This is a genomic window from Cyclobacteriaceae bacterium (assembly GCA_030584025.1).
GTDB lineage: Bacteria > Bacteroidota > Bacteroidia > Cytophagales > Cyclobacteriaceae > UBA2336.
The window spans coordinates 3,661,028-3,776,370 of record CP129487.1 but is presented as its reverse complement, the minus strand read 5'-3'; the positions used below and the strand labels follow the sequence as shown (position 1 = coordinate 3,776,370).

Here is a 115,343-nt window from a genome sequence, read left to right as displayed (position 1 = left end):
GGTTTTTTCTTGAAACCACGTTATGCTTAATGGCGTTTTCAATCAACATTTGCAGCACGGCCGGAGCCACATAAAAATGTTCACCGTTTCTGGTGATCTCGTTTTTAACAGAAAGATTTTCACCAAAACGAATTTTCAACAAGTAGATATAGGATTCAATAAAGGCAAGCTCATCTTTTAAGGGCACTACTTTTCGTTCCTGGTTATATAGTAAATACCGGTAAACGTTAGAAAGTTGCTCAATGAATCTTGCAGCCGTATCCTGATCTTTATAAACCAGCGTTGAAAGCACATTGAAACTGTTGAAAAGAAAGTGTGGATTGATTTGATTTCGTAACGCCTCAAACCTGGCTTCAATAGAAATTTTCTTTAGTTGCTCCGCCTCAAGTTGTGTTCGCTTCAACTTAGTCATGTAAAACACAATAGCATTGATGCAGTTTAAGAACAGGTTTACACGGAAACCAAATGCCATCAGCAACGTGAGGTGAGCGGTATTTACCTGAACCGGCATGTTAAGAACGGCATACAGCCCTTCCATAACCACAAAACAAACAGCCCCAACATTTAAAAGACTAATACCAAACAGTAAGATTAGCGGGTGTACCCGCTTATGAAAAAAAGCAGAAATTTTATCGAGGCGGGATTCGGCAAAGCGATTCAGTTCCCAGACTCCAAGCACAACCAAGGCAAGCGCCAGAAAAAGATAAAGTTGAGAGATGGGGAAATCGAAGAGCTTATCGCCTACCGTATACCGAATGTTGATATACGAGTAGATAGCAAGCGCCAGTATAAAAATGTATCGATAGCGTACCCCAAACACGACTTTCGATTTTTAATGATTTACAAAATTAAACTTTCGGTAGAATAGAAGAAGTCCCGCTTGCGCGGGACTCTTCACTCCTAAACCAACCCCCCTTCCTACAAGATTCCGTCTGGGATCAGTACTTTATCAATTACATGGATCACACCATTGGTTGCGTGTACGTCCAGCAATGAAGGCACAAGACCTGTTGCAGGTGTACTACCATTTCCATCTGTGATGGTTAGGTTTGATAAGTTAATGGTGATGTCCTGATTTAACGTAGTTACTGCACCTGATGATAAGTCGGTAGAGAATACGCGGGCAGCTACAATGTGGTGCTGTAATACTTCTGCCAGTTTTTCATTTCCGATAGCTGCTTCAAGCTCATCTATGTCAGCTACGTCCAAGGCTTCGTAAAGTGCTTCAAAGGCCGCATCTGTTGGAGCAAACACGGTAAGGTTACCATCAGCGTCAGCCGCTTCAAGCAAAGCTGGCACCTTTAAAAGCGCAGCAACTAACTGCGTAAATTCTGGTTCAGCGTTATCGGAGAAATCAATAGCGATGTCTGCGATGGTCTGTGATGGAGGTAATAACGTCCTATCAATCACATGCACTACACCATTAGATGCGGTAATGTCTGTCGCAATTACCTGTGTGGTCCCATTGATGAACACACCTGCTTCTCCCTTGCTTAAATAAATGTTACCATTCAATGTTTCAGCAGAAGAACTTCCGTTTTCGATATCAGCTGCAAATACTTCTGTACCGGCAATAACGTGGTACTGTAGTACAGCATTTAAGGTTGCCTGATCAGGTAAAGTTGTTATACCTGCTTCTTCGAAAGCTTCATTTGTCGGTGCAAACAAGGTTTTATCACCAGCCGCCAGCAATGCCTGAAGGATTGAAGGAGATGCTGCATTTACAGCCGCAATTAGCGTGGTGAAATTCTTATTAAAATAAGCTGGTGCTACGATGGTTCCAACGATCGGAACGATTGTGGGTGGCACAAGCACAGCATCAATTACGTGCACGATTCCATTAGTAGCTTCAACATCAGCTGTTAACACACTAACACTGCCATTCAAACGAATTCCACCGGCAGTAGTTACCACAATGTCTTCACCCCCAACTGTCTCAACGGGACCGGCTGTGAGTTGAGTTGATCTTACTGCAGCGCCTGCAATTACGTGGTACTGCAATACATCGCGCAATACGCTTTCAGGAATATCATCTAAACTTTCCTGACCGATCGCATCCAACAGGGATTCAAATGCAGCGTTGGTTGGCGCAAATACGGTGAAGCTTGTACCTGTTCCGCTAAGTGTGGTTACCAGATCAGGGAATTTGGTGAGTGCTGCAACCAGGCTTGTCAGGTTGCTGTTACCTTGCGCCAACGCAACAATGTTTTGTGTTGGTCGCATAGTTCCGTTGTCATCATCATCATCGCAGGCTGTAATCGTAAGCGTAACAATTGCTAACGAGAGCAGGGCGATTCTGGCTTTTGAAAACCAGTTTGTTCTAAATTTTTGCTCTGATTTCATACGAGGTTTGTTTATGGTTATTGATTAAACTTTCAACAAACCTTAAACCCTGAAGTCGATTAAATTGATATGCAAATGACCCTGAATGGAGTATTATCCGGATTGAGTCGTTTTACTTTTGGTGTGAGTGGGGTATTTCGGTGACGTCTGCAAAACCGACTTTGTATAAGCGCTGAACTTAAGTGTTAAACCAAGTTCTATAATTCGGGCTGTTCCGCATCCGAAAAGTCACCTCGTAGTACGCGAAAACGTTTTCTCGCTTCGGCTGTATACACACTGCCTGGAAACTTGTTTAGAAACTCCCGATAGATTTCCATGGCTTTGTCCTTATTAGCCAATTGGCGTTCATAAATTTCTCCCTGCAGAAAAAATGCATCGTCCGCCAGAATGTCTTCCGGGTAATCGGTAAGGATTTTTTGAAGCAAGCCGAGGGAGGTTTCAAACTCGCCCTTCTTCATGCGGATATTCGCCTCTAACCAATAGACGTCATCAAGAATGGTATGATTGGAGAATGATACCCAGGCCGAATCACTGCCGGGAGTCAGGCTGATATTTAGCAGAAATGCCTCTTCTTTTGACATCCCTTTTGTTGAAACCTTTATCCGGCCCTCTTTTAAATATGAGATTTCTTTCAAAGCATCAGCCGTCTTGTTCTGATAAAGTAACAACTCAATTGAAGCAAACGCTTTTAAGGCTGAGCCTACAGAATCGAATGCAATATTTTCTTTGATGCGCATACTCAACTCCATCGCATCGTTGGCAATTTCGCGGGTAGTGGCTTCTTTCAAAATATCGAGGTGCTCCTGTGCAAGCCGGAAGTTGCCGCGGTAATAAAACAGCTTTGCATTTTTTAATTTCGCCTCATAGCCAAGCGGACTTTCTTTCAGCGCCTTTTCAACCTGTGAGTAAAGTAAGGAAGACTCCCAGGTTTCTCCCTTCAGTAAATAAATATCACCAAGATCCAACTTCGTTTTTGATTTTATCTGCAGTGATGCTCGCGGGTTTTCGATCAGGTTATTCAATAATTCAACGGCCTTATCTTTCTCATCAAGGTAGTTGGCATACAACAATGCCTCACTTCGTTGAGCTTCATGCGCATTGGGGTTATCACGATATGAATCAATAAATTCGGTATAGGCCGCAATTAAGTTTCGTACGGAATCTGCATTAACCGGGAATGTGTTTTTAATCCGCGCTTCACGGGTTTTAACCAATCCTAATCGTGCCTGTAGATAATACGGTCCTGTAGGATATTCTTTTACCACATAGCTGTAACTGCGAAAGGCGTTGTCATAATCTTCATTGTCCAATGCTACCCGCGCCACCTCCATGCATCGTTCGCCAAATTTTTTATACCGCTTATCGTAAGCCCGCGCCTGAATAAAGGACGCATAAAAATTCTTTTGTTGCATGGTCACCCAGATCAACAAATCGGAGTACACATCAACATCCGGATACTTTTGAATGCGGTCGTATAGAATTTTCTCCAGGCTCTCCAACTCATCAGGTTTAGTGAGCAAGGCCTGCATCACATTTTTCACGTACTGAATATTACCGGAGTTTTGGGTAACATAATTCAGGTACTCTTGAACCATCTTGTCCTTTTCTCCCTTCACCCGGTAAAGCATGGCCAGCTCCAGGCAAAACAAATAGGGGTTTCCAACCGTTTGCCTGCTTTCGGTTAATGCAATTATGGAATATTCCGCTAGTGATTTACCCGACAAATAATCCGCAATCATCTTAATGCGGGTTATGTTGCCCTTGTAGGTTTGTATTAAGTCTTTAAAATATTTATCTGCTTTGGCGAGCTCACCTGTTCGGGCATAAACAATTCCTACGTCTGTTCGGTATTGAATATTTTCAGGATCCCTACGCAATACCCGTTTCAAATAAGCATGCGCCTCTTCACTATCTCCGGCATCAAGTAAAACGCTTAAATAATTATTGTGGATGTACGGAATATTAACATCGCTTTTGGCCAGGTCGCGATATAACTCAATTGCTTTTAGCTTATCACCTTTTAATAAATATTCATTAGCCAGTTGAATGTCTTGTTGATTTTGAGCATTCAACGAAAGACTACACAATACCGAGGGTATTATTATTAATAATATATATATGTATTTTTTATAATAGTTATTAGTCATGTTGAAATGTGGACAATTTTTCGCTGGTCTTGTGGTGTTTAATTTACGTTAATTTTTTATGGAAAATATTCGTTTCGTTATCAGTGGGTTATCTGGGTTATCAACATGGTGTGGATGCTTGTAAAATCTGCTTTGTTAATTAAACGAGGTGTTGAAAGCTTTTGTTAGAGACGGTTTTTTACACAATTGATACAGTGGTTTTGACTTTTTAGAGATATTCAGGGTTTTGGTGTATTATTTTCCCTGTTATCCACATTGTTTTCAATGTTTATCAACAAGGGACCCACTTCCCAATTTGCCTTTAAATTTGTTGTTGGAAGGCCTTTTTCCGATTTCCAAAAGATTACTGGCTCAGGTTCCGCCTTGTTGAAGAAATTACCGGGGTCCCATTTTCCGTTTTTGTTCCTGTCTATGATAACCCGAACATAATAATCGGCTGGTGCCAGGTTTTCGAATCTTGCAGTTTTTGAATCGGACTGCTGAATAACTTGAAAGCTTTTGTTAAGTACATGAACCAGAATATTCGCTTCAGAATTTACTTCTATAAAAATTATTCCTGAGTTATCTGGGGTAATGGTTTTAATTGGTGACTGTAATGCTGTTGAGGAATCAGACTCTATTGAAAGTATGGTGTTGGCAGGAAGTATTAAATTGTTGAGAGGTATAGTCGGCTTTTCTTCTTTTGCGATCTCCTCTTTTGCTACTTCACCTCTTTCCCTTGTTATTCTTCCAGAGGCGGGTGGTTTTGTTGTAAAGTCTGTTTCTTTGGGAAGGGTCTTATTAATGTAGATTTTCCTTCTATCCTCGCTGTAAGTGATGTCTTCTGCTGAGAAGAGAATTTTATTTACGGAATCTGTTTGAATGAATATGCTGTCAGTTACAATACTTAGAATTGGTTTGTTTGCTGTAATTTCTGCATTCAGTACTGATTTATTTTGAAGGAAGTCAGCATAAGTAATTTTGGTGGTAAAGTTTTCTTTGGTTGATGTCCGCGTATCAAATTTTACGTAGATCAATGTATCAATTGTGTTAGTTGCGCTATCAACGAAGTGAATATTAACAGGTAGACTGTCGAGTTGTGGGAAAGTATTGTAAATGCGAACAGTTGAAATGTCTTCTAGAAAAGAACTGATAGCGATCGAATCAACCTGAGAAGTAACTTTATAATCAGCGATACCTTTGGTTGTCCTTACGTTAAAGTATCGGGCAATGGGCCTGGCAGAAATTAGTTTAAATTCACGTTGATCCAACAGAACAGTTTTCAAGTTTTGTTGTGTTACGGACGAATCCAATTGTAAAGGTTTGGCCTTAAAAGCAAAGGCTTCATTTCGGCTATCGACTATCAGGTTTTTATTTTTATCATCGAACGCATAGAGCAGATAACTTCCCGCTTTCAGATTGTCGAGCTGGTACTCTCCTTTGTCGTTTGTGATAGTTATCCACTGGGCTTCGTGCTTGAAAATGTTTACCGTGTCGTGATAGGGTACCAGTCCTACTGTATAATTTTTCAACAGCTTATCCTCCAGAAGACTGGAGACCGATCCGGAAATGGACAAGGAATCAATAAGACTACCGGTACTGAATGCAAGCTTGAGATTCACAGCAGGATTTCGCTCGGTCAAATCCTGAACAGCATCGCGAAACATAATGGTATATGTGGTGCTGTCTTTTAGTTCGCTGTTGAGCTTTAGTATTACTGTTTTCTTTCTTGCCTCTGCCTCAAACTTTTTTCCAATGGATGGCGTGATAATAATTTGTTCGCGTGCCGCATTCACCTGTACCAGTTCATCAAACGTAAGTTCGATTTCGTTCCCTTTAAAATTTGTTTGGCGGTCAGGTGGATTCGACTTCAGCAGGGTTGGTGGTTGTTCGTCCTTTTCTCCTCCGGTAGGTGTTGTTTGCTTGGCGCATCCAAGTAGAATTATGGGTATGAGTGCTATGTATCTGATTAGTCTCATTTGGGCCGCGCAATATAGATTAGGCTTGAAAAGTTAGTTTTTTTTCTGGCTTCACTATTCGATTTTAATCCATTTAGAAATCCGTTAACGTATTGCCTATATCCTGGTTTACCTTTGTATTTTTCGCTTAGCAGACTGATATAAAATGAATCCAGAATCATGGGTTTTATAGCTACAAGTTCAAATCCATTTCTGTTCAGCAGTTGTGTCATACTTTCTTTTGAAAAGTGCCAAAGGTGTCGCGGCACATCAAACCCAGCCCAATATTGTTTGTAGTGCTGGGCATCGGGGGATTGATAGTTAGGTACTGCAACAAATAAAGCGCCACGTTTGTCGATTAGCTGAAGAAATGTGGCAAGTGTTTCGTTCAAGTGGGGTACGTGTTCCAGTACATGCCACAGGGTAATGGCAGAGAAATTATTTTTACCTAGATCTTTAAGCGATTGTAGTGTTGTAATGCCTAACAAGTTGTCCGCTTTTTCACGGGCAAGATTGGAAGGCTCTACTCCGGCTATGGTCCAACCTTTCTTCTTCATCGTTAAAAGAAATTCACCGGTCCCGCACCCAAAGTCTAGTACTGACTTATTCTTACTTGAGGTCTGCGATTCAACAAGTTTTTGCTTCCACCCAAGCGTTACTTTGCGGGCAGTTCGGTAGAGACTTCCAACGAAACCTGATGTGTTTCCGGAATGGGAGATGTATTCATCAGACAAATAATATTTATCAAGCTTCTCTGAATCGGGTCGTGGTGTTGTGATGCCTAAGGCACAGGAGCTGCAGATTTTTATCTGAAATGTTTCATGTGAAACCATGTAATCTTTACAACTGTACAGATCGGTTAATTGTGTACCGGAACAAACGGGGCAGCGATCAATGGTTGTCATTATTTGCCCATGTAAACAGTAAGAATAGAAATATCAGCGGGAGAAACACCACTGATTCGAGAGGCCTGACCGATCGTTTCGGGTTTTATTTTTTTGAGTTTTTCCCGTGCTTCTGCAGATAGTGCTTTCACCCGATCGTAATCAAAGTCAGCCTTTATTTTATAATTCTCCAGAGATCCTATTTTTTCAGCCAGTTTTCTTTCGCGCTCAATATAGGTTTGGTATTTGATTTCTATCTCGGCTTGTTGCTGAATTTCTTCTGAGAATTGATTTATCGTTTGAGCCAGGTCCCGGTTAAGCGACTTGATTTCCCGAATGCTGATCTCGGGCCGTTTCAATAGTGATGCAACCGCTATCTTCTCTCGGATGACAGCCGTGTTCATTTGCGTCAACTCATCGTTCACATGAATCGGATCAACTTTCACTTTTTCAAGGAAAGCGATCAGATGATTTACACCGTTCTTTTTGTCCAGTACACGGTCAAGTCTTTCGTCTGTAGCAAGCCCCAACTTGTGGCCTAATTCCGTTAAGCGAATATCGGCATTGTCCTGACGGAGCAGCACACGATACTCAGCCCTTGAAGTAAACATTCGATACGGTTCTTGCGTCCCTTTGTTCACCAGGTCATCAATGAGTACCCCGATATAAGCTTCGGAACGTTTCAGCACGAAAGGATCCTTGTTATTGATTTTGTTGTGGGCATTTATTCCCGCCATTAGGCCTTGACAAGCCGCTTCTTCATACCCCGTTGTACCGTTAATTTGACCAGCAAAATACAGATTATCAATGAGTTGCGTCTCTAATGTCAGTTTGAGCTGTGTTGGCGGAAAAAAGTCGTATTCAATGGCATAACCTGGCCGAAACATTTTAGCATTTTCGAAGCCCTTTATTTTTGTAAGCGCTTGATACTGAATGTCTTCTGGCAATGAGGTAGAGAACCCGTTAACGTAGATTTCAACGGTATTCCAGCCTTCGGGCTCTACAAATATTTGGTGTCGTTCGCGTTCCGCGAATCGGTTGATCTTGTCTTCTATCGAGGGGCAGTATCGTGGCCCAAGCCCTTTTATTCGACCACTAAACATGGGCGATCGTTCAAACCCTAACTTTAGCGTATCGTGCACAGATTCATTGGTGTATGTAATCCAACAGCTTAGTTGATTGGTTAATGGCTTTGTATCGGAGAAAGAAAACTTAGCGGGGTTTTCATCTCCTTTTTGCTCTTCCATTTTGGAGTAATCCAACGAGCGTCCATCAACCCGTGGAGGTGTCCCCGTCTTCATACGACCCGCCTCAAACCCCAGGGAAGTCAGTTGTTCGGTAAGGCCCGTGGCCGATTTCTCGCCAGTGCGTCCTCCACCAAAGTTTTTCTCTCCAATGTGAATTTTTCCGTTTAGGAATGTTCCATTTGTGAGTACAACCGCTTTGGCTTTTATCTCAATTCCCAAGGCCGTTTTAACACCCACAACCCGGCCCTCTTCAACTAGTATTGAACTAACCATTTCCTGCCAGAAGTCCAGGTTTTTGATGTTTTCCAAGGCTAGTCTCCATTCTTCTGCAAACTTCATCCGGTCATTTTGTGTGCGCGGACTCCACATTGCTGGCCCCTTCGAAAGATTGAGCATCCTGAATTGAATCATGGACTTATCGGAAACGATTCCCGACAAACCACCCAAGGCATCAATTTCCCGAACAATTTGCCCTTTGGCAACCCCACCCATAGCAGGGTTACACGACATTTGGGCTATCGTGCCCATGTTCATCGTAATTAGCAGAACACTTGACCCCATGTTCGCTGCGGCAGCAGCAGCCTCACAGCCCGCATGCCCCGCACCCACCACAATTACATCATACTCTTTAAACATAGTGTTGTTCCACGTGGAACGATTAAACCGGATTAATTAGCCTTTCTAAGGATGTCCACAATTCCACAAAACTTTCCACAAAGCGTTTCACGTGGAACAATCCTAACGCAAAGATAAGTAAGCGTCTTCTTTTCCTCGCATGGTTGATTTATGGCTTGTGGTTTTGTCTTTATAGCCAATCAGGTGCAGAATGCCATGAATGATTACGCGGTGCAGTTCGGAATCAAGGGGAACTTTAAATTTTACAGCATTCTCTTTAACGCGGTGAATACTGATAAAGATGTCACCAGAAAGAGCTGATTTTTGGCCTTCGGTGTAGTCGAAAGTAATGATATCCGTTAAGGTGTCGTGATTTAGGTGGGATTGGTTAAGCTGTAGCAGAAATGTGTCTGAGCAGAAGATTATATTGATTTCTCCCAATTCTTTTCCCTCTTGCTTCACCACTTGCCCTATCCAGGTACGGGTTTTTCGTGGATTAGCCAGTTTAAACTTAACTTTCTCGGAAAAGAAGTGGATGGTAGACATTGCCTACATATAGAAGCTCAGCTCAACAACCTTTCCCCCATCTTTGAATTCTACCTCATCAGAAAGATGTTTCATTAAGAAAATCCCCCTTCCTCCGGGTTTTTCAAGGTTTTCAGGTGATGTTGGGTCGGGCAGGTTATGGTAATCAAAACCGGGACCCTCATCTTTAATGGTAAATTTTAACAGGTTCTCGTTTAGAAAGAGGCTCAGGTATACATTTTTTGATGAGTTACCGGCATTGCCATGCTTGATTGCATTATTGACAGCCTCTGTTACCGCAATCATAATGTTGCCGTAAATATCTTCATCCAGGTGAAAACGCTCTTTGGCATTATCGATAAAGCTTTCAATCATGCGGATGTTATCAATAATCGAAGGAACCTGAATGCTGATGGTATTCATTTTCGCGTATAAAAATTAGTTTTCGCGCAAGCGCTTAAAATATTCGTTTACTTCTTTCTTATAAAATGGGTACAATTTAGGGGGCACAGTTTTCAACAATTCTACTTCTTTTTCCTTTAACCGTAAATACTCCTCAATGGCCTTGGGTATTTCTTTTTCATAATCCTTGGCCGATTCCCCCTTTCGCTCTTCATCCATATCCTGCTCGCGTAAAGATTGCTCTGCTTCGAGCAGCCGGGTTAGAATTTCGCGTTGCCGTTGAATTAACTGATCTGTAAGTCGTTTGTTCACCAGGTCGATCTCTGAGTCCTCCATCTTTTCTGAAATATCGTTGCCCGGCAACTTGCCGCCTTGCTCTTCAAGCTTTTGCTCCATTTCTTGTAAGGCACGCCTGATTCGCTCCTGCTCAGCGGCCATCTCAGCCAATTCTTCCGATAGTTCTCTTCCGCCCTTTCCACTATTTTTCAGCTGTTCAATTTTATTATTGAGCTGTTGCTGCATTTGGCTAAGATTGGGCTGGCTTCCTTTCTGCTTTCCTTTTTTACCTGAAGCCTGGGCATTGGCCATCATTTCCATCAGCATATCAAAATGGCTGTCAAGCATAAGTGCCAGGTTGTTGAGTGAAGTCATGCCGAATTGCATCTCCGTAGATATCTGCGGCCTTCTTCGTTCACGGTAAGCTTCAATGGCTTTGTCGAGCCTATCGTTTAGTTCCGTGACTTCCCGGGTTACAAACGATCCCATCATAGGATCTCGTTTACCAAGGGCTAACAGGCTGTCCTCCAACACTTTAACGTCATCCTTAATCTTCAACTGACGTTGAGCCAATTGATTGAAGCGAGGGTCACTCTGTTCCAGCTCCGAGAATTCTTTCATTATTCCTTCCTGGTCGTGCGATAATTTGATCAGCCCGTGGATGATTTGACGCAGCGTCTCCAGGTTCTGCATATCAATTTGCATGCTCATGGCATTTTGCATACTCTGCATCTGCTCCTGCATTTCCTGCATTTTTTGAATAGCCTTTTGCTGAGAGCTTTTTGATTCACCAGGTTTTTGGTTTTCAAGCTTCTGCTGGCTGTCTTGTTGCGAATCCTGCACTTCTTTGCTGTCTTCCTGGTCAGGGATACTCTCTTCCGAGTTTAATTCCTTTGACATGTCCCGCAGCTCTTCCAGCTTTTCTTCGGCCGACTTAAATTCTTCTTGTAATTTTTTCTGTTCCTCTGCAAGATCGCTGGCTTTCTCGGCTGCTTCACTTTTTGCTTTTTCGGCTTGCTCCTTATTTTTCTGAGCAGCACTTTCCTGCATCTCTTTTTCAAGAGCCTGTGTTTCTTGCAGCAGCTGCTCTTGACTTTCCTTTATCTGCTCAATGTCCTTGATGGCTTGATCAACCTGAAATTCAAACTTCAGTTGTTTGAAATTTTCCAGAATGCGTTCAAGCTCTTTCTCCAGATTTTTAGAGTTCTTGTTGAGCTTATCCAGTAAGCGCTGCATCTGGTTTGTATCGGTATTCTCTTTTAGGAGTTTTTCTAATTCCTCCAGAAGCTTTCGGGTTTCATCGTCCAGGAGTTCATCCATTAATTTTTGTATCTGCTCTGCCTTCTCCCGTATGCGCTCATCTTGTTCCGTAAAGGCATCCTTCTTGTCATCCAGCAACTTGTTTTGTTGCTTCAATTCGTTCAGCAGCTTCTCCAGGTTTTTCTTTTGTTCTACGATTTCTTCCAACTTCTTTTTGTCTTGCCAATCGAGCGATTGCTTTCCTTTTAGTTTTTGTTGTGCTTCGTTTATTTGTTGACTCAGTTCTTGTGCTTTTGCTGCACCCTCTTCAATTTTTTCTTCTGTCTGCGCTTGTGCTTTTGAGATGTCGGTTACTAGCTGATCTTTATCGGGAACAAAAAATGTATACACCGAAGATCGCGTAGACTTATGCCCGTTAACACCATCATTATCCCAAACCTGCAGGTAGTACTCTAAGTATTCACCCGGTTTAAGTGACAGGGAATCCAGCTGCCAGTTGTAAAAGAAACTTTGCTGCTGTTGGTTGACACCAATCGGTATGGCTACCGATCGCTCAATAATTTTTTTCTGATCAACATTTTTCACATGGAACACCAATTGAAGCCGGCTCAATCCATAATCATCGGAAACCACTCCACCCAGAACAATTTGTTTGTACAAAACAGAGTCACGAAAATTATTCACCAGCATTTGTGGATGCTGATCTTTTACCACATTAATGGAATAGCCAATTCGTTCTTTATTTCGGCTGTGTTCATTTTCTAAAATGATTTCATACTGATCCGGATTCTGAAATCCTTTTTTATAACTAAAAACCTGATCATCAGATAGTTGCATGTCTTCTACATCGCTATTCGAAAACCGGATTGCTGCCTGTACGGTGTGTGAAGTTTGTATTTTCCAATTCGCAACAGTGCCTTCCGGAATTTCTATACTGCCAGCATTGATGAGCTTTTCATTTGTGCGTTGCAGGTAACGCGGATATTCCAATTGCAGTTCAAGTTGTGTTAACTCAGGCCTGTTTGCCAACACAAGTTCAAATGCGGGTGATAAAAAACCTGCTGCCTCAAAACGAATTTGTTTGCCCTCCTGAAGTTTTTCAAACACATACTGAAAGTTGCCCGTACCAACGGCCTCCATTTTCAAACGTTGATCGTTTACATAAATGTAACAGGCATCGGGAATAGCATTTCCTTCCAGCGAAAGCGAAAGCAAAAAATCTTCATTGAAAAAACCGGTGAGTGATTCATTTTGAATGGTGAACGCAAAAGGTGCTTGAGGAGTAAATGCCTGGTTAAAGTTTACCAGTCGGTGCGTGCTTTGTGTGATAATGTTTTTGTTTACCAGCACCAATAAGAGAATGATGCCAACGGGGATCGCCAGAAACTTGAGGTATCGCGTATTCGATGAAAGGTCAATGGCTGAATCGAAACGAATGGGCTCAAAAGTTAACGACTTCTGCTCCACGCTTGCGGTTGCCAACGCAGAGTTTTGTTTCACCCGAATTAACTGAATGAGATTAACTAAGCGATCCTGAATTTGCGGAAAATAATTTCCGATCAGGCGTGCACTTTCTTCATCGCCAATTCCCTTATGTGCAATCCAATATTGAATAGGTTCTTTTAGAAAACGAAAAGCACAATACCCGACAGTAGCAATGAAAACAAGAACAATCAAAGACTTAATCCACGGATTAAGCCAAAAGGCATACTCAAACAATGCAGCCAAAACAAAATAGGCCAGTACAACACTCAGGGTTAGCAACACCCCTTTCAACAACAGGTTTGTATAATACCTTTTTCTGAAGGCGTTGATGTTTTCCCTAATCCGATCCGTTCCGCTTCCCATTTGCCTCGATTTATATTTTGAAAACGAGTTTACTGTAAACAAGGTTTGCAGCAGACTAAAGATAGGTGCTTAAGTGCACGCAAGCAATGCGTATTAATATGAAAGTTACTCTGGTGTGGAGGGGCGGATAATCCACTGGTGCTCTAATTCAAAATATTCAATTACAGCCATCTTCAATAGCTTTTCCTGCTCAAGCAGATCAAAGTGAGGAAGCTTTTTGATCATTTTCCAGTGAGGCCACCCCTCCTGATCAATGCCGTCAAGTTCGTAGTAGCCCGAAAGGCTCAATACTTTACAAATAGCAATGTGCATTAAGTCTTGTTTTTCCTCTTTCGAGAATAGACGGTATCCCTGGCCCAATTCCTGAACGCCAATCAGAAATAAAACACCGTTCAGGTCTTTTGGCTTTTTACCAAGAGACTGCTCAATAAAACCCAACAGCTGTTGCCAGCTTCGGTCCAACTCCAGATCGCGCTTAAACATGGTTAAGTTCTTCCCAATATTCAAAGGCCCTGCGAAGGTGTGGTATTACAATGGTCCCTCCCACTAATGTAGCGACTCCCATAGCTTCCTGAACCTGATTCGTATCCAAGCCAACCTCTTTGCATTTTCCCAGGTGATACTTCACACAATCATCGCAGCGTAGCACCAGTGAGCAGGTAAGACCGATCAGCTCTTTGGTTTTAACATCAAGGCTGCCCTCCGCGTAAGCGTTGGTGTCCAGGTTGAATATGCGTTTTATAATCAGGCTATCGGAAGCCATGATTTTCTCATTCATTTTACTTCGATATGCATTGAAATCTTGAACTAATCCCATGGTTGGTATATGGTTACGTGTTTTATCTTAATTTCAGATAACAAATGTAGCAACAGGAAGCTCTGAAAATGAATCTGCCGGAATTGTTTCACGACTTTATCACCCTGATCTATCCGCGGTATTGTCCTGCTTGTATGGATGGATTGGTAAAAGGCGAAGAAATTCTATGCAGCAGGTGTATACATGAGTTGCCCCGAACCAATTTCCACCTTTCCAGAGAAAATGCTGTCTTTAATCGCCTGTATGGTCGGTTGCCGATTCATTCTGGTGCGGCCTTTTTGCATTTTCATAAGCAGGGAACGGTTCAGAATCTACTGCATGAATTCAAATACAATAATCGCCCTGAAATTGGCCGGAAGCTTGGCAACGTATATGGTGAAGATTTGGACAAAAGTGGATTTTCCGGTCATTTTGACCATATTTTGCCTGTTCCGCTGCATCCATCAAAGCTGAAAAAGCGCGGGTACAATCAAAGTGAGGAGTTTGCAAAAGGCTTGAGTGAACGGTTACAAAAGCCAGTAGACGCCAGTGCCTTACAACGGGCAAGGCCTACCGAAACGCAAACACGAAAATCCAGATTAAAGCGCTGGCAAAATGTGGAAGACGTTTTTATAGTAAGTGAACCCGAGAAGGTGGCAGGTAAAAAATTGTTGTTGGTTGACGATGTGATTACCACGGGTGCAACCCTGGAAGCATGCGGTCAGGTATTGCTCGAAGCAGGATGTACACAACTTTGCGTTGCCGGCATTGCCTATGCAGCAGAATAAAAAAGCCTTCCGTTTTTCGGAAGGCTTTGCAAGTAGAGATTGAAAATTTATTTAATAGTTCGAACCAGCGCGGATCATGGCACAACGGAAACCAATCGTAGCCGTAGCGCTGTCCTGATCCAGGAACCTGCGCGTACCGGGCGACATCCAGTAAGCAACATCTTTCCAGCTTCCTCCTTTATATACACGAGCACGGTCAGTAACTAAAGAAGTAAAGCTTTCAGCATTGCGTGTAGTCCATTCACCTGTATCCGGATCTTTAATAACATTGTTATTGTAACCACGGGCATCATCCAGGAAACCATCTCTGCGTATCGGGTTCAAGTCATCAACATCCTGAAAAGAAAGCGGACGGTAAACATCCTGTACCCACTCGCTTACGTTACCGGCCATATTATACAAGCCGTAATCGTTCGGAGGGAATTCATAAATATAAGATGTGATAAGTGCGCCATCGTTCAGACGACCAGCAATACCGGCATAGTCACCACGACCACGCTTGAAGTTGGCCAGCATAAAGCCCATTTGTTTTCCGTAAGGGTTACGAACGGCATGACCATCCCAGGGGTATACGCGCTGGTGGGTTTGCATTTCTTCCAACCACTGCGTTCCGATCATTGCCTGCGCGGCATATTCCCACTCTGCTTCTGTTGGCAGGCGATAGGAAGGAATAACAATACCGGATTCCAACGGAATACGGCCATCGGTTTCTGCGTATTCAGTGCCGGCTTCTTCAGCCAGCTGAATGTTTACAGCACGTGTTCTCCAAACCGTATAATTAGAGGCCTGAGTCCAGCTAATACCCACAACCGGGAAGTAGCGGAAACCAGGATAACGGAGATAGTGATCAACATAGGGATCGTTAAAGGCCAATTTTCCAACCCAAACGGTAGTGTCCGGCAAGGCAGCCTGATAAACTTCTTGCGAAGAATCACGTGCCATGTAGTGCAGGTATTCTAACCAGTGGATATTGGCGATTTCTGTTTCATCCATGTAATAGGAAGCAACAGAAACGGTTCTCTCAATATTGTCGCGATAGGACATCACATCTTCTTCAAATGATCCCATCACGGTGCGCCCCCCCTCAATAAAAACCATGTTTGGGGCATCGGGTTGGCCCTGATAGGCATTAACCATAAAACCTCCAGCATCCTCATCATTAAAGGGAAGTCCGGTGGCCGTACTTACCTGGCCAGGGTTTGAGGCAGTAGGCCTGCCACCTCCGCCACCAAAAAGTGAACATGCTGATAGAACAACAGATCCGGCAGCTAATACCAAAAGAGCCTTAAGATAATTATTCATTGTAACGTTGATTTTAAAGCAACTGCTAATATAGATACATAAATACATGTTTTCCAAGCAGAAGCAATTTTATTCATAAATCATTAATCCAATACCAAAGGTCACGATAAAACGCCATTTGTTCACCCGTATTGTTTTGAGATAGGCCTATCCCAAAAGCGGAAAGAACCCGCCCGATAAAGCATCAAAAATCCCCGTTAAACGGTATTTAACCGGTGCCTATTTGCTGGCATGGAATTTTTAAAGGCATCTCCAAATAGCTTAAAGATGCTTTCGATTCAGGAATTCAGATTTTTACCGTTTGAGAAGAAGTGTGATCTGGTTACGTATAACGGCCACTACCTTACGTATAGGAAAATGGGCGATTGTAAGGTATTCCTATACCACTCTGATAACTTTTTCATTGAGGTCTATTATTCTACCAAATATCAGAAGGTGCTGATGATAAATGCGTTTGAAGAACAACGCGGGCTCGAACCTTACCTGGATAAAATTTCGTTGACCGATTTATACTCCAAGCCACTCATGTAGTGCAATAGTTCAATGGCCTGGTTAACGTGTTCAACCGGATCAACAATAAGTAAGGGTTTTCCCGTTTGCTCACGCAGTTTGCAATTTCGTGGATGCCCCTGAACATATTTTAACACATTACTGAACATGGGCGAGTTAAAATACTCGTCTTTGTTTGAAACAAAGTAACCGCGCATTTTTCCACCCTTCAACGAAAGCTTTTCAAAGCCAACCCGTTCACCCAGCCAGCGCAGGCGAACGGAGTTGATCAGCTCCTGAACAGATTCTGGAAACTCTCCGAACCGATCACGCAATTCGGCTATGAATTTTGCCAATTGATCTTCGTTTTTAATATTGTCCAACCGGGCGTAGAGTTGCAGACGTTCACTGGTATTGTTTACGTAGGTTTCCGGAATCAAAATCTCTAAATCAGTTTCGATAACACAATCCTGAACGATAAGCTTTGCTTTTTCAGCAAGCTCAACCGCAAACAGATCTTTGAAAACAGTTTCTTTCAATTCCTGGATGGCATCATCCAGAATTTTGTGGTACGCATCAAAACCAAGATCATTAATAAAACCACTTTGTTCTGCGCCAAGCAAATTTCCCGCTCCACGAATGTCGAGGTCGCGCATGGCTACTTTAAAGCCATCACCCAAATCAGAAAACTCTTCCAGCGAAGCTAATCGCTTTCGAGAATCGGAGGTTAACAACGATGCAGGTGGTGTAAGTAAATAACAGAAGGCTTTTTTGTTGGAACGACCAACGCGGCCACGCATCTGGTGCAGATCAGACAAACCAAACATGTGTGCCTGATTGATGATGATCGTGTTGGCGTTGGGAATATCCAACCCCGACTCAATGATGTTGGTGGAAACCAGCACATCATATTCGCCATCAATAAATTTCAGCATCACCTTCTCCAGCTTGTCACCATCCATTTGGCCGTGCGCAATGCCGATGCGCGCATCGGGAACAAGTTTGAAAATAATATTGGCAACTTCTTCAATGTCGCTAACGCGATTGTGCACAAAAAACACCTGGCCTCCCCTGCGCAACTCAAAACTCACCGCATCGCGAATGATGGTTTCGTTGAATGTGTGAAGTTCTGTTGTTACCGGTTGCCGGTTTGGTGGAGGCGTGGCGATGATACTTAGGTCACGTGCGCCCATTAATGAAAAGTGAAGTGTGCGCGGAATTGGTGTGGCCGTAAGTGTGAGCACATCAACGTTGTGCTTGAGTTCTTTGAGTCTGTCTTTAACCTTTACACCAAACTTTTGCTCTTCATCAACAATCAAAAGCCCAAGATCTTTGAACACCACATCTTTGCTCACAATCCGGTGTGTGCCAATCAAGATATCAACTTTTCCTTCACCAACTTTTTTAGCGATATCCTTGATTTCTTTTGTGGTGCGGAAGCGCGAAATGTATTCGATAGTGACCGGAAAATTGCTCAACCGATCTTTAAATGTTCGGAAGTGCTGCATGGCCAAAATGGTAGTGGGAACCAATACGGCAACCTGTTTTCCTTCGGTTGCGGCTTTAAAAGCAGCACGAATGGCCACTTCGGTTTTACCAAAGCCCACATCACCACATACTAGTCGATCCATGGGGTGCGGTTGCTGCATGTCGTGCTTTACATCTTCGGTGGCTCTTGCCTGATCGGGTGTGTCATCGTATAAAAAAGAGGACTCAAGCTCGGCCTGCAAATAACTATCGGCAGCAAAAGCGTAGCCAGGTGCGGTTTTGCGCTTGGCATAAAGCTCAATGAGTTCCTTCGCAATATCTTTTACGCGTTTCTTGGCTTTCGATTTTTTGGTTTCCCATTCCTGCGAGCCCAGTTTGCTGATGGCCGGAGGAGCCCCGTCTTTCCCTGAATATTTTGATATTTTATGTAAGGCGTGAATGCTCACGTATAAAATATCATCATCGCGATACACCAGGCGGATGGCTTCTTGCTCGTGTCCGTTTACTTCCTTCTTTTCAAGGCCGGCAAACTTTCCGATTCCGTAATCAATATGTGTTACAAAATCACCGGGCTGCAGGGCCTGCAATTCGCGCAACGTTAGTGCTTTTGATTTCGAAAATTTTTCACGCGCCCGATAGCGGTGAAAGCGTTCGAAGATCTGGTGATCGGTATAACAAAGAAATTTTAGAGACGAATCAACAAAACCTTGCCGAAGCGACAGTTCCAAACCCGTAAAATGAAGTTCGGGATGAATCTCTTCAAAAATTCCGCGAAGGCGGTCAAGCTGCCTGGGCACATCGGCAGCCATGAAATTTATATATCCTTGCGATTGGTGATCGACCAAATTATTCGCCAGCAACTCAAAATTCTTGTTGAAAGCCGGCTGTGCAGATGAAGTCCATTCGTATGTTACCGGGTTCTCCAACACAAAGCGATTTCCAAATTCAATTCGGGTAAATCCGCAAAGTAATTTTTCAAAGGAATCACCATCGTCAAAAAGTTTGTCCGGACTAAGAATCACTTGTGTATTGCTTACCCCAACAACTTTATGAAACGAGGCGGTAACTTTTTCAAAGGATTTTTGCACAACATCCACTGCGAGCTGAACATCTTTAAACCAGATGCGTGTTTCGCGCGAAATAAATTCAAGAAAGGATTGACGCTCCTCCTGCATCAAACGGGTTTGTACATCCGGAAGAATGTTGATGAAATCAACCGTTTCCACAGAAAGTTGTGAACCCGGATCAAACGAGCGGATGCTATCCACCTCATCCCCGAACAACTCAATTCTATATGGATATTCGTGCGCAAACGAAAACACATCAATAATTCCACCACGCACCGCGAACTGTCCCGCCTCATACACGAAATCAGTTTTTTCAAAATCATACCCATGAAGAAATTCCTCCAGAAAGGTAATATCCAGCTTTTCACCTTTTTTAACCGAAAACGTATTGGAAGAAAGGGATCGCTTGTTGATCACCTTTTCGGGCAACGCTTCCGGGTACGTAACAATCAGCAGCGGTTTGGTTTTAGCTGCAAGTGCGTTGAGCACTTCGGTGCGCATCAGAATGTTGGCGTTTTCGGTTTCGTCAAACTCGTACGGCCGCTTGTACGACATGGGGAACATAAGAATCTCCTGCCCCAACAAACTCTGAAGGTCATTTTGAAAGTATGCAGCCTCCTCCCTGTCCTGCAGCACGATCAGGTAATCCTGCGGATGCAACGTAAACGAGGCGGCCACCAGCACCGCATCCAGGCTGCCAGCCAATCCTTTAATCCGAATGTGTGGGTTTTGCGCAGCAACCCCTGCGGCTACGGTCTTTACCAGACCATCCGCGCAGTACAGCTTCAGAAACTCAGTCGCCTTCAAAATCAAAAACCGCGTAAGCGAGGCGCAAAGGTAAGGTGGCGTGCCCCCGCATCAAAAAGGCGTGCTGAAAAATTCTTACTTTTAATGCATGGACAATGTGCGCCTGTTCTTTTTGTTGATGAGCCTGGCCAGTTTGATGTTTATGGTGGCGGGTTTGTTTAAACCTTGGCTGCTGTTGTGGTGGGAAGATGTACAGAACAGGAGAAAAGTGATTAAGGTTTATGGTAGTGTTGCGTTAATCAGTTATGCGGTGCATTGGGTGATTTATTTTCTGGGATAGAACCCCCCATTTAATTGGTAATAATTTTCTAAGAGTAGAACACAGTGTCGATGAAAACAGTATTCGCATTTATGCTGCTCATCATGTCAACAGTTAGCGTTTTTGCACAGACTGGCGAGGAAATGTTACATACGATGTATGAAAAAATCAATCAATTGGAAAGCTTGAGCTATGAGATACATAAGGTTGATACTTTCGTAAGTGGTAGTGTACAGATTAAATCAGGGAAGGCTACACTGAAGAAAAATACGCAAAACCCCAAGTTCCCATTTTTATTTTACGGAGCAAATAATAGTATGTATGAGTTTCTATTCGATGGAGAGAAGGCGTTGGCGATTAACCATAAAGATAAGTCACTGGAATCTGTTCAATCGCTTCATTACAGAACCTTTCTTGGTTATCCAGGTGGGCAAATGATTTTAGAGGAATTACTTTTACCTGAAATTCCTTATGACAGTAAGTTGGGTTATGGATATACTGAGATTAGCTATGAAGAATTACCTGATTGTCATGTTCTGACGATCAGGTATGCCGATAGCCATGTTTATGACGTACGCAACAGATTCAAGAAAATTTATATCTCCAAAGAAAGCCATCTGCCATTTTACCGTTATCATTTTTTAGAAAACTCTTTTGGAGAACGGCAGGTAAATGAAGCAACATTGAGTAATATCAGGATTAATGATAAGAGCGTTTCTATGCCGGATATTGATTATGAAACGTTGGCTTCTTATAAAGAATTAAAACAGGGCAATCCTGTTAGCCGTCTGGCAGAACTTTACGGGACAAACGCTCCCAATCTTGAACTAGAGAATATCAATGGAGGTAAGGCCAGACTTTCAGATATGAAGGGGAAAGTTGTGCTACTCAATTTTTGGGAAATTTGGTGTGGACCATGCATAGAAAGTATTCCCAGGATAAAGGAGCTTGCTTTAAAGTATCCTGAAGAAGAGTTTGAAATATGGAGTATAGCCAGCGATGAGAAGACCTTTTCTAAACTAAAACTCTTTGCCGAACAAAGAAATTTGAATTACGCTGTTTTCTACGGCTCAAAAGAAGATGCAGAAAAATATTATGTGTATGGGGTGCCTGAATATGTTATCATAGATAAAAATGGCATTATTCAATTTGTAACAGCAGGATATTCAGAAAACATTGAAATAGAATTGAATAAACTTTTGCTGAAGTAACTACTACATCTGCGAAACAGCTTTTTGACATTCAGCCTAGTTTATTACAAAAATCAAGACAGCCTTTCGGCAACAATGACTAACGGCTTGTCTGCTGTCGTAAACCCAATAACATATTTCTCCCCCCCGTCTTTCAAGCCTATCCTTTTCCTAAGGGTATCCGGGATCAATGGATAATTCCGTGTAATCACATTTGCTCTTTCTTCTGGTAGGTAAGGTTTGATGGATTTAGCGTCTGGTTTTACAATAGCCTCTACTTTGAAGATCCTGCCTGGAAAATCGTGAACCAACTTATCACTTGTATACAAATGTGTGTTCACGTGCACTTTGTGTATGTTAAATCGGGTGGCGACCAACTTAAAAGCTCCCGCTTTAAGAATGGATGCATTTGGCTCGTAAAGGTAAGTTGATGGAACAGAAATGGAGGATGTTGATTTCTTTTCCTCTGTTTGGGAAAACGAAAATTCATGAACCACTTCGTGTACCAGATTCACTGCGTGAATAACCGGTTCCTGTTCTGGATTGGAGGTGCATAGAAAAAGCACCTCTTTACATTCATTGTTTACTGAAAGAACATAAACATGCTGCGTGTGCGGCAACTCCTGCAAACCCTGTGAGATATCAACAAGAGGAGAAGCTTTGACTAAAACGACATCGGATTTCTTCAGCAATGGGCTGAGCAAATCAACAACGTTCGGTTCGCATTCAGAAAATTTAAAAACACGTTGATTGGCGTTTCTCCTGCGCGAAGGATCAATGTAAATAAAATCAAATCTGTTCTCGTTTTGTAGTAAAAAATCTTCAGCTGTTTGGCTGTGATAGAAAATGTTTGTGGCCCCCAGAAGGGTATGATTATGCTTCGCGATTTCAAGCAGGCCTTCATTGGGATCAACGGTGTGCACCGTGTTGCAAATTTTGCTGAACGCGAATGAGTCAACTCCAAAGCCGCCCGTTAAATCGGCACACGAAGTAAGTTTGATGCCCAGGTGCTTTTGAATGATAGATGCTTTAAATGCTGCGGTTTGCTCGGAGGAGCATTGCTCAAGATTAATTCCTGGTGGATAGACAATTCCCCGGGTACGATAATGAGAAGGAAGTTTTTCTTTGGCTTTCTTTCTCCCACGAATTTGTTCAGCTAGTACGGCCGGTGGTACACCTAAGATTTCTTTTTTACTTAACGCAAGTTTTCGCTCATCTTCGTGTTCGTGATCGAAGATGTATTGCTGAACAACTTCGGAAGCAATACGCGAAATCACTTTGAAACAGAAAAAGACCGGGCAATCTGGCGAAACGTATCTTCAAACCGCGGGTACTCACTCTCTACGGCAATTCCATTTAAAAAGTACAGCACATCGTCTTTGAGAAACAGGTAGAAGAGGTTATAAATTACAGCCGACTTGCTTTCGTTGTTTGCGGCACCATCGGCACGGTATGAACAAAGCGCCCAGCGTACGGGCAACCCGCTAACGGTTTCCTTGCCTGAATTGATAACACTAAAATTCGGGTAGTACTCTGGAAAATCGGTTTTTATATAATAGTTGAAAGCTTCATCAAGCGTGAGGCCGTTGGCCGCACCGGTACTGATACCAAGGTATTCTTGCCACACGTCCTGGCCTCCTTCATCCGGAGAGTAGACATCCGTAACCGTTGCTTCTTTTTTCACGCCCCATGATTCGGGTATGGTTATGCGATAGCCCCCCTCTTCATTTGTTACTTGTTTTTGACCAAACGACAGAAAAGCGCTAAGTAGAAATAAGAAGAAGATGCTTGTTGTTTTCATAACTGATCTAAAAGTACGGTAATGGAATCAGGATCAAAAGTAAAAATGAGGTATACAAAGCGCATGTTTGCAATAAAAAGTAATTTGTCGGCATGTTTGAATTGATTGTTATCGGTGGAGGTGCAGCCGGTTTTTTCGGGGCGATTCAAGCCGCTTCAATTAAACCTGGTATGCGTGTGCTGATTCTGGAAAAATCATCCAAGCTGTTGGCGAAAGTAAAAGTCTCGGGTGGCGGAAGATGCAACGTGACGCACCATGAGTTTCAACCCAAGGCATTGGCGCATCACTATCCGCGAGGCGAAAAAATGCTTCGCTCACTGTTTCAAAAATTTCAGGCAAAGGATGTGGAAGACTGGTTTGCGAAAAAAGGTATAACGCTAAAAGTAGAGCCTGATGGAAGGATGTTTCCGGTTACGGACTCATCTCAAACCATTATCGATTGTTTTTTAGAGGAAGCATCTAAACTGAAAATTGAAATCAAGCAGCATGCAAATGTTGTCAAACTTGAGCAGCTTGAAGGCGGACTGTGTGTTTCAACACAATCAGGAGAAAAGTTTATAGGAAAAAGCATCTTGGTCGCAACCGGGGGTCATCCGCAGCGCGAATCCTACCAATGGTTGGAAGAAGCCGGCCACACCATTACACCACTCGTTCCTTCGCTGTTTACATTCAATGATTCATCAAAACGGTTTGTGCCGTTGATGGGCGTTTCTGTCGACCAGGCGTTGGTAAAAATTGCAGGCACAAAATTTTCACAACAAGGGCCGGTGCTGATTACACATTGGGGTTTAAGTGGCCCAGCAGTTATCAAACTTTCGGCCTGGGCGGCCGAGTGGCTTCATGAAAAGAAGTATACGTTTACGGTTTTGGTAAGTTGGATCGGAGAGGTGAAGGAAGAAGAAGTTCGTACGCTGCTATTATCCATAAAGCAAACACGACCGAAACTGAAAGTATACAATGAAGCTCAATTCAAATTACCCAATCGCTTGTGGATTAAGCTTTGTGAGGAGGCTGAAATTGAAGAAAGCAAGGTTTGGGGAGAGATGAGTAATCGCCACATGAATAAGTTAATCGAACAACTTATCCGATGCACATTTCTGATGAAAGGTAAAACCACGTATAAAGAAGAGTTTGTGACATGTGGAGGGGTTGATCTGAGCGAAGTGAACACCAAAACGATGGAAAGTAAAAAAATACCCGGTTTATTTTTTGCGGGCGAAGTGTTGAACCTGGATGGTGAAACCGGTGGGTTTAATTTTCAGGCAGCATGGACGACCGCCTGGGTGGCGGCACATCATATTGCTGGAAAATAAAAAAGCCGAATCACTTCGGCTTTTATGAATAGAATAGATTAGCAATCAATACACTAAACTCTTCTCCAACATAAACTCGGCAATCTGTACCGCATTGGTAGCGGCACCTTTGCGTAGGTTGTCGGCCACAATCCATAAGTTGAGCGTGTTGGGTTGCGATTCATCTTTGCGAATTCTTCCTACAAATACTTCATCGCGGCCGTGTGCATTCACCGGCATAGGATAAACGTTGTGCTTTGGATCATCCTGAACAATAATACCCGGAGTGTTGGCCAGAATAGAACGAGCCTCACTACACGTGAAATCGTGATAGAACTCGGCATTTACCGCTTCAGCATGACCACCAATGGTTGGTACACGTACCGTAGTTGAAGTAACACCAATGGTTTGGTCGCCCAGAATTTTACGGGTTTCGTTCACCATCTTCATTTCTTCTTTGGTGTATCCGTTATCCAAAAACACATCTATGTGTGGCAACGCATTCATGTCAATCTTGTGCGGATACACTTTATTGCCTTCAATGCCTGCACGCTCATCAGTCAGTTGCTGAACAGCATCCTTACCCGTACCGGTAACCGACTGGTAGGTAGAAACCACAATGCGCTTCAACTTATATTTAACGTGTAACGGGGCAAGGGCCATCACCATTTGAATGGTAGAGCAGTTCGGATTCGCAATGATGCGATCATCAATCATCAACTCATGCCCGTTTATTTCAGGAACGATGAGTTTTTTGGTAGGGTCCATGCGCCATGCGGAAGAATTGTCGATGACAATGCTGCCCATTTCTGCGAATCGGGGTGCCCATTCCAACGAAGTGCTACCGCCAGCCGAGAAAATGGCAATATCCGGGGCCAGTTTGCAAACCTCCTCAATGCTCTTGATTTCGTATTCTTTCCCCTTAAAGGAAAGTTTTTGCCCTACCGATTTGGCAGAGGCCACTAAGTACAATTCGTCAAACGGGAAGTTTCTTTCTTCGATAACTTTCAGGATCTCCTGGCCAACCAACCCGGTGGCCCCCACTACTGCTAGCTTCATTGCTTTAGGCATTTCTAATAAGGGTGCAAAAATAGTATTTTTGGTAATAGCCAAATGCCCCCGAACCAATTATTAACATCTATCGTGAGTCGCATACGATTGCTGCTCATCAAAACGCTGTTGTTGCAAGCATCGGTTGCACTTTACTATCCGGTGTACGCTCAGCTTTCTGATAACTTTTCCGATGGCGACTTTACCAATAACCCCGAATGGACCGGAACGGTTTCACAGTTTATTGTTAACACCAACGGCCAACTTCAGCTGAATAACCCCGGTCAGGCCACCACATCATTTTTATCTGCAGGCAGTCCATCACCTACATTAAACGGGTATGAATGGCAGTTTTTCATCCGACTGGCGTTTGCGCCATCAGGAAATAATTTTGCACGGGTGTACCTGGTAAGCGATCAATCGGATGTAGCGGGCTCATTGAACGGCTATTTCCTGCAGTTTGGTGAAGCAGGCTCTGCTGATGCCATTGAATTGTTCCGGCAAACGGGTGCGAATACTGTTTCCGTTTGCCGCGCCTCAACCTCTGGTGGAATAGCCTCGGCCTTTACTGTTCGTGTCAGGGTATTAAGAAGCGAAGCGGGGCACTGGCAATTATTCGTTGATTATGCTGGTGGAAGTGATTTTGTGTTGGAGGCATCCGGAACAGACAATACGTATTCAACATCGTCCTTTTTGGGATTACGGTGCACGTATACATCGGGCAACTCCACCAACTTTTACTTTGATGATTTTTATATGGGTCCGGAGATTATGGATGAGAACCCTCCGGAAATTCAATCCGTACAATCAATTTCCTCAACCGAATTAAATGTTTTCTTTAACGAGCGTCTTGAAAGCAACACCGCGCAAGATCCTTCAAATTATTTTGTGAACAATGATGTGGGACAAGCCACGAATGTGGTTTTACAAACCGATGAAAAAACAGTACACCTCTCCTTTGCTCAACCATTTCCGAATGCAATCACCAGTCAGTTAACGGTTACCAACGTTCAGGATCTTGCAGGCAATGCCATCGTATCTGCTCAAGCTAATTTCTTTTTCTTTCAGCAACCTCCCATTGAATACAAGGACATCATCTTCACTGAAATTTTTCCTGACCCAACTCCCCTAATTGGTTTACCCGAAGCCGAATTTGTTGAACTCTTCAACCGAAGTAATAAGCCCATCAGTTTGCAGGGATGGAAATTTTCGGATGCCTCCTCGACAGCAACGCTGCCTGCTCACATTCTTATGCCGGGTGATTATGTTATCGTTACACCAACTGCATCATCTCCGGCATTTGCTGCCTATGGAACTGTAATTGGTATATCGGGTTTTCCAACACTGAACAATAGTTCGGATAACCTGAAACTTCGTGATGCAACCGATATGCTTATAGACGAGGTGAACTACACGGATGCGTGGTACAAAGATGATGATAAACGACAAGGTGGCTGGACACTTGAACTCATTGATCCGGAAAACATTTGTGCAGAAGAAGAGAACTGGGTTGCCTCCGAGCATGCGAGCGGAGGCACACCGGGTACAGAAAATTCGGTGAAGGCATCAAAGCCTGATTTAACAGGACCACGCTTGTTATCGGCCATTCCGGTTTCGGCCACTCAACTAAAATTGCGTTTCGATGAAAAACTAAACGAAGTTCTTCCGCCCCCATCGGCATTTGTGATTTCACCAACACTGACTGTATCGCAGGTAAACTTTGCAAATTCATCATTGCGTGAGTTGTTGCTGGAGCTGGAATCTTCCATTCAGCTGCAGCAACGCTACGTTGTAACCATAACATCAATTTATGATTGCAGCGGAAACCATATTCAGGAAGATCATCGGGAGGTGTCATTTGGTTTTCCTGAACCGGCCGAAGCAGGAGATGTGGTGATCAATGAAGTACTTTTTAACCCACGGCCATTCGGTGTTGACTTTCTGGAGTTGTTCAATTATTCGGAGAAGTACATCAATTTAAAAAACTGGAGTGTTGGATATTTTGAAAGCGGAAACGCAGTAAACCTGAGAACAATTACGACAGCTGATTTTCTGCTTCCGCCAAAAGCATTCATAGCATTAACCGTTGATCCGTTTACTATTCAATCACACTACCCACATGCCGAAGAATTACTTAAAGTTGAAGCGCTTCCTTCCTTTCCGGATAATGAGGGAACGGTTTCATTGGTAAGTGAAGGAGCCGAACTCCTGGATTCTTTCTTCTACACTGATGATTACCACTCAACCCTACTTCGCGATAAAGAAGGAGTTTCGCTGGAGCGCATTCATGCCGACAGACTAACCAACGATCCAAACAATTGGAAATCGGCCGCATCGGTTGTGGGCTACGCCACACCCGGATACAGAAATTCGAATTCAATAGAAATCGTTACGACAACCGGGAAGGTTAATATTGAGCCTGAAATTTTTATTCCGGTATTCGGTCAGCCCGACTTTACCGAAATACGATACAGTTTCGAGCAGGGTGGAAAGGTGGCCAACCTTAAAATTCTGGACCACCAGGGACGCGAGGTGAAGCAACTTGCCAATAACGAAACATTGGCAACAGAAGGGTTTTTTCGCTGGGATGGTGAACGCGATGATGGTACCAGGGCACGGCCGGGTTATTATGTGGTGTGGCTTGAGGTGTTTGATGGTAATGGGAACGTTGATACCTACAGAAAACGTGTGGTGATAGCAGCGCGGTATTAGCGTTGCTCAGGACAATAAATCCCCTCATATTTTTTGTTTTACACCCCACCCCGTATTTTTGCGCAACTTTTTAAACAGGGAAATCATGGCAAAGACCAAGAAAACCGCCAAGGCAGCAAAGAAAACCGCTTCCAAGGCAAAAGCTAAGAAGGCAGCTCCTAAAGCTAAGAAGGTGGCTAAGAAGCCTGCTCCGAAAAAAGCAGCTAAGCCGGTTGCCAAAAAGGCGGTAAAAAAGGTAGCTAAAAAGGCAGCGCCAAAGCCTGTTGAAAAGAAGGTTGTGGCACCTAAAAAGTCGCCTTCGGTAAAAGTTGCTGAAAGACCGGCTGTTCCAAACCTGAATACATTTTTCCCTCCGATTACACAGCGCCCCATCGCGCATAAGCCAGCAAAGAAAATATCAGTTCCCGAAGACAAAACACGTTATTCGGATGAAGAACTTAAGGAATTTGAAACCCTGATCCTGGAAAAACTGGAGAAGGCCCGTGGTGAATACAAAATTTTGAAAGAGACCCTGAATCGCAATAATGATGAGGGCACGGATGCAACATCTGGTGGAAATACCAAAGTGTTGGAAGATGGAGCGGAAACGGCCGAAAAGGAAAACCTCAGTCAGCTGGCTGCACGTCAGCAGAAATATATCACGAATTTGGAGAACGCTTTGGTGCGTATTAAGAATGGAACCTATGGCATTTGCTCGGTTACCGGAAAGCTAATACCAAAGGAGCGCTTGATTGCCGTGCCGCACACTACGCAATCCATTGAGGCTAAAATGATGAAGAAAGACTAACGTGGATTTTCTTCAGAACCATATTGAAGCATTGATTTTCTGCTCGCCTACCCCGGTAAAGCTGGCCGATATAAAATCATGTCTTTCGGAAATGTTCAATGCGGATGTTCCCGAAGAGGATATTGTAAACGCCATCAAACGATTGGAAGACAAATTTCTTTCCGAAGAATTTTCATTTCAATTGAATAAAGCCGGTGGCGGTTATCAGTTTTTAACCAAGCCTGCTTATCAGAGCAGCATCGCCATCCTGTTGAAGCAGCAATCAAAAAAGAGATTGTCTACTTCAGCGATGGAAACGTTGGCCATCATCGCCTACAAGCAACCCATTTCAAAAACGGATATTGAAAACATTCGTGGTGTAAACTGCGATTATGCCGTTCAGAAATTACTGGACAAAGGATTGGTGGAGATTAAAGGCAAGGCCGAGACCATCGGAAGACCCATGTTGTATGGCACGTCACCGAAGTTCATGGAATATTTTGGCATCAACGATCTGGCAGACCTGCCGGTGCCAAAAGATTTTACCAGCGAGATAAACGTAATTGGCGAGAGCACAGATTTAAAAGAACCCGATGCGCAAGCGTAATACATCGGGCCCCGCGCGCGGCAAAAGTGACCGCTCCTTAGGCAAAAAATCATTTGATAAACCAACTGGTTCACGTTTTTCGAAAGGAAGCAAAAGAGATTCATCTGATGATGAGAAGCGTCCGTTTAGAAAGAAAGACAGCACCACCTCGTTTGGAAAAAGTGGAGAACGCAAAGGAAGGTCGTTCGATAAACCGAAAGGCTCAGGTTTTTCAAAGTCGGAACGAGGCTCTTCTTCTGACTCACGTTCTTTCAGAAAGAAAGACAGCACCACTTCTTTTGAAAAAGGAGGAGAGCGCAAAGAAAAATCTTTCGACAAACCAAAAAGCACAGGCTTTTCAAAATCAGTAAGAGGAAGTTCATCCTCCTTTGAAAGAGGAGATGATCGCAGAAAAAAATTCTCCAAGTCCGGATCATCTTCGTTTTCATCTCAGCCTGCAAAGCCTAGAAGAAAAGATGAAGCAGGCGAACAGCCGCGTGGCTTTTTCAACAAGCAGAAGTTTAATCGAAACAAGCCCGGAAAATATTCTTCAAAGAAAGAAGAAGCACCAACTATTGCGAACACAACGGGTAAAATCCGGCTTAACCGCTACATCGCCAACAGCGGCATTTGTTCCAGGCGCGAAGCAGATGAACGCATTAAGTTGGGACTGGTTTCAGTAAACGGAAAAGTGATTACTGAAATGGGCTTTCTGGTAAGCCCCGGTGATGATGTTCGCTATGAAAGCAAAAAGCTTCAGGCCGAAAAGCCGGTGTATATTTTAATGAATAAACCAAAAGGCTACCTCACCACCACCAGCGATCCGCAAGAGCGCAACACTGTAATGCACATCATTGGTAACGCAGTGAAGGAGCGCATTTATCCGGTTGGCCGCCTCGACCGAAATACAACAGGCTTGTTGCTGTTCACCAACGATGGTGATCTTGCCGATAAACTCTCGCATCCTTCATACAACGTGAAGAAGATTTACAAGGTGGAGTTGAGTCGTCCGCTTACGAAGAATGATTTTCAAAAAATACTGGACGGTGTTCAGTTGGAAGAAGGCCGTGCTATGGTTGATGACCTGGCCATTGTTTCGGATGATGGAAAGACGGTGGGCATTGAATTGCACATTGGCTGGAACCGTGTAGTACGTAGAATTTTTGAAAAACTGGAATACGAGGTGGTTAAGCTTGACCGCTCCGTGTACGCAGGACTTGATAAGAAGGATTTGCCGCGTGGCCATTTTCGCCACCTCACCAAAGAGGAAATTATTCGGCTAAAACATTTACAATAGACTCAGGCGTCCAGAAGGGTAATGGTAAAGGTACTGCCAGCACCATACTCCGATTTTACCTCAATTTTTCCGTTGATTTTTGCTAAGGCTTCTTTCACAATGTAAAGACCAAGGCCTGTACCCTCTACACCTGTTTCGGCACGGTAAAACATATCGAAAATTTTTGGAAGCGCTTCTTTTGGAATCCCCCTGCCGTTGTCCTCAACTTCAATGCGAACATTTTTTCCGGTGCGCTGAAAGGCAACATGAATAAATGGATTTTCCTGGTTGATGTTGTGATACTTCACTGAATTAGCAATGAGGTTACTCAAAACGATTTTCATCTGAATGTAATCAGAGACAAAGTGATCATCCGTTTTCTCCGTATAACGCAGTGAGATGTCTGGGGCATTGTGGTTGAACTTCACATCGGCTATTGTGTCCTTTAATAAATCATCAAAGCGAATGGATTCAATTTTAAGATCAAGCTTTTTACTTCGCGAAAGTTTGAGAATATCACTGATAACCAGGTCGAGCTTTTTAATGCGCTCTTCGATCATGGTCATGTATCGAAGTGCAGTTTCATCCGTGAGCTCAAGCTTTGCCACGTTGGTAATGCCAAGAATAGATGCAATGGGCGATCGCAAATCGTGCGAGGTGCTATACAGAAAGCTGTCCAATTCTGAATTGATTTTACTAAGCCGGTCGCGCTCATCTTCCAGCAACCAAAGCACCATGCCCAATCCTGACAGGGTAATGAGCAAAAGTTCAACCATGCCAAAGAAAAACGGAAAACTGAAAGTACCCCCAAAGTAGTTGAAGATCACAACGGTGAAATAATAACAATACGTAACTCCATAAAGCAGGAATGCCACAATCAGCAAGCGTTGACCAATCCCTTTTTTAAACAGCGGACTTCGCCACGCCAATATGCCCGCGCATAAAAAACTAAATGCTATAACGAGGTATCGCGTCCCAATACGTAACACATAACGATTCAACGAACCCTGAACACCATCAGCATCATGAAAAACCCAAATGGTTAAGAAACTTAGCCCCACAACGACAGCCGCCCAACCCATCAGAAATTTTAGCCGGAAGGCAGTGCCCCGAAAAAGCTCAAAAAGACCAATCAGTAGAAAAAAAGCGTGTAGGAAAATGCCTGCCTGGGCCACGAAAGAGGAAGCCAGTTTAAACCCCTCAGTTAGTTGAGCGTTGTACAGTGTCGTTAGCCCTACGGAAAAAACAGATACGGCAAAACTGCCAAAGCTTAATGCCCACGTTTTCAGGTAGAGCCTTTTATAAATGTGGGCAAAGTACAGGAAGGCAATTACAATAACGGCAGCAATCAGTCCCTCGGCCAGGTAGGTGGTCGCAATGCGTGCGGTAACTTCATTGACGGAGCGGTCAAGCATGGCTGGCCTTCAATTTGGGTATAAACAAAAAAACCCCAGCATGCTAACTGAGGTTTATTAAGTGGTGACGGAGGGAATTGAACCCCCGACACAAGGATTTTCAGTCCTTTGCTCTACCAACTGAGCTACGTCACCAGTAAAATGAACAATCCTGAGGGTAAATCAGGGGCACAAAAGTATGTAAATTTACATTCGGTGCAAAACCCCGGTGTATTTTTGGATTTGAGCATTTTCAGAATTAACTATCACGTATGATTCAACAGGTAGTATTTGCGATCGTTCTGCTGGGCTTCTCCTTCTTTATTGCAAGACGGATTGGCGGGATTAAAAGAGGTATCCAACTGGGCAAGCAAACCCCGTTAACAAGCGACTCTTCTGCACGGTGGAAAAATGTGTTGCTCATCGCTTTCGGACAGAAGAAGATGTTCAAGCGGTTTATTCCAGCAGTGCTGCATTTTTTCATTTATGCCGGGTTTTTAATCATCAACCTGGAGGTATTGGAATTTATAATTGATGGACTGGCCGGAACGCACCGATTTTTTGCGCCTTACCTGGGATCAATCTACCCGGTGTTGATGAATGTGTTTGAATTTTTGGCGGTGGCGGTTCTGCTGTCGTGTGTATTTTTCCTCATCCGAAGAAATGTGTTGAAAGTTCCACGGTTCTGGTCGGCTGAAATGACAAGCTGGCCAAGGCTGGATGCCAACACCATTCTTGTTGTAGAGATTGTGCTCATGTTTGCCATCTTAACCATGAACGCAACCGATCAATTGCTACAATCCCGTGATGCGCATTATACGGCAACGGGTTCACTATTCTTCAGCAGCTTTTTAATGCCGGTTTTTGAAAACCTCGAAACCGGTTCATTGATATTGGTGGAGCGTTTTGCGTGGTGGTTTCACATTGTAGGCATACTGGGGTTTGCATTGTATGTAACCTACTCCAAGCATCTCCATATTTTTATGGCGTTTCCAAACACCTATTATGCACGACTTGAGCCGAAAGGTCAGATTCACAACATGCCTGTGGTAACACAAGAAGTTAAGTCGATGTTGGGTTTGGCAGAAGCTTCGGCCACACCACCAACTGAACCGGGTCGGTTTGGAGCGAAAGATGTTAACGATTTATCGCGCGTAAATTTAATGGCTGCCTTTTCGTGTACCGAATGTGGAAGGTGTACATCAGAATGTCCGGCTAATCTTACCGGGAAGAAACTTTCACCGCGCAAGATCATGATGGACACACGCGATCGCGTGGAAGAAGTAATTAAAAATGGTGGCAAGTTGGATGATGGTAAATCGTTGCTGGGCGATTACATCACCAAAGAAGAAATTAATGCGTGCACCAGTTGCAACGCCTGTGTGGAAGCTTGCCCGGTTATGATTAATCCGTTGGATATCATTATTGAGTTGAGGCGCTATGTGGCTATGGAAGAATCCGGATCACCTGCATCCTGGAACTCCATGTTTCAAAACATTGAAACCAATTTTGCTCCGTGGAAATTTGCATCGAGCGATCGGTTTAACTGGGCAAAAGATCAGGCATGAAATCGCCATCAGCAAAACGGACCAATAGCGTGATAATTAGCATGGCGATTCCATGTGACTACTTTCAAACAATTATTAGCGCATGAAAAATTTGTTTAACCCAACCGATGCCCAGGAAATTCTAACGCGGATTGAAAAACTCACTCCGCAAACACAACGCCTGTGGGGAAAGATGGATGTGGCGCAAATGTTGGCGCATTGTTCCATTCTGTTGCGCATCGCACGCGGATTGGATAAACCCAAACGTAGTGTGTTGGGTATTTTGTTAGGCTGGGCGGTTAAGGATAAATTTTTTGGTGCAAAGCCTCATCCGAAGAACAGTCCGACAGGAAGAAATTTAATTGTTGCCGATCAAAAAAAGTTTGAAGAGGAAAAAGAGAAACTGATCAATCATATAAAAGCATTTGCAGCAGGTGGTCCTGAAGCATGCACAAAACATCCGAATCCTTTCTTTGGAAAATTAACTCCCGAGGAATGGGCACGCGGACAGTACAAACACCTCGATCATCACCTGCAACAATTTGGAGTTTAAAATTCTGACTACATGAATGTACCAACACTGGCTGAACTTACGGCAAAAGGCGAATCACCTGAAATTTTATTTTGGGTTGGTTGTGCCGGATCATTTGATGATCGCTACAAGCGTGTTACAAAAGCGTTTGTAAAAATTATGCAAGCACTGGAGATAAAATTTGGTGTGTTGGGTACAGAAGAATCCTGCACGGGTGATCCGGCCCGCAGGGCTGGCAATGAATTTCTGTTTCAAATGCAGGCCATGAGCAACATACAAGTGTTGAATGGATATGGCGTAAAAAAAATTGTTACGGCTTGTCCGCATTGCTTCAATACGCTTAAAAATGAATACCCAGAATTAGGCGGTAACTATGAGGTGATCCATCATTCCACCTTTCTGCAGCAATTAATCAATGAAGGAAAAATCAAATTGAAAGATGGTCACGCATTTAAAGGAAAGAAAATAACCTTTCACGATTCATGCTACCTTGGCCGCGCCAACAATATTTATGAAGCGCCCCGCGAAGTATTGGAAGCGCTGGATGCAGACCTGGTAGAGATGAAGCGTTGCCGAACCACCGGCTTGTGTTGTGGCGCAGGCGGTGCACAAATGTTTAAGGATGCCGAGAAAGGTAAAAAGGAAATTAATACAGAGCGTACCGAGGAAGCACTGGCAACCGGTGCCACCACCGTGGCCGTGGCTTGTCCGTTTTGCATGACCATGATGACCGATGGGGTGAAAAGCAAGGAAAAAGAAGCTGAGGTGAAGGTGAAAGACCTGGCCGAACTTATCGCAGAGGCCAACGGTTTATAAAATTAAGATCTAAAAAAATGTTTGTACCCTTTGAAACACTCCCCGATTCAGCACGCGTTTGGATTTATCAGTCCAATCGGGCTTTTAAACCGGAGGAGGTAAATACAATTTCAACTGCGCTCCAGGCGTTTACCACTAACTGGACTGCGCACAATCAACCGCTTAAAACATCGTTTCAGGTATTACACGATTATTTTATTGTGTTGGCTGTGGATGAAGCGCACCATGAGGCCAGTGGCTGTTCGATTGATTCATCGGTGCACGTGATCAGGCAATTGAGCCAGCAAACCGGAATTGATTTTTTTGAACGCACCAACGTGGCCTTGTTGCTGGATGAAAAGGTTTGTTTGATCAAGTTGCCGGAGTTGAAACAAGCGTACGAAAACGGAGTTTGGAATAGCCAGACAACCGTGTTCGACAATACCGTGTTGACCAAAGGTGATTTTGATAGGCGATGGAAGTCCCCTGCAGGCGAGACCTGGCTTAAACGCTACCTCAGTAAGGCCGCAGTTTAAACCGAAATGGGTTATTCTTTTTTTTGTAGCTTTAACGCTTAGTCGGATAGATTATGAGGTTTGTAGTATTTTTTGCAGCGGCCCTCCTGTTTGCAGGCTGTAGTGTGGAGAAAAAAGCCACGAAAGCTTTCGTGCGCGGAGAGTATCAAAACGCCATCGACTTGTTCAAAAAGAGCAAGCCCAAAGATCAGGCGAAAGCCAATTATTTTGTGGCGGAATCGTATCGGCTATCCAACCGCGCAAAAGAAGCGGAACAATATTATGCCAAAGCAGGTGGTGCGGGTGTTGACAAAGACTCAGTAAAGTTTTTCTACGCTCAATCGCTGAAGGCAAACGCCAAATACAGCGAAGCGCGCGCGCAGCTGGAAACGCTCATTCAACAAACTTCAAATGAAAAACTGAAAGATCGGGCTGAAGCAGAACTGAATGGACTGGAGTATCTGAATAACCTGCGTAACAAGCCAAGTTATTACCGTGTAAAAAATCTGGATTTGCTTAACACGCCAGCCAGTGAGTACGCACCCGTTTACCTGAATAACGAATTGTATTTTACCTCATCGCGTGGCGATGGAAAAATTTACGAAGCAGAAGGAAAGCCCTTCACTGCCATTTATAAAGTTACCACCCGCGGAGCCAACGTTGATGTAGCTACCATTCAACCCTTACCACAAGGCATCAATGATGATTTTAGAAACGTAGGTTGCCCCGCATTCACTCCCGATGGCCGCACGATGGTGTTTGCCATGGGCAACACCCGCAAGAAGAAGGGGGGCGCGGATGTGGATTTGTACATCTCGCGTTTCAGAAATGGGGTTTGGGGAGAGCCACAACGCTTGAATGTAAACACACAGTTTAAAGACGAGTTTGATCCCGTTGCCCGCAACAACAGTTGGGATTCATCTCCTGCTTTTTCGCAGGATGGCCGCACCATGTACTTTGCTTCCAACAGGCCTGGTGGCTATGGTGGCACCGATTTATACTCGGCACAGATGGATTCACGTGGAAGATTTTCACGCGTGCGCAATCTGGGACCGGAGATCAACACAGCCGGTAATGAATTGTTCCCTTATGTGGCTGAAGATGCCAAGCTTTACTTTGCTTCCGATGGACATCCTGGCTTTGGCGGTTTGGATCTTTTTGTGGTGAAACGTGCCAGTGGTAAAACGACCATTGAAAACCTGGGCGAACCCATGAACTCGCCTGCCGATGATTTTGGAATTTTTCTCTTCCGCCCGGATCGCGGGTTCTTTACCTCCAACCGTGAAGATGGAAAGGGCGATGACGACATCTATACCTTTGTTAATGAAGATCCAAACCTGAAGGTAGTGAACTACTACCTGGCCGGAGTTACCTACACACCTACCAGCGACAGCACACGCGCCATCTTGCCGAACGTAAGAGTCTCCATGTTGGATGGTGAGGGCAGCATCATGCAGGATTACGTAACCGGTGATGATGGGAAGTTTCTTTTCCGTGTGTATGAAAATGAAGATTATACTTTAGTTGGTGAAACTGATGGTTACCTGGTGAAACGACAAGACTACACCACGCGTGGCAAGTCTGTTGACCCAAGTACGTTGAAAGAAATGATCACCAACATCACGTTGGATACCATTCTGGTGCTGGATAAAATTGAGATCAATAAAATATTTGTACTTGAAAATATTTATTTCGATTTCGATAAGTATGACATTCGCCCAGACGCTGCACGGGAGTTAGATAAGCTTGTTCAATTGCTGATCGACAACCCGGAAATTAAAATTGAAATGGGGTCGCATACCGATAGTGTAGGTTCATTGGTATATAACTATGAACTGTCAAAGAACCGTGCAGAATCTACCGTGAAATACCTGATCTCAAAGGGCATTGCACCCGACCGGCTTACGGCAAAAGGCTACGGTGAAGAAGTACCCATTGCGCGCAACACCAATCCGGATGGAACGGATAATCCGGAAGGCCGCGCACGAAACCGTAGAACAGAATTTAAAATTCTGGAAGTGGGTGTTATGCCCAAGCCCCTCAGCGAAGATGAGTTTGACGAAGACAAGTATTTCCGAAAGGGAACGGAGTTGAAGAAGGGTGGGAATTGAGGACGAACAGCTATTAATTTAATTGAGGAATGCCGGTATTACAGCCGGCATTTTTTGTAGTATCTTTTCTAACTTTGGCCACCTTTAAATCATTTGTATTATGACCTATCGCATTGAGAAAGACACCATGGGCGAGGTACAGGTGCCCGCTGATAAATACTGGGGCGCGCAAACTGAGCGTTCACGCAACAATTTTAAAATCGGGCCCGAGGCCAGCATGCCAAAAGAAATCATTTATGCTTTTGGTTATTTGAAAAAAGCTGCGGCTATGGCCAATCATGAACTCGGTGCGCTTTCGGCCGATAAAAAGGATCTGATCGCCAAAGCGTGCGATGAAATTATTGCCGGCAAGCTCGATGATCAGTTCCCGCTAGTCATCTGGCAAACCGGTTCAGGTACACAAAGCAACATGAATGCGAATGAAGTGATTGCCTATCGTGCGCATGTGCTGAGTGGTGGGAAATTAACGGATGACAAAAAAGTGTTACATCCCAATGATGATGTAAACAAATCACAATCCTCAAACGATACCTTCCCTACCGCCATGCACATTGCAGCCTACAAGCAGGTGGTGGAGATCACCTTACCGGGCATGAAAAAACTTCGCGATACGCTTGCGAAAAAATCGGCAGCATATAAAAATATTGTGAAGACGGGCCGCACGCATTTTATGGATGCAACCCCGCTTACACTTGGTCAGGAGTTTTCGGGTTACGTGCAGCAGATCGACAACAGCATCCGCGCCATTAATAATGCGTTGGAGATGGTGCTTGAACTGGCGCTTGGCGGAACCGCGGTAGGTACTGGTCTCAATACACCTAAAGGTTACGATGTATTGGTCGCAAAGAAAATTGCTGAGTTAACCGGCTATCCGTTTGTTACCGCACCAAACAAGTTTGAGGCGTTGGCAGCGCACGATGCCATGGTTGAGTTATCGGGCGCGTTGAAGCGTGCAGCGGTGGCACTGATGAAAGTAGCTAATGACATCCGCATGTTAAGCTCTGGACCGCGTTGCGGCATCGGTGAAATCATCATTCCGGATAACGAACCGGGCTCATCCATTATGCCGGGTAAAGTAAATCCCACACAACCGGAAGCATTAACCATGGTATGTGCACAGGTTATCGGCAATGATGTGGCCGTTTCGATTGGCGGGGCAACCGGCCATTTTGAGTTGAACGTGTTCAAGCCGGTGATTGCCGCAAACGTACTGCAATCGGCTCGTCTGTTGGGTGATGCGTGTGTTTCATTCAATGATAAATGTGCAGAAGGCATTGAGCCAAATGAGGCGATTATTCGCCAACATTTGGAGAATTCATTGATGTTGGTAACAGCATTGAATACGCATATTGGCTATGAAAATGCCGCTAAAATTGCCAAGAAGGCACATAAGGAAAACAAGACCCTGCGTGAAGCTGCTGTTGAGTTGGGCTTGCTTACATCGGAGCAGTTTGATGAGTGGGTGCGGCCCGAGAAGATGGTGGGAAGCCTTTAAAGTAGGAATTTCAAAATAATTTGTACTTTTAATAAACTTTTTAAACTAGAACAATGAAAAAATTAGCACTACTCTTCTGTATGGCTTTACTTTTTGCGGGCACGCAATCTTTCGCCCAGCTTTCCAAGCAGGAAAAAAAGGAGTGGAAGAAAAAAGCCAAGGAATACGCCAAGAACCCTGCTAACCTGAAGCAGTTTGTAGAAGATAAGCAAACAGCCGACAACCAGGTAGCCACGCTGAACAAGCGCGTTACGGATCTTCAAAACACCATGAGCAACAAAGATGCGCGCATTGCTGAGTTGGAAGATGAGCTTTCACAAATGCGCGGGCAACTAACTGCCACCCGTGCAGAGTTGGCGCAACTCAAGGAAAACCCCGTGATAAACCCAATGGATTTTTCGCGCGGTGTAGTATTTAAGGTGCAGGTTGGTGCGTTTAAAAACAAAGACCTGTCGAAGTATTTTGACAACAACCCCAATTTTGGTGGCGAAGTAAAAGAGGGCGAACCTCAACGCATCACCATCGGTATTTTCCGCGATTATTGGGAGGCTGATCAGTTTAAAAAATATATGCGCGAAATGGGCGTGAAAGATGCCTGGATTGTGCCTTATAAAGATGGCCAGCGCACTGAAATTAAAGATGTATTGGAAGGCGTAACTGCAGAAAAGCCGAAAACAGAGGAATAAAACATATATTCGTTCGTTAGCAAAAAGCAGCATGATTAATGCTGCTTTTTGTTTTTTATGTTGATCAACTATATTGAGTTTTGTGCGATGAAGCGAATCGGATTCATAGGATTATTAGTGCTGATGACAAGTGCTGCATGGTCGCAGGTGCGGGTAGATAAGCTTGTGATCAAATCCGGAGAGTCATTCGAGTTTGACAATGAAACGGATATTCTGGTTGCCGATACCTTGGTGATGGAAGACTCATCGAAGTTGGTGTTGAACGAACTCAAGCGAGAAAATTTTATACGAGCGAAGGTCGCCATAATTGGAAATGACTGTTACATCCTTGGTGTTGGCATTCATGGTAAGGCAGGTCGTGATGGAAGATCCGGAGTAACACAAGTAGGACCATGTCGCGATGGATCGGATGGAAGCAATGGCGTATCCGGGTTGTCCGGTGGGCCCGGTGTTAACCTGTCGCTCTATGTCGAAAATCTAACCGTTAACGGAAGACTCATCATCGATCTCTCAGGAGGAAATGGTGGCGATGGTGGTGCCGGAGGAAAAGGTGGAGATGGGAGTCCGGGTACGGTTCACTGTAATGGCGGTGATGGTGCCAATGGTGGCAATGGAGGCCGCGGTGGTGATGGCGGACACGGAGGTAACCTGGTAATCAGCAGTGTAAACGCTGATATCATTCGAAACTGGATCGGCACAAAAGTATTGTTCAGAAATTATGGTGGTAAAGCCGGGCAAGGCGGACGAGGAGGATACATAGGCTCAGCCGGATTGGGTCCCAATCGCAGAAACGGTACTGATGGCAAACCCGGTGAGTATGGTGTTAACGGTGTTCGCGGAACCGAAGGAACACTTACATTTGAAATGAATCAGTAAACACATGGAGAAGAAGTGGATATACAAACCTCTTCCTTCAAAAGAGCAGATTGAAGCGCTCGGCAAAGAATTAAACCTTAATCCATACTTAACAACAGTCTTGATTCAGCGTGGCATCACCACACTGCAACAAGCAAAGGATTTTTTCAGGCCATCATTGGATCAGCTTCACGATCCTTTTTTGATGCGCGATATGGAGCAGGCCGTGCAGCGATTAAAGCAGGCACTGGATAATAACGAACAAATTTTAATCTACGGTGATTACGATGTGGACGGAACAACGGCTGTGTCATTGGTGTACAATTACCTACATCGGTTTTATCCGAATTGTTCCATTTACATTCCCGATCGGAACAAAGAAGGTTACGGCATTTCACGTGCAGGTGTAGAGTGGGCGGAAGAGAATAATTTTTCATTGATCATAGCACTTGATTGTGGTATCAAGGCATCGGATATGGTGTTGCTGGCCAATCACAAGGGCATCGATTTTATTATTTGCGATCATCACCTGCCGGATGAAAAAATTCCGAATGCGGTAGCGGTGCTTGATCCGAAACGAAAAGATTGCACGTATCCATACACTGAACTAAGCGGATGTGGGTTAGGGTTTAAGTTGATACAGGCTTACGCAAGGCAGTATCGGAAGGAAGAAGAAGTTTTTGAATACCTTGATCTGGTTGCGGTGAGCATTGCATCCGATATTGTTCCAATTACAGGAGAGAACAGAATACTTACCTATTTTGGATTGCAAAAGCTAAACGAGAATCCGGTACCCGGATTGAAAGCGTTGAAAGAAATTTCTCAACTGAAAAATGAGCTTGATGTTTCGGGTATTGTGTTCACACTCGGTCCACGCATCAATGCAGCCGGTCGTGTAGCGCATGGTAGCGCTGCCGTTGATTTGCTTACCGCCACTTCCGATGAAGAGGCGTTAGAGCTAGCCGAACAAGTTAACACCAAGAATGACCTGCGCAGGGAATTTGATAGCAGCATTACCGAAGAAGCGCTGGCCATGATTGAAGGTGACGAATCACTTCGGGCGGCAAAATCTACGGTACTGTTTAAAAACTCATGGCATAAGGGTGTAATTGGCATAGTTGCTGCTCGGTGTATCGAGAAATATTACCGCCCCACTGTGATCTTAACCGAATCAAACAATAAAATTACCGGATCGGCCCGAAGTGTAAATGGCTTTAACTTGTATGAAGCCATGTTGAGTTGCAGCGATTTGCTGGAGAAATTTGGAGGGCATAAATATGCTGCAGGACTTACCATGGATGCCGGCAACCTGAAAGCTTTTCAAGAGCGGTTTGAAGAAGTGGTGTCGAAATCGATAACCGAAGAAATGCTGACACCGGTTATTGAAATTGATGTACCGATTTTGTTTGACAAAATTACTCCTAAATTTTTAAGCGTGCTTAAACAAATGGCCCCCTTCGGACCGGAAAATCATAAGCCGGTTTTTGAAGCGAGCCGGGTGTACGTGGTGAACGCGCTGTCAAGTTTCAAGGAAAGACACGTTAGATTTTTGGCTGGTCAGGAAGGAAATGAAACCGTGTTTCAGGCAGTGGGTTTTGATCTGGCTGAGTACTACGATCAACTGGCCTCCGGTGATACGTTTAGCATGGTGTTCAACATTGAAGAAAACGTATTCAATGGGAACACCAGTATTCAATTACGCATTAAGGATATTAAATTTGACAACGCATGATTCTTCGGGCAGAAAATCTGGTAAAGAAATATAAGAGCCGTACTGTGGTGGATCATGTATCTGTACAGGTTGGTCAGGGCGAGATTGTAGGATTGCTTGGGCCTAACGGTGCCGGTAAAACCACATCATTCTACATGATTGTTGGTTTGATTAAACCCAACGAAGGCAAAATCTTTCTGGATAGTGAAGACATTACCGCGTTGCCGATGTATCAACGCGCACGAAAGGGTATCGGTTATCTTGCCCAGGAAGCATCGGTGTTCAGAAAGCTTACGGTTGAAGAAAATATTTTATCGGTTTTGGAAATGCGCGAGTTCACCCGACAACAACGGATGGAAAAAGTGGACGAGCTAATCAATGAATTCAGTCTGCATAAAGTGCGAAAAAACCTGGGCATGTCTTTATCCGGAGGTGAGCGCAGAAGGACGGAGATTGCGCGCGCATTGGCAGTAGATCCCAGCTTTGTTTTGTTGGATGAACCGTTTGCGGGGGTTGACCCGATTGCAGTGGAAGAAATTCAATCCATCGTAGCGAAACTGAAAAGTAAAAACATTGGCATTCTTATCACTGATCACAACGTTGATGAAACCCTTTCCATTACCGATCGCGCTTACCTGATGGTGGACGGAAAACTCTTTAAATCCGGAACAGCCGAAGACCTGGCCAGCGATCCGCAGGTACGCAAGGTTTACCTTGGCCAGAATTTTGAGTTGCGCAGGGCCAAAGTGGTGACCCAAAGCAACGATACCTGGACGGACGAATCCTTGTAATTTCAGCCATTTCAGATTCAGCAAAATGCCCTGGCTCTTAACCTGCGTAAGGCCTTTTAATTCATCCTATTATGTCTATTTTTGAGGTTACCGGATACCTATGGGACTGCTGAATTCGATACTGACGTGGGTGATGAAGAAGCGTATTCATCAGATAGAGCTTTTCATGAAGTATCCGCATGAAGTTCAGGATGAAATTTTCAGAAGACTGATTCAAACCGCAAAGGGAACCGAGTTCGGAAAGAAATATGACTTTGGTTCCATTGGTACATACGGCATGTTTCGTGAGCGTGTGCCCGTTCATACCTACGAAAATCTTTTTCCTTACATCGAACGGCAAATGCGGGGTGAGCAAAATGTGTTGTGGCCTTCTGAAATCAAGTGGTTTTCAAAATCATCAGGCACCACAAATGCCCGAAGCAAATTTATCCCTGTATCGCAAGAAGCGCTTGAAGATTGTCACTTCAAAGGAGGAAAAGACCTGATCTCCATTTTTGTAAACAACTATCCCAACACTAAAATTTTTGATGGTAAGGGATTGGCTGTTGGTGGAAGCCACCAGGTAAATGAATTTGATCCAACTGCATCATCATATTACGGAGATGTTTCTGCGGTGATTATGCAGAACCTTCCCATTTGGGCTGAGTTTATTCGCACACCAAAACTTCAAACCGCCCTCATGAGTAATTGGGAGGAGAAGATTGAAAAGCTGGCGCGGGAAACAGCTGAAGAAAACGTGACCAACATTGCTGGTGTGCCAACGTGGACGATTCTGCTCATTCAACGCGTGGTACAACTCACAGGCAAAAAACACATCAAAGAAGTTTGGCCTAACCTGGAAGTTTTTTTTCATGGTGCAGTTTCGTTTAAACCGTATCGTGCCCTGTTTCGGGAATTGATTCCTGATCCTTCGATGATTTACTGGGAGATTTACAATGCAAGTGAAGGTTTCTTTGGCATTCAGGATAAGCGTGATTCAGAAGAAATGTTGCTCATGCTCGACTATGGGATTTTTTACGAATTCATTCCGATGGATGAAATGGAAAAGGAAAATCCGAAGGCGTTACGGTTGAGTGAAGTAGAGTTGGGAAAAAACTACGCCATGGTGATCAGCACCAATGCGGGTTTATGGCGTTATAGCATTGGCGATACCATAAAATTCACTTCACTGTCTCCCTATCGGATAAAAATATCAGGGCGCACCAAGCACTTCATTAATGCGTTTGGCGAGGAGGTAATTGTTGAAAATGCGGAAGCGGCTATAACCAAAGCCTGTGATGCCACCGGTGCCATCATTGAAAATTTTACAGCAGCCCCGGTGTTTTTAGAAGCGAACAAAAAGGGTGGTCATGAGTGGATTATTGAATTCAAGAAACAACCGGGAGATTTAGGTGAGTTTATACACATATTGGATTCAGCTTTGCGCAAAATTAACAGCGACTACGATGCCAAGCGCGCACATGATCTGGCATTGGTGGCACCGAAAATTCACAGCGCAGAGCCCGGCACGTTTTACAACTGGATGAAGAGCCGTGGCAAATTAGGAGGGCAAAATAAAGTACCGCGCCTGGCCAACTCGCGCGAGTATGTAGATGATATTTTGAAGATGATGGCTTCTGTTTAGGCTATCGATTTCTGATTACTCTGGTTGTTCCTTTCTCTTTCGTATTCTTCTCGGATTATACCACAACCAAAATCCTGTAAAGGAAAGCAACGCCAGGCCGCCTCCGGTTAAGGTTGTGTACACAAGTTTGATCTGGCCATTAGAAGTATCAACCATAAAATCCAAAATGGAACCATCGTGTATTTGTTCAATGATATCGGAAGTACGTTGGTTTACGGCCAATACTTTTCCGCTTGTAGCGTCCAACTGAATTTCGGTGTAATGATCTTTAAATACGAACTTCACAATTCCTTTGTCCGGTCTTGCGTCAATGCGATCTAACCGTGGCGATTGACCGGGCAATGAATCGCGTAAAGCCTGAAGCGCAAGGGTATTCAGTGAATCGTAACTCAACCATCCTTTCAGGTCGGCAGAAATTCCTTTTTGTGTTTCGGGAAGAATTAATCCGCCCGAATGTTTTTTCCAGCCCAGCAACAACCCGGTGAGGGAAATGAGGAAAAAGAAAATCAGTAAAAATGAACCGACAATGCGATGAAGTTTTCGATGGGTTCGGGTTGATTTGGCTATTTCTTTTGTGTGTTTCATGTATAAGCTCGTGTGTAGTCGTTAGATTTTTCCCCGCAAAGAGATGATAACATTTCTTCCGGGTGCAGAGATGCCGGACGAATAGGGACGATAACGTTTGTCGAAAATATTTTCAACACCCGCATCAACTGTTAGGAATTTTGTGGCGTTCCAGGAAGTTTTCAGGTTCACGGTCCACCAGGCGGGCGCATACGGATTTCCATTTTCATCCTTTGCATATAAATGTGCATCTCCCTGTTCGGAAAAGGCAAGGTTTCGGAAAGGTATTTCTCCGTTGTAGACCGAGTAAAGATCAATCTTACATTTTGCTTTAGCGAAAATGATATGCGTAGCACCGAAGGTTGGAGCAATGTGCGTGGGCGGTGCATCTAACCCGGTTGATGGATCTTCTTCTTTTCCTTTTTGAAAGTTTATGGATGAAGTTAGTTGCAAGTGATCAGTCAATCGCCAATCAAGCCCAAGCTGAACACCATACACATAAAGTGAACTGATGTTTTGCAGGGCCAGCACACGGCTTAGTGTTCCGTCAAAATCAATACTGTCTTGTCCGTTAAATGTAAATGGAGCCCGGGCAATGGCATCTTTCATGATGGTGTAGTAAAAGCCACCATCAATTTTAACTTTCTTGTTGATGCTGGCAGCCGCTCCGATTTCAACATTGTAAGCCACTTCTGGTTTCAAGGTAGGATTGGGCACCACCACATTGCCAGGTTGTGAATCAAACACTTTTCCGATATCGTCAATATTGGGTGCACGAAAGCCGGTCGAAAAATTCAGAAATACTTTCCAGGTTTCAACGGGACTATACACGCTTCCGATGCTGTAGGTGAGTTGGTTGTTTTTCAGCTCCGCACGATCGAATGGAAAATCAAAGAAAGTTTTATCAAATGTGGCATCAGTAGATATATGCGTAAACCGGCTGCTCAGCGTGAAGAGCATTGCTTTGCTCAATTTGTATTTCATGCTCAGGTATGCGGCCATGGTTCGCCAATCGGAATCATCGGGGTAGCGCGTTGATAAAGGCGAAATGCTTTCTGTGTTTATATTTAGTCGATAGGCCGATGAGTTTACAGTATTGGTTATGAGCTCCGCACCATAAAACAATTGTATTTTATCAGAAAGCACTTTATCCAGATCAAGATTAGCCGACCAGGCGAGCACCTGTTCAAACCGATTGTTTCGGTTAGCACTTCCAAAATTTCGGTTGTGCCGGCTTTCCTCATAGTTCTGATAGCCGATTACCAGGCGCGCGGCATCAAACAATGATGTTGGTTTAACGTAATTCACGTGCAGGCTGTGCATTTGCCATTTCTGCGGACCGTAGTACCATTCTGCGCTGGTGAAATCACCATTCTCATTTTTTAGAATCAACCGGTCGTAACGATCATAACGCGATGTTTTGGAATAGTGAATGGCATAGTGAATATCCCAATTTGAATTGGGACGGAACCTCACCTTTTGCATGGTGTTGAGTTGGTTATAACCGGAAGTAAGCTGCAATGTTGGATCAGCGTTGAGCAGAACAACATCCGTATTATTAACACGCTCCACGTAATCGTTACGCAAATATTCATCCGGTCCGTTTTTACCTTGCTTCAGATCGCCAAAGTCAGCGTAGGTAATGCTCGAAACAAAGCCCCATTTTTTCGTTCCCATATTCACATCAACATGGGCGGTGTTTTCCTGATTGGCAGATGAGTAGCGCATCAGGGTGTTGGCAGCTACGGTAAAGGGTTTGTCAACCGCGAGTTTGGGTTGAAGCGTATGAAAATCCATAACCCCACCAATGGCATCGCTGCCATATACCACAGAGCCGGGACCAAAAATTACTTCTGAGTTTTCGATAACATTCGGATCAAGTGAAATAACATTCTGCACATTGCCGCTGCGGAAGATGGCGTTGTTGAAACGCACACCATCCACTACCAGCAACACACGGTTGGTGGCAAATCCCCGAATCATGGGGCTGCCTCCACCCAGCTGACTCTTTTGAACATACACCTGATTGGAGAGGCTCAGTAAATCAGCCGCTGTTTGTGGATTTTGAAATTGAATTAACGAGGCATCTATTTTCGTTACGCGGTTAGGAATTTCACGAAGATTTTCTTCCCACCGGTTTACGGAAATAACCACCTCTTCCAAAAGTTTGGTTGTGTCTGCCCGTTGCGCATGTGTATAGAAATGCAGCACAAACAGACATACCACAAGTATTATTCTCATGTTAGTATGAAAGCGTTTAAATCAAGTCACAGATCACACATAATTTGGGAGAAAAAACTATGTGCCCTATGTGACTATGTGGTTCAAAATGTTGGGAAAATTTTTTGAGATTCTCTTAGCTTATTTGGGAGGTGGAGAATCGATAGCTGAAATGAAATCGACAAAAGAGGTATTGTAAAAAGTCGGAGATACGGATTTTGTGGGTAGCGCGGTTAAGCTGTACTCAAACTGAACGGGCATGTAATGCAGCACGCTGAACAACGAAAAAGAAGGAGGAGTTTGTGAAGAGTCGTTTTGAAGATTATTAAGCACCGCATCCAAAAAGGAAAACAGGTTGTCTTCATCTTCATCATACACACCGTAAACAAAAAGTTTTGAATCTTTTTCAACAACACGTGCGATATCAAACATGTTGCCGTTAACTTTTATTTCGTGTTCTTCTACGCGGGCTTGTTTGAATTCTTCCGGTGTTAATATAATGAGTTCAAGTTCTTCTTCCGGCAATGTAGCCAGCAGGGCGCGCATCTCACGCTTGATTTGCAGCGCACGAAAAGCAAAATAAATATACGAGCCGGCAAAGTTTGCCAGCAATAGTGTAAGCAGCAATATGGAGATGAAGCGCCTCACAAGGCGAAGGTAGATAAAAGAAAGATGTCCCGCACTTGTTGATGCAGGACATCTTTAATGGATTATCGTATTCCGGGTAGTGATGGAGTTGGTTTACTTTGTTGCCAGTTGAAGTTTGCCTTTTTCGGGTTAGGGTAAACTTCGTCCAGCGTGTTACCGTCATACATTCTTCCGTTTTTAATCACCCTGTTCACCGTATTGGTGTTACGGATATTTTCTAGGGGATTTTTATTGAGGATGATCAGGTCGGCCAGTTTGCCCGCTTCAATGGAACCTAAATCACCATCCAAACCAAGCGCTTTGGCTCCATGAATGGTGGCTACTTTTAATGCATTGTGTTCGGATAATCCACCTGATTGCATCGACCACAATTCCCAATGATAACCCAAGCCTTGTAGCTGTCCGTGTGAACCCACACCGGCATTACCACCGGCCGCCACGTAGTTTTTCAAGAACGCAGCATGATCAGGGAACACGTGCTCTTCAAACATAAACCATCCTGGCCTTCTGCGCGATTTTGAATCCAGTTCTGATTTTGGTGTGAAGTAATTCAGCTTCGGATCGCCATTTACATTTTCCGTAGCGTAGAAAAAGTTCTCTGCCCACGGGCCGCCATACGAAACCAATAGTGTTGGTGTATACGTTGTTCCTGAGTTAGCGAGAAACGTATTGAAGTCGTTGTACAACGGATAAATCGGGAAGGAGTGCTCATGCCCCGGATAGCCATCCTGAATTTGTGTAAGGTTAAGTTTGAAATCCAAACCTCCTTCTGTGGTGGGCATCAGTTGTTGTTCCTTTGCCGCCATGATTATCCATTGCCTGTGCTGACGATTACCAGTCAGGTACATCTTGATGGTTTTGGTGTTGTAGTACTCTGAATATTGCTTCAACACATTTCTGGCATGATCCAAATCTTTGATGTTGTACATCCAAAAGCCAACACCGGGGCCGGTTGAATAAACTCTTGGCCCGGGAATCTGTCCTGCATCCACCATGTCGGCATACGTGAGCACATCGGTGGTTGCGGTTTGTGGGTCTCGCGTAGTGGTTACACCGTAGGCTAAGTTGGCTGCGTACATCCACACTTCATTTTTATGCAAGCCCCATTGTGGCCACATGTGTGCATGGGTGTCAACAAAACCGGGCACAATAGTTTTGCCGGTCATGTCCATTCTCTGAACGGAGCCATCCACCGTTATGCTGCCGGCTGCGCCTACTTGCTTGATGCGATTGTTTTCGATCAGGATGTCGCCACGCTCAATGATCTCATCACCTTTCATGGTAATGATGCGCGCATTGGTAAGTAAAACTTTACCGGAAGGAATATCGCGGGGAACCGTAACCTTTACCCGAATTTCTGCCGGCTTGTAGCCTTCATCTTTCTTGTCGTCACCATTCTTCTTCTCTTCTGTTTTTCCTTCCTCCTTGGCTTTTGCTTCCTCTGCTTTCTTTTTCTTCAGCTCTTCTTCTTTTGTCTTGGCTTCATCCAGATCGTACGTGAAGAAGGCATTACCAATAGACCAGTACACTTTCTTTCCGGTATTGCTCCAACTGGCGAACTGACCACCAATAGTGGTGAGTTTGCGTGCAGGAAACTGTGCATTTTCAGGATTGGAAACAGAAATTTTGGGCGTTTCACCACCGGTTTTCGGAACCGTAACTACATAAATGTCATTGTTAATCTGTGCCATGGCCTGATCGCCTTCGGGCGCCATCATCACTACGCTGGCATTGGAAGGTTGCTGCTGTGGCTCGCGTTCTGTTTCGGCCAGCATGCAGTGGTTTACATAATCGTCATGATCGTGATCGTGTGTAGTACCATAAACGGTTATACCGGTAACTTTTACATGCTCTTTCTCATCGGTTCCATCCCAGCGAATGGAAATCAATCCCTTTCCACCATGATATAGGTAAATTCGATCATCATTTTTTACAAAGTGCGGAACACCCCGGCCTTTGGATTTGTCGATGACCGTTACAGCACCACCTTCTGTTGAAATCCACGCCAGACTTTCTTTTGCTTTAAATGCAAACGGACCATCGGCATCTTTGAAAAGCTGAGCAGGTCCTTGCAAGAAAATAATTCGATTGCTTTTGTACGACAAGGCCGGATCTGAATACACACCGCTTGATGAAGTAAGTTTTACCGGCTTTGCTCCTTTCGCTTTGAAATTTATTTTATACAAACTACCACCCACATTTTCTTCCCAGCTTACCCACGCCAACTGACTTCCATCGGGACTCCAGGCTGGCATAGCTTCGGTGAAGTTAAAATTGGTAACACGCTTGGGTGTACCATTGGGCAAATCCATAAGATACAATCTGTTTAATGCAGTGAAGGCAAGTTGCTTGCCATCAGGTGATACTTTTCCATCACGGATTTGAGTGACGATCATTTCCTTCTCATCACTGATCGGGTATTTGAAATCGAGTTTTGGTCCGAGCTCTAACTGAACATCAACTTCAAACGGAATTTGAACAGCGTTTCCTCCGGCAACCGGAATGCGCCAGATTTTACCACCGTAAGAAGCAACCACTTCTTTGCTGTCGGGTGTGAATGACATGGCAGGAAGTACACCCATAGGTGCGATAGACTCTTGCTCATCACGCTGAACCGGATAAGCAAGCCAACGTTCTTCACCCGATTTTAAATCGCGAAGCAAGAGGCCGGTATGTTCATTGTGCCGCGAGCCATACACCAACCACTTTCCATCGGGTGATGGGGTTGGAGTAAAGGCCGAACCATAGCGATTCGTCTGCGTTTCCGTTTCTCCGGTTTCACGATCATAAGTGCCTAGCTGATATTGCGGTAACTGTGCATTGTAATTCCACGCACCGATTCGTTGTGCAAACCAGATGTAACGGCTATCCGGGCCAAAGGCCGGTTCAACAACTTTCAGGTTATCGGGCTTACTGATGAGTTGTGCGCCACCACCCCCATCCTTGTGATACAAAAACAGTTTCAGGTTTCTTCTGCCTTTGGAAACCACCACATAGTTTCCGTCTGGCGTCCACTCCGCTGATTGATAGGTGTCGGTGTTGCCTTTCGTGATCTGCAGGGAATCTTTTTTATCCAGCGAATAGCGCCACACATTTTCTCCCCCACTTCTATCGGAAATGAAGAGCAGGTGTTTTCCATCTGGGCTAAATTTCGGGTGCGAGTCGAACGCCAATCCGCTGGTGAAGCGTTCAGCTTTACCTCCGCCAAACGGCAGCAAGTAAATGTCTCCTAAAAAATCGAAGGCAATGGTTTTGCCATCCGGACTAACATCAAGCGACATCCAGGTTCCTTCCGTAGATTTAATGTGAACCGTACGGTCAGATTCCAACGGAAGATCTTTCTTCTTCTTCTTCGTTTCCTTTTTTGTGCTGTCGGCTTTGACTTCTTTTTTATCATCCTGTCCGCTAACGAGTAAGGCGAACAGCATGAATAATGTCATGTAGAATGATTTCATAAAATGAGCGTTAATGAATACAAAGAATACCGATAAATGTATTTAAAGTTATCGGAATTATACAGGAGGGTGTAATCGTACTTAAGAGAACAAATTGTTGATCTCCAGGTCGATGCGGTTCACGATAAAGGAAAAGTCCTCTATCCGTTCTACAAAGTCGAGGTCGTTTACATTTACAATTAACAGCCTGCCGTGCTTGTAATTGCTGATCCAGTTTTCATAGTGCTCGTTCAGGTTTTTCAGGTAGTCCAGCCGCATGGCGTATTCGTATTCACGCCCCCGTTTTTGAATTTGCCGAACCAGTTTCGGGATATCGGATCGGAGGTAAATCAGTAAATCGGGTGCCTGTACAAAGTCGATCATGGAGTTGAAAATGTCCAGGTAGCTTTGGTAATCGCGGTCGCTGATATGGCCGCTTTTATGCAGGTTGGCGGCAAAAATGTAGGCATCTTCGTAAATGGTGCGGTCCTGAACGGTAGTGTTTTCATTGGCCCGGATTTCATTAACCTGGCGGAACCGGCTGTTCAGGAAATAGATTTGCAGGTGGAAAGCCCAGCGGGTCATGTCGTTATAGAAATCCTTCAGGTAGGGGTTTTTATCCACAGATTCATAGAGAGGCGTCCAACCGTAATGCTTGGATAACTTTTCGGCCAGTGTGGTTTTACCGGAGCCAATGTTTCCGGATATGGCAATGTGCTTGAGCGTTTTCATGTAGGGGGGCAAATATAATTCAATGTTCGATTTGCCAGAATTTATTCTTCCACAACAATAGCAAGTTTGGTCATGCTGTTATTTGTCGCTAACCGCGTAATGCCTTTTAACATGAAATTGGAAGACGGTATAACAGGACTCCATTGTTTTTTCTTGGATACCCAATAGAAAAGTTTTTCACCATCACTCATCAAAATCTTACCATCCGCTGTCCATGCTATATCTTCACGATTCGGCAAGGTTGAAGTAATCGTTTCAATTGATCCGGTTTTATGGCTGTATTTTTTGATTAACCACGCTGCTCCTTGTTTATCGATAAAACTAATGTCATTTGTTCCCGGAATGCGGTGTAGTGATCTTCCAATGTTAGTAGCCAGTTCCTGATCTTTCTTTTCAGATATAGAATATAAGCGGAGTGTGTTGGGGCGACCCAATACAAAGAGCACAAGTGCATCATCATTAATCCATGCGTGATAACCCACAGTAAGGTTGTCCACAATAATAACAGGTTCTCCTCCCTCAATCGGGTACTTGCCCAAATCCTGCGCTCCATTGTCGCGTTGAATGATGCAGGAGATAAATTTTCCATCTGACGTTACCGTTGGCGAATATTCCCGTTCAGGTGTATTCGTAAACTTTTTGGTTTCACTGGTTTCATAGTTATAAACCATAATATCGGTTCGGCCTGTTTCATCAGCAGATGAAAAATAAACGAGCGGTTTTTCTGGATGAAAATGCGGCTGGTTATCATAACCGCTTCGGTTGGTGATATTTTTAGGATTTACCAGTTCAACGCTTTTCTTTTTAACGACTAAATCAAACAAATAGATTTCCGTACCAGGAGGTTGTTGAGCAACTGCGGTTACCGAAATTGCCAATGCGAGGAGGATAAAATTTTTTTTCATAAGAAATCGAATAATTAAAACTAACTTTTCTGAATGAAAGCCACAGTAACCTTAACTCTTTTTCTTTTTGCAATCAGTCTTTTTGCGCAAAGCAAATACTATCTGCAAGCCGATCGTGTATTTGACGGACAAGAAATGCGCGAAGGCTGGGCCGTTTTGATAGACGGAAATAAAATTGTTGCAGCCGGACCAACCACAGAACTAAAAGCACCAAAAGATGCCACCATTTTACGGTTTTCAAACAGCACCTTGCTGCCCGGCCTGATTGAAGGGCATTCACACCTGTTTCTTTATCCGTACAACATAACCGATTGGGATACACAGGTATTGAAAGAATCAGATAACTACCGCATGGCACGGGCAACAGTTCACGCCAAAAACACCTTGATGGCCGGCTTCACTACCGTTCGCGATTTGGGAACAGAAGGTGCGGGTTATGCAGATGTGGCCTTGAAGTGTGCGATCAATGAAGGCATTATTCCGGGGCCACGCATGATGGTGGCCGGTCGGGCAATTGTTTCAACAGGCTCCTATGGTCCGAAAGGCTATGATGAAGATTCAAAAATTATGCTGGGAGCCGAGCCGGCAGATGGCAATGAATTGATTCGCGTGGTTCGAGACCAGATTGGCAAGGGCGCTGATTTTATAAAGGTTTATGCCGATTACCGATGGGGAACGAAAGGAGAAGATCAGCCTTCGTTTACGTTGGATGAACTGAAGCTTGTGAATGAAGTAACCCGAAGCAGCGGTCGTTACCTGGTGTGCCATGCGAAGTCAAAAGAAGCCATGAAGCGCGCCATCCTTGCGGGAGCTGAAACCATTGAGCATGGCGATTACCTGGATGAGGAAATTGCCCAATTGATGAAGCAATACAACGTAACTTATTACGCCACGCTTGGTGCCGTAGATGCCATTCAGCAATACCGTGGATGGAAAAAGGGAAAAGACCCCGAGCCCGCTTTGGTACAACAGAAAAAGCGAAGTTTTAAGATTGCACTTGATCAAGGCGTAACCATTGGCATGGGTGGCGATGTGGGCGTATACCATCACGGGGAAAATGTGTATGAAATGGAGTTGATGATTGAGTACGGAATGAAGCCAATTGATGTGCTGAAAGCGGCCACTACGGTTAATGCTAAAGCACTTCACATGGAAAATGAAATCGGTGCAATTAAATCAGGACTGTTGGCCGATATCGTTATTATTCAGGGTGATCCTGCAAAATCCATTTCTGATTTGCGCAAAGTTGTCTTCGTGATGAAAGACGGAAAAGTTTATCGCCACGAGAAGTGAAAAAATTATTTCGCATACTGACCTTTACCTTTACACGAGAAGACTGCCTTACTTTTAGTCGTAAAGAATTTTTTTTAGGTCTGATTACAACGTGGCTCGTAGGCATCGGTCGTTATTGGGATCATCCGAATGCTGAATTAGGTCAATACCTTGGCCTTGGATCAGTGATTTACATTTTCTTGCTATCGTTTTTTATCTGGGTAATTGTTTACCCATTACGCAAACAACATTGGCACTACTTTCAGATCGTTACATTTGTTTCGCTCGTGTCCTTACCTGCAATTTTATATGCTATACCGGTAGAACGGTTTATGAGCCTGGAAGCGGCACGAAAAGCAAATGTGTGGTTTCTGCAAATCGTAGCGCTGTGGCGTGTTGCATTGTTGATCGTGTTTCTTAAGCGATACGCGCAACTAAGCATTGCTGAAACAATTGTTGCTACCCTGTTGCCATTAACCATAATTGTTGCTGGCCTTACCTTGTTAAACCTTGAGCATGCGGTGTTTGATATTATGGCAGGCATTCGGGAGAATAGCGGAACACCATATGATCGCGCTTACTTTTTTCTATTTGCATTAACAACGGCATCTATAAGCCTATTGCCGTTTCTGTTGGCAGCGTATAGTTTTTTGGTTTTCAGAGCCTACCGTATTCGTAGGCAAATAAAAAAGACCTGACGGTGAATCAGGTCTTTTAAAACTTGAGTGAATTATTTTAATTAGTTTTCTTCGCCCTCTTCCTTTTCCAGTCTGCTCAACTCTTCATCAATAATCTCTTCAATCACCGCACGCTGGCGTTCATCAATCGTCTGGTCTACCTTGGCTTGCTTTTTCATAAACCGAAGCATGGCATTTTTCTTGATTTCGTAAGCCATGAAAACCGTATACTCGTTTGTTTTCTCATTGTAAAATTTCTTTTCACCCATCTTACGCAAATCGGCAATGTTGGTGTTCATGATCTGGCGCACCAGACTTTGAAACTTATCCGCTACATCGGCTGCATTTGCATTTTCAGTTTGTCCAAGATATTGATCGGCCACTTGTTTCATGGTGGTGTTTACCTGTCCGGCTAACTGTGCCTTGGCGTCCAGGTCGGCTTTGCTGCGGGCAATGTTATCTTGTGAGCTGCTGCCTTTACCAGTGCCACGCCAAAAGCGATTATTGGATTCGTAGGCATTGCCCATAAAGGGCTCGTTTACTTTTTTTCCTAACACGCCTGATGAGCAGGCGCCCAATACGATCAAGAAGGCCAGTAAGGGTATTTTTCTAAGGTGTATCATATGCGTTTGTATTTACGACTACCGAAAGTACGAAAATTGTGCCAGATCAGGCTTTACGCATTGGTGGGCCATTTTCACCGGTATAGATGACCAATTGCCACCGGAAGGCCCATCGCCACGAAAGGGTATACCGGGTTATTCCGGCTTCCGCCAGAATTCCTTCAATTTCGGCCTTTTTGAAACCCCTTAATACAGATAGCGGGGCATCATACTTGACCATAGCCGATCGCGAAAATAGCCGGGTTAAAAGCTTAATGGAGTAATATGCTAAGGGATGCCTGTGCAGGTCGTTCACTACAATTCCAATCCGCGTTTGTGCTTGAAGTGTTTGAAAAATTTTAACGAGTTGTTCATGCGTAAAGTGATGCAGAAACAATGTTGCTATAACAATGTCGAATGAATGCCTTTGAAAATCCGGATCAAAAATATCTTCTGTTTTAAGTTGAAGGTTGGGTATACCCGCACAATGCTTTTCTGCAAAAGCAATGATGTTCGGATTGGCATCAATACCGGTGAGTTGAAGTATGGGATGCGTTTTTAGTTGTTGATAGATCAACTTCAGCATTTCGCCACTGCCACACCCAAGGTCAGCAAGGTGAAATGATTTAATGTTGTTTTGATTTTTAATCAGAGATTTCAACCCCTTCAGTGTTACCTGATTTCCGCCCAACCAATGGTTGATGAAGTCCAGTTCGCGCAAGGTTTGATGTACCACCTCGCCCGAACATTGCAGGTCATCCATAATTTCAGGTGCTTGCGATCGTTCAGCAAAGCGACTCATTGATAATGGGTTTTTAACAGCATGCTTTCGAGTGTAAGCCCGGGGCCAAAAGCAAAACTCAAAATCAATTTATCTTTATCCCTATGCTGAAATTGTTGCATGATGTGATGCAACACAAACAAGATGGTTGCCGATGACATGTTGCCATACTTTTTTAACACTGCGTAAGCGGGCTTATTCTGTTCCGGACTTATCCCTAACTCCTGTTCAATGGCTTCCAATATTTTTTTTCCACCCGGATGAATAGCGAAGAAAGAGATATCGTTAATATTTTTTTGAAATTGATTCAGTAATTCCGTAGTCAGTTTTTTTATACCCGTTCGAATGGTATCCGGAACGTAGGTGGAAAGCTTCATTTCAAAACCATGGTTGCCAATATCCCAGGCCATGTGTTCTTTTCCGTTAAAGGCAAGTCCGTTGTGAAAGTGCTCCGGCATAATATTCCATCCAGGCTGGGGTGATGAGGTTACCAGCATAGCACCAGCGCCATCCGCAAAAAGTGCGTTGGCCAACAGGTTGTCTTCGGTGGGCTCTTTTTGAAAGTGAAGGGTACACAACTCCGTGCACACAATTAGCACGGCTGCATGATTTTCGGCTTTGCAAATGGCATCTGCAAGTTTAAGGGCATTAAAGGCTGCATAACAACCCATAAAGTTTATGCACGTTCGCTGAACATGTTCATTCAGCTTTAGCTGTCGGATCAGATCAATATCCAGACCGGGCGCATACATGCCGGTGCAACTCACCTGGATAAGATGCGTAATGTCATTTCGATTTATTGCTGGCTGCTGACTGAAACAATTTTCGATAGCGCGAAGGCTTAGGGGCAGGGCATGTTTTCGATACGCTTCTAACCTTGCTTGTGTAGAAGGAAAGGGTTCAAAATTTTTTGTGTTTGGATAGAAACTATAGTCAGACTGTTTACCGTAATCATCTAAAACCGAATGTCTTGTTTCAATACCACTTGCACGAAAAATGGCATGGAGTTTCCGATTGGCCGTATAGTCGGGTTGCATGGTACGCTCCATGAATGAAGCAATAACAGGCTGACTAAAAACGTGTTCAGGTACAGCAACTCCGATGGCTGAAATAAAACTCATGATTTCAATAATAAGTCAAAAAGGGTAATTTTAGTTTATTGAGTTGTTCCTAAAACTTTATTCGTTTCAAAACATGTTCGCTTTGTCATCCTGGTTACACTTGCGTATTCCTTTCTCCTGGTTTTTGCTACCCGTTTTTCTGTTCAGCGTAGCCATTTCTCCTAACCTGAATCCCGACCGATTGTTATGGGTATTTATTATCATTCACTTTTTTTTGTACCCGGCCAGCAACGGATATAACAGTTACTTTGATAAAGATGAGAAAAGTATCGGTGGACTTAAGAATCCTCCCCCTGTTAAAAAGGGACTGTATTACCTGGCCCTTTTGTTTGATGCAATTGCCATTGTTTTGGGTTTCCTGAAGATAAGTGTATTGTTTGCCGCAATGCTTTTGATTTATGGATTGATCTCAAAAGCATATAGCCATCCCTCCATCCGGTTAAAGAAATATCCGATTGGGGGATGGCTGGTTACCGGTCTGTTTCAAGGATGCTTTACGTTTTTAATGTGCTATGCCGGACTAAATAATTTTGATCTGGAAACCATTGTTAAGCCACATGTAATTACTCCGGCCCTACTTACTACCATCATGTTGTTAGGCAATTACCCAATGACACAGGTTTACCAGCATGAAGAAGATGCCAGGCGGGGAGACAGAACCCTTAGTTTACGCCTGGGTATTCGTGGAACATTCTATTTTACTGCATTGGTGTTTGGACTTGCTGTGGCTGGGTTCTTCTTTTATTTCAATCACTACTATAAAATTAGTTATGCGTGGCAATTTCTAATGGCACTTTCACCCACGCTGTTATTCTTTTCGTATTGGTTTTTGCAAGTGAGAAGAAATGAAAGTGCCGCGAACTATAGTCATACCATGTGGCTGAACCTGATCTCTTCAACCAGCCTGAATATCTTTTTTGTATGGTTCTTTCTTGACAGCAGCAATATTTTAGCAGCGTTTCAATAGTGCAATTAGTGAATGATTTCTCCATGCGTTCTTCGGACAATAAAGTTCGCAATGGATTTGGAGTTGACCGCCAATGAAACCGCCAATCGGGATGACCACTCGCTTCCAAACAGGTAATGCTGAATCATCCTTCCCGTTCGAAGTCTTCCTGCAAAAAGATTCTTCCAATGTTGCGCATACATTTTTTCAAGCCATGAATGGGCATTTTGATTTTCTGCAGCTTCAATAATCAAATCGCTTACCAGCTTACCAGCATGAATGGCCATCGCCATGCCATTGCCGCATAGAGGCGCAATCATGCCGGCCGCATCACCGGCCATTAGTATATGCTTGTAAACAGGTTCCTTCGTTTCAAACGAGATCTCGTTGATGGTCTCGGGTTTTTCAAAGAGAAATTCAGCAGAAGAAAAGATGTTTCGCAAATGAGGGTTTTCAAACAACACCACTTTCTCCAGTTCATGGATTGATTTGTGCTTCTTCAACAAATCGCGATGAACGAGGTAACATAAAGTTGATTTACCTTCTTCAATGTTGCTTAACCCACAATATCCACCATTGAAATTATGCAACGCAATAATGTTGTCAGGGTGTTGTGTGCGAATATGATATTTTACACCCACATAAGGTGATCGCTTTTGCATAAAACTTCTGTGGAGGCCTGCATCCAGTTTCGACCGCTTACCAAATGATCCGATAACGAGATCGCTTTTATAGGATGTGTTGCCAACTTTAACAGAAAAATTTTTTTCCTGCTCGTTAAAAGTAACATCATCAACTTCTGCGTGAATAATTTCAACCCCGCATTTTTTCGCCTGCTGAGCCAGAAAGTGATCAAACGTAAAGCGACTGATTCCGAAGCCCCCAAGATCAAGCGAAAGTTCTGTCATTTTTCCGCTTACCGAGGAGAGCCGAAGTACATTAATGTTTGGGAGGTTAAAGGTTTGTGGAAATAGTTGTTCATTTTTGAGAAAGGGTAATACTTCATTGGAGATGTATTCACCACATACGCGATGAAACGGATAGACTTTCTTTTCAAACAGCTGGCAGGTGAATCCGGCCCTGCCAAGACGAATAGAAGCAATTAGTCCCGCTAACCCCCCCCCTACAATAATTACTTTTCTTTTCACACAATAAAATTTGCTACAGGTGGCCTCGTTTTTGAACTGGGTTCACAGCTAAAGAAAATAAACTTAAAACCTTGATCATCTAAAGTAACCTTTTGTCTGCATACTATGTTTAAATCTTCAGTTGGCTATGGTACAGGAAAAACAAAAAACACCCACGCGTCAGGATTCTGTCAGTATCCTTTTAGTAGGAAACAATCCTATTGAATTGAGCAGAATGCTGGAAACCATTAAAAAGTTGCCCAACCGGGTAACGGCTGAAATCGCTTTTGACCTGACGAGCATCTGGCAGCGTCTTGTAAAATTCAGACCAAATTTTATTCTGATCGATGACAATATTGGGTTGCTTGAACTTAGCCAAACGGTAAGCACGCTATCCGCCAATCCGAAAACGAAAAATGTTCCGATTACGGTGTTGAAAAATTCAAACTACACGGGATCAATTGTTTCATCCGACATTGCGGATTATATCCTTAAGCAACACCTCACTCCGGAGTCGTTGTACATTGCGTTGCGAAATTCCCTACGCTTTCAGCAAGCGCGGAAGTATCTTGCAAAGGCGTACGCTAAAAGAAAGCGTGAACTGTTGAAGTTGATACGCTAGATTTGATCTTCAAGCCGGAAGTCAAACGTTTTTAATTGCCCCCCCCTTCTTATCTCCAGCCTGATTTTTCTACCAGGTTTAGAATTGAGCAGTCCGTTGATTTGATTTAGGAAAAGATCTTTCACGGATATTGAATTCACAGATGCAATCAAATCGCCTTGTTGCAAACCCGCCTTGTGTGCTGCTGAATTGACTCGCACATCAGTGATTTCAAAAACATTTAGGGAGGAGCCTTTTGCGCGTACGGTTAGCCCACTAAGGTTAAAATAAAATGCTTTCTTGAAGTCACTGTTTTTTTTTAGATAGATCTTTTCCTGTGGGAAATTAAAAACAACGGTAAACCGACTTAAAATTTCACCACCCAACGTTCCGTTTCGGTCGATTGAAAGGTATTTTAAGGAATCTGAAAAGTATGCGTTTGAATCAGGGAAGTTTGCCAATGGTTTTTCGATGACATAACTGCCCAATTCCAACGACTCAATCCTACCAGTCTTCCCGGTAATTTCTCCACCAAGTCCACGGCCAATAATATTGGGCACAGATTTTTCTGGCAGATGAATGCGCGAATCACTTTCGGGCTCCAGCATCAAGCCATGACTGGCACCAGTATCCACAAGAAGTTTTGCATTCAGTGCATGATGTGAGTTGATGTTTACCGGAGCCAACAAATAGGGTTTAGTATCCTGAATGCGAATGGGTATTACTTCGTACTTCTTTCGCTGTTTGAATTTATCGGGAAGCATGACCGTCATAATTTTTTTCTGGTAGTCGATTTCGATGATGAACCGACTAAACAGTTCGTAACCAATAATGCCATGAACATCCGTACCGAGGTGATTGCGCAATTCGAGATAGTCTTCCTCCAATACCAGCAGGGCATGCCCGCGACCCACTACGCCAGGCAACGTAAGCGAAATGTTATTGGCCACATAGGCGTCAATTAACTTTTCACCTCCCGGCCCCGCGATGGTATATTTTCTGCTGTAGGGCAGTTGCAGAATATCAGAAAAAGATTTTTGGGTTAGGATGGCCGTGCGAACCCCGGTATCGATAATAAACTTAAGTGGTATGGCGTCATTCAGGATGACCCGCGCAACAACCAGGTTATTATGAATTTCAATGGGAATCTGAACCTTTCTTTTACCATCGGCAATGTGAAACCCAAGGTTTTGGTTTTGCGCGAAAAGAAAAACCGGAAAAATAAAAATCAGTATTCCAAATACACGAATCATAGCATGCCCCTCAGTTTGAAAGTTAGGAATAATTGCGAACTGCACCGTAACCCAATTTAGGGTATTAGCGCGAGCAGCATTTTTTCAGGGGTGTCAGCTAATTTAACGGAATCCAGGTTTTCTTGTTTGAGGAATCCTTCTTTTACCATGACGGCCATCTGCGCAAGCAGGGTGTCAAAAAAGCCATTGATGTTGAGAAGACCCAGTGGGTGATTGACCAGGCCCAATTGTTTCCAGGTGAGTATTTCAGCAGTTTCATCAAGGGTTCCCCATCCTCCCGGCAGCACGAGAAAGGCATCGGCCAAGTCGGCCATTCTCCGTTTTCGCTCATGCATGCTGGCAACAACCTCGAGTTTGGTGAGGCCGGTGTGGCCCACCTCTTTTTTCATCAGAAAATCAGGGATAACACCGATTACCTGGCCGTGATGCTCCAATACGCTATCGGCAAGTATGCCCATAAGGCCAATATTGCCGCCACCATAAACAAGGGTATACTTATTTTTTGCTAGCAATATGCCCAGGTTGCGGGCCGCTTCAGCGTATACAGGTTGGTTTCCTACGCCTGATCCGCAGAAAACACAAACCTTCATAACGGTTGGTGAGGGATTAGTATTTGTTATCGTGCTTATTGTTGCTCACCATTTTGTTGGGGAATATCCACGGGGAGACAATAGCCAAAACAAAAAGGGCGATAACTACGTAGAAAGGAGTCCAGGATGCATCCATGTGTCTGACAAGTTTGAGGAGGTAAAAATAAAGCCTATTCGTGTAATTTTTGTATAAAGAATTGAAAATTGTTTAACAGCTTTATCCCGTGTTTTGCCGCTTATTTTGAGTAACGCGTACGCACATGAAAAAATTTTTGATTCTTCTGGCCATTGGAATTGTACTGATTGGGGTATTGTGGATGGTGGTGAGCACCATTCGGCACAAACAAACAAAATCATTCAGCCCGGAAGATACTGCCTCCTTTACGGATGGCGAGTTGAACGTGTCGGTTTGGTATAACCGTCCATACAAGAAGGGGCGCGAAATTTTTGGCGCGCTTGTTCCTTACAAACAAGTGTGGAGAACAGGGGCCAATGAAGCAACGGTTTTTGAAACCAACCGCACACTTACGTTCCGAGATCAAAAATTAATGGCAGGAACATATTCCCTATGGACGATTCCGGATTCAACCAGTTGGCAGATTATTTTTAATGCCAAGCATGGTCAATGGGGTATTAACAGCAAGGGCGAGGCTAATCGTGATCCTTCTGAAGATGTGCTTACTGTTATTGTTCCGGCCATCGTACAGGATAGGGAGTTTGAACAGTTTACCATTCAATTTGATAAAACGGGCGAGGAGGCAGAAATGATTTTGCTTTGGGATAAAACTGTGGTGGCCGTTCCTTTCTCCTATTAGCATTTACTTAATCAGTAACCTTAATCGTGTTCTTCTTTTTTCAGGCAATACACCCGCTTGCAAGGAAACAGTATAGCTTAACCTCGCAGGTTCAATGCCCTGAGCTATTAAAGCCTGTAACACTGCCTGTGCCTGTTGATCGGTTCGGTTGTTGTGATAGGTAGTTTCTACAATCGTGCTGTCGCGTGAGTAGAGCTGACCGAGTGTATCAATATCCTGTATTTGGTAGATGATGGTATCGATACGAATTTCAGTTAAGTCTGGATCAGATTGAACGGAATCTTCCGTGTAACCTTCAAACTCAAGCTGAAGCTCAAACGATCTGTCAGGCACACTCTTCATGAGACGTACAAGCCTTCTGGTTTCATTTCCAACATCGTTGAGTACGGCCGAGTTCGGTTCAAACTCCAGACCTTCAAGCTCCACAACATCTCCGGCAGAAACCGGCTTTAGTGCAACGTCAACTTTTTGCACCAACGGGCTTTCTTCTTCTGTCATGTCAAATATCCGGGAGAAAAATGTGTAATGACCTTGCTCCGGATCAACAGAAAGTTCGTACCGGGTTCCTTCTGTCAGGTATAAAAAGTAATACCCGTTTTTATCGGGCCTTCCCGTAAAGAAGCGCGAGCGGGTATTCAAATCTTCTACCGAAATATAGGCCGATAGCGGTTTGCCATCTGCATCGGTAATCTGCCCTTCAAGTTTCATCACGGCTTTTGGGCGCCATTGTTCCGGAACAAGAAATTCAACCAACTCTGTTTTGAACCTGCCCGGAGCATCCTTTAGCAAGTAGCGACCATTTGAAATTGAGCTGACAAACTGATCGTTACCGGGAGTGTTTACAAAATCCAATGGTTGCGGATCCGTCCATCGATCATTGATTTTTTTACTTACATACAAGTCATAGCCTCCTTTACCTGGAGAAATCGCATTGGAAGCAAAGATTAAAACATTTCCATCAGCAGAAATGCGGGGCGTTTGTGAGTTGCCGGTATTGATGTTGGCGGGAAGTTCTTCAGGTTCTTGCCAAAGGCCATTGGCTCCTTTCTGGGCAACCATAATTTTGCATCCTTGTGCTCCCCGTAAATCCATTTTCTGACATCGCATAAAATACATGGTCATGCCATCGGGTGAGAATGTGGGCGTGCCCTCATGAAGTTTGGAGTTGATAGGGGCATACATGTTTTGAAAGTCGCTCCACGATGTACCCGTTACTTTACCTGCCCAAATATCATAACCGCCTACTCCCCCTGATTTTATGCTGGTGAGGTAAAGCGTTTCACCATCGGCACTGAGGGTATAGCTTTTTTGAAAATTTAGCTTTGCATTTATGTGCTTGGCAAGTTCTTTTGGCTCCGTCCAGTTGGCACCCTCTTTTTTGGCCAAAAAAACAGCGGGTTCATATTCTCCATTGTAATCCGATGTAAATAGCAGGGTGCTGCCGTCTAAACTTATAAAAGGGGCTGAAAGATTGATAGTTGGCCTGTTGATGTTTTGCGGAAGCCTGCGCACCGCGGCCTGGCCGAAACCATCCAATGTGGGAATAAAGGCAATAAGGAGAAGAATAATCCTGTTCATGAAGCTAAAGTTAATGCATTAGGTTGGCAAATAGGCTGCCAGACACCGCGTTCTTATTATTTTCAACCTGATGGAATTTTCACGGGTAAGTGATAATTTAGCCGCTCGGTTAATAAAGCAATGATCCAGGTAATTCCATCCATAGCCATACGAAAAGGACGTGTTGTAAGAATGCGGAAGGGAGATCCTTCCAGTGAAAAGGCGTATGATGAAAATCCACTCGACCTGGCCAAGCGTTTTGAAGACCACGGCATTGAAGTGGTTCACCTGGTTGATTTGGATGGCGCGGAACGAGGCTCTCCTGTAAACTATCACATCATTGAACAGGTATCGGCCTATACCGATCTTAAAATTGATTTCACTGGGGGCATTTCAACAGACGGAGACATCAGTAAAGCCTACGAGGCTGGTGCCGATTACATTACCGCTTCGAGTATTGCCGTAACCAATCAGGAGTTGTTTGCTTCGTGGATTGTATCCTTCGGTCGTGAAAAAATTACGCTTGGAGCAGATGTTACCGATGTGAAAAGCATGAACTTGTTGTTTCGTGGGTGGCAGCGCAAATCGGAGTTAACGTTATTTGAACACCTGGAGTATTTTCATGAACGCGGGTTGAAATATGTAAAATCAACCGATGTATCGCGCGATGGCGTATTGGAGGGCCCTAACTTTGAGTTTTATCAAAATATACGCGATCGTTTTCCTGAATTAAGTGTGTTGGCGAGTGGTGGTATTCGCGGGGTAGATGACATTAAGCGCCTGAATGAAATGGGTGTGTTCGGAGTAATTTTCGGAAAAGCTTATTACGAAGGTGTTTTGAAGCTGAAAGATTTGGAGCAGTTCTTTGTGAAGAAAGAATCTTAAAAATTAAGCCCCTCGAGTAATCGAGGGGCTTTTTATTTTTATTGGATAGCTACATTAAATGTAACTTCAATATCCGTTTCACCAGATCCTGGACAAGCTCCAGTCTTAGTACCCGGTTGGTGACGAAGCACAATGGTAATGGTTCCGGTGCTGGCGGCTCCAGTTTCCCAAATGGTAGTAAGTCCTACGTCTAAACCATTATCATCCTCATCAGCATATGAATAATCGATATTTGCACCACCGCCTACGGTAAAGCAGAAAAGATGCTCATCAGCCTCTTCTTCTATTTCTTCAGTAATATTTTCAGCGGGGTTTACAGATTCATTCAACAGCGTTATTTCAGCGGTGTATGTTGTTGATGCAGATAGCACAGCGGCATCACCTCCTGTAGAATAAATGTATTGCGGAACACCTGCACCATCACCATCCAGATCCTTAAAGGTCATAGTAATCGGATCTCCTCCGGTTGGCGTTAATGTTAGCGTTAATGTGGTAATCAACTCCTCTTCATTGGCAGGTTCCGGATCATCGCCACAGCTTACCAGCAACAATGTTGCAAGTAAAAACGAGCCAAGAAAAAACCTCGACAGCCAACGGGTAACTAAATGGTTTTGTGTGTTCATAAGTAATCTGGTTTTTAGTTATGTGAATGAAAATTATAATTCAAGCGGATAATAAAAGTTCGACCAACATCATCGGCAAAGTAACGCAGGCGGTTCATGTAGTTGCGGTAGCTGGCGTTCCCCAGGTTTTCACCAGCCATACTTATCGATAATGTATTTTCTTTAACAGGCACTTTAAATCCCATCTCCACATTTACCAGCGTGTAACCAGCTGGAGCAGGTGCAATATCATATACACGCTCACCCGTATAGTCAGGAATGTCCTCCGGATAAACTGTAATGGGCGCGCGGTTTTGTTTGAGTACAACGGGAATACTTGCTTGCACAAAAAAATCTTTCAGTTTACCTACATCGGTGGTGTAGGTCAAAGCATTCTCAATTGCAATTGGCGGAATAAATATTAACACATCATTGCGCGTGACATCCTCACCTCGAACGTAAGAGAATTTGCCTGTGTATTTAATTTTTTGAACGGGATGCCAATTTAGGGAGACATCAAGTCCCTTTAGCATGGCATCGGTTTGCTCATATTGCCATACCGAAAAATAGCCGCGGATGGTTAACCGCGAACCAACAGGCCGTAGAAAAACATAATTATCAATTGAATTTACATACACCGAAAAATCAGCCGACAAGCGTTCTCCACCTAGTTGTAAAGAAGTGATCCACTTGGTGCTCATTTCTTTTTTTATGAGTGTCTGATCAGTTAGCAACTCACCATTTGGGCGCATTAGACCCTCTTCAATAGCTGCGGTGCCGTGGTGAAGCCCCTCGCTGTATAATTCACTAACATGTGGTGGCCGTGATGAAACGCCAAGATGCGTGTTTAACCTTGCTTGCGGACTAATGTAATACGTGGCACCCAGCGACCCGGACAGGTAGTGAAAATTGAAAGATGGTTTCACTAAGTCGTTAGTGGTTGTGAAGGCAAGAACATTTAGGTGTTGGTAATCATACCGTGCCCCTGCTTCAAACAACCAGTTTCGCTTTCTTACTTTTTCAATAAGAAACAGTCCAGATGAAAAGAGCCGGTAATCCGGAATCATCGGACGTATACCCGTTTCTCCAGTTTCGTTAATGTTCTGTTTGTAGGTTGCATTTATACCAATGCTACCGGAGTGCCGCGGGTGATCGTGATCTAACGACACATCCAACACGTTGGTGAAGAGTTTCATAAACAACGCTGGTCGTTCGCTTCGCCCGCCTCTTCGAATATCAAATTCCCTGCGCTGATTGTATTGTCCCCCGTAGAGCACCTTAAGCTCTCCTACTCCTTTAATTTTTTGAGAAGCCTGAATTTTCAGCAACTGATGATTGATCTTTTGCTTTGGATTGTTGATGTCGTATGAGAACGGAGCAACATACCAGGGCTCTCCATTTTCAATGGACGATTGGAGATCGTTTTGGTTTCCGGTATGTGCAGCGCGCAATATGCCAATTGTTGAATTGAAACTGCTCATGAAGATTTCCAGGGAGCGGTTATCACCTTTGTATCCAAGACTTCCTGAAAAATCAAGTTCGCGCACACCCGTGTTTGAAAGCACATAATCCCGTGCCATGAAATCTCCGCCACGCTTGGCTGTTCCCTGTAATCGCCAACTCCACGGATTGGATTTGTTTAGTTCGCCTTCCACCATGCCCGACAAAAAAGTCATGCGGCTGTTACTCATAAATCCGGTGTTGATTTCACCCCCAAATGCGTGTGCCTTGTTATGAAGCGATGGAGGATTGATAATGATAGTGCCACCAATGGCATCAGCGCCATAGCGTACAGCCTCTGCGCCTTTCACCACTGTAATTTCAGATGCAATGAACGGATCAATTTCCGGTGCATGTTCAATACCCCACTGCTGTCCTTCCTGGCGGATTCCGTTGTTCAGAATGAGAATGCGCTGGCTGTGTAAACCATGAATAACGGGTTTGAAAATGGCTGGCCCAACCTGCAAGGCATTTACTCCGGCCACCGTTTTTAAACTTTCACCAAGCGATTTTCCATGCTGATGATCCAGGTCATGTTCAGTAAGGCTAACCGATGTATTGCTGATGGCCGAACGGGTTTGCTGACCAACAACTTCAATACTGCTGAGTTCTGTAACATCTTCGCGCAGTGTGATGGAAACCTGTTGGTTTTTGGTTAGCTCGATATGGGATTCATAAGGCAGGAACCCAACAAACTTTACAGAAAGGTTGTACGTGTTTGCGCACAGGTTTTTGAACACAAAAAATCCTTGCGCATCGGTTACAGTGCCGTCTCCATTTAGCATAACCGTTGCTCCAGGCATAGCTTGTCCATCACTATCGCGAACCATGCCGGAAAGTTTTAGCGTGCAGTTATCCTGACTTCTTGCGGGCTGCAAAAGCACGGTTATAAGTATGACGAGTATGATCCAGGAGCGTTTCAAACTATTTGCAACAAGGTTGCAAATATAATCATGGAAACGATAATAGAGTTTGACTAAATGGTTCTTTTTATTTTAAATCAGTCGACAATATCGGAGAGCTTGAAGCGCTCAATGAGATAATACAGGAAATTGAAATTAAGCACGGATTCGTCCTGATCAGTTTTTGGCTTGGATTCCGGTTTTTTTGAGGCTGGCTTTACTTCTTCTGTGGTATCGCGGGGAATAGCAGGGGAAGATGTACCTGAATTATTTGAAGGAGTTGTGGTATTCCTCTGATTTTTAACCTCAACATCGCTAAGACCATCCGGTGATGGCTCAACGCGATTCTCCCTGTTGTTTCCGGCACCATAATCCAGATCAGGCAAACGATCATCCTGCCCAAAGGCAAAACTGAAGCAAAAAATGCCCAGCACGGATAGGAAAGCGGTCAGGTTGGTGCGGATTTTCATACGCGTAATGTTGTACAAACGCAAAACAATTGCTTCTTGTTTCAGGAAAGGTAGAAATTTCGTTTGGTGAGAATTGCCTTTATTAGACAAATCTTGGGTTAAAATAGACAAACAGGCATTATTACCCATATTTTTAGGGCATTATGAGCATTTCCTGGCAGGATTTTGAAAAAGTAGACATTCGGGTGGGTACCGTGGTGCGGGCAGAAAATTTTGAGGGGGCCCGTAAACCAGCCATAAAAATCTGGGTTGATTTGGGAGATTTGGGTATCAAAAAATCAAGCGCCCAGATTACCGATTTATATACCCCCGAAACGTTGATTGGCAAGCGTGTTGTCTGTGTGGTGAACTTTCCGGAAAAGCAAATAGGAAATTTTATGTCGGAAGTTTTGGTTACGGGTTTTCCGGATTCCAACAACCGTATTGTTCTTTGTACTACAGATGGTGAGGTGCCCAACGGAGCCCGTCTTTTTTAATCATGAATTTTTCAGCATTACCCGAAATTACAGGCGGAAAACTTTTGCAGCTTTCAGCGGATCGGCCACTGGTGCATTTGCTTACCGACAGCCGGAAACCGGTGGTGCATGAAGGCGCTTGCTTTTTTGCTATTGCAGGCGACAGGCATGATGGACACGATTACATCCGCTCGCTCTACGAATCGGGCGTATATCAGTTTATTGTTGAACGAAACTATCCAACCCGGAATTTGCCTCAGGCCAACATCTTGCAGGTGGAATCAACGGTAGGTGCGTTGCAGAAAATTGTCGCACACCACCGCAAAAAATTTTCGATACCGGTTATTGGCATTACAGGAAGCAACGGCAAGACCATCGTTAAAGAATGGCTATATCAGTTGCTCGCTCACGAATACACCATTGTTAAAAACCCGGGAAGCTATAACTCACAAATCGGTGTGCCCCTTTCGGTGTGGCATATGCAGCCACATCATCAACTTGGAATTTTTGAAGCAGGCGTTTCCTTTCCGGGAGAGATGAATAACCTCCGTGAAATAATCAATCCATCGTTAGGCATATTCACCACGATCGGATCTGCACACGATGAAAATTTCGCAAATCGCACCGAGAAGATCAGAGAAAAACTCAACTTGTTTGCACGGGTGTCAACCCTGATTTATTGCTACGATCACCACGAAATTGGTGATGCGGTGAAACAAACCGAAATACCTGCATTGAACTGGGGAAGCTCGAAACATGCGGATGTTGAGGTTACGCGAAATGACGGAAGCCTCAATATAAACTGGAAGCAAAAACAACTGCAGTTTGATATTCAGTTTCCCTTTGTAGATGCGGCATCTGTTGAAAATGGCTTGCACTGCGTAGTGGCCATGTTAAAGTTGGGGTATGACCCAACCATTATTCAACAACGCGTAAAATTACTCCGCTCGGTGCCTATGCGGTTGGAGTTGAAAGAAGGCATCAACCAATGCCAACTTATTGACGACACGTACAACAATGATTTGGCGGGTCTTCAGATGAGCATTGATTTTTTACGCAACCAACATCAAAAGCAAGCCAAAACCATTATCCTTTCGGATATTCTTGAGTCTGGGTTGGCTGGTGAAGAACTGGTAAAGCGTATTGCAACTTCCATTAACGCCAGTGGAATATCAAAATTCATAGGCATTGGTAAACATCTTTCGCAACACGCAAATTTCTTTCAGGCAGATTCAAAATTCTTTGCAACTACTGACGCGTTTCTTGAATCCATGAAACCCGAGTGGTTTCAACACGAGATGATTCTGGTTAAAGGAGCCCGCGTGTTTCAGTTTGAGAAAATTGTTGCGGCTCTTCAAAAGAAGGTGCATGGTACTGTGATGGAGATCAACCTTGGAGCGCTCGTACATAACCTGAATGAATTTCGTGCAAGGCTAAAACCTGGTACAAAGTTAATGGTGATGGTAAAGGCTTTTGCCTACGGAAGTGGCAGCATTGACATCGCCAACGTCTTGCAGTTTCACAAAGTAAACTACCTGGGTGTTGCGTATGCGGATGAAGGTGTTGAGCTTCGCAGAAACAACATCACTATACCCATCATGGTGATGAATCCATCACCAGATGGTTTTCAGGCCATGATACAAAACAACCTGGAGCCTGAGGTATACAGTTTTAAAGTTCTGCATGAATTGATTGCGTTTTTGAATGGCCAGTCTATGAGCATTCACCTGAAGCTGGACACGGGTATGCATCGATTAGGATTTGAAGAGACAGAAATTGAGGGATTGATTGCCACCCTTTTGGAAAACCCGAATTTGAATATTGCCAGTATGTTCACCCATTTGGCAGGCGCTGATGAAAAGACGCATGATGAATTTTCAAGCCAACAGGTTGATCGGTTTACTCACATGGCCGAAAAAATTTCCACGGCATTAAACATTCAGCCCCTGTTGCATGTATTGAATACATCGGGCATTATGCGTTTTCCCGACTGGCAATTTGATATGGTACGCCTGGGTATAGGATTGTATGGAGCAAGCCCCGTATCCGGGCTAAGTAAACTCAGGCCTGTGGCAACACTTAAAACAGTCATATCCCAAATCAAGCACATCCCGAAAGGAGAGACCATTGGATATGGACGAAGGGGTGTCGCTGATTCAGATATTACGTTGGCCACTATTGCCATCGGTTATGCCGATGGATTTAACCGTGCGTTTAGTCGCGGGGTAGGGCAAGTGTTGATAAAAGGCAAACGCGCACCGGTTATTGGAAATGTATGCATGGACATGACCATGGTTGATGTTACCGGAATTGATGCCCATGAAGGTGATGAAGTGATTGTTTTTGGCGAGGGACTTCCTGTTGATGAGGTTGCTGCCTGGATTAATACCATTCCCTATGAAATTTTAACCAATACAAGTGAACGGGTGAAACGTGTGTTTGTGGCAGAGAGTATGTAGGTTACGTTTTTGAATGTTGACGATTAATGGAATATTAATGACTTTGATATGAGGGCAATTTGGAAGACAGCATTTTTGTTGGTAATTGTGATGATTTCGTTTTCATCGTGTAACGATGATGAAAACGGAGCCGTAAAATCGTATGTAAACAGTTGGATTTACGATAACATGGAATTCTGGTATTACTGGAATACCGAGTTGCCCACAAACCCCAATCGATCACTAGAACCGCCTGATTTTTTTGAATCGCTTCTTTCATCTCAAGATCGCTTTTCGTGGATACAGGATAACTTTGAGGAACTCTTGAATTCGCTTCAAGGCATTACAAAAGAAGCGGGTTATGAATTCAAACTTTATCAGGAACAAGGCACAACAAATGTTTTCATGCAAGTGATGTATATAAAACCAAGCTCACCGGCTGAGAATGCTGGCTTGTTGCGAGGAGACATTATTGAGCTTGTGAACGGTACACAGATGAATCTCGACAACTACCAGAGCTTGCTTAGCAGCCTAAGTGAGAATCATACCATTTCATACAAGCGACACAATGGAACAAACTTTGTTGACCTCGGAACACTCTCATTGACAACTGTTGAATATGCTGAAAACCCGAACTTTCTGCACGAAATCTATTTGATAGATGGAAAGAAAATCGGGTATTATGTGTATACGTTTTTTGCAAACGGGCCAACAGAAAACAGCAATCAGTATAATAGTGAAATGAACGAGGTGTTCTCTGATTTTCAAACCGCAGGTATTACTGAACTGATTATTGATTTACGTTTTAACAGAGGAGGATCAGAAACTGCAACGATTAATCTGGCCAGTCTGATTGCCAAAGACGTAACACCGTCAACTATCTTCGCCAAACGAGAATACAATGACCTGGTAGAAGACGCCATTCTAAATGAACCATCATTAGGCCCTGACTTCCTCACTTCAAAATTTATATCGCTATCACAAAATATCGGAGCACAAATTTCTAAAGTGTATATTCTCACCAGTTCAAATACTGCCTCGGCCAGTGAGCTATTGATTAACGGTTTGCGACCATTTATGGAAGTTAAGCTCATTGGCAACACAACATATGGAAAGAACTATGGATCGATAACTATAACGGATGAAGACAATCCTTCCAATAAGTGGGGCATGCAGCCCATTGTTGTAAAGTCGTATAACAGTTTGGATCAATCCGATTACGACAATGGCTTTACGCCCGACATTTTGGATGAAGACAATGATCTGGTTTTATATCCCCTTGGTGATGTTAATGAACGGCTACTTAATCTGGCCCTTGAAGATATTGTTGGAGGAACAGTTGGTGGTCGTAAAGCTACAGGTGATGTTGCCGGAAATTCAGTTGAATTCAAATCCCTTACTGGCAGAAGATCAAATTACCTGGAAGGCAATGACCAGCGTAAACGACTCAATCGGTTGATGGATACTTTCATGGTTAATCACTAGCCACAACCCAGATTTTTCTTGAGGTCGCGATTGGGCAACCCACCAAAGTCGAACGGGTTTTCGGTTGTTTCTTCTGCTGTTGCAGGAACAGCAGGCTTCTCTGGCTTTTTTTGGTCTTGTTTTGCGTCCTTCTTTTTGGTCTTTGATTTTTTCATACTTAAAGCTAACAACTGATAAGAATCATTGCACGGGCCTGATTTTGCCGTATCTTTGTTTAAAATTAATCTAAATAAGGATGGCAAACGGCAAAAGAAGTGTTGCCCAGATGCGACCGGGGGAAGTGGCGATTATTGCCAGCTTAGAAGATGATGACCTGTCGACCAAATTAATGGAAATGGGTTGCCTTCCCGGGGCAAGCATACGGTTTAACTTCAGGGCTCCGTTTGGCGATCCGGTTTGTATCAGTGTTTCAGGTTATGAACTTTCCCTCCGCGTAGCCGAAGCTTCAACGATTTCTATTCTTAACTAGGCGAATGCAAACTTCAGGCAAACATGTGAAGATTGCGTTGGTTGGTAATCCGAATTCAGGAAAATCATCGCTGTTCAATTACCTCACCGGGCTCAATCAAAAGACGGGAAACTTTCCTGGGGTTACGGTAGAGAAACGGGTTGGGTTTTCTAAAATGCCTGACGGGCACCAGGCACAGTTTATCGATTTGCCAGGCATTTACAGTTTGTATCCGCGCAGTCTGGATGAACAAATTGTTTCAGAGATTTTACTCAATCATAAATCACCTGAATGCCCGGATGCCATAGTGGTGATTGTTGATGCTACCAACCTGAAGCGAAGCCTGTTGTTGGTAACGCAAATCAGCGATTTGGGATTGCCCGTTGTGCTGGCCCTTAACATGATGGACCTGGTGGCGAAAAAGCAAATCAGCTACAACCTGGTTGAGATGTCGCAACAACTGGGTATTCCGGTTGTTCCGATCAATGCCCGCAACGGTATGGGAGTCGATCAATTGAAATCCATATTATGTAAACCCATAGCATTGCCGGGAAAAACAATCTTTCCGGTTTTTGATGAAGCGAAAGCGGGCGTGCAGGAATTGCGTACTGCACTGGAGCTGGATAATGATTACGAAGCTTATCAATTTTTGCAACAACCCAGTACACTTGGTTTTCTCAAGCCAGAAGACCGCGATCTGATTCATCAAGTAAAAGAAAAATATAAATTCTTCCCCGGTAAGTTTCACGGAGCTGAAACGGTGCAACGGTATAGTTTCATTCAGTCGTTGCTTGATAGCGTCACAATCAAACCGGCAATCGAAAGTAAAACCAGTCGCTCTACCGACTTCGATAAAATTCTTACGCATCGCGTATGGGGTTACGCGATATTTTTTGGAATTCTTTTCCTGATTTTTCAAGCCATTTTTGCATGGGCAACAGTACCCATGGATTTTATTGACGGTGTATTTGCTTCGTTCAGCAATTACCTAAGCGAAACATTACCCGATGGGCCATTGACCAGAATGCTGGCGCAAGGAGTTGTGCCAGGCATTGGAGGTATTGTAATCTTCATTCCGCAGATTGCCATTCTTTTTGCGTTCATTTCTGTTTTGGAAGAATCGGGCTATATGTCGCGCGTGGTTTTTTTGATGGATAAAATCATGCGCAAGTTTGGCTTGAATGGTAAAAGTGTTGTGCCGTTGATTTCCGGAGTGGCTTGTGCAATTCCCGCTATCATGGCTACGCGCACTATCGATAACTGGAAGGAGCGAACCATTACCATATTGGTAACACCCTTGATGAGTTGTTCGGCACGGCTACCGGTGTTCACCATTTTAATTGCCTTGATTGTGCCGGAAGATATGGTCTTCGGATTTTTTAACCTGCAAGGACTTGCACTAATGGGTTTGTACTTGCTCGGGTTCGCAGCAGCCATGCTCTCAGCCGTTGTCATTAAGATGCTGATCAACGTAAAAGAACGCAGTTACCTGATTATGGAAATGCCTACCTACCGTTGGCCCAAATGGTCGAACGTGGGGTACACCATCTATGATAAAACAAAATCATTTGTATTTGAAGCCGGTAAAGTAATTCTGGCGATAGCGGTTGTATTGTGGGTGCTAGCATCATATGGGCCGGGCGATCATCAGGAAAATGCCAGGGAATATGTGTTGAAAGAATCGGAGAACCTGCGCTTAACGGAACAGGGCCTTGAAGATCGCGTGGCTGCCTACAAGCTCGAGCACTCGTACGCAGGGATACTTGGAAAAAGTATTGAGCCGATTATACGCCCGCTGGGATATGATTGGAAAATTGGCATTGCGTTGGTGACTTCATTCGCAGCGCGCGAAGTTTTTGTGGGCACTATGGCCACTATCTATAGCATTGGAAGTGAGGAAGATCAAACCACTATAAAAAGTCGAATGAAAGCGGAGATCAATCCCGAAACAGGCGGTCCACGTTACACACCCGCAGTGGGTTTTTCGCTGCTTGTCTTTTACACATTTGCCATGCAATGCATGAGTACCATCGCAGTAGTTTATCGCGAAACGAAAGGATGGAAATGGCCCATGATTCAATTGGTTTACATGACCGTGTTGGCATACGTTTCGGCCTTCATTGTATTTCAATCGCTTAGCTGAAGCAGGTAAAAGGATTTTCTTTTATATTTAATGGCTAAACCGCTATTATGACTTCAAGCTATCATTTGGGTATATTAAATCTTACGCATCTGCTTATTAGCGCAGACGGCATTATTGATGATCAGGAAAAGCAAGCGCTTACCCGCCTCAGGAAGCTTGAGCAGATTGATGACGCTGTATTTGAAACATTCTCTCAGGCGGTCCAATCAAAAAAAGAACGCGACATTTATAAGGAGGGCATTGATAACATAAATGCCTGCACAGATGAAGAAAAATTACGAGCACTTGCATTACTTTATAAAATGTCGGAAGTAGATGGGCGGGTGCACGCCAAAGAAGTGCGGCTATTGTTGTATTCCATCAAGTTAACCGGTATCGAGTTTGATGATGTAGTAAAAAAGGCCGGTACGATTCAATCTTTATTCTGATAATCATGAGACATGTTACTGCATTTTTGTTGACTATATTTTTATGGTCATGCGGAAAACCCGTGCCCACACCTAATGTGTTTTCTGATCCGGTACGCGTTCAGATCGCTGAACTTCAGGATCGCAGGAATACGGACAGCCTGCTTATTTTTTTACAACATGAAAATTCGGAATACCGGAGCGCAGCAGCATTAGCATTTGCTTCCATTCAGGATACACTGGCAGTTGAAAAGCTAGCCATTCTGTTACAAGATGTTGACCAATCGGTTCAGGAGACAGCTGCGTTTGCACTTGGCCAAACGGGAGGGACCGCTGCATTTCAAGCGCTTTCTTCTGGCGCATTCAATTCACCGATTGTTAAAGAAGCATTAGGCAAGACAGCAGCGCAAATTGAATCTTCAAAACTTGACGCATGGGGCTTATATCGTCTTGCGTTAAGCGGTAAAGCAGACTCTACACACGTCAATCGTGCCACTCAACTTCTGGCTCCAACTAGTTCGGAGGAAGATCGCTTTGGGGCAGCACATTTTTTTAGTAGAACTACTTTGAAAATTGATTTGGCCAAGCAACAACTGCTGCAAGCTTTGCGATCGGATTCATCAGCCTATGTTCGTATGGCTGTTGCTTCAGCTTTGCGCAAGATTGTTTCTGCAGAGGTACAACAGGCGCTCAAAGAAGCTATTGCTCATGACCCCGATTATCGGGTGCGGGTGAATGCGGTTCGTGCGCTCGCCAATTTTCCAGTTGATGATTTTGCTCAAAATTTGATTGAGGCCCTGAAGGATGAAAGCGAACCGGTTGCCATTGCTGCTGCTGAAACCGTTGCATCATTGAATTTCGAAGGACAAACACAACTATTGTCGCAGCAAGTCCAAACCACAAATTCGTGGCGTGTAAAAGGAAATTTATACGAGTCCCTTTTGGCAAGCGGTAAGAATTCCGATTCGGTAGTAGAAGAAATTATAGCCCAATTTGAAACCACAGAAAATCCATACGGAAAGGCGGCACTATTAACCGCCTTGAGGCAGGCGCCAGCAGCTCATTTATTTGTTCAAGAGCAACTTGATTCATCCGTTCCGGTAATCAAGTCGTCTGCTGCGGCAGCGCTGGTATCTATGAATCGTCACCGGTTGTTTCAACCATCCATGCAGCAAGCTTTTATTGACGCATATCGAAAAGCCATGCAAACCGGAGATGCCGCTGTGATCGGCACCGTTGCTGCCGCACTTATGAATCCTTCGCTTAACTATAAGAAGCTGATCACCGATTATCAGTTTTTATACGAAGCGAAATCAAACCTTTCTTTGCCCCGCGACAATGAAGCACTTCAACCCCTGGAGGCCTCGATAGCGTATTTTGAAAATCGCGAGTTGGAAAAACCGGTTGCGAATGAATTCAACCATCCAATTGATTGGGCTTTTGTAAAAACCATTCCAAGGGATCAGCAAGTGCGCATTCAAACCTCAAAGGGTGATATTATTATTCAATTATTTGTTGAGGAGGCTCCAGGCTCGGTGGCCAACTTTCTTCAGTTAACCAATTCCGGATACTTTAATGGAAAGAATTTTCATCGGGTGGTTCCCAACTTTGTCATTCAGGGAGGGTGTAACCGGGGCGATGGTTGGGGCAGCGAAGATTACTCCATCCGGTCAGAATTTTCCATGTGCAAATACAAGGAGGGTTCTGTAGGGATGGCATCTGCAGGAAAAGATACGGAGGGAACACAGTGGTTTATAACACACTCACCAACACCACATCTCGATGGTCGCTATACCATTTTTGCCGAAGTGGTTTCAGGGATGGATGTGGTTCATCAAATGGCGGTGGGCGATCAAATAATACAGGTGGAAGCGTTATAAGCATAAAGCATCCATTGTCGGCTGAGCCGATTGCCTTAACTTCGTGCACAAAATTTGTACAGTTGAAAAAGCCTTTCAGTCAGAATTTTACCATAGGCATACTCGGTGGCGGTCAGCTTGGGCGCATGCTCATTCAATCGGGTATTGATTATAATCTTTCCTTTAAAGTACTTGATCCTGATCCGCAAGCACCTTGTAAAAACCTGGCCGACTTTCATACAGGAAAACTAACAGATTATGAAACGGTGATGCGGTTTGCACATGACTGCGAGATTGTCACCATCGAAATTGAAAATGTTAACACGCAGGCGCTAAAAGACCTGGCAAAACAAGGCAAGAAAATTTATCCGCAACCGGAGGCAATTGAGCTCATTCAGGATAAACGCAGCCAGAAAAAATTTTATCAGGAGAATGGAATTCCCACAGCCGAATTCATTTTAACCGATACGCAGAAGGCTGTTGAACAGCACATTGGTTTCTTACCTGCTGTACATAAGCTGGGCAAAGAAGGGTATGACGGCAGGGGAGTGCAAATCCTTAAAACCAAAGCCGACATTGCAAAAGCATTTGATGCACCCGGTGTACTTGAAAAACTTGTTGATTTTGAAAAAGAGATTTCCGTTATCGTAGCGCGTACGGCAGCAGGCGAAATAAAAACCTTCCCTCCTGTTGAAATGGTATTTCATCCTGTGCACAACCTGGTCGAATATCTTTTTTCTCCGGCAACGATCACGGATAAAATAGCAAAAGAAGCAGACCGCATTGCATGCGATATCATTGAAAAACTTGGTCTTGTTGGACTTCTCGCTGTTGAGATGTTTGTAACCAAACAAGGCGATGTGCTGGTGAATGAAGTCGCGCCACGTCCACACAACAGCGGCCATCAAACTATTGAGGCAAACGCAACTTCACAGTATGAGCAACATTTGCGCGCCATCACCGGCCTTCCACTGGGCAGCACCGAAGTATTGATTCCAAGCGCTATGGTGAACCTGTTAGGCAGTGACGGACATACGGGCCCGGCCCTGTATGAAGGCTTTGAGGAGGTAGTGAAAGTTCCGGGCGTGCACGTTCACTTGTATGGTAAGAAGAATACCAAGCCTTTTCGTAAAATGGGCCACGTGACAATCGTGGATCACGATATCAATTCATTGAAGGAGAAGGCTAACTTTGTAAAGAACACCCTTAACGTTATCGCATGACAAAACCACTTGTGGGCATTATCATGGGCAGCCAGTCAGATTTGAAAATCATGAAGGAAGCTGCCGAAGTACTGGAAGAACTAGGTGTTACCTATGAACTTACGGTGGTATCGGCCCACCGCACGCCTTTGCGCATGGTTTCATATGCTCAAGAAGCCAGAAAACGAGGGTTAAAGGTAATTATTGCCGGGGCTGGGGGTGCAGCGCATTTGCCCGGCATGGTGGCTTCCATCACTTCATTGCCGGTAATTGGGGTACCGGTTAAATCATCAAATTCGATTGATGGTTGGGACTCCGTTCTCTCTATCCTCCAGATGCCTGCCGGTGTTCCGGTGGCCACAGTCGCCCTTAATGGGGCCAGAAATGCCGGTATATTGGCCGCCCAGATAGTGGGAAGCCATGAAAAAAAGGTCGCCACACGCCTTGATAAATTCAAAAAGTCGCTGCAATTAAAAGTGGAATCTGTTGCCAAATCGATTGAAAAGAAGGGTTGGCGTGAGGCAGAGCAGTAATTTTTACTAAAAAGCCCTATCTTCCGTTCTCATTAATCGTTTTGCTTATGAAGCCGAATGAAAAAGGCTGGCTAAAAGAGTACCTCGAGTTTAGAAAAGAACTGTTTCGGGATCTTACCCGCGAGAAGCGAGCGTCTCATCCGGAGCAATCCCTGTATCGGATCATGCACCCAACGGGGTTGATGTATGGACATTCGGTTGGAAAAATTGATCATCCGTTGGCCGAGGGCTGGAATGAAAAGGATCGGATGAAAATTTTGCTGGCTGAAAGTCTGATCAGCAGTGCACTTGTTTATCACAGCAAGCCATTGAATTCATTTGAAGAGGTTTCTCAGGTTTTTGTTCGTTCGCTGGAGAGCATCGGAAGTTTTTATAACAATATTTTTCCTGAACTCGCTACGCCTACAAAAACGATTTTTGGAAAGAAGCGATCAGCCATTGATCTGGTGGAAAGAATTTTGGAGAAGCGCATTGATCGGGCCGCTTCATTTAAAGGAAATTTTTGGAGCAGCTTTTTTCATAGCAGCCTTCTCTTTCTGGACGTTTATATTTTCGGACAATGGATACACACCAATGCTGACAGGATTGTTGCGGATTTCTTTCGGTACGAGCGCGAAGAGTTGCGATTCTCTGTGATTAAAGTGATTGCTGCTGCTGCTCACTCCGATCAGGTGATTAATTATGAAGAAAATAAACTGTTGGAGTATTTCCTGCAAGGAACTGAATTGACGCCTGAGAAGCGTAGAGAAGCACTCTTGATTTTTAACAAGGGGATAAGTGTTGACGAGATCAATCTTCCTTCAGAAAATTCGTGGATCTTGAAAAAGTACTTTTTAGAGATAGCCATTCTTACCACGTGGGCAGACCGGAAAGTTGAACGTGCTGAGCATGCGTTTCTCCGTTACTTTGCCGATTACCTCGGATTTAGTGAAGACGACCTGGAATACAGCATGATTGCTGTGGAAGGTTTTGTATTGGAGCATTGGGAACAGCTTGAGTATTTGCAAGATAAACAAGACTATCAGCGTGTTAGCGAACACTACATAAGCAGAGTAGCTAAACTGGCAGAGAAAAATAAAAGCCGGTTGATCCGAGAAGTGCAGGAAAACAAGAACCTGGTGGCCTTGTTGGAAAAAGCACGAGCACAGGAATTAACACCCGTTGAGTCCGAGAACGTTCAGGAGCAACTTTTAACCGCGCTTAAGGCAATTCCTACGTTTGTTATCATTGCCTTGCCACAACGATTTTTAACGCTGCCCGTATTGATGAAGGTTTTGCCCCGCGACATTTTCTTCAACAAAGACACGTACTTCGATAAGCAGAGTTAGATTCTTTCAGAGTCAAGGACGAAAAGTTACAATAGATTTTTCTGGGTGACCGCTAGTCTTCCTGCGCTTGAACTTTGCGCGGAATAATAATTGAGAATAGAATAGAGAGAATCAGCGTGGCAATGATTACCGAAAAGGATAGGTAAACGCTGATGTGCACGTCCACAATCTCCAACAACATTTTAGCTCCAATGAAGAATAAAATGATGGATAGACCTTTTTGCAACAGGTAGAACTTGTCAATAATGCCCGCTAGCAAAAAGAACATGGCACGTAAACCAAGAACCGCAAAGATGTTGGAAGTATAAATAAGGAATTCGTTTGTGGTGATGGCAAAGGCAGCCGGAATAGAGTCAACGGCAAAAATTAAATCAGTTGTTTCAATTAAAACAATTACCAGGAACAAAGGCGTAAAGAAAAGCTTCCCTTTTTCAAAGAAAGCAAATTGCCCACCGCGGTCATCAATTGAAATCGGCAGATACTTTTTACAGATTTTTAGAATCGGATTTTTCTCCGGCTCAATTTTTTCGTCTCCATCCTCGAAATAAATGCGGATACCCGAATAGATAAGGAACACCCCGAAGATGTAAAGAATCCAGTGGAATTGGTGAATGAGGTATGCGCCAACAAAAATGAAGACAGCACGGAAGATAATAGCACCTAAAATTCCCCAGAAAAGGATCTTGTGATAATAGGATTCATCAACACGGAAATATTTTAAGATCAGTAGGATAACAAATATGTTATCAATGGATAAGGCTTTTTCCGTGAGGTATGCTGAAAAATAGAGCAAGCCTGCATCCGTTCCGGTCAGGAATTTTTCAACCCCCTTTTCGAGGTAGGCATAGGGCCCCATGAAGTAGATCAACAAGCCAAACAGCGTGGACACAAACACCCAGAAAATGGATTGCCACAAGGCCGATTTTGTCGTGATTTTATGGGCTTGTTTGTTGAAGATCCCCAGATCGAGGATCAGAAAAATGATGATGACAACCCCGAAAAGGCCAAACAACAACATTTCATTGTCGTTTCCTTCAAACAGCGAAATCAAAAGGATATTTAGAGGGCTATGCAACTTGTTTCTTATTTCTTCCCTCCAAGCAGCCTAAATGCCTCATAATCAGTAAAAAGGACTACTGGAAGATTTCAAAAGTACAACTATTTTTCTAACTCAAAAACTCCCATCGGCTAATTATGCCGGTTGTATGGGCAGAAATCCGTTCACGAACATTTAGCACATACACCCTGAATCAGCAGGTTGATTTCACCGGGCAGGTAACCTTTGGGAAGCTTAACAGGGGGGACTTCAGTATCCAGGCAATTGGTTTGCCCGCAGCGAACACACTTAAAATGAACATGATCGTGGTGATGGCCAGTCATGGTACAGGCTTCGGTACACAAGGCATACTTTAACGCACCCTCGTCATCAAGCACTTTATGAATCAGGCCTTTGTCCAGAAAAGTCTTCAATGTTCGGTATACTGTAACCCGGTCAAAATGTGATGGGATGCCTTTTTCAATGTCGGCATGGGCCAGGGCATAATTCTTTTTCAGGAAGAAATTGAGAATGGCTTTTCGGCTAGGGGTTGACCGAAGTTTGAATTCTTTTAGCAGTTGCGGAGAACCGTTCATTGTTCGTGTAGTTGCATTTTAAGCAGGTTGCTATACAAACCGTTGTTAACCTGGGTAAGTTCTGCATGCGAACCCATTTCTGCAAGTTGCCCCTGGTTGATTACAAAAATACGATCTACTTTTTTAATGGTACTTAACCGGTGTGCAATGATAATGGAGGTTCTGCCTTCCATTAGTTTTTCAAGGGCCTGTTGCACCAGGTATTCTGATTGCGAGTCGAGTGAGCTGGTGGCTTCATCTAGAATTAAGATGGATGGATTTTTTAAAATGGCGCGGGCGATGGCAATACGCTGCCGTTGGCCACCCGAAAGTTTTACCCCACGTTCGCCAACCAACGTTTCGAATTGTTCTGGGAAATTTTCAATGAACTCAAGGGCGTTTGCTTTTTTAGCGGCCAGCCGGATTTCATCATCCGATGCCCCCGGATTTCCGTAGGCAATGTTTTCGCGGATGGTGCCGCCAAACAAGATCACTTCTTGTGGTACAATGCCAATATTTTTCCGGTAATCGGTCAGGCTAAACTCACGAATGTTCAATCCATCTGCTTTGATTACGCCATCGTTAACCGGATAGAAGCGCAGCAACAAATTAATGATAGTCGATTTTCCTGAACCACTTTGGCCAACCAATGCAATTTTTTCGCCAGCACGAATATGAAAATTCAAATCTTTCAACACAGCAAAATCAGGGCGGGTTGGGTACGCAAAGTTCACCTGTTCAAAAACAATATCTCCTGAAAGCTTTGCTGAAACAGTTGAAGAAAGTTCTGCTTCACCTTTCTGATCTAAAATTTCCAACAACCGTTCGGACGCACCGATGGAGCGTTGTAGTTGCGTATACAAATCACCAAGTCCGGCAATGGAGCCTCCGATAAACGAAGTGTAAATAATAAAGGAGAACAACTCCCCAACGGAGAGCAAATCATTTTGTACTAACCAGGCCCCATACCAGCCTACGGCTACAATGCCACCAAACAAGGCGAGAATAACGAATGAAACAAAGAAGCCCCGATACTTTGCTGTTCGAACGGCTACCTGAACAACTTCATTCAATGATTTTTTAAAGCGCAGTAACTCAAATGCTTCATTGGTAAACGCTTTCACCACCTGAATGGATTGCAATGACTCTTCAACAATCACATTAGCCTCAGCAAGTTTGTCTTGCGTTTTCCGCGAAAGTTTCCGGATACTCTTTCCAAAGATTAACGCGAGAATAACCAACACCGGAAAGGTGAGCAACATGAAAACCGTAAGTTGTGGTGCCAGCACGAAAATAATGGCCGTACCAATAATCAGTGTTAATGATTGTCGAAGCAATTCGGCCATGGTGGTTGTGAATGTATCCTGCAGCGTACCCACATCCGATGTTATCCTGCTCATCAGCTCTCCCACCCTTCGGTTATCAAAAAAAGTTAAAGGCAACCAAACAATCTTTTGAAAAACATGCTGCCGAAGGTCAGCGAGTGTTCGTTCACTGGTAACGGAAAACGAGTACACGCGCATAAACGAAAAAAGACTTTGTACCAGTAGAATGCCTAACAACGTAAGAGCAACCTGATTGATGGTGCTGAAGTAGGGAATTTTCTTTCCATCGGCCAGGTCAAGTAATTGACCCGCCAGATATGGAAATGATAGAATGGTTGCGCTGGAAAGCACCAGGCAGATTAAACCAAGAATGAACAGCCATTTATGCGGAAGCATAAAGCGGAATATGCCACCGAGTCTTTTCAATGAATCTTTATTAACCTTACGTTTATCTTCTTCGCGTAAGGGCTCTTGCATATGTCTTTTAGCCATGAATATTAGTTGAACTTAACGGTGCCATTGATCACAAAGTGGACGGAGTCACCGGCAAACATTTTTTGTCCTCCTTCAACGGAGTAGGATGTGAGTATGTTTTTATTGTATACATCCGAAAACTCCATAACAAGTTTTCGTTGCGTCTTCATTAGGGCATTATCCTGCTGGTATAGTGCCTCAATTTTCCGAAGCTTGTTCAGGTTATCGAGGTAAAAGAGCTTTACATAGCGTACAGGCAAATCTTCAGTAGTTTGAAACGCACGAATGGTAAGGTTACTGGAGGCATCACGCAGTCCATCTTTCACTTCATAGCTCACCCGATAGGCTGGCTTGTTAAACAATTCGATTTCTGAAAAGATGTCTAATTCTCTTTTCCACGCGGCAGTATCCAGTGAAGAGAGTACGGTGTCCTGCTTTACTCCATTAATGATACCCGATTTGGCAAGAGATGCACTAAGCGAAGAGAGATCAACCACTTGTGTGGTAATCAGGCTATCGATGTTAAAATGTTTGGTTTGCGTTTGTGCAGGTCTTTCACAAGCGCCAAACATCAAAGCAATTGACAATCCGATTAAAATAAAAACAAATTTACTGAACGTATTATGCATCGATCAACACATTACCGGTCATCTCTTTAGGAATATTCACACCAATCAATTTGAGAATAGTCGGAGCAAGATCTCCCAGTTTTCCGTCTTTGATTTTTCCTTTATAAAAATCCGATACCAAAATGCACGGAACCAGGTTGGTGGTGTGTGCCGTGTTTGGTGTGCCATCTTCATTTATCATGCAGTCGGCATTACCGTGGTCGGCAATGATAATGGTTGCGTAACCATTTTTCAAAGCAGCCTCCGTTACTTGTCCGGCACAGGAGTCAACGGTTTCGCAAGCCTTTACAGCAGCATCAAATACACCGGTATGTCCCACCATATCCGGGTTGGCAAAATTCAAACAGATAAAATCGACTTCTTGTTTGTCCAACTCGGGTATGATTTTGTCTTTGATGTCGTTTGCACTCATCTCGGGCTTGAGATCATACGTTGCAACTTTCGGTGAAGGGCACAGTATGCGACTCTCACCTTCAAAAACTTCTTCACGACCTCCTGAAAAAAAGAACGTTACGTGCGGATATTTCTCTGTTTCGGCAATACGAATTTGTTTTTTACCCGCATTTGCTAAAACCTCACCGAGCGTATTTTCTAAATTATCTTTTTCAAAAATGACGTGTACATGCTTAAATGTTTCGTCATAGGTGGTAAGTGTGGTGTAGTGCAGGTTAAGTTTTTTCATACCCGCTTCAGGAAAATCCTGTTGGGTTAACGCTTGCGTAATTTGTCTGCCCCTGTCGGTTCGGAAGTTGAAGCACAGTACAGCATCACCATCCTGAATGGTGGCCAACGGTTTTTCATTTTTAGTAACAACTATCGGCTTTATAAACTCATCGGTCACTCCTTCTCCGTACGATTGCTGCACTGCATCAACCGCATCGGTTGTGGCCTTACCGGTTCCATGAACCATCAGATCATACGCAAGTTTTACGCGCTCCCAGCGCTTGTCACGATCCATGGCATAGTAACGACCAATCACACTGGCAATTTTTCCGGTGGTTTGTTTAAGATGATTTTCAAGGTCTTTCAAAAAGCCGACACCACTTTTCGGATCGGTATCACGTCCATCCATAAACGCATGAATAAACACGTGCTCAACATTGTGCTGATGTGCGATGGAAACAATTCCCTTCAAGTGGTCAATATGTGAGTGTACACCACCATCCGACAATAACCCGATGAGGTGAAGCGACTTTTTATTTTCTTTTACATGTTTGAAGACGTCAAGCAAAACCGGGTGGGTATCGAGTTCGTGATCTTCAATGGCTTTGTTTACACGCACTAAGTCCTGGTACACCACACGTCCGGCACCAATGTTCATGTGCCCCACTTCTGAGTTACCCATCTGGCCTTCAGGAAGCCCAACCGCTAAACCGGAAGCCTGTAACCTGCTATGCGGATAGCGCGGATACAAGGAGTCCATAAAGGGAGTCTTGGCTTTATCAACAGCCGAAACATTTTTGTTGGTGGCAATTCCCCAGCCATCCAGTATCATCAGCAGCACTTTACGATTCATGGTATTAAAATGAAGGTGCAAATATACCATGTATTCGGCCATTTTAGGGTTACTTTGCATACATGAAAACCCAGGCTGATTTCGTTTGAGAATAGGCATTATGGCATAATTTTGGGTTAGATTTATGGTTATGAAAAGGGTTTTGATTGTTGGGCTGCTGGTTTTAGGGTTCCTGCCTGCGTGGGCACAATCGGGTAATTTGGTCGATCTGGTAAAAGAGTCCATTAAAGCCGGTAGCGCCAAAGAACTGGCTAAGCACCTGAATACCTCCGTTGATGTAACCATAGATGGCAAGCCTGAAACATATAGCCGGGCCCAGGCCGAGTTTGTATTGCGCGATTTCTTCAAGGCAAATCCGCCATCTGAGTTTAATATCATTCACCAAGGATCTTCTAAGGGTGGACAACCTTTTGCCATTGGTCAGTATAAGAGCGGTGATAATACCTTTCGGGTCTGGATGAAAATTAAGGTTTCCGGAAATCAGTCTTTTGTGCAGGAAATCTCCTTCGTTAAGGAATAATTGTTTCTGCAAATCTTCTTTTAGATAGTCGTTGATTGCGGGTGCTGTCTATTTTTGCAGCGTGAAACCCGCCTATATAACGGATGCCTTTTTACGGCAATTTATCTCACAAGCCTTTAGTGAAGATGTTGGCGATGGAGATCATTCTACGTTAGCCTCAATTCCTGAATCAGCCACGGGTAAAGCCCGACTTTTGGTAAAAGATGATGGAATTCTGGCGGGGGTAGAATTGGCCATTGAGATTTTTAGGCATTATGACCAAAAGCTTGAAGTGGAGCAATTACTCGCTGACGGAGCCGTGGTGAAAAGAGGTGCTGTAGCGTTTACTGTTACGGGCTCTATTCGCTCCATCCTTACCACTGAGCGGCTTGTGCTAAACTGCATGCAGCGCATGAGCGGCATAGCCACAACGACCAATAGGTTAGTAAAACTGGTTGCCGGAACACGAGCACAATTACTGGACACACGAAAGACCACCCCTAATTTTCGCTTGCTTGAAAAGTGGGCTGTATTGCTAGGCGGAGGGGCCAACCATCGCATGGGCCTTTACGACATGATAATGTTGAAGGATAATCATATTGATGGTGCTGGCGGCATTGAACAGGCAATCAATCGAACAAAAGACTATCTTCGCACCTCCAAAAAAGACTTGAAGATTGAAATTGAAACCCGAAACCTGGATGAGGTGGGCGAGGTTTTGCGGGTAGGAGGGGTAGATATCATTATGCTCGATAATATGAGCCTGAAGGACATGAAAACAGCGGTAGCGTTAATAAACAACGAGTATAAAACAGAAGCCAGTGGAGGAATAACCGAAGAAACCATCCGTAAAGTTGCCATGTGTGACGTTGATTACATTTCGGTAGGAGCCCTGACGCATTCCGTTAAAAGTCTCGACCTGAGTCTGAAAATGTATTAAGAAAAGTAGTTACAGGAATATGATCGTTAAAACAAAAAATTACAAACTCGAAAAGAAAACCTATATCCGGTTAGCCCTTAAAAATATTTTGAAGCAACAGGGCTGGATAGCGTTGCTGGGTGCATTGGCCATTAGTGCCGGCTATTTTTGGATTCCCAGCATTTGGTGGTTTATTGGAGCGTTTATCGGGTTGGGGTTGTACTTGCTATTTTGGTGGATACAGTTTTTTGGCGTGACGCAGTTGGAGCAAGGCAAAATGTTATTCGAAAAGTTTTCGTACGAGATCAGCAGTCAGCAGATATTGATGAAAATTAATCCGCGTGAAGGAATGCCCATGAAATGGGATCAGATAAAAAAAGCGGCCATCGGAAAGGATTACTTCGTGTTGTTTGTGAACAAAGCACAGATGATATACCTGCCATTCAAAATTTTCAACACCGAGAATGAGCGGAAATTTCTGACCAGTATTTTAAAAACAAAAGGTTACGTGAAGTAATCAACGTTTCGCCTCCATGCCGAAAAGACTTTCACCGGAAGAGGCTAAAGTAAAAATACTTCGGTATTGTGCATATCAGGAGCGCTCTCATCAGGAAGTGAAAGACAAGCTTTATTCGTTTGGCCTCTATTCGTCCGATGTCAACGAAATCATTTCTTATTTAATAACGGAGGGTTTCCTGAATGAGGAACGCTACGCCAAAGCTTTTGTGGGTGGCAAATTCCGGATGAAGAAGTGGGGCAGACTTAAAATTGTGCGCGAGCTGGAAGGGAAAGGACTAACGGCAAATTGCATACGCATTGGGTTACGTGAAATTGATCAGGCCGACTATCTCAAGTCATTGCAATCCATTATTCAGAAAAAATCGGAAGAGATTGATGAACAAAACCTATTTGCAAAGCGAAACAGAGTAGCTCGTTTTGCGATGCAAAAAGGATATGAGCCTGAGTTGGTTTGGCGCGAAGTAAAAGAACTTCTGCCCGATCGCTGATTGTCAACACCCCGACATTTTGTGCATAAACAAATATCCAATTTTCGGGATCAACGTTTAAGCCACTATGCGACTTACACTTCTTAGCCTTGTTCTCCTGCTGTCACTTGCTGATGTTACTGCCCAGTCGACAACCCGGGTTAGAGAATTCAACCTTTCAAAAGGAATTGCGATTGGTGGTTATGATCCCGTCAGCTACTTTGACGGTAAACCAGTGATGGGAAAGACCGACCAGGAGTATGAGCACCTTGGTGTGCGCTATCGGTTCAGCTCATCCAAAACCTATCCCGATTTAAGGAGAACCCCGATAAGTACGAACCAGCCTATGGAGGTTGGTGCGCATATGCGATGGGGGAATCGGGAGAAAAAGTTAAGATTGATCCATTGACCTATAAGATTCTAAACGGAAGACTTTACCTCTTCTACAATTTCTGGGGCAACAATACCCTTCAGGATTGGAACAAGGCGGAGCAGAAGTTGAAGCAAGCTGCCGACCAAAACTGGAAGAAATTCGTACAATAGCCGCCTGTGTATGGCTTTTACCGATTGTTCACTGTCGCGCTTTATTTTCTCCTGCTCTTTAAACTATATTTGTCAAATTCACCGTTCCCTATGAACCTTCAATCGGCCTGTACAGGCATCTTAGGTCAGCTTACCGAAATGGTCAAGCAACTTTCCGATCAGGACTATACCAGGCCTATTCCAACATTAAGTCAATCTTCAATAGGGCAACACCTCAGGCACACGCTTGAGTTTTTTATTTGCCTGGAACATGGATTTGAGCGCGGAGTAGTGAACTACGATAAGCGGGCACATGATAAATTGATAGAAACCGATAAGTTTATTGCCCTTTCGGTTTTGCAACGCATTAGCGATTTCATTGAGAAGCAACAAACTAACACTCCGCTGAAGCTTGAAGTAGGATATGACCTGAGCAAGGAAGACTTTGTTACGGTTGATTCAAATTACCAACGCGAGCTGATTTACAACATTGAGCATGCAGTTCATCACATGGCCATCATGAAAATTGGTGTGCGTGAGGCAGCTCCGTATGTGGCACTTCCCCCCGACTTTGGCGTTGCGGCTTCAACCATTCGTTATCAGGAAACAGCCACGGCACACTCATAAAACTTCATGCAGCTTGCACGAAGTATCTGGCGTAGTAATTTTTTTATCCGTCTCCGAAGTTGGGAGTATTGGCCTTTTGGTGTCGTTCAATTTCCATTAATAATGTATTGGCTTTGGTTGTCGATTAAAGCACGGTCATTATTTTTTTTCTCGGCATCGAACCCGACCATTCTTTTAGGAGGTATGTTCGGTGAATCAAAGTACGACATCCTTAAGCGCTTACCTGATCACCTGTTGCCCAAAACCCGTTTGATTAAATTGCCGGCAACAGCCGAAGAAGTATTACGATTGCTACAAACCGAAGGATTTTCCTTTCCGGTAATTTTCAAACCCGACATTGGCGAGCGTGGTTTTCGTGTAAATAGAATTTTCACAAATGATGAAGCCATTCATTACCTCAACACCGCACCTGGCGATTTCCTTGTTCAGGAACTTCTTGAACTGCCGGTTGAGTGTGGCGTGTTTTACACCCGTTTCCCCAATGAAGAAATGGGTAAGGTAACTTCACTGGTAATAAAAGAAATGCTTTCGGTAACAGGCGATGGACAATCATCTTTGCGGCAACTTATCATGCATCACGATCGCGCCAAGCTGCAATGGAATAGACTGGAACAACAATTTGCTTCCCAGCTGGATGAGGTGCCAGTTAAAAATGAAAAAATCGAATTGAATCCGATAGGCAATCATTGCCTCGGTACTAAATTTTTAAATGGGAGTACCGTTATCGATGACGAACTCTCCACATCGTTTGATGCGATCAGCAAAACCATAGACGGGTTTTATTTTGGGCGGTTTGATTTGAAATGTGCTTCACTTGATGATTTGAGAAAAGGGAATGTGCAGATTATGGAGGTTAATGGTTGTGGTGCAGAGCCAGCACATATTTACCATCCGGGGTTTTCGCTTTGGAAAGCCTGGGGCGTTTTGTTTGTGCATTGGAAAAATTTGTACCGCATCAGTGTTCAGAACCACCGCAAGGGAATTCCCTATACGTCTTTCTTAGAGGGAAGGGAAATATACCGAAGATTCAGCGCAGCACTTAAGGCATAAAAAAACCCCGGCCTTGCGACCGGGGTTTGAATTTTATATGTAATACGAATTAGTTCTTTGGAGGAGTTGTAGTAGCTGTTGGCTGAGGGGTGATGCCCATTTTTTTCAACACCAGGTCTGAAATATCGGAAGCCTCATCCGCATACAGCACCACATCTAGTCCGCTTAATTGATTGGTTAAAATCATGGTGAAGCTGTTTTCTTTGGCAACATCTTCAATGGCTTTACCCACTTTGGTGTAAACGGGCTCCATCAGTTGCACTTGCTTTCGCTGCAGGTTTTCCTGAGAGTCTTGCTCCAGCTTTTGAATGTTTTGTTGAAGTTGTTGCAATTCACGCTCGGTGTTTTGCTTTACTGCATCAGGCACAGTGGCACCAAAAGCCTGGTATTCCTGAAGTTTTTTCTGGAACTCAGCAACCTTGGTATCGTATTGTTTTTTCAGTTGTGCCTGTAATGTTTGAAGCTCAGTTTCAATTTGCTTGGCTTCAGGCATCTGACTGAAAACATATTCAACATCAGCAAAGCCGATTTTTGTAGTTGCCTGTCCAAAAGTCACCAGCGCGGTAAATCCGAATGCCAGCAGAAAAACGATTTTTTTCATCTCAGTAAAATTTATTCAGTTTAGTTAATTCTTAATCTTATCGTTGGGATCGCCTAATCCCAGCTCATCCAGTACAAAGTCGGTGTAGTCATATCGTGGATCGGTATAAATCATCACCAACTCCCCGGATTTATCGAACACAATGGCCAAGTTATTTTGTTTGGCCACTTTGTCTACTGCATCCCACACTTTATCCTGCACGGGTTTTATCAATTCAGCTTTTTTCAGAAAGAACAGCCCATCGAAACCAAAAACTTTGTTTTGATACACTTTGAGTTCTTCTTCCTTCTTTTTTATGGACTCGGTTCGTTCTTTCCGCATCTCTTCAGTCAGCAACACCTGCTCTGCCTGAAGGGCGCTGTACATGGATTCAATTTCTTTAGCCATGCCTTGAATTTCCTTTGTCCACAATTCGGATAACCGGTTTATTTCATCCTGCGCCTTTTTATACTCAGGCATTTTATTCAGGATGAAATCCGTGTCAATGTATCCGAACCTCTGAGCATTGACAAAATTCAGGCCGAAAATGAGAAAAAATATTGTAATAAGGTAAAACCGCATTTTTTAACGGATTTGCTGTCCAATAGTAAACTGGAATTTAGCTCCACTTCGCTGATTGGGGCTGCCTAACGGGAACGGATCAAATCCATAGCCCCAGTTCAACCCAATCAGGCCGAATGCCGGCATGAAGATACGGGCGCCAAAACCAGCCGTTTTGTACATACTAAACGGATTAAAGTCCTCATAATTATTCCAGTTGTTACCCGCTTCGGCAAAAACAAAACCATAAATGGTGGCCGCATTGCCGGTTGTTACCGGGTAACGAAGTTCAAGCCCGAATTTATCATAAACAATACCCCCGCGCACGGATGTTCCTAGGTTATTGTAGGGAGGCGTAATCTGGTTGTCATCATATCCGCGTAATGCAATAATATCCTGACCAAGTACAAATGCTCCAAAACCGCCTGCAAGACCAGCACCACCCAAATAGAAACGCTCGAAAGGCGTATAATCTACTTTGGTTGAATATCGGCCAATGAAACCAAAATGGGCCTTTGCTTCAAGCACTAATTTGTTCTTACGATCAAGTGAAATGTAGTATTTGGCATCGAACATCCACTTGTGGTATTCAACCCACTTGTTAAGCTGTTGAGGCGTGGCCTCTTCATAGTTCAACTTGCTCCAGGATGAATAAGGAGGAGTAAAGGTTGCGCTTAATGAAATTTCTGAACCTTGTGTTGGATACATCGGGCTGTCAACACTTCTTCGTGCAAGCGTGGTGTTGAACGTAAAGCTGTTCGCTACGCAATCCGGACAACCGGGTATGTAGTTGGGCGCATTCTCCAAGGTATAAACCGAATACGATAATGAGTTTGTGAGCGTGAAGTAGTTATCGGGCCACTCCAGTAATTTACCCAAGCCGATGGTGATGTTGTCAACTTTAAGTACAGAGTTCAAATCAAAGAAACTGGTAGCACCTTGCCCGGCAAAACGCGAAATGGATTTATTGGCACTCACAGATAAAGATTGAGGCTTGCGACCACCAAGCCATGGCTCGGTAAATGAAATGCTATAGTTCTGGAAGTTTCGTCCGTTAGCCTGAACACGCAATGATAAACGCTGCCCGTCTCCTACCGGTAGAGGTCTCCATTTTTTTGGATACGGAATATTGCGCAGTGAGAAGTTGTTAAACGTTAACCCGAGTGTTCCTACAAAACCAAACGCACCACCCCAACCACCGGAAAGTTCAATTTGGTCGTTTGACTGCTCTTCAACGGTCCACTCGATATCCACCGTTGCATCAGCCGGGTTGGGCATCATGTTTTGTCCGATGGTTTGCGGGTTGAAATAGCCTAGCTGACCTAATTTCTGCTGTGTTCGAATAATATCTGAACGTCTGAATTTTTGCCCCGGAATGGTGCTTAACTCCCTGCGGATAACGTGGTCGCTGGTTCGGTCGTTGCCAGAAATGGTTACTTCATTAATGGTGGCTTGTTCACCTTCATTGATACGCATTTCCACATCGATGGAGTCACCAATAACAGCTACTTCAACCGGATTGATTCTGAAGAAAAGATATCCGTCATCCATATACAGCCCGCTGATATCAGGGCCTTTCGGGTTAAAGGTTAGCTTTCTGTCAATCATTTCTCGGTTGTACACATCGCCCTTCTTAATGCCCAAAATGGCATTGAGTGTTTTTTCATTGTGGATGTAGTTCCCCGTCCAGATGATGTTTCGGAAATAGTATTTCGGCCCTTCATCAATGACCAGATCAATGTTGATGGTGCGCTTGTTGTAGCGGTAAAGGGTATCCATCACAATCTCTGCATCGCGGTACCCTTTTGAGTTGTAGTGTTCAATGATTTTCTTTTTGTCTTCTTCAAATTCGCTTTGAATAAACTTCGAACCCTTGAAAACATTTAGTTTGATGTTATCGCTAAAGAATTCCTTTACATCGCGCCAGCTGGCCTCATGCGATTCTGTGAAGTAGGTTTTAACATCTCGGGGCTTGAGATTAAAAACTTTTTTTATGAGCGTACGGTGCAGAGCAAAACGAGGATGTTCAGCCGTTTTCTTCATCTGCTTTTTGATTTTTCCGTCAGCAATGTTTTCGTTACCCGTAATGGAGATCTTGTTGATCTTCACTTTAGAGTTGGTGTTCACATTTATTTTCAACCGAATACCATCTGTGGCAATGGTGTCACGCTCCTGTAAAAGTTTTACTTCGGTATTCAAAAAGCCCTTCTTCACAAAAAATTTCTTTACCGCTATTTCGGTATTGCGAAGCATGGCATCGTTTACAATTTTTCCGCGGATGAGGGTAAGTTCTTCTTTTAATGACGATTCCTGTCCTTTGCTGATGCCGGTGAAGTAAAAGTTGGTGAGCCTGGGTCGTTCAGCCATTTTAATTTCAAGCCACACATTTTCACCCTCAATCTTCTGAACGCCAATGGTAACATCACCAATAAGTCCGTGCTTCCATAACCTGCGTATGGCGTTGGAGATGGCATCTCCAGGAATTTTTATTTTATCGCCAATGCGCAATCCCGTAAGGGAGATCATGGCATTTTTATCCAGAATGTTCAACCCAGTAACTTCAATGCCTGCAACAACATATTCAGCCGGATTAGCATAGTTCAGGTTATCGGTAGGTGATGATTGGCTGGCGCGGCTTCTTCGAAACTGAGCCATGGTGTCTAGTCCAACTAACAGGAGGAAAAAAATCAGAATACTCGTTCTCATCATTCAACTAACCGGATTCAATTGTTCACTTGTTTTACCAAACCTGCGTTCGCGCTGTTGGTATGACCAGATGGCTTCGTACAAATGTTCCTTTCGGAAATCGGGCCACAGGGTGGGTGTAATGTATAACTCTGTGTAGGCAATTTGCCACAATAAAAAATTGCTGATGCGCATTTCTCCGCTGGTGCGGATGAGGAGTTCAGGGTCAGGGATTCCTGCAGTTTGTAAATGTTTACCAATGTTTTCCTCGGTAATGGATTCCGGATCCAGTGAGCCACTTTTAACTTCCTGCGCAATGGTTTTGACAGCCTCTTTAAGCTCCCATCTTCCGCTGTAGCTTAAAGCAAGAATTACCGTTAGTCCGGTATTGTTTTTAGTCTCTTCCATGGCCCAGGCAAGGTTCTTCTGACAGTCCCCTGGTAGGTGTGATGTTTCTCCTATGGTAATTAGTTTTACCCGGTTCTCCATTAGCGACTTAATTTCTTCCTTCAGGGTATTTACCAACAACTCCATAAGGCCTTCCACCTCGTCTTTTGGGCGGGACCAATTTTCGGTTGAAAAAGCATACAGGGTAAGGTATTTTACCCCGATTTCGCCACATCCTTCGGTAACCTCCCTTACAGCCTTTACGGCATTGCGGTGGCCGAAAATGCGCATGGCACCCTTCTTTTTAGCCCAACGGCCATTGCCATCCATAATTACAGCAATGTGTTGAGGGACGTTATTGGGGTCAATATGTTCTTTAAAAGAAGCCACAGGGGGCCAAAAATAGCGTATTTTCAACAACTTCTATGTAAATGCCCGATTCGTTTTAACCCGGCTATTTGTAGGGGTTTTTCGGGCAGGGGATATCGTAAAATGTGCGGGTAAGCGTTATCCCAACAAAAAAATAGTTATCGAAATCATTTGGGTTTCCATACTGATAATTCTTTTGGGTGGGATCACCATCTGAAAGGTTATCCAGGTAGTCGAAAAATGTTTTTCGCATACCCACCTCAAAGGCAACGTAGTATTTAGGGTTTACAATGTATTTGAAGCCTCCGCCAAAAGGAATGGTGAACTGAACGTTGCTGTACTCTTCAGGCTTTATATCATAACCCGAAATGCCAAACAGGCCGAGACCTGTAAACAAATAGGGCGTGTAGCGCAGTGGAGTTTTGTTATCGCGCCAATTCAAAAAATGATACTCAAAACCTAAACTGGTTTCAAACAAAAACGTATTGAACGATGCATCGCGTGCCGTGGCAAAGGCATCAATGGGCGTTTCTTTTGCACCGAGTTGCCCGGCAGTAAGGGTAGCACGAAAACTCACCACCTTACTGATGTTGGATCGGTAGTAGATGGTGCCTGCAGGTTTGGAATTTTGAATGCGGTATGTTCTCACCACATCACCGGTGTAATTAAAGGTGCCAAGCCCGAAACCAATTTCTGATCGCTGCGCAAACGATGCTGTTGCGCTAAACAGAAAATAGAGAATACCAAGCGACCGGGTAACCGTCATCTGAATTTAGCGCGGTGAAAGGTTTTACCCAGAATGTAGGTTAGGCGAATAGATGTAACCATGTATACATCTCGGTCATTTGATTTAGCGCTACCCCTTAGGTTACGCTCACCATTAGCATTAACATGTCCGAAGCCAGCAACGGTATTGAATGTGCCATAACCTGTATACTGATTGGCAAGTATTTCCTGAATGCGGGCATTAACCGGTTGCACTTCGTTGGAGCGATAGGATAAAGCCCTTGCCTTCTCGCTGGAGAGTGTATTTAAATCAACGTAATAACCACTTACATCATCCAGGTAGTCGGTGAATGTATAACGGAAACCAAATTCAGCGGCAATATCCATAACCTCGTTTATTCTGAAACGCGCGCCAAAGCCAAATGGTATAGCAACCTGAATTAAACTGTACGATTTTCCTTCAGTTTCTAAGGGTTTAAGGTTAACCCATTCCCCTGCATCAGAGAAGGGGTTTCCAAGAAGATCTGTTTCCGGAACCTGGGCCTGAGGATTGTGGTGAAACCCGGCTACGCCCGCATAAATGTAAGGAGTCCAGGGAACGCGGCTGATATAGGTGGCTTGATTTTCAAACAGATCAACCTGTGCCACTACGGAAAGTTCTTTAATACGGTTGCGGAATGACAGGTTGCGCACATAACGAAAGGCACCGTTATTAACATCATCCGGATCAGCCGATTCGCTGTCGGCCCCACGAATTCCACCATACATGAAATTGGCCATCAGCTGGTAGCGGGGGCCAAAGCGATGTGTAAACGAAAGCCCAATTGCCGGACGGGTGAATCCGATATCGGTACTCATGCGTTTTGGAGCAGGTGAGAGATCACCAAAATAGTTAAAAGCATTTAGCGAAACGCCAAGTGCATTGTAAACTTTGTCTTTTCCGAAATTAGATTTTCGGCCGCGGTAGCTGGAAATGCGCTTGTTATTCTTTTTAATATTCCTTCTGCTCATTTGTCCTTCAGCCTCATCGGTTATGAAGGTCATGAACAAGGACGCCAGCACGAAAAAAGCCAACTTTCTCATCAGCGGTAAGTGTTTAAAAATCAGTAAGCTACAAAGGTAAGTAAAAAATCAATTTCTGATGTCGAGTCCCCAATTTAGCTTTTGTCGTAAGGTTCTAAAATAATGCTGCCCCTCCAGTTGAATGAGGTGCGCATGAAACGCTTCCCTTTTTACCTTCAGCTTTACCGTATGATCAACCGTTGACATTCTGGAATCGAGTGAAACGAGAAATTTTTTGCTACGACCTTCAATTTCAAACGTGATTTCGGATTGGTCAGGAACCACTATGGGGCGTACGGTGAGGTTATGCGGACTAACCGGGGTGATGATGAAGTTGCCTGAACGGGGGAAAACCAGCGGACCACCACAACTTAGCGAATAGCCGGTTGAGCCTGTGGGTGTGGCTACAATAATTCCATCAGCCCAGTAGGAGTTTAAGAATTCACCATCGATATACGTGTGTACGGTAATCATGGATGAAGAATCTTTCTTCACCACAGTAAAATCATTGAGCGCAAAGTTGAGTTTGCCGAACAGGTTTTGATTGGACTCAAGCCGGAGAATAACACGTTTATCAAGCGTGTACGATCCGGTGAATAATTTTTGTAACGCCCGTTCAGTTTCCTCTCGGCTTATGGTAGCGAGAAATCCAAGTCGCCCCGTGTTGATTCCAAGAATTGGCGTTTCAGCTGCGCCCACATGCGTAACAGACTCCAACAAGGTGCCATCTCCACCAATGCTTAAAAAGGCATTCAACTTTTTTAAGGAATCACCGGGTTCATAAATTTTATAGCTGAATTTTTTAAAAGCAGCAGCCTTTAGAAAACCTGCGAATTTGGCAGAGACAAAAAGATCGGCTTTGTGCTGCGCAAGCACCTGAAAAATAAGTTGAATAAAATCGGCTGACTGCCGGTTAAATTCTTTACCATGAATTCCGATTTTCATGTGCTTCCGGTTAATCCCTGAAGATTAAAGGTACAACCGAAATGTGGAAGTGAAAAACAACGAACAGTGCTTAAATATCCAGGTAACGTAGCAGCATATCAATGCGCTCTCGCTCTGAGCCAATGGGTTTTGATTCCTGGTAGCGCCCAACCACTTTGTAACCGAATCGTTCAAGTGTAGCAACGGTACGCGAAAGATCAACCTGGTTTAATTTTAGGGTAAGCCTAAGCTTTCCCGGATCAAGTGGTTCTTCCTTAACAATGCTGCTTAAAACCTTGGTGTTGTTTTCTTCAATAAGGCGACTGATTTCAGCAAGTGAGTAGTCATTATGATTCATGGAGAGCACCAGAATACCACCGGGCATTTGTACAGCAGCCGTTTGTGCAAACGAGGTGATGGTATCTTGTACGGTAATTACACCATGATACTGTTGAAGATCATCCAGTACAGCAACCGACTGAAGCTTATTGTCAGCAGCTACTTTAAGAATGTCATAGAAGTGAGTAGATGCTGAAACGAAGCATTTCTCCCCCACAAGGTTGAAATCACCAACGTGCCGGTCAATATCATTTGCCTCGAGAATAATTTCCTCAGAAATGAAGCCCAACAGTTTACCGTCTTCTACAACTGGCATGTGATTACACCGAAATTCTTCCATCCACACAATAGCCTTGTGCGCATCGTCAGTTGATTTCAGCGGAGGTATCATGTGGTTTATCAGATCTTCGGCAATCACGGGCTATCGATTACGCATATATACCTTAATTCAGCAAAAAGTCTTCCACAAGCTCATTAAATTTTTCAGGATGCTCCATCATGGGCGCATGGCAGCATTTATCAATGAATTTGAGGGAAGAACGGGGAATTAACCGATTAAATTCATGAGCCACCATGGGTGGTGTAATCGTATCATTCAACCCCCATACTAACAATGTGGGTACATTAATGTTTGGAATTTCATCTGCCAGGTTGTTTCGCTGGGCCGATTTGGCAATGGCCACTATGCGCATGCATTTGGGAATGCTGTTGGTGGTTTCAAACACCTCGTCCACCAGTTCTTTGGTAGCAACTTCAGGATTATAAAATGTATAGGCAACACGCTCTTTTATATACTGATAGTTACCTCGCTTAGGGTATGAACCTCCCATGGAATCTTCAAACAATCCTGAGCTACCGGTAAGAATCAGTTTTTTTACTTTATGTGGATTTTTCAATGTATACACCAAAGCAACATGTCCGCCAAGGCTGTTCCCCATTATGGTCATGTCTTCGAGCTTTTTAAAAGCAACGAAGTCCTCCACAAATTTACGCAGCCCTTCAAGGCCGGCCTCTCTTACAGGCATTTCATAAATGGGCAGCATAGGAATGACCACGCGGAAATTGACTGAGAACCGGTTAACCACACCCTCCCAGTTGCTGAGCGCCCCGAAGAGTCCGTGCAACAACATGAGCACCGGCCCCTGGCCCTCATCAACAAACTTAAATCCGCCTTCTTCTTTAACGTTTAGCGCCATTGCGTTATGTTTTATAACCAAAATGTAAAGAAAAAAAATTCAAAATGTTAAATGGAGGAGCAGAAGCTTAGTCCTGCGTTCCAAAAAGATTTTTGAATGTCGGGAAAATATCTCCCACCCATTCGGTTACGGTTGGGGCAACACTGGCCGTGAAGGCGTATAACCGCGACTCTGCCACCCAATTTTCAGGCAACTCAAAGGCGAGCGCATCTAATATCCAAAAAAGTACACTGATCATGAATGCAGCTTTGAGCAAACCCAACACACCTCCGGCCCATTGATCAGCATTGCCTAAAATGGTTTTATCTAGGGAAGATTTAATAAGTTTACCGATCAGGTTAACAACAATAATCACAATCACAAACACCAGACCGAACGCGGCATAGGGCAAAATCTTTTCATCAATGTTATAGGCACTTGCAAGTTTTAGCATAGCCACGCCCATCAGCTTAAAGCCGAGCAGAATGCCCAGAAAAATTCCTGCTAAAGAAAACAAGCTTACTAAAAAGCCTTTTTTGTATCCTGAAACGGCCCCAATAATGAACGCTACAACGAGAATAATATCAAGAACACTCACAAGGCCAGCAGTTTTTTAACCAGTTCAGAAATCAACCTACCATCCGCCTGGCCCGCCAGCTTTTTGGTGGCGGTGCCCATCACCTTACCCATGTCCTGCGGCCCTTTTGCGCCAACCTCTTCGATAATTTTTTTAAGTGCATCAGTCACTTCTGCTTCAGTGAGTTGCTTGGGTAAATACCGGCTGATTACCTCCAGTTGAAACGATTCTCTTTCTGCGAGATCAGCACGACCCTGCTGACTGAAAATATCCGCTGATTCTTTGCGCTGCTTGGCGGCCTTCATCAACAATTTATTTTCAGCATCGGCTGTAACATCTCCGCTTCCACCTTTTTCGGTTTCTGCCAATAAGATCATCGATTTGATGCTTCTCAATGCTTCCAGTTCTTCCTTGTTTTTGGCCAGCATCGCTTTCTTGATGTCGGCATCGATTTGTGCTTTCAGGCTCATAACAATCAGTCTTTCCACAAAAGTAGCAGTATGAAATAAATTAAAAAGCCTTACGGTTTGATATGATGCATTTAACATGCGCTATTTGTAATTTGGTAGCTGAGGTATGACGCGCTTAAGTGTAAACATTAACAAGATAGCTACCCTGCGTAATGCACGGGGTGGTAACAATCCGGATGTGGTGAAAACCGCGATGGATTGTGAGCGCTTTGGCGCAGAAGGCATTACGGTACATCCACGCCCCGATGAACGACACATTCGCTACAGCGATGTGATGCAATTGAAAGATGTGGTGAAAACAGAGTTCAACATTGAGGGCTACCCTGATGAGCGATACCTGAAAATTATCCGTGAAGTAAAGCCGGCACAGGCAACACTGGTTCCGGATGGCCCTGATGTGATTACCTCCAATGCAGGATGGGATACTGTGAAACATCAAACTTTTTTGAAAGACATTGTTACCGAGTTGAAAAGTTACGGCACACGTGTTTCAATTTTTGTTAACCCCAATCCTTCTATTGCTGAAGGCGCTGCGAAAGTTGGAGCCGATCGGATTGAAATGTATACGGAGCCTTATGCGCAACAATATTTGTCTGATCCAGAAAAGGCAATTGCCCCATATGTGCAATGCGCAAAGGCAGCACATGCATGCGGATTGGGAATCAATGCCGGACACGACTTGGATTTGAACAACCTTCGTTTTTTAAAACAAAGTATTCCGTATTTGGATGAGGTCTCCATTGGTCATGCACTGATTTGCGATGCCTTGTATTATGGATTAGAGAACACCATACAGATGTACCTGCATCAGCTTAGAGATTGAAGCTTATTCGCTATCTTTAATTCTTTAAACCACGTCCTATGAAACTTCGCGAAAAATTCAGCAACGAAGATCTGGAGCGTATCAAGGCAGCTGTCAGAAAAGCTGAGGCAGGCATATCGGGTGAAATTGTACCTGTCATTGTTGCCCGAAGCGGTTATTATACGATCGCGAATTACAAGGGAGCACTGTTGGCAGCATTCACGGTATTCAGTTTGATCGTGGTTTTTGATCGGTATGTTCCTACGCTGGCCGTGTATGATCCACTCCATATTTTTCTGCTTGTGCTGTTGGCGGCAGTTATTGGTGGTGTATTGCCAAATGTTTCAGATGACATCAAGCGCTGGTTAGTTTCGCAGCGCCACCTGGATCACGCTACGCGTCAACGTGCCGAAAATGCTTTTTTGGAACAGGAGGTTTTTAATACGCGTCATCGTACCGGCATCATGATTTTTATTTCATTTTTTGAACACGAAGTGATCGTAATGGGTGATCAGGGTATAAGCAAGGTAGTGGAACAGAAAGTCTGGGATAACCTGGTTCAGGAACTGATTGGTTTCATTCGAAAAGGAAGAACCGTGGAGGGCCTTGAAGCATCTATAAAACATTGTGGTGAAATCTTAAAAGAAAAAGGATTCAACAAAACCACGGATGATGTAAATGAATTGCGTGACGATTTAAGAATAGACTGATGCGTGCCTTTTCACCACTTGCTACTATATCCATTTTATTTTTTTGCGTTACAACTTTTGTAGCAGGTGCACAGCGCGCCATTCCAGAACTTTGGGGTGTTCGCGTTCATGATGAAGCCAAAATTTTATCGGCATCAAAAGTGCAGCAGTTGGAAGCGCAACTAAAGCAACATGAAGACTCTACATCCAATCAAATAGCCATTTTGATTATTCCATCGTTAGATGGAGAAGTATTGGAAGAATACTCATTAAAAGTAGCCGAAAAGTCGCAGCTAGGTAAAAAAGAAAAAGATAACGGTGTGTTGTTGCTGATTGCTGTTGAAGACCGGAAAATGCGCATTGAGGTTGGCTACGGCCTGGAGGGTGCACTACCCGATATTACCTGTAATCAAATTATCCGCAATGAAATTGCACCGGCATTCAGACGAAATGATTATGATGCGGGAGTCCAGGCGGGAATAGATGGCATAATCAGCGCCATAGCCGGTGAGTATGTAGCCGATGTTGCCAGCAACGAAATGGAATCAATGCCCTGGTTTGTTGGACTTTTTGTGTTTGGGATACTGGGACTTTTTTCACTGATGGGCCTGCTGATTAAAGGTGGAGCCGGCTGGTTCCTGTATGTGTTTTTGATTCCATTCTATGCCGCTTTCCCCTTTGCCCTATACGGCTGGGAAACTGGCAAAATGATTCTGCTTGGTCATATCATCGGGTTCCCTATTCTCAAAATAATCTTTAAGATGATGGGCTGGAGTAAGCTGGAAAGTTCCGGTGGCTCTGGTGGAGGCTATTCATCCGGAGGAGGCTGGTCCTCCGGTGGCGGAGGCTGGTCGTCTGGCGGAGGAGGCTTTTCGGGTGGTGGCGGAAGTTTTGGTGGCGGAGGCAGCAGCGGAAGCTGGTAACAGTCAGGTGTACCAAAAACCTTTTCTTATTTAATCCACATTTTTGATTCAGGATTATTGAATTGCCTTATTTTTGGCCTTTCTTATCCTAACATCTTCCCGAATGAAAAGAGATAAAGTTGTTTTCGACCTCATCGAAAAAGAAAAAAAGCGCCAACAAAACGGAATTGAATTAATCGCCTCTGAAAACTTTACTTCATCGCAAGTGATGAAGGCCATGGGCACCGTGCTTACCAACAAGTATGCGGAAGGACTGCCCGGCAAGCGTTACTACGGGGGTTGTGAAGTGGTGGATGAGATTGAGCAACTGGCTATCGATCGGGCTTGTCAGTTATTCAATGCCGATTGGGCAAACGTACAGCCACACTCAGGCGCGCAGGCGAATGCCGCGGTTATGCTGGCTTGTTTAAAGCCGGGAGATAAGATTTTAGGCTTTGACCTGGCACATGGTGGACACCTTACGCACGGTTCACCTGTTAACTTTTCCGGGAAGTTGTATCAACCTACCTTTTATGGTGTTGAAGAGAACACAGGAAGAATAGATTTCGATAAGGTTATTGAAACAGCCAAACGCGAGAAACCCAAATTGATTATTTGCGGAGCCTCTGCGTATAGCCGTGATTGGGATTATAAAAAATTGCGTGAAGCTGCTGATGCAGTAGGCGCTTTATTGCTGGCCGATATCGCCCACCCGGCAGGGTTGATTGCACGTGGTTTGTTGAATGACCCGATGGAGTACTGCCACATCGTGACTACCACTACACACAAAACCTTGCGCGGCCCGCGTGGCGGAATGATTATGGTGGGTAAAAACTTCGACAATCCGTGGGGGTTAAAAACTCCAAAAGGAGAAATCAGAAAGATTACTTCCATTTTGGATTCAGGTGTATTCCCCGGAACGCAGGGTGGTCCGCTGGAGCATGTGATTGCCGCCAAGGCTATTGCGTTTGAAGAAGCACTATCCGATGATTATTTGAAATATGTGGTGCAGGTTGTAAAAAATGCAAAAGCAATGGCCGCTGCATTTGTAGCAAAAGGTTACCGGATCATTTCAGATGGCACCGATAATCATTTGATGTTGATTGATCTGCGCTCTAAGAACCTCACGGGCAAACAAGCTGAAGAATCGCTGATCAAGGCTGACATTACGATTAACAAAAACATGGTGCCGTTTGATACGCAGTCGCCATTTGTTACTTCAGGTATGCGCATCGGTACACCGGCCATCACCACACGTGGATTAAAAGAAAAGGATGTAGTGAAGGTGGTTGACTTAATTGATGACGTATTGAAAGCACCGGAAAATCCGGATAACCTGAAGGCAGTAAAGAAGAAAGTGAACAGCTTCATGAAGAAGTTTCCGTTGTATTAATTTCTTAAGAAGGGTTTTGATTAATGGTTGAAGAAAAAGAAATGACTTTCCTCGATCACCTCGAGGAGTTACGCTGGCACATCATCCGGTCGCTATTGGCGGTGGTTATTCTAACCATTGTTGCATTTATATATGGCCCTTGGATATTTGAGAACATAGTATTCGCAGTTGCCAAACCGGATTTTATTTTCTTTGATTGGATGTGCGCGTTAGGGAAACTTGTGGGTTATGAAGAAACCTTATGTGTAGAAGAGATTCCATTTAAAATTCAAAGCCGTCAAATGACGGGGCAGTTTACCATGCACATTGCAGCCTCATTGTTCATTGGTGTATCGGCTGCATTTCCTTATATCGTTTGGGAAATCTGGAGATTTGTAAAACCAGGACTGGTTACCAAGGAGCGTAGGTTTTCACGTGGCGCGGTTTTCTCTATTTCGTTTTTATTTTTCTCGGGTGTTGCATTTGGTTATTTCATCATGAGTCCGTTGGCGGTATACTTTTTGTCAAATTATAAACTCAGTGATATGATTGCCAATGAGTTTGACATTACCTCATACGTATCAACGGTAATCACACTGGTATTTGGAAGTGGGCTGCTTTTTCAATTACCGGTTGTTGTTTATTTCCTGACAAAGATTGGGATGATTACTCCGGCATTCATGCGTAAGTATCGCAGGCACGCCATTGTTATCATTCTGATTATTGCGGCTATTGTCACGCCCCCCGATCCATTCAGTCAGACGTTAATCGGTATTCCGTTGTACCTGCTGTATGAATTCAGTATTTTCATATCCGCAACGGTGTTAAGACGCCAAAAGAAGCGCGAAGCAGACGATCAATACGCAGAAATCTAAGTAACATGAAAATTGCCATCGGAAGTGACCATGCTGGATTTGAACACAAGGAAGTGTTAAAAGAATGGCTTACCAATAATGGCTACGAAGTAAGCGATTTCGGTACGCACAGCCTTGATTCGGTAGATTACCCCGACTTTGCCCATCCGGTAGCTGAAGCGGTGGAAAAGCAGGATGCTTCGCTTGGCGTGTTACTATGTGGAAGCGGCAACGGGGTTGCCATTACAGCCAATAAACACCAAGGCATCCGGGCAGCGTTGTGCTGGACGGAAGAGATAGCCGCCTTGGCACGTCAGCATAACAATGCCAACGTGGTTTGTATTCCTGCTCGCTATGTTACACAACAGCAAGCCGAAAAAATTCTGGAAACATTTTTACATACAGAATTTGAAGGTGGCCGCCATTCCCGCAGGGTTGAAAAAATCAGTTGCTAGGATTCTCCACTAATTCCCACTGTCCGTTCCCGGATTTTTTGTACTTGCGTTGCAACGCTGGGATGCGATCAAAAAATGGTTGCATCTTGTTTTCAGGATCGATAATCAGTTGTGGTGGATCAGCTTCGAACATTCGGTTAACCCGTAGCACGTTTTCATAGTATTGAGGCTGATCAAAAATTTCCAGGGTAAGTTTCCGGTTAATAAAAGGTGGGGCGATGGAGTTAGTTAAATACCCGGCAAATTCTTCATCAAGAATCAGTACACGTTTGTTTGTGAATTCATGCTTATTCTCAAGTACAGTCAATCTTGAATAATCCACATCAATCTTTGAATAACGGGCGAGGTACAGGGTAGTAAGCATTCCAAGCAACAGTACCCAAACATTTATTTCCGCAAATTTTCTTCTTCGGATCAGCAGCAAGAAATGTGTAAAAAAGAAACTCACCGCAGGCATTAAGGGCAAAAGACTTTGTGCCCGGAAGTCGGTTGTAAAGTATAACTGAACAAGTCCGATGATAAACCACAAAAACATGGCGGTGAGTAATTGCGATTGATATTTTGTTAACCGGGCCTCGCGGTTAAGCACCACCATTGCAATGAGCAAATACGCCAACGGAACGGCACATAAAATCAGGATACTTTTTACGGAGAGAAGTGGGGAGGTTGGAAAAACCAGGTTGGTCTGGTAAAGACTTTTCCAAATATCCTGCAGGTTACCCCCGATCAGATAAGTTGCCATAATAATCAGGTGTGGCAACATGAATCCGGTGAGCATCAACAAATATTTGCGCACCTCATTTCGGGTAAACAAAATTAAAATCAGTACAACCCCGGGCAGGTAAATAATGTAGGAGAAGTTGAATAACGTAGCTAAACTGATAAAAAGGCCAATTGAAAAAATGGTTTCGTCCCGCTGAACCTTGAATTCAATTTCTGTAAGAAGCGAGTTCAGCGCGAGCAATAAGAAACCGAATGCGCCAAGGTCGGCAGTCAGCGAAAAGTTATCGAATGATATTAATGTAAGAATTAGAAACAGTAAAGATGGGATATAGGTGTTTTCTGTAAACGCCTTTTTATCAATCAGCATAATGCCAATGAAGGCACCTTGCAAGAACAAAATGAAAAGCGTAAGGATGTGGCGAAGCGCAAAGTTTTCGCCAAACACCCAATCGAGCGCACCGTAAAACCAGGCGGCAAGGGGAGGCGTATTATCAACTATTTCGTGGTAAAGCCCGAATCCTTCCGTAATTTTTTCGCCCAACAAAAGGCTTTTCAGTTCGGGTATTGTAACCGGTGCTGAGTCAATAAGAAGCGGAAGTACCCACACCAGGTATAACCCGGCTAATGCCAGTAAGCGATACGGATCGTTAATGCGGAAGTAGCGAAGCAAAGGAAAACTCGTTTGGCGTGAAAAATAGACAGGATTTTCAAGCTTTGAAATGAATACCACCACAATTGCTAAACTTCTTTGGTTTTCGTTGCCATGCAGCGGATATTTGCGCTATGGCTGGAACAACTCGTCAACAAAAATTTGCACGGCTCATTCACAAAGAAGTGAGTGATATTTTACAGCGTGATAAACGTGGCATTCTCGACAATGCCTTTGTAACGTTGGCCGATGTTCGGGTTAGTCCTGATCTTAGCGTGGCTAAGATTTACCTGAGTATGATGCTTACCGCTAACAAGGAAGCACTGCTAGAGAAGATAAACACGCGGAAGAAAGAGATTCGTAAGGCCCTTGGCGATCGAATCCGAAATCAGGCACGGATTATTCCCGAATTGATTTTCTATATTGATGAAGTGGAGGAGAAGGCACAACGGATCGAAGACATTATCCGTAACCTGAATATTCCACCTGAGCAATAATCATTTAAGCTTCGACCTTCGTGAGCCTGGAATTTTTTATCGCCCGTAAGTATTTACTGTCCACACGGAAGAAGAACTTCATCAACATCATATCCATTCTTTCCCTGATCGGTGTTTCGGTTAGTGCCGCTGCGCTGATCATAGTGTTGTCGGTATTTAATGGGTTGGGCGACCTACTTCGTTCACTGAATAATTCTTTTGATCCTGAAATTAAGATTGAAGCAGCACAAGGAAAATCATTTCCGGTTGATGCAGAATTGATTGCAAAAATCGAGGCGGTTGAGGGTGTTGCTATTGTTACCGAAGTAATTGAAGATTATGCCTATTTGCGTTACCGCGATGCCAATCAGGTAATTACCTTAAAGGGAGTGAGCGATAATTTTATTGATCAGCATAGAATTGACGATAAAATTGTGGCTGGCGAATTGAAGCTAACCGATGGAGATATCAATTACGCCATAATTGGCAGAGGTATACAGTACACGTTATCTGTAGCGGTGGGCGATGATATGTTTCCCTTACAGGTATATTACATCAATGATGTTAAAGCCGGGGCTCTTGATCCATCGCGATTATATTCCCGACAGATCATTTTGCCGGGTGCAGCATTTTCAATCGTGCAAAATTTTGATGAAAACTATGTGTTGGTTCCATTAAGATTTGCTCAGCAACTATTGCGTTATGAGAACAAACGAACAGCATTAGAAATAAAAACACGTGTGGGGTATAACCTTTTGAGTGTGCAAGAACAAATAAAGGCGATTGTGGGAAGTCAGTTTGTTGTCCTCAATCGCGAAGAACAACACCGTGATTTATACCGGTTGCTTAAAATGGAAAAGTTGTTTACGTTTTTGGCGCTTTCCGTTTTGCTGGGCATAAGCGCCATTAATATCTTTTTTAGTTTAATGATGCTGGCGCTTGACAAGAAAAAAGACATTTCCATTTTATCGGCACTGGGCGCCAACGGTGCGCGCATCAAGAAAATCTTTATTGTTGAGGGCGCCATGATTGCCTTGGGCGGGGCTATGCTGGGAATATTATTAGGCGGAATTTTTTGTCTGCTCCAACAGCAGTATGGCCTCATCAGCATGGGAATGGAAACATCCGTTACAGCAGGGTACCCTGTAAAAATGAAACTGGTTGATTTCGTGGGTACGTTGGCTGTGGTATCCGTCCTCACTTTCCTCATCTCGTGGCGACCAGCGGTTCTTGCAGCCCGGTCGGTTTCGGTGCACAACCTGTAAGGTTCATGTATGAAATAGGCTGAAATTCAAACTTTTCAGAATCCTGAAAAGCCTATTTTAGAAGTTCCGTTTTTAGTAAATCGACCAAAAACGGCAAAATAATGAAGGTTTCAGCGTCTCAGCCGTTTCAAATCATCTATTCGTTGTTCCAACACGAATACCTGGGCTTTCTTTTTGAGTCCTATATCGTGCATTTGGATGAAAAGGGGAGACTTACCTATCAGCACCAAAATATCTCTTCAAAGAATGCCCGTGAGTTTTCAAAAGGTCTTGACGATCGTGATTTCGAGCTGATCAAGCTTATGGATGCCATGCAGCAGGATGCTGTTGCCCGCAAATTTGCCGGAAAGCCAGTGAAGCCGGAAGAATTCTTCCCCAAGGTATTTGATAAGAAGAAGGGCAATGAAGGGCTGCAGGAGATGATAGAGTTGCACATGGAAACCAAGCGGGCCGAGGTGCTGGAAATTCTAAAGGGGAAATTATTGTTTGAAACTGGTAATGATGGGGAGCCTACGCATCGGAAAATTGAGGTAATGGAAAGCCGTGCTTCCATTCAGTTTCACTTTATGCGAAGCGATGATAGTACCAACTACTTTCCAACCTTATTTTATGAAGGAAAGAAACTGGAGTTACCGAATCCAACAGCGTACTTGATTTGTAAGGAACCCGCCTGGATGGTGATGAACGGAAAGTTGTATGGTTTTGAAAAGCACGTTGACGGTAAAAAACTTCTACCGTTCCTGAGCAAGAAGTTTGTGGTGATTCCAAAAAACCTGGAAGAAACCTACTACAACAGATTTGTAGCTCCTTTAATTGCCTCGTTTGATGATATTGATGCGAAGGGCTTTGATATTATAAAGACAGAATACGATCCTCGTCCCGTACTAACCATTTCGGAGTTGCCATCCGTTCAAAACAACGGAACACTATTCGATTCTAAATCTAGTGAAGATAAAAGTGATGAATCAGGGAAGATTGTGTTTGACCTTTCCTTTAAATATGGCAAGCATAAATTTCAGGGAAGAAACCGTGTACCGGTAAGTGTAACAGTTGAGAAGCACGATAACGATTATGTCTTCCATCGTGTACAACGCAAAGCCGAGTCAGAAAAAAACTTTTTAAGTACACTTCAAAAGCTTGGCCTGCCCATGAAGGATTTCAATGTGGCCATTGCAAAGTCGGAAGCTTTTTCATGGTTGAATGAAAACCGGGTTAATTTATTAAACCTTGGCTTCGAGGTCAGTCAGCCGCAGAGCAATGACAAAAAATATTTTGTTGGCAAAGCGGTTATTGAAGTTGAAGTAAAGGAAAACATCGATTGGTTTGACATTCACGCACGCATCCGATTTGGTGAGTTCGAAATTCCATTTAAGGAATTGCGAAAGCTTATCCTGAAGAAAAAAGTTGAATTCAAATTGCCTAATGGTGAAATCGCCATCATTCCCGAAGCCTGGTTAACGCGCTATGCCGATTTGTTTTCTTTGAGCGAAACCGAAGGAGACAAAGAAAAACCGGTGTTGCGCAAACATCATCTTAACCTGGTAAAGGAACTGGAGGATGGCAACCTGGCGAAAGTACACATCAGTGAAAAACTCAGGTCCCTTGGCTCGTTTAGCGGTATTAAAAATTATCCCTTGCCTGAAGGTTTTGTTGGCGAACTTCGCCCCTATCAAAAGGCCGGATATAATTGGCTTCGCTTCCTGAATGAATTCAGACTGGGTGGATGCCTGGCGGATGATATGGGTTTGGGTAAGACGGTTCAAACCCTGGCTATGCTGTTGGCAGAGAAGGAGGCAGGAAGGGGGACATCCTTGCTGATTATGCCAACTTCGTTGATTTACAATTGGGAAATGGAGGCTTCCCGATTCACACCTGAGCTAAAGGTGCTGAACTACACCGGAACATTGCGTAACAAAGACATTAAGCGATTTGAAAAGTATGATGTTGTACTGACATCCTATGGCATAACCCGATTGGATGTTGAGCTGCTGAAGAACTTTTACTTCAACTACGTTATTCTGGATGAATCGCAGGTCATTAAGAATCCTTCATCCATTATTGCCAAAGCAGTTCGGGAATTGAAGTCCCGTTACAAACTGGTGCTGACGGGTACGCCATTGGAGAACACTACGATGGACTTATGGTCGCAAATCAGTTTTATCAATCCAGGGTTGTTAGGCTCTCAAACATATTTCCGGCAAGAATACCAGGTGCCCATTGAAAAGAAGGGTGACGAAGCAAAATCCAAAAAATTAAATTCGATTATTAAGCCTTTTGTGTTGCGCAGGCATAAATCGCAAGTGGCGACTGAACTTCCGGAAAAGGTTGAAAACATTCAATACTCCGTAATGACAACCGAGCAGGAAAAGCGTTACGAGGAAGTGAAGTCATACTACCGTGGAAAAATTCTGGACTTAATTGACAAGGAGGGAATGGGTAACAGCCGGTTTATGATTTTGGAAGGCTTAACCAAACTCAGGCAGTTGGCGAATCATCCGAAAATGATAGAGCCATCGTATGCAGGCGATTCGGGCAAGTTGGAAGATATTATTCATATGCTGGAAAATGCCATTGCAGAAGGGCACAAGGTTTTGGTATTTAGTCAGTTTGTGAAGCATTTAACTTTGGTTCGGCAATACCTCAAGTCGCATAAAATTGATTACGCATACCTGGATGGCTCAAGCATTGATCGCAAAGAACAGGTAGACCGTTTTAACAAAGATCCGAATGTAAAGGCTTTCTTGATTTCCATTAAAGCCGGTGGATTGGGGTTGAACTTGACGGAAGCAGATTATGTGTTTATACTTGATCCGTGGTGGAACCCAGCCGTTGAAGCGCAAGCGGTCGATCGGGCACACCGCATTGGGCAGAAGAAAAAAGTGTTCACCTACAAGTTCATCACACGGAACAGCGTAGAAGAAAAGATACTCATGCTTCAGCAAAAGAAACTTAAGTTAACACGTGACCTCATTACTACAGAGGAAAGCATTATGAAGCAACTTACCCGTGAGGATATTGAGCAGATGCTCGCTTAAGATTTAGTCTGTTTTAGATGCCGTTTTTTCCACCGGTTATGCGACCATAACCATCCGGCAGGATTTTTTTGTATGACTTCCTCAACAATCTTTGCATAGTTTTTAACGACATCTTCCGAATCAGGTGCATAGGGAGGTTCAGCAACTTTTACCAGCGTACAGGTGTAGTATCCGCGCTTCGCTTTTTTTACCGATCCATACAGCACCGGGTACTGCGTGAGGTTAGCCATTTGTTGACTTCCATAAAAGAATACCGTTGCCTGGTTAAGAAAGGTGGTCTCGTATTTTCTGTTTTGCTTTCGGCCCGGATATTGGTCGGCAACAATAGCAATTCCTCTTAAAATGTTTTTTCGTTTAACCAGTTCACGAGCAACTTGATCTCGTTTGATGGCGTACCCACCGAAGTGCGTACGGCAGGTTTGCATCAGCGTATCAACGAATTTTGTGTTGATGGGCTGGTAGACAAAATCGATCGGAATATTTAACCAGAGATTTCCGGAAACGAGTAGCCACTCCCAGTTAAACTGATGGGAAGACAAGAGAATTATGGATTGATTTTTTTGTTTGTACGTTTCAAGCAGTTCAGGGTTTGTGTACTTCATTCGGGCCTTCAACTCTTCTTTTGAAATAGTGAGTAACTTTAGGGTTTCAACAGCATAGTCGCAGAGATTCAAATAAAACTCCCGTTCAATTTTTTTTATTTCATTTTTTGGAAGATACGGAAACGATTTTGTAAGATTTTTCCTAACTAACCTTCTTCGGTAGCGTATCACATGGTAGCTTAACAGAAACAGGAAATCGGCCACCATGTACAGGGCAGTGAAGGGGAGACGTGAGATGAGTTTGAGAAAAAACATGTTCACTGTTAAACGGCCAACAAGTTAAATAAGTATTACTATTTTTGATGACTAAACGAGCGAAAAGCCTATTCGGATCGCTCAGGCATATGAAAGATAAGGTTGTTATTATCACCGGAGGAACTTCCGGCATTGGCAAAGCATTAGCTTTTGAATTTGGTCGTCACGGCTCAAAGGTTGTGATTACCGGACGAAATGCCACTGACCTGAAGGCAACCGAGGAAGAGCTACGCGCTGCAGGAATTGAGGCATTGGGGATACATGCCGATGTTAGCCTGGAAGATGATAACAAAAGAATGGCAGAAGAAACGATTCGTCATTTTGGGCGAATTGATGTGTTGGTGAATAATGCCGGTATCTCTATGCGGGCAGCCTTTGAGGATGTGAAGATAGAGGTAATTAAAAAGGTAATGGATATTAACTTTTATGGTGCGTTGTATGCCACGCATTATTGCTTACCTGAAATTGTAAAAAATAAAGGGTCTATTGTGGGCATTTCCTCCATTGCGGGATACCGAGGATTGCCGGGAAGAACAGGTTATTCGGCCTCGAAATTTGCACTCAACGGTTTTCTGGAGGTGCTGCGGACAGAGTACTTGAAAAAGGGAGTTCATGTATTAACGGCTTGTCCTGGGTTCACTTCTACGAATATCCGGATGCGTGCTTTATTGGCAGATGGCCGCGAGCAAAAGGAATCTCCCCGCGAAGAAAGTAAAGAGATGACACCAGAAGAATGCGCCCGGCACATTTATCGGGCTACCGTAAAGAGAAAGCAAATTATTATATTGACTTTGGAGGGAAAGCTCGCTGTGTTCTTTAACAAGTGGTGGCCGTGGCTGGCAGACCGGCTTGTGTTTAACGCTATGGCACGTGAGGCTAATGCACCGATTAAATAGTTATGCTATGAAAGAAATTCTGCTTGTAATATCAATCCTTTTTGGTATCGAAAGGGTATGGGCTCAAAATGTTTCAGACTTGCCCGCTAATAGTTTTCCTTTTAATCTTTCAGGGAACACTATTCAAACATTTGATAATCGATATGAGGGCGTGAAGGGTTTTCCAACATTTCTTGAAGACCATTGCCCAGGAACGGTTGAGTTGAAGAAGGATGAGCACTATAAAAATGTTTTGATAAACTATGATGCTGTTTCTGACAATCTTATTGCGAGAAGTGACCGCACTAAGGCAAACATGATTGTGAGAAAGGATTTGGTGGCGAGTTTTATATTACATGATGGACTGGTTGAGTATGAATTTGTAAAACTTCCGGTTGACGGAGTTCCAACTTTTTTATTAACCCTGTCCGAGGGAACCATCTCGTTCTTCTGCAAAGTGTCGAAAGAGATTAAGCGTGCAGAATTAGGCGGAGCTTACAACGTTAGTGGAAATCCCTATGATGAATTTCGTACAATTTATACATTTTACATTACCGAGGGTGCGGTCTTACAGACAATACCACAAACAAAAAGGGGTATAATTAAATTTTTCCCAACAATTGAAAAAGAACTGAATGCATTTTTCAAAGCGAACAAGGCTGATT

At 43.9% G+C, this 115,343-nt stretch carries 107 protein-coding genes and 1 tRNA gene (2 of these 108 running past the window's edge); 55 read left to right on the top strand and 53 right to left on the bottom strand.

Annotated features, from left to right (window positions below; translation table 11 throughout):
• The 11 genes from QY309_17085 to QY309_17035 all read right to left on the bottom strand — a co-directional run.
• Positions 1 to 820, bottom strand: the 5' portion of a protein-coding gene (locus QY309_17085; protein ID WKZ59562.1) for a histidine kinase. The gene continues 206 nt to the left of window position 1, outside the view; 820 of the gene's 1,026 nt are visible here — the first part of the coding sequence; the start codon lies at positions 818 to 820; its stop codon lies beyond the left edge, outside the window.
• A 98-nt stretch (positions 821 to 918) separates the two neighbouring features.
• Positions 919 to 2,343, bottom strand: a complete 1,425-nt coding sequence (locus QY309_17080) for a fasciclin domain-containing protein (protein ID WKZ59561.1) — start codon at positions 2,341 to 2,343, stop codon at positions 919 to 921.
• A gap of 197 nt (positions 2,344 to 2,540) precedes the next feature.
• Positions 2,541 to 4,490: a tetratricopeptide repeat protein gene (locus QY309_17075; protein ID WKZ59560.1), complete on the bottom strand. Its 1,950-nt coding sequence runs from the start codon at positions 4,488 to 4,490 to the stop codon at positions 2,541 to 2,543.
• A 218-nt stretch (positions 4,491 to 4,708) separates the two neighbouring features.
• Entirely contained in the window at positions 4,709 to 6,448 is a 1,740-nt protein-coding gene (locus tag QY309_17070) for an Ig-like domain-containing protein (protein WKZ59559.1), read from the bottom strand.
• A complete protein-coding gene (locus QY309_17065) occupies positions 6,445 to 7,332 on the bottom strand; it encodes a class I SAM-dependent methyltransferase (GenBank protein WKZ59558.1) in 888 nt (295 codons plus the stop codon). Before QY309_17065 ends, QY309_17070 begins: the two co-directional genes overlap by 4 nt.
• Complete coding sequence (gene mnmG / locus QY309_17060; GenBank protein ID WKZ59557.1) at positions 7,332 to 9,194, bottom strand: tRNA uridine-5-carboxymethylaminomethyl(34) synthesis enzyme MnmG; 1,863 nt, start codon at positions 9,192 to 9,194, stop codon at positions 7,332 to 7,334. The genes QY309_17065 and mnmG overlap by 1 nt, the downstream gene beginning before the upstream one ends.
• A gap of 102 nt (positions 9,195 to 9,296) precedes the next feature.
• A complete protein-coding gene (ybeY, locus tag QY309_17055) occupies positions 9,297 to 9,719 on the bottom strand; it encodes an rRNA maturation RNase YbeY (protein WKZ59556.1) in 423 nt (140 codons plus the stop codon).
• A 3-nt stretch (positions 9,720 to 9,722) separates the two neighbouring features.
• Positions 9,723 to 10,121, bottom strand: coding sequence for an ATP-binding protein (locus tag QY309_17050; protein ID WKZ59555.1), 399 nt, complete (start codon positions 10,119 to 10,121; stop codon positions 9,723 to 9,725).
• A 15-nt stretch (positions 10,122 to 10,136) separates the two neighbouring features.
• Positions 10,137 to 13,484 (bottom strand): hypothetical protein, encoded by a 3,348-nt coding sequence (locus QY309_17045; GenBank protein ID WKZ59554.1) that lies wholly within the window; start codon positions 13,482 to 13,484, stop codon positions 10,137 to 10,139.
• Positions 13,485 to 13,589: 105 nt separating this feature from the next.
• Positions 13,590 to 13,967, bottom strand: coding sequence for a hypothetical protein (locus QY309_17040; GenBank protein ID WKZ59553.1), 378 nt, complete (start codon positions 13,965 to 13,967; stop codon positions 13,590 to 13,592).
• Entirely contained in the window at positions 13,960 to 14,301 is a 342-nt protein-coding gene (locus QY309_17035) for a carboxymuconolactone decarboxylase family protein (GenBank protein WKZ59552.1), read from the bottom strand. Before QY309_17035 ends, QY309_17040 begins: the two co-directional genes overlap by 8 nt.
• A 68-nt stretch (positions 14,302 to 14,369) precedes the next feature.
• Between QY309_17035 and QY309_17030 the strand changes: the two genes are divergently transcribed.
• On the top strand, positions 14,370 to 15,068 hold the full coding sequence (locus tag QY309_17030) for a ComF family protein (GenBank protein ID WKZ59551.1): 699 nt from the start codon (positions 14,370 to 14,372) through the stop codon (positions 15,066 to 15,068).
• Positions 15,069 to 15,119: 51 nt separating this feature from the next.
• Here the strand turns inward: QY309_17030 and gldJ are convergent, their stop codons facing one another.
• The gene (gene gldJ, locus QY309_17025; protein ID WKZ59550.1) at positions 15,120 to 16,370 is read right to left on the bottom strand and encodes a gliding motility lipoprotein GldJ; all 1,251 of its coding nucleotides are present in this window, start codon (positions 16,368 to 16,370) and stop codon (positions 15,120 to 15,122) included.
• A gap of 231 nt (positions 16,371 to 16,601) precedes the next feature.
• On the opposite strand from gldJ, the gene QY309_17020 reads away from it, so the two are divergent.
• The gene (locus QY309_17020) at positions 16,602 to 16,901 is read left to right on the top strand and encodes a hypothetical protein (GenBank protein WKZ59549.1); all 300 of its coding nucleotides are present in this window, start codon (positions 16,602 to 16,604) and stop codon (positions 16,899 to 16,901) included.
• Here the strand turns inward: QY309_17020 and mfd are convergent.
• A complete protein-coding gene (gene mfd / locus QY309_17015) occupies positions 16,850 to 20,221 on the bottom strand; it encodes a transcription-repair coupling factor (GenBank protein WKZ59548.1) in 3,372 nt (1,123 codons plus the stop codon). The genes QY309_17020 and mfd overlap by 52 nt on opposite strands.
• Positions 20,222 to 20,309: 88 nt before the next feature.
• Between mfd and QY309_17010 the strand changes: the two genes are divergently transcribed.
• Together QY309_17010 and QY309_17005 are read left to right on the top strand one after the other, a co-directional pair.
• Positions 20,310 to 20,501, top strand: coding sequence for a hypothetical protein (locus QY309_17010; protein ID WKZ59547.1), 192 nt, complete (start codon positions 20,310 to 20,312; stop codon positions 20,499 to 20,501).
• A 50-nt stretch (positions 20,502 to 20,551) separates the two neighbouring features.
• Positions 20,552 to 21,691, top strand: a complete 1,140-nt coding sequence (locus tag QY309_17005) for a TlpA disulfide reductase family protein (GenBank protein WKZ59546.1) — start codon at positions 20,552 to 20,554, stop codon at positions 21,689 to 21,691.
• A 53-nt stretch (positions 21,692 to 21,744) separates the two neighbouring features.
• Here the strand turns inward: QY309_17005 and QY309_17000 are convergent, their stop codons facing one another.
• Both QY309_17000 and QY309_16995 read right to left on the bottom strand, forming a co-directional pair.
• Entirely contained in the window at positions 21,745 to 22,947 is a 1,203-nt protein-coding gene (locus tag QY309_17000) for an RsmD family RNA methyltransferase (GenBank protein WKZ59545.1), read from the bottom strand.
• Positions 22,944 to 23,471 (bottom strand): hypothetical protein, encoded by a 528-nt coding sequence (locus tag QY309_16995; protein ID WKZ59544.1) that lies wholly within the window; start codon positions 23,469 to 23,471, stop codon positions 22,944 to 22,946. The genes QY309_17000 and QY309_16995 overlap by 4 nt, the downstream gene beginning before the upstream one ends.
• Positions 23,472 to 23,563: 92 nt before the next feature.
• Between QY309_16995 and QY309_16990 the strand changes: the two genes are divergently transcribed.
• Entirely contained in the window at positions 23,564 to 24,784 is a 1,221-nt protein-coding gene (locus QY309_16990) for an NAD(P)/FAD-dependent oxidoreductase (GenBank protein ID WKZ59543.1), read from the top strand.
• 45 nt (positions 24,785 to 24,829) lie between these two features.
• Here QY309_16990 and QY309_16985 read toward each other — a convergent pair whose 3' ends face one another.
• Positions 24,830 to 25,822, bottom strand: a complete 993-nt coding sequence (locus QY309_16985) for an aspartate-semialdehyde dehydrogenase (protein ID WKZ59542.1) — start codon at positions 25,820 to 25,822, stop codon at positions 24,830 to 24,832.
• Positions 25,823 to 25,906: 84 nt separating this feature from the next.
• Between QY309_16985 and QY309_16980 the strand changes: the two genes are divergently transcribed.
• The 4 genes from QY309_16980 to QY309_16965 all read left to right on the top strand — a co-directional run bounded on the left by QY309_16980 (position 25,907) and on the right by QY309_16965 (position 31,174).
• Positions 25,907 to 28,525, top strand: coding sequence for a lamin tail domain-containing protein (locus QY309_16980; protein WKZ59541.1), 2,619 nt, complete (start codon positions 25,907 to 25,909; stop codon positions 28,523 to 28,525).
• Positions 28,526 to 28,919: 394 nt separating this feature from the next.
• Positions 28,920 to 29,312 (top strand): TraR/DksA C4-type zinc finger protein, encoded by a 393-nt coding sequence (locus tag QY309_16975; protein ID WKZ61718.1) that lies wholly within the window; start codon positions 28,920 to 28,922, stop codon positions 29,310 to 29,312.
• A 1-nt stretch (position 29,313) separates the two neighbouring features.
• On the top strand, positions 29,314 to 29,898 hold the full coding sequence (gene scpB, locus QY309_16970; protein ID WKZ59540.1) for an SMC-Scp complex subunit ScpB: 585 nt from the start codon (positions 29,314 to 29,316) through the stop codon (positions 29,896 to 29,898).
• Entirely contained in the window at positions 29,885 to 31,174 is a 1,290-nt protein-coding gene (locus QY309_16965) for a pseudouridine synthase (protein WKZ59539.1), read from the top strand. The genes scpB and QY309_16965 overlap by 14 nt, the downstream gene beginning before the upstream one ends.
• A gap of 2 nt (positions 31,175 to 31,176) precedes the next feature.
• Here QY309_16965 and QY309_16960 read toward each other — a convergent pair whose 3' ends face one another.
• Together QY309_16960 and QY309_16955 are read right to left on the bottom strand one after the other, a co-directional pair.
• On the bottom strand, positions 31,177 to 32,568 hold the full coding sequence (locus tag QY309_16960; protein ID WKZ59538.1) for a HAMP domain-containing sensor histidine kinase: 1,392 nt from the start codon (positions 32,566 to 32,568) through the stop codon (positions 31,177 to 31,179).
• Positions 32,569 to 32,630: 62 nt separating this feature from the next.
• A tRNA-Phe gene (locus tag QY309_16955) sits at positions 32,631 to 32,703 on the bottom strand.
• Between the two features lie 116 nt (positions 32,704 to 32,819).
• Here QY309_16955 and QY309_16950 point away from each other — a divergent pair.
• From QY309_16950 to QY309_16900, 11 genes are all read left to right on the top strand, one after another.
• Positions 32,820 to 34,115 (top strand): 4Fe-4S dicluster domain-containing protein, encoded by a 1,296-nt coding sequence (locus QY309_16950; protein WKZ59537.1) that lies wholly within the window; start codon positions 32,820 to 32,822, stop codon positions 34,113 to 34,115.
• An 82-nt stretch (positions 34,116 to 34,197) separates the two neighbouring features.
• A complete protein-coding gene (locus QY309_16945) occupies positions 34,198 to 34,647 on the top strand; it encodes a DUF1569 domain-containing protein (protein ID WKZ59536.1) in 450 nt (149 codons plus the stop codon).
• Between the two features lie 12 nt (positions 34,648 to 34,659).
• Positions 34,660 to 35,442, top strand: a complete 783-nt coding sequence (locus QY309_16940) for a (Fe-S)-binding protein (protein ID WKZ59535.1) — start codon at positions 34,660 to 34,662, stop codon at positions 35,440 to 35,442.
• Positions 35,443 to 35,459: 17 nt separating this feature from the next.
• Positions 35,460 to 35,957, top strand: coding sequence for a hypothetical protein (locus QY309_16935; GenBank protein ID WKZ59534.1), 498 nt, complete (start codon positions 35,460 to 35,462; stop codon positions 35,955 to 35,957).
• A 53-nt stretch (positions 35,958 to 36,010) separates the two neighbouring features.
• Positions 36,011 to 38,047 carry an OmpA family protein gene (locus QY309_16930; protein WKZ59533.1) on the top strand — a complete coding sequence of 679 codons (2,037 nt, stop codon included), beginning with the start codon at positions 36,011 to 36,013 and terminating at the stop codon, positions 38,045 to 38,047.
• 100 nt (positions 38,048 to 38,147) lie between these two features.
• The gene (gene fumC / locus QY309_16925) at positions 38,148 to 39,542 is read left to right on the top strand and encodes a class II fumarate hydratase (GenBank protein ID WKZ59532.1); all 1,395 of its coding nucleotides are present in this window, start codon (positions 38,148 to 38,150) and stop codon (positions 39,540 to 39,542) included.
• Positions 39,543 to 39,595: 53 nt separating this feature from the next.
• Positions 39,596 to 40,228 carry an Ezrin/radixin/moesin family protein gene (locus QY309_16920; protein WKZ59531.1) on the top strand — a complete coding sequence of 211 codons (633 nt, stop codon included), beginning with the start codon at positions 39,596 to 39,598 and terminating at the stop codon, positions 40,226 to 40,228.
• A gap of 87 nt (positions 40,229 to 40,315) precedes the next feature.
• Entirely contained in the window at positions 40,316 to 41,104 is a 789-nt protein-coding gene (locus QY309_16915; GenBank protein WKZ59530.1) for a hypothetical protein, read from the top strand.
• Positions 41,105 to 41,108: 4 nt separating this feature from the next.
• On the top strand, positions 41,109 to 42,815 hold the full coding sequence (recJ, locus tag QY309_16910) for a single-stranded-DNA-specific exonuclease RecJ (protein WKZ59529.1): 1,707 nt from the start codon (positions 41,109 to 41,111) through the stop codon (positions 42,813 to 42,815).
• On the top strand, positions 42,812 to 43,585 hold the full coding sequence (gene lptB / locus QY309_16905) for an LPS export ABC transporter ATP-binding protein (GenBank protein WKZ59528.1): 774 nt from the start codon (positions 42,812 to 42,814) through the stop codon (positions 43,583 to 43,585). Before recJ ends, lptB begins: the two co-directional genes overlap by 4 nt.
• Before the next feature lie 100 nt (positions 43,586 to 43,685).
• Positions 43,686 to 45,209 (top strand): GH3 auxin-responsive promoter family protein, encoded by a 1,524-nt coding sequence (locus QY309_16900; GenBank protein ID WKZ59527.1) that lies wholly within the window; start codon positions 43,686 to 43,688, stop codon positions 45,207 to 45,209.
• 15 nt (positions 45,210 to 45,224) lie between these two features.
• Here QY309_16900 and QY309_16895 read toward each other — a convergent pair whose 3' ends face one another.
• From QY309_16895 to QY309_16870, 6 genes are all read right to left on the bottom strand, one after another.
• The gene (locus QY309_16895) at positions 45,225 to 45,794 is read right to left on the bottom strand and encodes a PepSY-associated TM helix domain-containing protein (protein ID WKZ59526.1); all 570 of its coding nucleotides are present in this window, start codon (positions 45,792 to 45,794) and stop codon (positions 45,225 to 45,227) included.
• Between the two features lie 21 nt (positions 45,795 to 45,815).
• Positions 45,816 to 48,014, bottom strand: a complete 2,199-nt coding sequence (locus tag QY309_16890) for a TonB-dependent receptor (GenBank protein ID WKZ59525.1) — start codon at positions 48,012 to 48,014, stop codon at positions 45,816 to 45,818.
• 120 nt (positions 48,015 to 48,134) lie between these two features.
• Positions 48,135 to 48,641, bottom strand: a complete 507-nt coding sequence (locus tag QY309_16885) for a hypothetical protein (protein WKZ59524.1) — start codon at positions 48,639 to 48,641, stop codon at positions 48,135 to 48,137.
• Positions 48,642 to 48,703: 62 nt separating this feature from the next.
• The gene (locus tag QY309_16880) at positions 48,704 to 52,096 is read right to left on the bottom strand and encodes an amidohydrolase family protein (GenBank protein WKZ59523.1); all 3,393 of its coding nucleotides are present in this window, start codon (positions 52,094 to 52,096) and stop codon (positions 48,704 to 48,706) included.
• Between the two features lie 81 nt (positions 52,097 to 52,177).
• A complete protein-coding gene (locus QY309_16875) occupies positions 52,178 to 52,807 on the bottom strand; it encodes a deoxynucleoside kinase (protein WKZ59522.1) in 630 nt (209 codons plus the stop codon).
• A gap of 41 nt (positions 52,808 to 52,848) precedes the next feature.
• Positions 52,849 to 53,712, bottom strand: coding sequence for a hypothetical protein (locus QY309_16870; protein ID WKZ59521.1), 864 nt, complete (start codon positions 53,710 to 53,712; stop codon positions 52,849 to 52,851).
• Positions 53,713 to 53,745: 33 nt separating this feature from the next.
• Between QY309_16870 and QY309_16865 the strand changes: the two genes are divergently transcribed.
• Positions 53,746 to 55,005 (top strand): amidohydrolase family protein, encoded by a 1,260-nt coding sequence (locus tag QY309_16865; protein ID WKZ59520.1) that lies wholly within the window; start codon positions 53,746 to 53,748, stop codon positions 55,003 to 55,005.
• A complete protein-coding gene (locus QY309_16860) occupies positions 55,002 to 55,682 on the top strand; it encodes a hypothetical protein (protein WKZ59519.1) in 681 nt (226 codons plus the stop codon). The genes QY309_16865 and QY309_16860 overlap by 4 nt, the downstream gene beginning before the upstream one ends.
• Positions 55,683 to 55,723: 41 nt before the next feature.
• Here the strand turns inward: QY309_16860 and QY309_16855 are convergent, their stop codons facing one another.
• From QY309_16855 to QY309_16845, 3 genes are read right to left on the bottom strand one after another with little or no spacing between them, the layout of a single operon-like run.
• Complete coding sequence (locus QY309_16855) at positions 55,724 to 56,284, bottom strand: hypothetical protein (protein WKZ59518.1); 561 nt, start codon at positions 56,282 to 56,284, stop codon at positions 55,724 to 55,726.
• A gap of 46 nt (positions 56,285 to 56,330) precedes the next feature.
• Positions 56,331 to 57,065 (bottom strand): methyltransferase domain-containing protein, encoded by a 735-nt coding sequence (locus QY309_16850; protein ID WKZ59517.1) that lies wholly within the window; start codon positions 57,063 to 57,065, stop codon positions 56,331 to 56,333.
• Positions 57,062 to 58,168, bottom strand: coding sequence for a type III polyketide synthase (locus QY309_16845; GenBank protein WKZ61717.1), 1,107 nt, complete (start codon positions 58,166 to 58,168; stop codon positions 57,062 to 57,064). Before QY309_16845 ends, QY309_16850 begins: the two co-directional genes overlap by 4 nt.
• Before the next feature lie 70 nt (positions 58,169 to 58,238).
• On the opposite strand from QY309_16845, the gene QY309_16840 reads away from it, so the two are divergent.
• Positions 58,239 to 59,132 (top strand): UbiA family prenyltransferase, encoded by an 894-nt coding sequence (locus tag QY309_16840; GenBank protein ID WKZ59516.1) that lies wholly within the window; start codon positions 58,239 to 58,241, stop codon positions 59,130 to 59,132.
• Between the two features lie 5 nt (positions 59,133 to 59,137).
• Here QY309_16840 and QY309_16835 read toward each other — a convergent pair whose 3' ends face one another.
• Positions 59,138 to 60,259, bottom strand: coding sequence for an NAD(P)/FAD-dependent oxidoreductase (locus QY309_16835; protein WKZ59515.1), 1,122 nt, complete (start codon positions 60,257 to 60,259; stop codon positions 59,138 to 59,140).
• 127 nt (positions 60,260 to 60,386) lie between these two features.
• On the opposite strand from QY309_16835, the gene QY309_16830 reads away from it, so the two are divergent.
• The gene (locus tag QY309_16830) at positions 60,387 to 60,860 is read left to right on the top strand and encodes a hypothetical protein (GenBank protein WKZ59514.1); all 474 of its coding nucleotides are present in this window, start codon (positions 60,387 to 60,389) and stop codon (positions 60,858 to 60,860) included.
• On the opposite strand, the gene QY309_16825 is transcribed toward QY309_16830, so the two are convergent.
• Both QY309_16825 and QY309_16820 read right to left on the bottom strand, forming a co-directional pair.
• On the bottom strand, positions 60,857 to 62,092 hold the full coding sequence (locus tag QY309_16825; GenBank protein WKZ59513.1) for an aspartyl protease family protein: 1,236 nt from the start codon (positions 62,090 to 62,092) through the stop codon (positions 60,857 to 60,859). The two genes, QY309_16830 and QY309_16825, sit on opposite strands and share 4 nt — an antisense overlap.
• Positions 62,093 to 62,148: 56 nt before the next feature.
• Entirely contained in the window at positions 62,149 to 62,682 is a 534-nt protein-coding gene (locus QY309_16820) for a TIGR00730 family Rossman fold protein (GenBank protein WKZ59512.1), read from the bottom strand.
• A gap of 260 nt (positions 62,683 to 62,942) precedes the next feature.
• On the opposite strand from QY309_16820, the gene QY309_16815 reads away from it, so the two are divergent.
• Entirely contained in the window at positions 62,943 to 63,497 is a 555-nt protein-coding gene (locus QY309_16815) for a DUF2911 domain-containing protein (GenBank protein WKZ59511.1), read from the top strand.
• 3 nt (positions 63,498 to 63,500) lie between these two features.
• Here QY309_16815 and QY309_16810 read toward each other — a convergent pair whose 3' ends face one another.
• Positions 63,501 to 65,075 carry a hypothetical protein gene (locus tag QY309_16810; GenBank protein WKZ59510.1) on the bottom strand — a complete coding sequence of 525 codons (1,575 nt, stop codon included), beginning with the start codon at positions 65,073 to 65,075 and terminating at the stop codon, positions 63,501 to 63,503.
• Between the two features lie 120 nt (positions 65,076 to 65,195).
• Here QY309_16810 and QY309_16805 point away from each other — a divergent pair, with 120 nt between their 5' ends.
• Complete coding sequence (locus QY309_16805; protein ID WKZ59509.1) at positions 65,196 to 65,939, top strand: 1-(5-phosphoribosyl)-5-[(5-phosphoribosylamino)methylideneamino] imidazole-4-carboxamide isomerase; 744 nt, start codon at positions 65,196 to 65,198, stop codon at positions 65,937 to 65,939.
• A 38-nt stretch (positions 65,940 to 65,977) separates the two neighbouring features.
• On the opposite strand, the gene QY309_16800 is transcribed toward QY309_16805, so the two are convergent.
• From QY309_16800 to QY309_16790, 3 genes are all read right to left on the bottom strand, one after another.
• Positions 65,978 to 66,562: a hypothetical protein gene (locus QY309_16800; GenBank protein ID WKZ59508.1), complete on the bottom strand. Its 585-nt coding sequence runs from the start codon at positions 66,560 to 66,562 to the stop codon at positions 65,978 to 65,980.
• 14 nt (positions 66,563 to 66,576) lie between these two features.
• Positions 66,577 to 68,871 (bottom strand): TonB-dependent receptor, encoded by a 2,295-nt coding sequence (locus QY309_16795; GenBank protein ID WKZ59507.1) that lies wholly within the window; start codon positions 68,869 to 68,871, stop codon positions 66,577 to 66,579.
• A gap of 170 nt (positions 68,872 to 69,041) precedes the next feature.
• A complete protein-coding gene (locus QY309_16790) occupies positions 69,042 to 69,413 on the bottom strand; it encodes a hypothetical protein (GenBank protein WKZ59506.1) in 372 nt (123 codons plus the stop codon).
• A gap of 140 nt (positions 69,414 to 69,553) precedes the next feature.
• Here QY309_16790 and QY309_16785 point away from each other — a divergent pair, with 140 nt between their 5' ends.
• Genes QY309_16785 through QY309_16775 form a run of 3 tightly spaced genes read left to right on the top strand, consistent with a single transcriptional unit; the run spans position 69,554 to position 73,791 of the window.
• A complete protein-coding gene (locus QY309_16785) occupies positions 69,554 to 69,889 on the top strand; it encodes a tRNA-binding protein (GenBank protein WKZ61716.1) in 336 nt (111 codons plus the stop codon).
• Positions 69,890 to 69,891: 2 nt separating this feature from the next.
• Positions 69,892 to 72,327: a bifunctional UDP-N-acetylmuramoyl-tripeptide:D-alanyl-D-alanine ligase/alanine racemase gene (locus QY309_16780; GenBank protein WKZ59505.1), complete on the top strand. Its 2,436-nt coding sequence runs from the start codon at positions 69,892 to 69,894 to the stop codon at positions 72,325 to 72,327.
• A 48-nt stretch (positions 72,328 to 72,375) separates the two neighbouring features.
• Positions 72,376 to 73,791 carry a S41 family peptidase gene (locus tag QY309_16775; protein ID WKZ59504.1) on the top strand — a complete coding sequence of 472 codons (1,416 nt, stop codon included), beginning with the start codon at positions 72,376 to 72,378 and terminating at the stop codon, positions 73,789 to 73,791.
• On the opposite strand, the gene QY309_16770 is transcribed toward QY309_16775, so the two are convergent.
• Complete coding sequence (locus QY309_16770) at positions 73,788 to 73,946, bottom strand: hypothetical protein (protein ID WKZ59503.1); 159 nt, start codon at positions 73,944 to 73,946, stop codon at positions 73,788 to 73,790. The two genes, QY309_16775 and QY309_16770, sit on opposite strands and share 4 nt — an antisense overlap.
• 80 nt (positions 73,947 to 74,026) lie before the next feature.
• Here QY309_16770 and QY309_16765 point away from each other — a divergent pair, with 80 nt between their 5' ends.
• The 7 genes from QY309_16765 to QY309_16735 all read left to right on the top strand — a co-directional run bounded on the left by QY309_16765 (position 74,027) and on the right by QY309_16735 (position 81,711).
• Positions 74,027 to 74,260 carry a FeoA family protein gene (locus QY309_16765; protein WKZ59502.1) on the top strand — a complete coding sequence of 78 codons (234 nt, stop codon included), beginning with the start codon at positions 74,027 to 74,029 and terminating at the stop codon, positions 74,258 to 74,260.
• A 4-nt stretch (positions 74,261 to 74,264) separates the two neighbouring features.
• A complete protein-coding gene (gene feoB, locus QY309_16760; protein WKZ59501.1) occupies positions 74,265 to 76,382 on the top strand; it encodes a ferrous iron transport protein B in 2,118 nt (705 codons plus the stop codon).
• Between the two features lie 47 nt (positions 76,383 to 76,429).
• Positions 76,430 to 76,810, top strand: a complete 381-nt coding sequence (locus QY309_16755) for a TerB family tellurite resistance protein (GenBank protein WKZ59500.1) — start codon at positions 76,430 to 76,432, stop codon at positions 76,808 to 76,810.
• A gap of 5 nt (positions 76,811 to 76,815) precedes the next feature.
• Complete coding sequence (locus QY309_16750) at positions 76,816 to 78,669, top strand: peptidylprolyl isomerase (protein WKZ59499.1); 1,854 nt, start codon at positions 76,816 to 76,818, stop codon at positions 78,667 to 78,669.
• Positions 78,670 to 78,731: 62 nt separating this feature from the next.
• Positions 78,732 to 79,871: a 5-(carboxyamino)imidazole ribonucleotide synthase gene (locus QY309_16745; GenBank protein WKZ59498.1), complete on the top strand. Its 1,140-nt coding sequence runs from the start codon at positions 78,732 to 78,734 to the stop codon at positions 79,869 to 79,871.
• On the top strand, positions 79,868 to 80,383 hold the full coding sequence (gene purE / locus QY309_16740) for a 5-(carboxyamino)imidazole ribonucleotide mutase (GenBank protein WKZ59497.1): 516 nt from the start codon (positions 79,868 to 79,870) through the stop codon (positions 80,381 to 80,383). The genes QY309_16745 and purE overlap by 4 nt, the downstream gene beginning before the upstream one ends.
• A 47-nt stretch (positions 80,384 to 80,430) precedes the next feature.
• Positions 80,431 to 81,711: a hypothetical protein gene (locus QY309_16735; protein ID WKZ59496.1), complete on the top strand. Its 1,281-nt coding sequence runs from the start codon at positions 80,431 to 80,433 to the stop codon at positions 81,709 to 81,711.
• A 52-nt stretch (positions 81,712 to 81,763) separates the two neighbouring features.
• Here QY309_16735 and QY309_16730 read toward each other — a convergent pair whose 3' ends face one another.
• The 5 genes from QY309_16730 to gpmI all read right to left on the bottom strand — a co-directional run bounded on the left by QY309_16730 (position 81,764) and on the right by gpmI (position 87,266).
• The gene (locus QY309_16730) at positions 81,764 to 82,762 is read right to left on the bottom strand and encodes a TerC/Alx family metal homeostasis membrane protein (GenBank protein ID WKZ59495.1); all 999 of its coding nucleotides are present in this window, start codon (positions 82,760 to 82,762) and stop codon (positions 81,764 to 81,766) included.
• Positions 82,763 to 82,932: 170 nt separating this feature from the next.
• Complete coding sequence (locus tag QY309_16725; GenBank protein WKZ59494.1) at positions 82,933 to 83,343, bottom strand: transcriptional repressor; 411 nt, start codon at positions 83,341 to 83,343, stop codon at positions 82,933 to 82,935.
• Positions 83,340 to 85,139, bottom strand: coding sequence for an ABC transporter transmembrane domain-containing protein (locus QY309_16720; protein ID WKZ59493.1), 1,800 nt, complete (start codon positions 85,137 to 85,139; stop codon positions 83,340 to 83,342). Before QY309_16720 ends, QY309_16725 begins: the two co-directional genes overlap by 4 nt.
• 5 nt (positions 85,140 to 85,144) lie before the next feature.
• On the bottom strand, positions 85,145 to 85,750 hold the full coding sequence (locus QY309_16715; GenBank protein WKZ59492.1) for a hypothetical protein: 606 nt from the start codon (positions 85,748 to 85,750) through the stop codon (positions 85,145 to 85,147).
• On the bottom strand, positions 85,743 to 87,266 hold the full coding sequence (gene gpmI / locus QY309_16710) for a 2,3-bisphosphoglycerate-independent phosphoglycerate mutase (GenBank protein WKZ59491.1): 1,524 nt from the start codon (positions 87,264 to 87,266) through the stop codon (positions 85,743 to 85,745). Before gpmI ends, QY309_16715 begins: the two co-directional genes overlap by 8 nt.
• Before the next feature lie 130 nt (positions 87,267 to 87,396).
• Between gpmI and QY309_16705 the strand changes: the two genes are divergently transcribed.
• From QY309_16705 to QY309_16670, 8 genes are all read left to right on the top strand, one after another.
• Positions 87,397 to 87,786 carry a DUF4783 domain-containing protein gene (locus tag QY309_16705; GenBank protein ID WKZ59490.1) on the top strand — a complete coding sequence of 130 codons (390 nt, stop codon included), beginning with the start codon at positions 87,397 to 87,399 and terminating at the stop codon, positions 87,784 to 87,786.
• A 61-nt stretch (positions 87,787 to 87,847) separates the two neighbouring features.
• Positions 87,848 to 88,705 carry a carboxylating nicotinate-nucleotide diphosphorylase gene (nadC, locus tag QY309_16700; protein WKZ59489.1) on the top strand — a complete coding sequence of 286 codons (858 nt, stop codon included), beginning with the start codon at positions 87,848 to 87,850 and terminating at the stop codon, positions 88,703 to 88,705.
• A 19-nt stretch (positions 88,706 to 88,724) separates the two neighbouring features.
• Positions 88,725 to 89,201: a YcxB family protein gene (locus QY309_16695; protein ID WKZ59488.1), complete on the top strand. Its 477-nt coding sequence runs from the start codon at positions 88,725 to 88,727 to the stop codon at positions 89,199 to 89,201.
• A 16-nt stretch (positions 89,202 to 89,217) separates the two neighbouring features.
• Positions 89,218 to 89,691: a regulatory protein RecX gene (locus tag QY309_16690; protein ID WKZ59487.1), complete on the top strand. Its 474-nt coding sequence runs from the start codon at positions 89,218 to 89,220 to the stop codon at positions 89,689 to 89,691.
• A 67-nt stretch (positions 89,692 to 89,758) separates the two neighbouring features.
• Entirely contained in the window at positions 89,759 to 90,079 is a 321-nt protein-coding gene (locus QY309_16685) for a hypothetical protein (GenBank protein ID WKZ59486.1), read from the top strand.
• Positions 89,965 to 90,213 carry a YHS domain-containing (seleno)protein gene (locus QY309_16680; protein WKZ61715.1) on the top strand — a complete coding sequence of 83 codons (249 nt, stop codon included), beginning with the start codon at positions 89,965 to 89,967 and terminating at the stop codon, positions 90,211 to 90,213. The genes QY309_16685 and QY309_16680 overlap by 115 nt, the downstream gene beginning before the upstream one ends.
• A 90-nt stretch (positions 90,214 to 90,303) precedes the next feature.
• Positions 90,304 to 90,819 (top strand): DinB family protein, encoded by a 516-nt coding sequence (locus QY309_16675; protein ID WKZ59485.1) that lies wholly within the window; start codon positions 90,304 to 90,306, stop codon positions 90,817 to 90,819.
• A 183-nt stretch (positions 90,820 to 91,002) separates the two neighbouring features.
• A complete protein-coding gene (locus QY309_16670; protein WKZ59484.1) occupies positions 91,003 to 91,869 on the top strand; it encodes a hypothetical protein in 867 nt (288 codons plus the stop codon).
• Between the two features lie 49 nt (positions 91,870 to 91,918).
• Here QY309_16670 and QY309_16665 read toward each other — a convergent pair whose 3' ends face one another.
• From QY309_16665 to QY309_16615, 11 genes are all read right to left on the bottom strand, one after another.
• Positions 91,919 to 92,470 carry an OmpH family outer membrane protein gene (locus tag QY309_16665; protein ID WKZ59483.1) on the bottom strand — a complete coding sequence of 184 codons (552 nt, stop codon included), beginning with the start codon at positions 92,468 to 92,470 and terminating at the stop codon, positions 91,919 to 91,921.
• A 24-nt stretch (positions 92,471 to 92,494) separates the two neighbouring features.
• On the bottom strand, positions 92,495 to 93,031 hold the full coding sequence (locus tag QY309_16660) for an OmpH family outer membrane protein (protein WKZ59482.1): 537 nt from the start codon (positions 93,029 to 93,031) through the stop codon (positions 92,495 to 92,497).
• Between the two features lie 3 nt (positions 93,032 to 93,034).
• A complete protein-coding gene (locus tag QY309_16655) occupies positions 93,035 to 95,719 on the bottom strand; it encodes a POTRA domain-containing protein (protein ID WKZ59481.1) in 2,685 nt (894 codons plus the stop codon).
• Positions 95,720 to 96,472, bottom strand: a complete 753-nt coding sequence (locus QY309_16650) for an isoprenyl transferase (GenBank protein WKZ59480.1) — start codon at positions 96,470 to 96,472, stop codon at positions 95,720 to 95,722.
• A gap of 64 nt (positions 96,473 to 96,536) precedes the next feature.
• Complete coding sequence (locus tag QY309_16645; protein ID WKZ59479.1) at positions 96,537 to 97,217, bottom strand: DUF6089 family protein; 681 nt, start codon at positions 97,215 to 97,217, stop codon at positions 96,537 to 96,539.
• Positions 97,214 to 98,260 carry a DUF6089 family protein gene (locus QY309_16640; protein ID WKZ59478.1) on the bottom strand — a complete coding sequence of 349 codons (1,047 nt, stop codon included), beginning with the start codon at positions 98,258 to 98,260 and terminating at the stop codon, positions 97,214 to 97,216. Before QY309_16640 ends, QY309_16645 begins: the two co-directional genes overlap by 4 nt.
• Before the next feature lie 48 nt (positions 98,261 to 98,308).
• Positions 98,309 to 99,184 carry an NAD kinase gene (locus QY309_16635; protein ID WKZ59477.1) on the bottom strand — a complete coding sequence of 292 codons (876 nt, stop codon included), beginning with the start codon at positions 99,182 to 99,184 and terminating at the stop codon, positions 98,309 to 98,311.
• A 70-nt stretch (positions 99,185 to 99,254) separates the two neighbouring features.
• Positions 99,255 to 99,920: a CBS domain-containing protein gene (locus QY309_16630; protein WKZ59476.1), complete on the bottom strand. Its 666-nt coding sequence runs from the start codon at positions 99,918 to 99,920 to the stop codon at positions 99,255 to 99,257.
• Positions 99,921 to 99,945: 25 nt separating this feature from the next.
• Positions 99,946 to 100,698: an alpha/beta hydrolase gene (locus tag QY309_16625; GenBank protein WKZ59475.1), complete on the bottom strand. Its 753-nt coding sequence runs from the start codon at positions 100,696 to 100,698 to the stop codon at positions 99,946 to 99,948.
• Between the two features lie 67 nt (positions 100,699 to 100,765).
• Positions 100,766 to 101,275, bottom strand: coding sequence for a CvpA family protein (locus QY309_16620; GenBank protein WKZ59474.1), 510 nt, complete (start codon positions 101,273 to 101,275; stop codon positions 100,766 to 100,768).
• Positions 101,272 to 101,724 (bottom strand): GatB/YqeY domain-containing protein, encoded by a 453-nt coding sequence (locus tag QY309_16615; GenBank protein WKZ61714.1) that lies wholly within the window; start codon positions 101,722 to 101,724, stop codon positions 101,272 to 101,274. The genes QY309_16620 and QY309_16615 overlap by 4 nt, the downstream gene beginning before the upstream one ends.
• Positions 101,725 to 101,830: 106 nt before the next feature.
• On the opposite strand from QY309_16615, the gene QY309_16610 reads away from it, so the two are divergent.
• From QY309_16610 to rpiB, 6 genes are all read left to right on the top strand, one after another.
• Positions 101,831 to 102,547 carry a pyridoxine 5'-phosphate synthase gene (locus tag QY309_16610; protein ID WKZ59473.1) on the top strand — a complete coding sequence of 239 codons (717 nt, stop codon included), beginning with the start codon at positions 101,831 to 101,833 and terminating at the stop codon, positions 102,545 to 102,547.
• 38 nt (positions 102,548 to 102,585) lie between these two features.
• Positions 102,586 to 103,236, top strand: coding sequence for a hypothetical protein (locus QY309_16605; GenBank protein WKZ59472.1), 651 nt, complete (start codon positions 102,586 to 102,588; stop codon positions 103,234 to 103,236).
• On the top strand, positions 103,236 to 104,138 hold the full coding sequence (locus QY309_16600) for a TPM domain-containing protein (GenBank protein WKZ59471.1): 903 nt from the start codon (positions 103,236 to 103,238) through the stop codon (positions 104,136 to 104,138). The genes QY309_16605 and QY309_16600 overlap by 1 nt, the downstream gene beginning before the upstream one ends.
• Before the next feature lie 103 nt (positions 104,139 to 104,241).
• Positions 104,242 to 105,510: a serine hydroxymethyltransferase gene (gene glyA / locus QY309_16595; protein WKZ59470.1), complete on the top strand. Its 1,269-nt coding sequence runs from the start codon at positions 104,242 to 104,244 to the stop codon at positions 105,508 to 105,510.
• Positions 105,511 to 105,533: 23 nt separating this feature from the next.
• Positions 105,534 to 106,364 carry a twin-arginine translocase subunit TatC gene (gene tatC / locus QY309_16590; GenBank protein ID WKZ59469.1) on the top strand — a complete coding sequence of 277 codons (831 nt, stop codon included), beginning with the start codon at positions 105,534 to 105,536 and terminating at the stop codon, positions 106,362 to 106,364.
• Positions 106,365 to 106,369: 5 nt separating this feature from the next.
• A complete protein-coding gene (gene rpiB / locus QY309_16585) occupies positions 106,370 to 106,798 on the top strand; it encodes a ribose 5-phosphate isomerase B (protein ID WKZ59468.1) in 429 nt (142 codons plus the stop codon).
• Here the strand turns inward: rpiB and QY309_16580 are convergent.
• Positions 106,788 to 108,191, bottom strand: a complete 1,404-nt coding sequence (locus tag QY309_16580; GenBank protein WKZ59467.1) for a DUF6427 family protein — start codon at positions 108,189 to 108,191, stop codon at positions 106,788 to 106,790. The genes rpiB and QY309_16580 overlap by 11 nt on opposite strands.
• Positions 108,192 to 108,304: 113 nt before the next feature.
• On the opposite strand from QY309_16580, the gene rbfA reads away from it, so the two are divergent.
• From rbfA to QY309_16565, 3 genes are all read left to right on the top strand, one after another.
• Complete coding sequence (gene rbfA, locus QY309_16575) at positions 108,305 to 108,667, top strand: 30S ribosome-binding factor RbfA (GenBank protein ID WKZ59466.1); 363 nt, start codon at positions 108,305 to 108,307, stop codon at positions 108,665 to 108,667.
• 20 nt (positions 108,668 to 108,687) lie between these two features.
• Positions 108,688 to 109,911: an ABC transporter permease gene (locus QY309_16570; protein WKZ59465.1), complete on the top strand. Its 1,224-nt coding sequence runs from the start codon at positions 108,688 to 108,690 to the stop codon at positions 109,909 to 109,911.
• A 101-nt stretch (positions 109,912 to 110,012) separates the two neighbouring features.
• Positions 110,013 to 112,946: a DEAD/DEAH box helicase gene (locus QY309_16565; protein ID WKZ59464.1), complete on the top strand. Its 2,934-nt coding sequence runs from the start codon at positions 110,013 to 110,015 to the stop codon at positions 112,944 to 112,946.
• Here QY309_16565 and QY309_16560 read toward each other — a convergent pair.
• Positions 112,943 to 113,803 (bottom strand): lysophospholipid acyltransferase family protein, encoded by an 861-nt coding sequence (locus QY309_16560; GenBank protein ID WKZ59463.1) that lies wholly within the window; start codon positions 113,801 to 113,803, stop codon positions 112,943 to 112,945. The genes QY309_16565 and QY309_16560 overlap by 4 nt on opposite strands.
• Before the next feature lie 89 nt (positions 113,804 to 113,892).
• Between QY309_16560 and QY309_16555 the strand changes: the two genes are divergently transcribed.
• Positions 113,893 to 114,699: an SDR family oxidoreductase gene (locus QY309_16555; GenBank protein ID WKZ59462.1), complete on the top strand. Its 807-nt coding sequence runs from the start codon at positions 113,893 to 113,895 to the stop codon at positions 114,697 to 114,699.
• 7 nt (positions 114,700 to 114,706) lie between these two features.
• On the top strand, positions 114,707 to 115,343 hold the 5' portion of the coding sequence (locus QY309_16550; protein ID WKZ59461.1) for a hypothetical protein. Its footprint extends 56 nt past the window's final position; only the first 637 of its 693 coding nucleotides appear in the window; it begins with the start codon at positions 114,707 to 114,709; the stop codon falls past the right edge of the window.

Excerpts from the sequence above, each read along its gene's own strand:
- QY309_16815 (WKZ59511.1), top strand. The coding sequence starts at position 62,943 with ATGAAAAAATTTTTGATTCTTCTGGCCATTGGAATTGTACTGATTGGG.
- QY309_16645 (WKZ59479.1), bottom strand. The coding sequence starts at position 97,217 with ATGACGGTTACCCGGTCGCTTGGTATTCTCTATTTTCTGTTTAGCGCA.
- QY309_16705 (WKZ59490.1), top strand. The coding sequence starts at position 87,397 with ATGAAAAGGGTTTTGATTGTTGGGCTGCTGGTTTTAGGGTTCCTGCCT.
- QY309_16605 (WKZ59472.1), top strand. The coding sequence starts at position 102,586 with ATGAAACTTCGCGAAAAATTCAGCAACGAAGATCTGGAGCGTATCAAG.
- QY309_16755 (WKZ59500.1), top strand. The coding sequence starts at position 76,430 with ATGACTTCAAGCTATCATTTGGGTATATTAAATCTTACGCATCTGCTT.
- QY309_17030 (WKZ59551.1), top strand. The coding sequence starts at position 14,370 with ATGAATCTGCCGGAATTGTTTCACGACTTTATCACCCTGATCTATCCG.
- QY309_16715 (WKZ59492.1), bottom strand. The coding sequence starts at position 85,750 with ATGCATAATACGTTCAGTAAATTTGTTTTTATTTTAATCGGATTGTCA.
- QY309_16690 (WKZ59487.1), top strand. The coding sequence starts at position 89,218 with ATGCCGAAAAGACTTTCACCGGAAGAGGCTAAAGTAAAAATACTTCGG.
- QY309_17075 (WKZ59560.1), bottom strand. The coding sequence starts at position 4,490 with ATGACTAATAACTATTATAAAAAATACATATATATATTATTAATAATA.
- QY309_16770 (WKZ59503.1), bottom strand. The coding sequence starts at position 73,946 with ATGAAAAAATCAAAGACCAAAAAGAAGGACGCAAAACAAGACCAAAAA.
- gpmI (WKZ59491.1), bottom strand. The coding sequence starts at position 87,266 with ATGAATCGTAAAGTGCTGCTGATGATACTGGATGGCTGGGGAATTGCC.
- QY309_16780 (WKZ59505.1), top strand. The coding sequence starts at position 69,892 with ATGAATTTTTCAGCATTACCCGAAATTACAGGCGGAAAACTTTTGCAG.
- QY309_17005 (WKZ59546.1), top strand. The coding sequence starts at position 20,552 with ATGAAAACAGTATTCGCATTTATGCTGCTCATCATGTCAACAGTTAGC.
- QY309_16685 (WKZ59486.1), top strand. The coding sequence starts at position 89,759 with ATGCGACTTACACTTCTTAGCCTTGTTCTCCTGCTGTCACTTGCTGAT.
- QY309_16965 (WKZ59539.1), top strand. The coding sequence starts at position 29,885 with ATGCGCAAGCGTAATACATCGGGCCCCGCGCGCGGCAAAAGTGACCGC.
- QY309_16960 (WKZ59538.1), bottom strand. The coding sequence starts at position 32,568 with ATGCTTGACCGCTCCGTCAATGAAGTTACCGCACGCATTGCGACCACC.
- QY309_16655 (WKZ59481.1), bottom strand. The coding sequence starts at position 95,719 with ATGATGAGAACGAGTATTCTGATTTTTTTCCTCCTGTTAGTTGGACTA.
- recJ (WKZ59529.1), top strand. The coding sequence starts at position 41,109 with ATGGAGAAGAAGTGGATATACAAACCTCTTCCTTCAAAAGAGCAGATT.
- QY309_16795 (WKZ59507.1), bottom strand. The coding sequence starts at position 68,871 with ATGGTTCGCGATAGTGATGGACAAGCTATGCCTGGAGCAACGGTTATG.
- QY309_16800 (WKZ59508.1), bottom strand. The coding sequence starts at position 66,562 with ATGAACACACAAAACCATTTAGTTACCCGTTGGCTGTCGAGGTTTTTT.
- QY309_16665 (WKZ59483.1), bottom strand. The coding sequence starts at position 92,470 with ATGAAAAAAATCGTTTTTCTGCTGGCATTCGGATTTACCGCGCTGGTG.
- QY309_16790 (WKZ59506.1), bottom strand. The coding sequence starts at position 69,413 with ATGAAAATCCGCACCAACCTGACCGCTTTCCTATCCGTGCTGGGCATT.
- QY309_16640 (WKZ59478.1), bottom strand. The coding sequence starts at position 98,260 with ATGAGAAAGTTGGCTTTTTTCGTGCTGGCGTCCTTGTTCATGACCTTC.
- QY309_16985 (WKZ59542.1), bottom strand. The coding sequence starts at position 25,822 with ATGAAGCTAGCAGTAGTGGGGGCCACCGGGTTGGTTGGCCAGGAGATC.
- QY309_16660 (WKZ59482.1), bottom strand. The coding sequence starts at position 93,031 with ATGCGGTTTTACCTTATTACAATATTTTTTCTCATTTTCGGCCTGAAT.
- QY309_16555 (WKZ59462.1), top strand. The coding sequence starts at position 113,893 with ATGAAAGATAAGGTTGTTATTATCACCGGAGGAACTTCCGGCATTGGC.
- QY309_16765 (WKZ59502.1), top strand. The coding sequence starts at position 74,027 with ATGGCAAACGGCAAAAGAAGTGTTGCCCAGATGCGACCGGGGGAAGTG.
- QY309_17020 (WKZ59549.1), top strand. The coding sequence starts at position 16,602 with ATGGAATTTTTAAAGGCATCTCCAAATAGCTTAAAGATGCTTTCGATT.
- QY309_16920 (WKZ59531.1), top strand. The coding sequence starts at position 39,596 with ATGAAAAAATTAGCACTACTCTTCTGTATGGCTTTACTTTTTGCGGGC.
- ybeY (WKZ59556.1), bottom strand. The coding sequence starts at position 9,719 with ATGTCTACCATCCACTTCTTTTCCGAGAAAGTTAAGTTTAAACTGGCT.
- QY309_16890 (WKZ59525.1), bottom strand. The coding sequence starts at position 48,014 with ATGAGAATAATACTTGTGGTATGTCTGTTTGTGCTGCATTTCTATACA.
- QY309_16865 (WKZ59520.1), top strand. The coding sequence starts at position 53,746 with ATGAAAGCCACAGTAACCTTAACTCTTTTTCTTTTTGCAATCAGTCTT.
- QY309_16855 (WKZ59518.1), bottom strand. The coding sequence starts at position 56,284 with ATGATACACCTTAGAAAAATACCCTTACTGGCCTTCTTGATCGTATTG.
- QY309_16615 (WKZ61714.1), bottom strand. The coding sequence starts at position 101,724 with ATGAGCCTGAAAGCACAAATCGATGCCGACATCAAGAAAGCGATGCTG.
- QY309_16750 (WKZ59499.1), top strand. The coding sequence starts at position 76,816 with ATGAGACATGTTACTGCATTTTTGTTGACTATATTTTTATGGTCATGC.
- QY309_16720 (WKZ59493.1), bottom strand. The coding sequence starts at position 85,139 with ATGGCTAAAAGACATATGCAAGAGCCCTTACGCGAAGAAGATAAACGT.
- QY309_16695 (WKZ59488.1), top strand. The coding sequence starts at position 88,725 with ATGATCGTTAAAACAAAAAATTACAAACTCGAAAAGAAAACCTATATC.
- gldJ (WKZ59550.1), bottom strand. The coding sequence starts at position 16,370 with ATGAATAATTATCTTAAGGCTCTTTTGGTATTAGCTGCCGGATCTGTT.
- QY309_16775 (WKZ59504.1), top strand. The coding sequence starts at position 72,376 with ATGAGGGCAATTTGGAAGACAGCATTTTTGTTGGTAATTGTGATGATT.
- QY309_16930 (WKZ59533.1), top strand. The coding sequence starts at position 36,011 with ATGAGGTTTGTAGTATTTTTTGCAGCGGCCCTCCTGTTTGCAGGCTGT.
- QY309_16850 (WKZ59517.1), bottom strand. The coding sequence starts at position 57,065 with ATGAGTCGCTTTGCTGAACGATCGCAAGCACCTGAAATTATGGATGAC.
- QY309_16810 (WKZ59510.1), bottom strand. The coding sequence starts at position 65,075 with ATGAACAGGATTATTCTTCTCCTTATTGCCTTTATTCCCACATTGGAT.
- purE (WKZ59497.1), top strand. The coding sequence starts at position 79,868 with ATGACAAAACCACTTGTGGGCATTATCATGGGCAGCCAGTCAGATTTG.
- QY309_16820 (WKZ59512.1), bottom strand. The coding sequence starts at position 62,682 with ATGAAGGTTTGTGTTTTCTGCGGATCAGGCGTAGGAAACCAACCTGTA.
- QY309_16610 (WKZ59473.1), top strand. The coding sequence starts at position 101,831 with ATGACGCGCTTAAGTGTAAACATTAACAAGATAGCTACCCTGCGTAAT.
- QY309_16900 (WKZ59527.1), top strand. The coding sequence starts at position 43,686 with ATGGGACTGCTGAATTCGATACTGACGTGGGTGATGAAGAAGCGTATT.
- QY309_17070 (WKZ59559.1), bottom strand. The coding sequence starts at position 6,448 with ATGAGACTAATCAGATACATAGCACTCATACCCATAATTCTACTTGGA.
- QY309_16565 (WKZ59464.1), top strand. The coding sequence starts at position 110,013 with ATGAAGGTTTCAGCGTCTCAGCCGTTTCAAATCATCTATTCGTTGTTC.
- mnmG (WKZ59557.1), bottom strand. The coding sequence starts at position 9,194 with ATGTTTAAAGAGTATGATGTAATTGTGGTGGGTGCGGGGCATGCGGGC.
- rbfA (WKZ59466.1), top strand. The coding sequence starts at position 108,305 with ATGGCTGGAACAACTCGTCAACAAAAATTTGCACGGCTCATTCACAAA.
- tatC (WKZ59469.1), top strand. The coding sequence starts at position 105,534 with ATGGTTGAAGAAAAAGAAATGACTTTCCTCGATCACCTCGAGGAGTTA.
- QY309_16945 (WKZ59536.1), top strand. The coding sequence starts at position 34,198 with ATGAAAAATTTGTTTAACCCAACCGATGCCCAGGAAATTCTAACGCGG.
- fumC (WKZ59532.1), top strand. The coding sequence starts at position 38,148 with ATGACCTATCGCATTGAGAAAGACACCATGGGCGAGGTACAGGTGCCC.
- QY309_16825 (WKZ59513.1), bottom strand. The coding sequence starts at position 62,092 with ATGATTCGTGTATTTGGAATACTGATTTTTATTTTTCCGGTTTTTCTT.
- QY309_16805 (WKZ59509.1), top strand. The coding sequence starts at position 65,196 with ATGATCCAGGTAATTCCATCCATAGCCATACGAAAAGGACGTGTTGTA.
- QY309_17050 (WKZ59555.1), bottom strand. The coding sequence starts at position 10,121 with ATGAATACCATCAGCATTCAGGTTCCTTCGATTATTGATAACATCCGC.
- QY309_16915 (WKZ59530.1), top strand. The coding sequence starts at position 40,316 with ATGAAGCGAATCGGATTCATAGGATTATTAGTGCTGATGACAAGTGCT.
- QY309_16950 (WKZ59537.1), top strand. The coding sequence starts at position 32,820 with ATGATTCAACAGGTAGTATTTGCGATCGTTCTGCTGGGCTTCTCCTTC.
- QY309_16995 (WKZ59544.1), bottom strand. The coding sequence starts at position 23,471 with ATGAAAACAACAAGCATCTTCTTCTTATTTCTACTTAGCGCTTTTCTG.
- QY309_16830 (WKZ59514.1), top strand. The coding sequence starts at position 60,387 with ATGGTACAGGAAAAACAAAAAACACCCACGCGTCAGGATTCTGTCAGT.
- QY309_16560 (WKZ59463.1), bottom strand. The coding sequence starts at position 113,803 with ATGTTTTTTCTCAAACTCATCTCACGTCTCCCCTTCACTGCCCTGTAC.
- QY309_17040 (WKZ59553.1), bottom strand. The coding sequence starts at position 13,967 with ATGTTTAAGCGCGATCTGGAGTTGGACCGAAGCTGGCAACAGCTGTTG.
- QY309_16600 (WKZ59471.1), top strand. The coding sequence starts at position 103,236 with ATGCGTGCCTTTTCACCACTTGCTACTATATCCATTTTATTTTTTTGC.
- lptB (WKZ59528.1), top strand. The coding sequence starts at position 42,812 with ATGATTCTTCGGGCAGAAAATCTGGTAAAGAAATATAAGAGCCGTACT.
- feoB (WKZ59501.1), top strand. The coding sequence starts at position 74,265 with ATGCAAACTTCAGGCAAACATGTGAAGATTGCGTTGGTTGGTAATCCG.
- QY309_16625 (WKZ59475.1), bottom strand. The coding sequence starts at position 100,698 with ATGGCGCTAAACGTTAAAGAAGAAGGCGGATTTAAGTTTGTTGATGAG.
- QY309_16870 (WKZ59521.1), bottom strand. The coding sequence starts at position 53,712 with ATGAAAAAAAATTTTATCCTCCTCGCATTGGCAATTTCGGTAACCGCA.
- QY309_16725 (WKZ59494.1), bottom strand. The coding sequence starts at position 83,343 with ATGAACGGTTCTCCGCAACTGCTAAAAGAATTCAAACTTCGGTCAACC.
- QY309_16880 (WKZ59523.1), bottom strand. The coding sequence starts at position 52,096 with ATGAAATCATTCTACATGACATTATTCATGCTGTTCGCCTTACTCGTT.
- QY309_17065 (WKZ59558.1), bottom strand. The coding sequence starts at position 7,332 with ATGACAACCATTGATCGCTGCCCCGTTTGTTCCGGTACACAATTAACC.
- QY309_16670 (WKZ59484.1), top strand. The coding sequence starts at position 91,003 with ATGTTCGGTGAATCAAAGTACGACATCCTTAAGCGCTTACCTGATCAC.
- QY309_17045 (WKZ59554.1), bottom strand. The coding sequence starts at position 13,484 with ATGGGAAGCGGAACGGATCGGATTAGGGAAAACATCAACGCCTTCAGA.
- QY309_16840 (WKZ59516.1), top strand. The coding sequence starts at position 58,239 with ATGTTCGCTTTGTCATCCTGGTTACACTTGCGTATTCCTTTCTCCTGG.
- QY309_17080 (WKZ59561.1), bottom strand. The coding sequence starts at position 2,343 with ATGAAATCAGAGCAAAAATTTAGAACAAACTGGTTTTCAAAAGCCAGA.
- QY309_16895 (WKZ59526.1), bottom strand. The coding sequence starts at position 45,794 with ATGAAACACACAAAAGAAATAGCCAAATCAACCCGAACCCATCGAAAA.
- QY309_16735 (WKZ59496.1), top strand. The coding sequence starts at position 80,431 with ATGAAGCCGAATGAAAAAGGCTGGCTAAAAGAGTACCTCGAGTTTAGA.
- QY309_16875 (WKZ59522.1), bottom strand. The coding sequence starts at position 52,807 with ATGAAAACGCTCAAGCACATTGCCATATCCGGAAACATTGGCTCCGGT.
- QY309_16990 (WKZ59543.1), top strand. The coding sequence starts at position 23,564 with ATGTTTGAATTGATTGTTATCGGTGGAGGTGCAGCCGGTTTTTTCGGG.
- QY309_17010 (WKZ59547.1), top strand. The coding sequence starts at position 20,310 with ATGGACAATGTGCGCCTGTTCTTTTTGTTGATGAGCCTGGCCAGTTTG.
- rpiB (WKZ59468.1), top strand. The coding sequence starts at position 106,370 with ATGAAAATTGCCATCGGAAGTGACCATGCTGGATTTGAACACAAGGAA.
- glyA (WKZ59470.1), top strand. The coding sequence starts at position 104,242 with ATGAAAAGAGATAAAGTTGTTTTCGACCTCATCGAAAAAGAAAAAAAG.
- QY309_16940 (WKZ59535.1), top strand. The coding sequence starts at position 34,660 with ATGAATGTACCAACACTGGCTGAACTTACGGCAAAAGGCGAATCACCT.
- QY309_16935 (WKZ59534.1), top strand. The coding sequence starts at position 35,460 with ATGTTTGTACCCTTTGAAACACTCCCCGATTCAGCACGCGTTTGGATT.
- QY309_16675 (WKZ59485.1), top strand. The coding sequence starts at position 90,304 with ATGAACCTTCAATCGGCCTGTACAGGCATCTTAGGTCAGCTTACCGAA.
- QY309_17035 (WKZ59552.1), bottom strand. The coding sequence starts at position 14,301 with ATGGGATTAGTTCAAGATTTCAATGCATATCGAAGTAAAATGAATGAG.
- QY309_16635 (WKZ59477.1), bottom strand. The coding sequence starts at position 99,184 with ATGAAAATCGGAATTCATGGTAAAGAATTTAACCGGCAGTCAGCCGAT.